This window comes from Paenibacillus sp. H1-7, assembly GCF_022354825.1.
Lineage (GTDB): Bacteria > Bacillota > Bacilli > Paenibacillales > NBRC-103111 > Paenibacillus_S.
Window position 1 is genome coordinate 2,881,194 of sequence record NZ_CP031168.1, and the last position, 115,343, is coordinate 2,996,536.

Genomic DNA, 115,343 nt, shown 5'->3' on the forward strand with positions numbered 1-115,343 from the left:
TTGCCTACTCCCCCAAACAATCAGGCAGGACGGCATTTGACGGCGGAGGAATGGAACGATCGTGTAGACCGTTTTGACGTGGAGGGGCTCGCCTCCCAGCTGGAGCATATCGGAGCCCGATATTTCTTCATGACGATCGGGCAAAATACGGGCCATTACTGCGCGCCGAACGAGACCTACGATGCGATCGTCGGCATCCGTCCTAGCAAGTGCTCGCAGAGAGACTTGATCGCCGACTTGGCCGATGCTTTGGCCGTCCGGGGCATCAAGCTGCTCGTCTATCTCCCGAGCGGAGCCCCGGCGTCCGACAGCGTCGCGATGGAGAAGCTGGAATGGGAGTGGGGCTACGAGGAGGAATGGGGCAAGCCGCGCAAGGACGCCGCAGCGAGCCTGTCCGTCGTCGTGACGACGGAGCAGGGGACGCGCATTGCGGTGCCGCAGCGCAAGCTCGACCAGCGGCGTAAGGGCAAGCGGCTCGCGGAGTTTCAGCGCAAGTGGGAGGCCGTGATCACGGAATGGTCCTTGCGCTGGGGAACCAAGGTGAGCGGCTGGTGGATCGACGGCTGTTATTTCGCCGACGAAATGTACCGCCACGCCGATGAGCCCAACTTCGGCAGCTTCGCCAAGTCGCTCAAGGCGGGCAACCCTGACAGCATCGTTGCTTTTAATCCCGGCGTTATTGTGCCGGTCATCTCGCATACGGAGTTCGACGATTATACGGCCGGGGAAATATCAAAAGTATTTCCTATGCGCCACGACCGCTGCGTAGACGGCGCCCAATATCATACGCTGGGCTACCTCGGCTCCTCCTGGGGTGAAGGCAGCCCCCGGTTTCCCGACGAGTTCGTTATCGGGTATACGAAGCATGTCAACCGCAGCGAAGGGGTCGTTACATGGGATGTGCCGATTACTCATGAAGGATTGATCGAAGAGCCGTTCATCCGTCAGCTGAAGGCGCTCTCCGAGAGTCTGAAGTCCGAATCATAAGTGACAGCTCTCAGAACGGAAGCAGCAACCGGCAGGAATCATATGCACGGCAGCTGCCGCACGGCTAAAAAGGGAGGGAGAACGATGGAAACGAAGCTAAATGCCGATTGGTTCAAGGATGCGAAGTGGGGCGTCTTCTGCCACTATTTGCCGACTCCGCCGCACAACCGGGAAGGGCGCCATCTGACGTCGGAGGAGTGGAACGAACGCGTCGACGCTTTCGATGTAGAGGGATTGGCGAAGCAGCTGGAAAGTGTAGGCGCGGGATACTTCTTCCTTACCCTCGGCCAGAACACGGGTCATTACTGCGCGCCTAACGCGACCTATGACTCCATTGTGGGGATTGAGCCGAGCAAATGCTCAAGGCGCGATCTGGTCAGCGATCTGTACGAGGCGCTGGCTCCGAAAGGGATCAAGCTGCTCGTTTATTTGCCGAGCGGGGCGCCGAACGGCGATCCCGTTGCCATGGAGAAGCTGGAATGGGAGAACGGCTACACCGGTCCCGGGATACGCCATAACCGCCAGCGGACCGGCAAGCGGCTCGCCGAGTTCCAGCGCAAATGGGAGGCCGTCATCACGGAATGGTCCTTGCGCTGGGGGAATAAAGTGAGCGGCTGGTGGATCGACGGCTGCTACTTCGCCGATGAGATGTACCGCCACGCGGATGAGCCGAACTTCGGCAGCTTCGCCGCTGCGATGAAGGCAGGCAACCCCGATAGCATCGTCTGCTTTAACCCGGGTGTGATCGTGCCGGTGATCACTCACCGGACCGAGCACGAGGACTATCTCGGCGGCGAGGTGATTCGCGCCTTCCCTGTATGCGAGGGACGCTGGCTCGAGGGAGTGCAGTACCATATTCTCAGCTTTCTCGGCAAGGATTGGGGACACGGAGAGCCTGAGCTGCCCGACGAGTTCGTCATCGGTTATACGAAGCATGTTAACGAGCGTGAAGGGGTCGTCACATGGGATGTGCCGATTTCACATCAAGGGTTGATCGAGGAGCCGTTCATCCGCCAGCTGAAAGTACTGCGTCAAGCGCTGAGCGTATCTGCGGGCTGAGGCTGAATGAACGGAACCTTATCTATATAAACTATGAATCCAATGGAGGGAATCGCATGAACGCCAAGGAGAAATATTTATTCGATGTGCAGGGGTATTTGCTGGTGGAGGATGTACTTAGCAAGGAAGAGCTGACGGCGATGAACCGGGCGATCGACAAGAAGCAGGAGGCCGGTGAACCGATCCGCGATTTCTTCCTGTGGGATGAGCCGGGCTTCCGCAATCTCATCGACCATCCGAAGACGAAGCCGTACTTGAATGCGATGTTCGGCGAGCATTACCGGCTTGATCACGAATATGCGATCATCCATAACAAAGGGGATAAGCAGCTGCAGCTTCACGGCGGCAACAACCCATTCGATCCGGGCCAGTTTTATCATGTGCAGGGAGACAACGTTTTCAGCGGTCTAACGGTGTACTCGTTCGCGCTTTCGGATATCGGTCCTGATGACGGCGGCTTTTGCTGCATCGTGGGCAGCCATAAGGCCAATTTCCCGCTGCCTCCGGAGTACCGGCATTACGAGGAAATCGGGCCGACCGTTCACGTTCCGCAGAAGGCGGGAAGCGTGCTGATCTTCACCGAGGCGCTGACTCACGGTACGTTCCCATGGCAGGGGACGCAGGAGAGAAGATCGTTCCTGTACAAGTACTCGCCGCTTATGATTTCGTGGCGCAAGTATGACCGCACGCCGGAGCTGCTGGAGCGGCTGACTCCGGAGCAGCGTCTCATTCTGGATCCGACCTATCACCCTTATTTGCGCAGGTCGAAAGTATACGAAGGCTAAGCTGTCAGTACTATACGCTGCACCTCCGTGCTTCAACGCGATGTCCCGGAGGTGCTTTGTCTTGCCGAGAAACGGGGTGCAAACGAGGGTATGCCATGGAACAACAAGCCGCTCTGGATGCTGGCGTGGCCTATTATGATCGAGATGTTTCTGCAATTCGCGATCGGGATAGCGGATACGCTGATGGTGAGCCGGATATCCGATCATGCCGTAGCGGTCGTCGGGATCAGCAATCAATTTTTCATGTCTGCGATCGTACTCTTCATGCTCATCACGAGCGGAGCGGGAATCGTCATTGCCCAGCACATCGGCGCCAAGCGGGAGAACGAGGCGAGAACGGCGGCGGTCATGGCGGTGCAGCTGACGCTGGTTCCCGGCGCGATACTGAGTGTCGCTTTGTACATGGGAGCCGGACGGATTGCGGCATGGCTGCAAATTCCGGCCGAGCTGCTTGCATTGGCGAACACGTATATCTCGGTTGTAGGCAGCGGCACCGTCTTGACGGCGTTGATGCTGGCTCTGAGCACGATCATCCGCAATACGGGCAACACGAAGGGACCTATGGTAGTAGCCCTCGGGATGAATGCGGTCCATGTGGTGCTGAACTACTTGTTCATCTTCGGAGCGCTCGGCTTCCCGGAATGGGGACTCTACGGTGTTGCGCTGTCCACCGTCATCAGCAGGGGACTTGCCATTGTGCCGCTGCTTTATTTGCTGCGGCGCTCGTTCGCGAAGCCGGTCGGCTGGGGTGATGCGGGGCTGTTCTCGGGTCCGCTGCTTAAGGAGATGCTGCGTATCGGATGGCCCGCATCGCTCAATGGGGCGTCGTGGACCTTCTCGCAAATGACGATATTTGCCCTGATCGCCACGATGGGGGCGGTAGCATTGACTACGCGGACGTATATGAACACGTTGGAGTCGTTTTGTTTTCTTTGCGGCATGGCGTTGTCGATGGCGGCGCAAATCCGCATTGCCCAGCAGTACGGCGCCGGACGGTTGGAGGATGCTTACCGCGGAGCTTGGGAGGCACTGAGGTCCGGGCTCTGCGTTGTCGTAGTGAACACGATCCTGCTTGTAATTCTGTGCGGGCCGATTTTGCGATTTTTCACCGGCGACCGTCAGGTCGTAGCTCTAGGAACGACCGTGCTGCTAATGAACGTGCTGCTGCAGCCGGCCAAAATGTTCAGCAACGCGTTCATCAGCGCGCTTAGCGCCATTGGGGATACGCGGTTCATTGCCGCGGTAGGCATCTCCTCCATGTGGACCGTCTCTGTAGGGTTGACGTTCTTCCTTGGCATGGAACTCGGTTGGGGGCTGATCGGCGCCTATATCGCCATGCTGCTCGACGAGATCGTCCGCAGCACCTGCTACATCACCCGCTGGCGCAGCAAGAGAAGATTATGGCAGCTGAACGGAAGTGTGAAAACGGTTCATTTTTCGTTGGATCGTCGTATATAAAACCGGGCGCCGGCTTCGTACAATAAGCTTGTAGGCAAGTCAAGTCAAGGCGCCCATTCAACTATAACATTACGTAAAAGGAGATTTGGTCATGGCTGGCACAATCCGAGTTACCGTATGGAATGAATTTTGGCATGAGCAGCATCAGGACAACATTAAGGCAGTGTATCCGGACGGAATACACCGTGTCATCGCGTCCCATCTGGAGAAGCAGTCCGATATGGAGGTAAGGACGGCAACGCTGTACGATCCGGACCACGGATTGACAGACGAGACGATAGAGTCCACCGATGTGCTGATTTGGTGGTCGCATCTTCGTAACGACCAGGTGCCGGATGAGCTTGTCGATAAGCTGTATAAGCGCGTACTGGCTGGAATGGGAACGATCTTCCTCCACTCCGCGTCCGGCTCCAAGCTGTTCAAGCGGCTGCTCGGTACGCCCGGAGGCCACAAGTGGCGGGAAGCGCATGAGAAGGAGCGGCTCTGGGTGCTGAAGCCGGGACACCCGATTGTGGACGGCATCGGCGAGTACTTCGAGCTGCCGGAGGAGGAAATGTACGGCGAATACTGGAACATTCCCGAGCCGGATGAGCTGATACTTGCGAGCTGGTTCGAGGGCGGGGAGCTGTTCCGCAGCGGGATTACCTACACGCGGGGGAAAGGCAAGATGTTTTATTTCCGGCCGGGACATGAAGAGTATCCGACCTATTATAATGCGAACGTGCTGAAGATTATAGAGAACGGGGTGCGCTGGACGGCACCGCAGAAAGAATCGCCGGCAATAACCAGCGGTAACGTGCCTTCGATGGAGCCGATCAACGGTCATATCCGGGACGGCCGCGGCAACCGGATCGATTGAGGACAGATGCTTCCTTGCGGAAGGAGAATTGCTCATTATGGCTACGGAACAAACGGGAACGGCGCCGGCGGCAAACGCGTCAAGTGCATCCCATCCGTCCGATGCAACGGTTTACCCTATTCTGATAGCGGTCAGCGCCGCCCATCTGATCAATGACGCGCTGCAGGCCGTCATTCCGGCTTCGTACCCGATCATTCGGGATTCGCTTCATCTGTCGTATACGCAGTTAGGCGTGATTACATTTATTCTGTATTTCTCCTCATCGGTCATACAGCCGTTCATCGGGGCTTTTGCGGATGCACGGCCGACGCCCTATATTTTGCCTGCCGGGATGCTGCTTTCTCTGCTTGGCATATTGGGGCTCGCCTTCGCTCCCGGCTACTGGACGGTGCTGGCAGCGGTGGTCGTTATCGGGATCGCGTCGGCCGTCTTTCATCCGGAAGGGTCGCGGATCGTCTATTTAAGCTCGGGGACAAGGCGCGGACTGGCCCAATCCGTCTTTCAGGTCGGCGGGAACGCCGGAAGCGCCATGGCTCCTCTCATAACGGCTTTCATTTTTTATCCGTTCGGCCAAAGAGGCGCCGCCTGGTTTGCTCTGGTGGCTGTGCTGGGGATAGCTCTGCAGAGCTGGATAGCGGGCTGGTACAAGAAATATATTCATCAGGCGCGGACAGCCAGGAAACCGAAGGAGCAGGAGGATGAAGGGCTGCTGCACAAAAAGGTGATCGGAGCCATCGTCATCATCATCTTGATTTCGTTCGCCAGATCTCTGTTCGGCTCGAGCATCGGGACGTACTTCGTCTTTTACTTGATGGAGCAATTCCGCATGTCCATTCCGGAAGCGCAAATGTATTTATTCGTGTACGCAGGAGCGGGCATCGTCGGAACGTTTCTTGGCGGTCCGTTATCCGACCGGATCGGTCGAAAACATGTCATGCTGCTATCGGTGTTAGGCGCCGCGCCGTTCGCGATGTTATTGCCGCATGCGGATCCGATATGGATCTATCCGCTTCTTCTGCTGCTGGGCGTCATTAATCACAGCAGCTTCTCCGTAACCGTCGTCTACGTGCAGGAGCTCGTTCCCGGCAAGGTAGGGACGGTGTCCGGACTCATCACGGGACTCGCTTTCGGGATGGGGGCCATCGGCACGGTTGTCGTCGGCGCGATGATCGATTTGACGAGCTTGACGACGATCATCATCGCCTGCTCCTTTATGCCGCTGTTCGGCGCTATCGGCTTTCTTCTCCCGCCCGACCGGAGGAAGCGGGGGACGATGCACGAGGCGCAGAGCACTGCTGAAGGTACAGGCAACGGATGATAACGGCAACAAGTACATGGCTAAGTCGAAGGTACCGGAAACCTATTATTGAAGGAGGTTTACATATGGAACGCATGAAAGTGATACAGGTTGGGGTCGGCGGATTTGGAAAATATTGGTTGTCTAATATTAAATCGGTCCAATCGATCGAAATCGTGGCGATAGCCGATGTGCAGCAAAGCAATCTGGATGAGGCGCAAAAGCTGCTTGGCGATTCGAATATACCGGCTTACTTGTCCCACGAGGACGCTTTCCGCGAAGTGAAAGCAGACCTTGCGCTGCTCATTACTCCGCCGCCTACCCGTCACCGGCTGACGCGCGATGCGCTTGAAGCCGGGATGCACGTCATCGTCGAGAAGCCGATGGCATCCACCTACCGGGAAGCTTTGCAGCTGGTGAATATAGCCCGGTCGTACGACAAAGTCGTTTCGGTCAATCAGAACTACCGTTGGGCGCCTGAGATGACGGCTGTCAAGACGGCTCTGGAGTCCGGTCTCATCGGCAAGGCGGAGGTCGTGGAGTGGCAGTTCGACCGCGACGGTTCGAGAAATCGGGGACCTCAGTCCGAATGGAGGCGAAACCGTGAGGAGCCGCTGCTCACAGAGCTTAGCATTCATCATTTTGATCTGATGAGATATTTGTTGAGCGCACAGCCGGTATCGCTGTTTGCCAAGAGCTTCTGCACGTCGTGGAACGAGCGGGGAGGCAATGCGTCGGCATCCGCCATTCTCCAGTTCTCGGGTGGAACCCATGTCAACTATTTTGCAAGCAGCAGCAATAAAGGCAAAGATACCACATGGACGGGGAACTTCCGCATCGTCGGGCGCCTCGGGGCGCTGGAGTTTGCGGACGGCGTGCCGTATCACGTGACGGAAGACGGGGAGAGACATCCGTTGGAGCTTCCTTCGCAGCAGTACACCAATGTGGACTATACGGTGGATGAGTTCGTCCAGGCGGTTCGGGCGGGGCGCAATCCGGCCACAGTCATTGCCGATAATCTGATCAGCTTCTCTATGGTAGGGGCGGCGGTGGAGTCATCCAAGACGGGTCAGGTCGTTCGGCTGGACACCGGGTTTTATCACGCGTATTGATCACTGGACAATAAGAACCGGTGGGCAAAGGGGACTTCTCCGCATTTGCGGAGAGCTTCCGTCCCATACGGATAATAGAGGGGAGCCGTCTTATGGCGCAGCCGATTCGCGTAACGGTTTGGAATGAATTTTATCATGAACAGCACTTGGATATTGTGAAGCAAGTGTACCCGGACGGCATTCACCGGGCGTTGGCCGGCTATCTGGAGCAGCAGCCGGGACTCGAGGTTACGACCGGCACATTATACGATCCGCAGCATGGGTTGCCGGATGAGGTTGTCGAGCGTACCGACGTTTTGATCTGGTGGTCGCATATGAAGGACGGCGAAGTGCCGGATGAGCTGGTCAACAAGCTGTACAAACGCGTCATGGAGGGAATGGGAGCGATCTTCCTGCATTCGGCTTCCGGCTCCAAGCTGTTTCGGAGGCTGATGGGAACGGGGGGAGGAGGCAAATGGCGGGAAGCGCACGAGAAAGAGCGGCTCTGGGTGCTTAAGCCCGGACACCCGATTGTGAGCGGGATCGGTGAATATATCGAGCTGCCTCATGAGGAAATGTACGGCGAGCCGTCCAACATTCCGGAGCCCGACGAGCTGCTGTTCATGAGCTGGTTCGAGGGCGGCGAAGTGATGCGCAGCGGCAATGTGTATACGCGAGGCAAAGGACGGGTGTTCTATTTCCGGCCTGGGCATGAGGAATATCCGACCTATTACAACAAGGATATATTGAGAGTCATCGAAAATGCCGTCCGCTGGGTGGCTCCGAGTACGGAGCCTCCGCAGATTACCACGGGCAATGTATCCTCGCTCGAGCCGATCAAAGGAGTACGCCGGGATTGGCGGGGGAATCCGCTGGAATAATACGGAAAAGGGGGTACAGTCTATGGATCAATCATCGGCTGCGATACCGTCACCCCGTAGGCTTGAAGGGCGGTCTGTCCTCTGGAAACGCATGAAGCAGCACAAGCTTCTGTATTTGTTTCTGCTTCCGGCCTTCGCTGTGACCGTTGTCTTCTCCTTTACGCCGATGCTCGGGCTGATTATGGCGTTCCAGGACTACACGGCTGCACAAGGCTTTCTTGGCAGTCCGTTCGTCGGACTGAAGCATTTTACCCGGATGTGGTCCAATCCGGAATTTCTGCTTGGTCTGAAAAACACCGTAGCCTTGAACGGCCTTCTTATTGGAATCGGATTTCCGTTACCTATCTTGTTCGCGCTGCTGCTGAACGAAATCCGAAACGTTCTGTTCAAACGCGTTTCGCAGACGATTTCCTACTTGCCTCACTTCATCTCATGGGTTGTCGTAGCAGGGCTTGTCTATAAGCTGCTGGAGGAGGACTTTGGAAGTGTGAACCTGCTGCTGCAAGCTTTCGGCTTTGAGAAAATATCGTTTATGAGAGAGACGGACTATTTCCGCGGTATATTCGTTACTACGGTGATATGGAAGGAGCTGGGCTGGAATTCGATCATTTTTCTGGCAGCGCTTACTTCCATCGATCAGGACCAGTATGAAGCAGCAACCATCGACGGCGCCGGAAGGCTTCAGAAGCTCATTTATATTACATTGCCAGGGATCGCAACAGTAATCGGACTTATGTTTATATTCAAGATCGCCACCATATTCGGGGGCGGTGGCGGAGGAGCAAGCTTCGACGCCGTATATAACATGGGCAACCCGCTTGTGGCCGATGCATCGTTGACGCTCGATTACCACGTATATTTAGCCGGAATCCGGCATGCAGAAGTATCGTACGGCACCGCCGTCGGCCTTGTGTTATCCATTTTGTCGTTCGGCATTCTAGTCATATCCAACCGGATCAGCAAAAAAATAAGCGGCTACGGGGCGTTTTAGGCAGCTTCATTTTCCGCCTTCAGCTCCCGCAGCCATGAAAGGAGGCGGTTCGGCCCATGGGGAAGGATCGGCGGTTCCAATTTCCGGTTGCAGATATCGTGATTACGCTTGTGATGCTGCTTATATGTTTCGTTACCCTATACCCGTTCTGGTATGCAATCGTCTACTCATTCAGCAGCAGCGGCGCGACGATGAGCCATCCGGTGACTTTTATGCCCATTGATTTTACGTTATCGAATTATGCCACCGTGTTTGAAAATTCACAGATTTTCCGTTCGTTTCTCGTTACCGTCGCAAGGACGCTGGCCGGCATCGTCTATGCCGGGACGATAGTGGCGTTGGCCGCCTATGCGATTTCCAAACGATCGCTTCCGGGCAACCGGATCATTGCCATTATTCTGCTCATTCCGATGTATTTTAGCGGCGGGCTTCTGCCGAGCTACATTCTGATTTACAAGCTCGGGCTGTTCAATCACTTTCTCGTGTATATACTGCCGCACGGCTTCTGGGCGTTCAACATGCTGATCATGAGGACGTTCTTCGATTCGCTGCCTTCGAGCTTGGTCGAATCGGCGATGATCGACGGAGCCGGCGACTGGAAGGTGTTTTGGAAAATCATCATCCCTCTGTCGATGCCTGTCACTGCTACCATCGCCATGTTCAACGGCGTGTTTCACTGGAATTCCTGGTTCGACGCGATGCTGTATGTAAGCAATGAGAGTCTTCAACCGCTATCGTTTATTTTGCAGCGGATCTTGAAAGAAACGCTCGCCGCCCAGCTGCTGGCGTCCCAGGGTCTGGTCATGGCCGTCGATATGCAGGCCGAGCAAACGTCACCCGAGTCGCTCAAAATGGCTACGCTGGTCGTAACAACCGTACCGATTATTGTCATTTATCCTTTTTTGCAAAAATATTTCGTCAAAGGCTTCATGATCGGAGCGGTCAAAGGGTAGCCTCCGCATCGGGCAGACGTCCGCCGCACGCCCGAGAGCCAGTCGTTAAGCGATTGTCATGCGTGTGATCAAATAAACATAAAGGGGATATGTCCATGGCAAGGAAGATGCTTCAACTTCTGCTGATCTGTTCGTTAGGGTTCGTGACTGTGGCGGGATGCTCGGGCGGGGGAGACGGTCCGGTCAAGCCGGATGCGGCCAAAACGCCTGAAGGCGGCATACAGCCGGCCAAGATGCCGATCCGCTGGTACAGTCAGGGCTACCAGACGAAAATCGACGTCGCATCGCATGATGTCGTGACTCCGTATATTCAGAACAAATTCAACATCGAATTTACGGATATGTATGTCAACAACGATCAGCCGCTCAAAGAGAGGCTGAACCAGTGGATTGCGACCAAGAACTTGCCTGACGTAGTCATGATGGATAAGGCTGGAGCCAGCTATGCGATCAGCACAGGGCAATTCGCCGATTTGACGGAATTCATCAAAGACATGCCGAATTTGAAAAAATGGTTTCCGGAGCAGTATTGGAGCCGCTTCACGAACGACGGGAGAAATTATCAGATCCCGACGCCTCTCGTGAACACGAACTCTAACGATCCGAAATATGCCGACGATCCGTATAACTCGGGCAAAAGGCTGACCTCGCTCTACGTACGGGAGGATCTCCTCGCGAAGGCGGGGTACAAATTCAAGCCGTTGAAGGAAATTCAGAAGGAGACGGTCGATAAGGGGAAAAAGCCGACGCTGGAGGATTTCGCCATTGAGCCCGCGATCAAAACGCCGGAGGACTTCTATCAGCTGCTGAAAAAAATGAAGGAATTGAACGTCTCGGCCAACGGTAAGCCGCTCATCCCGATATCGTTCCCGATTTGGGCGCAGTTTCATTTCGGCTCGATGTTCGATTTCGGACATTGGACGCTGGATAAGGACGGTACGGTCGATGGGTTCCTTGGGTCCAAGGATGCCAAAAAATACCATGAGTTTATGAACCGGTTGTATCAGGAAGGGCTGCTGGATAAAGACTTCATTATCCAAAAGGACGACCAGCTGCAGACGAAAGCCGCAACCGGGCAGCTTGGAGTCATTCTGGCCGTACTGAATTTGGATGCCGTAAGGCAATCGCTCTTGAATATCGATCCTTCAATGGAGCTTCGCGCCATTCCGTGGCCGAAGGAGAATCCGGATAAAGGATATTACGATATATACGAAGGCTCGTTCTGGCGTCTGCTCATACGCAAAGATTTTCCGGATATAAAGCGGCTGATACAATACCTTGACTGGACGCTCAGTGACGAGGCGCTCGATCTCATGTCCTGGGGACCGGAAAACGCCGGTATTTGGAAAATGCAGGACGGCAAAAAGGTGTTCGTCGATCCTCAGGTCGAAAGCGACATGCTCACCGGCAAGCTGGGAGGGAAGGGGGCCGACTATTACGGCCTGTTCTCGCGCCAATTTTACAGCAAGGCATCCTATTTCGGGCTTGGATGGTATCTGGTGAGGGACTATAATCCGAAAAGTCCGCTTCGCAGTTATCCGGCCAAATACGATCTGTATGTGATGAACAGCGGCATGGTTGCGAATAAGTCGTATAACGTCTCGGGAACGGCGTCCTACGGGGATGGGAGCAAGGAAGCGGAAGCGGCATCCAATACGTACTGGACGTTCACTACGCTCGATGTCGCCAAGCTGCTGACGCCGAAGACGAAGGAGGAGTTCGACAAAAACTGGAATGCCATCATAACGAAATATATGAAGGATACGAACTACGAGCAGGCCTCGAAAAATATGGTGAAATGGTTCAAGGATAATCCTCCTGCCAAGCAGTGACGGAATCAGAAAGCTATGAACGGGACTTCCGAATGGAGTCCCGTTTCGGCGTACCATGCCGTCTTAATAAGATTTGGTCAGAGGATTAACATTGCATATTTGATGTCCGGGAGGCGGAAGATGATTAAGGTGCTGATTGTGGACGATTTTCAGATAGATCGGGATAACCTGGTGCAGATGCTGGAAAAAAGCCCGGCTTTCTCTCATGTGACCGTGACCGGCTCCTGTGGGAACGGGAAGGAAGCGCTGGAATGGTTGAAGCTGTGTGAGCCGGACCAGCCGGACATAATGATCACGGATATCGAGATGCCTCTCATGGACGGGTTCGAGCTGGTTCGATCGGTGCGGCAGCTGTATCCGCAAATCAAAATCATTTTTTCCAGTTTGTACAACGAATTCGAGTACGCCAAAAGCGCCCTGTACCTCGGTAGCTACGGCTATCTCTTGAAGCCGGTCGACGCCGGCGAGCTTCTGCTGTGCATCCGCTCCGTGACCGATAAAATCGACAGCGATCTGAAAGCGCGCAAAGACTACGAGCAGCTGTACGGGCAGCTGGTGGAGCAAAGACCTTATCTAATCGAGAATTTGATCACCGGCCTGATGTACGGAACGATAAGCGACGCGGACTTTGTCTCGGAGCAGCTGGAGCTGCTGGAGCTCGCACCGGAGCTGTCGGGCAGCCGGGTTGTCGCATCTCTGATCGAAATAGACGGCTTCGCTCAGCTGACACGTGAAATGAGCATCCAGGCGAAGCACCTGTTCCGGATGAAGGTGCTGAATCGGGTCCGTACCTTGCTTGGAACGGGGCGGCATTACACGGCGATATCCCTTAATGATGCGCATATCGGGGTCGTCTTTTTTATCTGCGGGGTAACCATGCCGGAGGAAGGGCAGCGGCAAGTGCATCGCTTGCTAAACGGCGTACTGCTGGATTTTGCCAAATCGGATATCAGTTTATCCATTACAGTTAGCGGTTACTCCAACGATCTGTTAAGCATCAAGTTTTTATATGAGCAGTGCCTCTATATATTGAGATACAAATATTTGCTCGGCGGCGGCAAGGTCATGCATACAAGCGATATCCCGATCAGCAGGGAGAAGCCAAGGTGGGATTATAACGCCATCGAGAAGGAACTGCAAATCCTGCTGAATACCGGATCGCCTGATGAGATGACGGCCTATGTGAATAACCTTGCCGCCCGCTTGACCGGAAACGGTTCTCCCAAGGAGCTTAGAGGCTTTTTTTACTTCCTGATGATTTGCCTGCAAAATGTCGTTCATGCCAATCCCGAAGCCTTCGCTGGCAGGCATTCGTTAACCTCTCCTGCCGCCTGGGAAGATTTGCTGGCGCTTGAGACTGTATCCGATGCGGTAGAGTGGATCAAGGATCGCCTGCTGCTCGCCAACCAATGTCTGCGGGATCGGGAAGGCCACAAGAATAGGGCTCTAGTCAGCAAAATCAAGATTTACGTCGAACAGCATTACCGCAGCAATGTGACGCTCGAGAGCTTGTCGGAATCGCTATATTACAGTCCCAATTATCTTAACCATATTTTCAAGCAAGAGACGGGACGAACGATTCTCGATTACGTTACCCGTTTCAAGATGGAGAAGGCCAAGGAAATGCTTGCGGATGACCGTTACAAGCTGTATGAAATCGCGGAGCAGCTGGGGTACCAGCATACGGCTTATTTCAGCAGCCTGTTTAAGAAATATATGGGCTTTACGCCCAAAGACTTCCGAAGGCAGCTGGAATTATGAAGGTTTGGTGGCGGACAACAACGACGGCGGTTCTAAGGCTTCATGAGAATACGAAGCTGAAATATAAGCTCATGTGGGCTTACTCGCTATTGTTCATGACAAGCATTGTATTCGTCGGTATGACGTCCTACTACCACTCCCGGGACTTCATGACGCAATCGGAGAAAAATGCGGCGGCTCAGAGCATGATTCAGCTGCACAATGCGATCGACAGCTTTCTGGAGATGTATTTCAACAAAAGCGAGATGGTGTTCTTCAATCTGCAGCTGCAGAAGCATTTATCCGCGCCACACAAGGAAATCGACGATCTGGTCTATACGCTTAAGGATATTAACGATACGGTCAATCAAATGATGAGCGACGTAAAGCGGCCGTATTTGAAGCATTCCAATTATTTGGGCGGCAATCTCCAACTGCTTTTGTATACAAAGAACCCGACGCTTTTCTCCGATGGACAGACGATATTCAAATACGATGAAATCAAGGATGCTCCGTGGAACCGGTGGATGCTCGATAACGACATGTATTTCGTATGGGAGAGCGGGGTCCGCTTCAGCAATCAGACGTATATTGCATTGAACCGGCGGTTGATCGACTTCGGCACGTCTACGGATCTTGGCGTCATGAGGCTGCTCATTCCGGTCGACCGTATTCAGAACATTATTGACCGGAGTCTCGGGCATTCCGATTACTTGCTCGTCTATTCAGATGAGGAGGGCAGGAGAATTACAAGCTACGGCCCCATACAATCCGGTTCCGCGTCGATTCAAAGGCTTGTAGAGAGACTGGTGCCGAATGCAGGAGTGTCGGAAGAAATGATGGATGGCACACGGTACCTGGCCGGCGTGATGAAATCGGATATGACGAACTGGAAGCTCCTGTATATGACCCGAATGGATAATATCACAAATAAGGTGAATCGTATTACGTATTCGATCATCGTATCCGTCGTCGTTTCCGTCGTCCTTTGTATTTTTGTCGCACTGCTTATTTCAACGTATATGACCCGAAGAATCGATGTTCTAGTCCGAAAAACCGATATGGCGAAGCAGGGAAACCTGATAATTTCGGACGTGATCAGGGGCAATGACGAAATCGGCAGGCTGGACCAAAATTTCAACGGCATGATGGAGCGTATACGGCATCTGATAGAGGTGGAATATAAGTCTCAGCTGGTGCTGAACCATACGAAGCTGGAGCTGCTTCAGGAGCAGATCAATCCGCATCTTCATTACAATACGCTGGCGATGATTGCAGCGCTTGCCCATCAATCGAACCAGACGGATATTTATGAGGTTGCCAACCATCTCATTGATTTTTATAGGACGATGCTGAATAAAGGAAAGCTGGTTATCGCGCTTGCGGATGAATTCGAAATGCTCCGGCACTATCTGGAGCTCAGCAAATTTGCATATTCACTTGAGCTGGATATCGTTATCGAAGTCGAGGAGGAGGTGCTAAGCTGCTATTCCGTCAAAATGCTGCTGCAGCCCTTGGTCGAAAATGCAATTTTTCACGGCATCAAGCCTTTAAGGCAGGGAACCGTAATCATCGGGGGCAGACCGGTGGAGGATGGCATCGAGCTTTATGTTTCCGATGACGGAGCGGGTATGCCGGAATATAAGCTTGAATACGTAAATTCGCTGCCATATGAAACGGGTGAGAGACACGGCTGCGGCTATGGATTGACCAATGTGTACCGGCGGCTTCAGCTGTTTTTCGGCGATTCGTTCCGCTTTGAATGCGAAAGTGCACAAGGGATGGGCACGACATTCATCGTTTTCATTCCGAGGTTCACCGAACAGGAAATACAGTCGTTTCTGGGGAAGAAATTGATGCATGATGAAGAATTGTAAGGGTAATGACATAGCCTCAATAGAATCTTTCGATGGCTAAATAGAAAAAGCTTCTTCTACATTGCTTCGCACTGCAGCCGATGATACATTAGGATCACGAATGAATAACCGACAAAACAAGTTTGAATTATCGGAATTAAAACTGGTTAGGAGGATTCGTCATGACCCATGTCATTACGGCTGCAGCCGAGAATGTCCGCAGTGAAGATGCGGAGCAATTAATCAAGGAGCTGAGTGCCGAGCTTGCGGCTCTCTATGAAGCCTCCGATGGAACGGCCGGATTCCATCCGTCCGATGTGGAAGTGCCGCGGTCGGCCTTCGTTATCGCCCGCCTCGACGGTCATCCCGTCGGCTGCGGTGCTTTGCGGCCGCTCGACGACAGCTCCGTTGAGGTCAAACGCGTGTATACGCGAGCAGGCTACCGCCGGCTTGGAGTCGCTCAGGCGATTATGGCCGAGATCGAGCGTCTGGCGGCCGAATTCGGGTACACCAGCATCAAGCTGCAGACTGGACCGAAGCAGCCGGAAGCGGCAGCGCTCTATGAGCGCGTCGGCTACTACCGTATCCCGAGATTTAAGGGAGAGTGGGAGTTGGTACTCGCGTTCCAGAAGGATTTGGCGCATGCTCCTGAGATCAGCGTGGGTAACTGAAGGGGGAGCGGACTGAAATGAAATTCGCCCTGTTCAGTCTCATGATGAATCTTCCCAATGCCATTACAGGCGAGTCCTGGACGCCAACGCAAAAGTTCGAAAATGTGCTCAAGCAAGCGATCCTAGCCGAAGAGCTGGGCTTCGATGCATACGGAGTCGGCGAACGGCACGGGGAGCCGTTTCTCTCCTCCTCTCCCGCCGTTGTTCTGACGGCGGTTGCAGCGAGAACGTCGAGGATTCGTCTGCTGACGACGGTGACCGTCCTAAGCGTCCTGGATCCGGTTCGGGTAGCGGAGGATTACGCCACGTTAGACCATCTCTCCGGCGGCAGGCTGGAGATGATTATCGGGAAAGGCAACGATCCCCGCCATTACCCGCTGTTCGGTATAACCGAGGAGGAGCAGTGGGAATCGCTGGCCGAGAGATATGCTCTGCTCAAACGGCTGTGGAGTGAGGAGCAGGTCACTTGGGAGGGGCGGTACCGATCGCCGCTGCACCAAGTAACGACGCAGCCGAGACCGCTCCAGCGTCCGATTCCGGTATGGCACGGCAGCGCATCCAGCACGCTCTCGACGGAGCTGGCTGCAAGACTTGGCGAGCCGATCTTTTCCTCCAACACGTTTCATCCCCAGGCGAAATATAAGGCTCTCATCGATCACTATCGGGAGCGTCTCGCCTACTATGGCCACGATCCCGGCAGGGCGGTCGTCGGTGCGGGGGCCGGCAGCCTGTATATCGCCGATACGTCCGAAGAGGCTATTAGGCGATATCGCCCCTACTACGACAGCTTCCGCGCCACCGCTTCGGCGCAGCATAACCGCTCCCCGTTCAAGGATCTTGAAGACAATATCGCGAACGGTCCGATCCTTGCAGGAAGCCCGGATTTTATTATCGAGAAGATATTGTCCTATCATGAGGCGTACGGCCATCAAGTGCTCAGCATTAGCGTGGACGGATTGACGGAAGCGGAGCAGCGTGAGCAGATCGAGCGGTTTGCCAAGGAGATTGCGCCGGTGCTGAGACGCGAAATTCCAAGCTCGGTTTGGGAGACGAAAGCGCAGCCTAAGCCGCATAATGAGACGGTAACGGTGCAGTCGCAGTCTTGAACGAATTTCTAAAAATGTTAAAAAATGAAAAGTAATGTAAGAAACGATTAATTATAATATAGCTTCAAGTACACTCAGTCTATCGCAGGATAGGCTGATTTTTTTTGCGTTTAAAGTTGGCTTCGATAGTTATCAACATATTTTGCTAATAACTTACAATAGTATAACAACATTTAATATTAACGTAACAACACATTTTTTAGATTCGTATTGCTATAATTACGTGGAAACGTTTCCTGAAACCGTTTCATTCCAACTTGAAAGAGGCGATAGGATCGGTACGGAAATAAAAGGGTACTTAGTCGCACGTCAGCTATTGTCCAATTCTATTTAGAAAAAGCACAGGAGGGGTAGAGGTGAAATTTCAAAAGCTGATTCCATTAGTTGCATTAAGCATGTTGTTTACTGCCTGTTCAGGAGGAAGTCAAGGAGCTGCGGATACCAAAACGGCGGAGTCCGGGGATGCTGTTCCGCAAAACAAAGAGCCGGTAGAGCTGGTCTTTGCTTCGGATGCAGGCAAAACGCCGGATGATTTCGAGAAGGAAATTGCCGAGCCTCTGCGCAAAAAGTTTCCTTGGCTGACCGTAAAATATATCGAGCGCGGACAAGGCACCAATATCGGAGATCTTGTGACGGCCGGAACGCCGCCGGATATTTACTGGTATGTGTACAATCGGTTCCCGAACCTGGTGCAAGGGCTGGGGCTTGATTATGACATGACCGAGTTGATTAAAAAATACAAATTCGATACAAACCGTTTGGAAGCGGCTTCAATGAAAGCGCTTGATCAGTATACCGGGGGCAAAGGCATCTACGGACTCCCGTTCATATCCAGTACAACGGTTATGTACTATAACAAAGACATCTTCGATAAATTCGGCATGGCTTATCCGAAAGACGGCATGACTTGGGATGAAGTTTACGAGCTGGCGAAAAAGATGACTCGGGAGCTCGATGGTGTCAAATATCGCGGATTGTCCACGTTCCACGGCTATTTACTGAGGGAAAATCCATACGGCCTAAGACCGCTTGATCCTGCAACCGGCAAAGCGAGCCTGAACACGGATGAGTGGAAGAAGCTGTATCAAAACCTGGCTCGTATCTATGCCATTCCGGGCAACAACAGACCTAACTCGAGAGCTACGAATCCTGAGCTGCAGGCGTTCGCCAAAGAGCAGACGATTGCGATGGCGGTCATCAACAACGACCTGAACCATGTCAAGCTTATCCCTGAAGGCATGAACTGGGATGTCGTTTCCATGCCTACGTTCCCGGATAAGCCGAATGTAGCGGATCAGCCGTCCCCATGGATGTACAGTATCATGAAGACAAGCCAGCATAAAGAAGCTGCGTTTGAAGTGTTGGCCTACATGCTGTCCGATGAGTTTCTTATGATGGAATCCAAACGGGGGGTACGGACTCCGTCAACCAACGATCAAATCAAGAAAGCCTTCGGTTCGGATTCGCCGTTTATGAACGGGAAGAATGTAGGCGCTTATTATTATCATAAATCGGCGGATACTCCGTCGTCCGGCGGAGATCCGAAGCTCATGGCATTGATTCCCGGCGGCGCCGATGCGGTTGTGAACAATAAGCTCCTCGATGTCATATTGGAAGGAAAAGATATTAACACGGCCTTGCGAGAAGGCGAAGAGGAAATCAATAAGCTGATTGAGAATTCCAAGAAACAATAGATCAATGATAGGATGAGCCCCCAACCGCATAGGTTGGGGGTTTTATGTACCTTACCTTATGATGCAAGGTACGGGGAGTGTGAAGCGAAGCGTCCTACTTAATAACCCGTCTTGCGACAACAAACCGGTCTTTGTAATAGCTTCCGCTATATATATTCGAAATGACCACATCGTTCTTCCCGTTGGCGTTATGAATCATTTTTCCATCACCAATGTAAATACCGACGTGACCGACATCGCTTTTATTTTTGGAGCTGCTGTTCCAAGTAAAGATCAAATCACCTTTTTGGAACTGCCCCCATGCCACTTTCTGGCCGACTTTGGCTTGATCGTCATCATCCCGGTTGACCAGATTGACATCGATGTTGGCAAGCTTGTAAACGAGATAGGTGAAACCGGAGCAATCCGTTTTATAAGGAGCATGCGCCTCTTGGCGTTGCTTCCAATTGACATATTGGACTTGGTTTTTCAACTTTAGCGCGGTTTGCACCACCTTGTCTCTTTTGGCGCTGACCGACATGGCTGCATCGGCTTGTTGAACATAGGCTGTAACAGGCAGGCTAAGGGCTAGTAGTGAAACGAAAAGTTTGGTTGTAATTCCCTTTCTCAAAATCTCACTCCTCCTCGTAGTTTCTACCCGTATTATATAGAGTCGGATAAAGGTGTTGGTATGCGCAAAAATTGGCAAGCGCTTGCATAATCATTCGCCGATGCGTGAAAAAATCCAGCTGCAATGCGGGTTTTCTGCCTGTCCATTCCATTTGCTTCACTTAAATGAATATTTTTTAATTTGAAAAGTCACCATATATATGGTAAGATGCCGTCCTTTTGCTAAAAAGGCATAAATAGGTCATGAATCAATCCACCATTCATACTACTTTCCGCCAGCCATCCGCCTGCCTTCGCAGGCTTTTTTGCGTTGATTTCATAAAAAATACGTAAGCGGTGCACCAAAGCTTTGTTAATAAATTACTGCCGTTTGTGAAAACCAATGTAAGCGTAAATCCAACTTCATACAATCTTAAAGCTTGTTTTACACTGCTCTGATGTCGACAAGTTACGGTTGTTTCAGAGTGATGGAGGTGAAGCGATTGTGAAGAGATACGCAGAACCGAAGGAGGAGATTACGCGTCATGTCATTGCCGACATTTTGCAGTCCGAAATTGACGGGGGAATGTACATGGTTGGAGAGAAGCTGCCATCGGAAGCCGAGCTGTGCCGCCGATTTCAAGAAAACCGTTATACGGTGAGACAAGCGCTCGATTTGCTAGTAACGACAGGAATTATTCGCGCGCATCAAGGCAAAGGACATTACGTTTGCGAGAAGCCGCTCGATATTTCGTACACGATTACTCCGGGAATGCGGTTTTCCGACGTGATCAGCCGTCTCGGCTGCCAGCCGGGGGCTCAAGTGCTGAAGCAGGATGTACTGATTCCGCCGCCTCAAGTGGCTCATCATTTGCTGCTGGTGGAAGGCGAGCAAGCCTATAGGCTTGAGATTCTTCGACTGGCCGATAACGTCCCTCTCAGCATCAATGTTACGTGGCTGCCGGAGAGGCATTTTCCAGATTTTTTCATGCACACCTCTTCATTTTACTCACTGTATGGATTGTTGGACGAGCATTACGGCATTCGGCTCCAGCGAATATGGTCCGCGTTTCAGGCCACGTTTCCGAATGCGCAGGAAGCCAAGTTTTTGAACATACCTCCCAATACCAATCTGCTCCACATCGAAAGCCTGATGCGTGATCAGCACGGCAGGCCAATCGAATTCACTTCAGCGAAGTATCGCGGTGATTTGTGCAAGGTTTCCATTTATTGTTAAAAAATACAAAATCGAAGGGAATGTTTCTTGTGAAATCATTCAAGGTAATGGCTGCATCTCTCCTCATCCTGGCTTTGGCCGGGTGCGGAACGACGAGCAAGCAAGCAGGCGGAAATGTAGAGCAAGGAAGCCAGGGAGGTCAATCCGTACAGGCGGCTTCGTCGTCCAATTGGCCGACCGTGCTTCGTTTGGGCGTACTGCCGGGCGAAGAAGAAGGGAAGCTGTCACGCGGGAACAAGCAGTTCGTTGAAGATTTGGGCAAGGAGCTTGGCATTAAGACGGAGCTGTATGTCGGAGAAGATTATACGGCGGTTGTAGAAGCGATGCGGACGAAAAAAATCGACATTGCCTCGTTCGGCCCGTTCTCCTATATTATTGCGGCTGAACGAAGCGGTGCGGTCGCCATGGCAGTCAAGGCGGTGAATGAGAAGGAAGCTACTTATCAAAGCTTGATTGTTGTACCGGCGGCATCCCCGGCGCAAAAAATCTCCGATTTGAAAGGCAAGACGTTCCTGTTCGCCGATCCCGCATCCACCTCGGGGCATTTGTTCCCGCGCGCAGCGATGATCAAGGAGCTTGGGATTACGAACGATAAGATTGAGTCGTTTTTCTCCAACGTTTCGTTCTCCGGAGGACACGATAAGTCGATTCTCGCCATTGCCAAAGGTACGGCGGACGGCGCCGGAGTATGCGACACCTGCATTAAACGGGTTGTCGATGCCGGTCTTGTTAAAGAATCCGATTACCGTGTCATCGGCAAATCCGATCCGATTCCGCAAAGCCCGATGGCTTACCGTAAAGACCTGCCGGCCGATCTGATCGAGAAGATCAAGCAATTCATGCTCAACTATCATAAGGACAACAAAAATCCGGCGTTTTTCAGCAACGGAACGCAGCAGTTTTTCCTGGTAGACGATAGCAAATACAATGTGGTGCGGGAAACGGCAAAAGCTCTCAACATGAGTCCCGAGCAGCTGCTGAAGTAAGGGAGGTATCAGATCAGCCATGGCATCCACGATTCTTGAGATCCAAAACTTGCGAAAGGTTTATTCGGACGGAACGGCGGCACTGCAGGGCATTGACTTTCAAGTACAGCGAGGCGAATTCATCGCGGTCATCGGACCGAGCGGAGCAGGCAAAAGCACGCTGCTGCGCTGCATCAACCGGCTCGTCGAGCCATCGGAAGGGACGGTTCGTTTTAACGGCATCGATACGACCAAAGCAAACGGCAGACAAATCCGGAAGCTGCGCCGGGAAGTAGGTATGGTATTTCAAGGCTTTAATTTGATCCAGCGGGTCACCGTCCTGCGCAATGTGCTGAACGGGAGACTTGGTTATATGAACAGCATGAGCGGGGCGCTTGGCTTGTACAGAAAGCAGGATGTGGAGGAAGCGAAGCACATTTTGCACCGGGTGGGGCTCCACGAGCAGATGTACAAGAGAGCCGCGGGTAGGCATCGCCCGGGCGCTGTCCCAGCAGCCGCTGCTCATCTTGGCCGACGAGCCGATCGCGAGCTTGGACCCGGTCACGTCCGAGACGATAATGGAGCATTTGCACAGCATTTGCCGCGAAGACGGGATCACTTGCCTGGTCAATCTGCATCAGGTCGAGGTTGCGAAAAAATATGCGACGCGAATTATCGGCATTCATAAAGGAAGCGTCGTATTCGACGGCCCGCCGGACGAGCTGACGGACGAAATGACGGAAAGGGTGTACCGCAAATGAGCAGAACGGACATGACCGCGAACCTCAAGCTCCCTGCCGAAAACCGATTGCTGGAGCTGCGCAGGCAAAAGCAGCGGCTGAACGCCTCGATTCTTCTTGTCATTGGCGCGATTACGGTCTGGTCGGCTGTAGAAACCGGGTTTTCGGTATCGGCTTTAGTTAGCGGCGCCGGCGAAATCTTCCGCTTTATCTTTATCGACTTTCTGCCTCCGGATTTTACCAAGTTCGGAAAGCTGATCGGACCGGCGCTGGATACGATCTATATCAGCTTCGTCGCGATGGTGGTCGGAGCCGTGCTGTCCATGGTTCTGGCGTTTTTGGCGGCGGCTACGACCAGTCCTCATCCTTATTTGCAGGTAGGCGTAAGAGCGTTTTGCTCCGTCATGCGGAACATTCCGACGTTAATCTGGGGCATTTTGTTCGTCGTCGCTTACGGTCTAGGAACGCTGGTAGGCACACTGGCTTTAATTGTTACTTCCATAGGTACTTTAACCCGGGCTTATGCGGAAATTTTGGAAGAGATCGATATGGGGCAGGTCGAAGCGCTTCGAGCGACGGGAGCCTCCTACATCCAGGTTCTCGCCCAGGGCGTGCTTCCTCAATTCATGCCGGGCTTTATCGGCTGGTCGCTTTACAAGCTGGAATTGAATGTGAGGGCATCCACATTGATCGGGATGGTAGGCGGAGGCGGCCTCGGGTTTGCTATCCAAAAAGGATTGAAGCTGTTCCAATTCAAGGAGGTTAGCCTCGCGATCCTGATGGTCATGGTGCTTGTGCTGATAACGGAATGGATTACAAGTAAGCTGAGGGAGAGGATCATATGAGCTCGGAATGGGTTTCAGCGGGTCGGCAGGCGGCTCAGCTGAACATTCGGGAAAGGCTGGAGGAGCCTAAGAAACCTAAGAAGGACCCGGTGCTGCAAACGGCATTAGTCTTCGGTCTATTGTTCTTCGGCTTTAGTCTGTACCAGCTGAATTTCAATTACGTCGTGTTATTTCAAGGAACGTGGAAGTTTGTCCAATCGTTCGCGCTCATGTTTCCTCCGAACGCTTCAGAGTGGAAGCATGTACTGGCTGCAGCACTGGAGACGCTGCAGATCGCTTTGGTCGGCACCGTGTTTGCCGTGCTGATTGCACTTGTCTTGTCCTTTTTTGCAGCTCGCAACCTGTCTCCGCGCACGGCTCCGGTCATCAATGCATTTGCTTCCTTTTTACGGGCTATCCCGACATTGGTCTGGGCGCTGATTTTTATCGTCGCGGTAGGCATGGGGCCTTTTCCGGGCATCTTGGCCATATGCACGCATGCGGCCGGCATGCTGATCAAAGTATTCGCCCAGTCGATTGAGGAAGTCGACGAGGGTGTCATCGAAGCGCTGCGAGCGTCGGGCGCGAGCTGGCTGCAGAATGTATGCCAGGGCGTGCTTCCTTGTGTAGCTACATCGCTCCTGGCATGGAGCGTGTTCCGCCTGGAGGTCGATATCGGCGAATCGTCCGTGCTTGGCGTCGTCGGCGCCGGCGGCATCGGGTTCGAAATCGCCAATGCGATGAGGGCGTATGAATTCGATTCGGCCTGCTTTGTGGCGATCGTTATTTTTGCCATGGTCTTTACCGTGGAACTGTGCAGCAACCGGTTCAAGACCCGCATTCGAAGGAGGAGTTAGCTTGCTGACACGAACGCAAATCACACGTATTTTAATCGAGGGAGACCGAAAGCTGCTGCAACAGCTATGCTGCCAAATCGAAGAGCGGCACGAGATTACCGTCGTGAAGCCGCCAGAGAAATCGCTCGTAATGAGCAAAGCGAGAGATTCGGTGTCTGGACAGCCGTTTTATTTGGGAGAAGTGCTTGTGACGGAATGCACGATTGCTTTGGGCGATGTCCACGGCTTCGGTCTGCTGATCGGAGAGGATGCCGAGCGGGCTTATGAGCTTGCCGTTGTCGATGCGGCGATGATGGCCACTCTGCCTGAAACCGAAGGCTGGTTCGAGCTGTTGAAGCAGGAGGAGCAGCGCATTGCAGAGAGGCGGGCACTCGAGAGCGCGCGAATTATGAAAACCCGCGTTCAATTCGATACGATGGAGGAATCTTATGGCAAACGATAATGCGGTACCGTTCGATCCGGTACATGATACGCAGGCCATCTACCGGGCGCTCTTGAACGCCGTTTCCCGTCCGGGAACCGTTGAAAGGCTGGAGGCGTCGATTGCCAGGCTGCAGCTGCCGTTAGGTATTTGTCCTGCCGCCGCCGGGATTGCTTCCGCTCTGCTGGACGGGGAGGTCCGGTTCGCCATGCTGATGGAGGATCAGGAGGCATTCACAGCCTATGTCCGCCGAATGCTGTTCAGCAAGGAAGCGGCTGCCGCCGAAGCGGACTATTTGTTCGCGGACGGCATCATGCCTGAAGCGGAGATTCGTGAGGTGATGGGCTCGGTGAAGCGCGGAACGCTGGTTGCGCCCGATGATAGTACTACGCTGTTCATCCGGGTGAACCGGATCGAGAGCGGGGACGAGCTGCAGCTGCAAGCATCCGGCGGTCAGGAGCAAAACGTTAGTCTGTTATTAAGCGGCCCGGGGATCCGTACGGAGCAGGCATGCATCATTCATGGCTTGTCTCGGGAATGGCTGATTGCCAGAGGCACGATCAATTCGGAATATCCGATGGGTGTAGATGTGTTCCTGTTCACGGAAACAGGAGACTGCATGGCGCTATCACGCACGACGAAAGTAAAGGAGGCTGAACCGGCATGGCGTATGTAGCGGTTACCGGAGGACAGGAGGCGATCTCGCAAGCGGATCGTTTGACGGAATATTACCGTCTGAAGGAGATCGATGCCATTCTGACCGTAGAGGCGGTGGAGAAGCAGCTCCGGCTCCTCGTTGACCGGATTATGAGCGAAGGCGGGCTGTACGCGCCGGAGCATGCCGCACTGGCTTTGAAGCAAGCGGAGGGAGACCCTTCGGAGGCGGCGTTTCTTATCCGGGCTTATCGTTCCACATTGCCCCGCAATCATTATTCGACTGTCATTGAGCCGGCGGATATGAGAGTCATCCGGCGTATCTCGTCTTCCTTCCGGGATCTGCCCGGAGGTCAAGTGTTGGGCCCAACCTACGATTACACGCATCGGATGTTGAAATTCTCGCTTCGCGGGGAAGACCGCGATGCGGTGCGCGATTTTGTCGAGCAGTATTTACAGGATGCTGCACCGCTACATTCTGAGTCTGAACTTGAGTCGGGGCAAGCCGATTCGGGGAGTGAATTAGCGGATACAGAGCAGGCGGAGCTAACTTTTGTAAAAGTGGCCGATCTGCTTCGGGAGCAAGGGCTGATGGCGAGAACGGAGAAGCAGGAAAGCGAGCCGTTCGATATGACAAGGGAGAAGCTGTCGTTCCCGGCTCCGCGGTCCGCTAGACTGCAAACGCTGGCGAGAGGCGAGACCGGAGCCATGACCGCACTGGCGTACAGCAGTATGCGTGGCTATGGTGCGGTTCATCCTACAATCGGCGAATTGCGGGTAGGCTTGGCGCCGGTCTACGTGCCATACCCAGGCAGCGAAGACGGAGAAGCGGCCGAGCCTGTCTATATCGGGGAAGTGATGCTGACCGAGGTGGAGTCAATCAATTCGTTTACGCAAAATAAGGCTTCCGGACGCATCGAATTTTTGCTCGGCTACGGGCTGTGCTTCGGACAAAACGAGCTGAAAGCCATTTCCATGTCCATCCTGGAACGGAGTCTCGATACGACGGGACCGGCGCCGGCGCAGGACGAAGAATTCGTGCTGCTGCATATCGACAGCGTGGAATCGAACGGCTTCGTATCCCATTTGAAGCTGCCGCACTACATTACATTCCAATCGTCGCTTGACCGTATTAGGGAAACCCAAGCACGCTCCGGCGACAAGAAGGAGGGGACTGCGCATGAGACCAAGCTTCAACCCGCCGGCCTATAATTTTGCCTTTCTGGATGAAGGATCCAAGCGGGAAATTCGCCGGAAGTCATTGAAGGCCGTTGCTATTCCCGGCTACCAGGTGCCGTTTGCTTCTCGGGAGCTGCCGATCGGCAGAGGATGGGGAACCGGCGGGCTCCAGCTTACACTTTCGTTGATCGGCAAAGAGGATGTGCTGAAGGTTATCGACCAAGGGAACGACGACAGCGTCAATGCGGTCAGCATCCGCCGCCTGGTGGAGGAAACGAGCGGCATCCGTACGACGGAGGATACAGCGGAAGCAAGCGTGATCCAGTCGCGTCACCGGGTTCCGGAAGAGCATCTCGAGGAACGGCAAATTCTCGTGCTTCAGGTGCCGCAGCCGGAACCGCTGCGCAAGGTGGAGCCGAGGGAAAGACAATCGCGCCGGAAGCATGCGGAGATGGATTACAGCGCAATGTGGCTGACGCTGTACGAAGGTATCGTCAAGTGGGGCGACATTACATTGGGCGCCGACTATCCGGTCATGGTGCACGAACGATACATTATGGCCCCGAGCCCGATTCCCCGCTGGGACAATAACAAGCTGCACCAGGCGGACCATCTGACGCTGTTCGGAGCAGGCAGGGAGAAGAAAATTTACGCCGTTCCGCCTTACACGAACGTGCTGCCGTTAGAGTTCGAGGATTACCGGTTCAAGGTCGAATCGTTCGAAGGCAAGGCGTGCCGACATTGCGGCAGCACCCATACGTTTCTCGACGAGGTTACGGCCGAGGACGGCGTATGCGCGTTGTACCAATGCTCGGATACGGCTTATTGCAGCAAACGCCAACAAAGCCGGTCCGGTGAAAAGGAGGTGCCGTCATGGCAATAGCTTCACATAAGGAGGAGCCTGTATCCGGATTGAAGGGGACAGAGCAAGCTTTTGCAGCATCCGCCCATCCGTCTCAGGAAACGCCGCTGCTTCAAGTATCCGGGCTAAGCAAAAGGTTCGGAGCCGGCTGCGACCATTGCGAGCAGCCGTCCGCGGATGAGGATGCCTCGGCGCGCTGCCCGGTTTGCGGAAGCATTTGGGCATGCCGATCGTTGGACTTTCATGTGTTCCCCGGCGAAATCCTGGGCGTTGTCGGTGAGAGCGGCTCCGGCAAGAGTACGATGGTGAAGTGCTTGTATTTTGATGAGGAAGTCACCGACGGTGACATGAGATTGTCCGTCTTCAAGGACGGCAGCTCCAATCTGTTTCAGGAATCCTCTCAGCAAAAGCGGTATGCCCGCAATCATCTGATGGGGATGGTGTATCAAAATCCGTATTTGGGGCTGCGGATGAATTTTTCCTCCAGCGGCAATATAGCCGAAAAGCTGTTCGCCGCAGGGCATTTCCATGTCGGAACGATCCGGGACAGAGCTGCCAATCTGCTGGACCGCGTAGAAATTCCGGTCAACCGGATGGATGAACCGCCTAAGCAATTTAGCGGCGGTATGCAGCAAAGGGTGCAAATTTCCAAAGCGCTGGCGAACCGTCCTCCGCTGCTGCTGCTAGACGAGGTGACGACGGGTCTCGATTTGTCCGTACAGGCCAAGGTAATTGATCTGATCCGGGATATTCAAAGAGAGCTTCATGTAGCGATGATGGTTGTATCCCACGATCTCGGCGTTATCCGCATGCTGGCCGACCGAACGATGGTCATGCGCAGCGGACGCATTGTCGAGGAAGGCTTGACGGATCAAATTTTGGAAGATCCCCGGCATCCGTACACTCAACTGCTCGTCCATTCGCTTCTGTAGGGAGGGAGTAACCTGTGCTCACAATTCAATCGCTTGCCAAAACATTCGAGCTGTCCATGACAGGCAAGATGACGATCGACCCGTTTGCCGACTTGTCCTTTGAAATTGCCAAAGGTCAGTTTCTAGGTATTGCAGGGCCTAGCGGTATCGGGAAATCGTCCATATTAAAATGCATATACAGAACCTACCAGCCTACGTCAGGTTCGATCTTATACGACTCCGAGCTATTCGGCCGAATCGATCTGGCCAAGGCGTCCGAACGCCAAATCATCCATCTGCGCAGAGCCGAGATCAGCTATGTGACTCAGTTTCTGAGAGTCGTTCCCCGCGTACCGGCATTGGATGTCGTGGCGGAGAAGCTGCTTCCGAAAGGCTTCACGATGGAAGAGGCAAGGGTCAAGGCGGAAGAGATGCTGGAGAGACTGAACATTCCGCGTACATTGTGGCCGGCTTTCCCGGCAACGTTCAGCGGAGGCGAGCAGCAGCGGGTCAATCTGGCCCGGGCGCTCATCGCCAGACCGCGCCTGCTTATTCTCGACGAGCCGACGGCGTCGCTCGACCATCAAACCAAGATGAGCGTTCTCTCCCTGCTGAATGAGATGAAAGCGGAGGGAACGACCATGGTCGGCGTGTTCCACGACTGGGAAGTGATGGGCCAAGTAGCGGACAACATTTTGGATTTGGGCGAAGTGCTCCAGAAGCAGCAGGCATCGGACCCATCCGGCGTAACGGCAGCCATTCACTAAGGGAGGATTAAGTACATGAAGGGCATTCAAAAAATATGCGGCGGCCGAATCGTCACCCCTTCCGGCACGATCGAGCAAGGCACGCTGGTTATCGAAAACGGGACGATTATAGAAATATCCTCTTCGGCCTCCATGCCGGGGCCTCGTGATATCGACGCAAGCGGCATGCTGGTGCTGTCGGGAATTATAGACACGCACAGCGACGCAATCGAGCATGAGATGCAGCCTCGTCCTTCCAGCTTGTTCCCTGTTGAAATGTCGTTTTACGAGCTGGAGCGCAAGCTGGCGGGGCAAGGCGTGACGACGATTTACCATTCGCTTAGCATGTGGGACGACAACTCGGCCAAGGAGGTTCGCCGCAACCAATCGGTCAAGCAAATGATCCGGACGATTCGCCGTCTGGCGGCCGAGGATCATCTGATCCGGCATAAAGTGCATCTCCGGTTCGAAATTGTTAATCTGAACGCCGTCCCTCATATCGTCGAGATGCTGAACAACGGCGAGCTGGATCAGCTTTCGTTCATGGATCATACGCCGGGCCAAGGACAGTACCGCAATCTGGAGGTACAAAAAAAGTTCGTCATGGAGCGGCAAAAGCTGACGGAGGAAGAAACGCTCAAAGTGCTGGAAGCCCGCAGGCAGCAGCCGAAGGTAAGCCGGGAGGATCTCCAGCTTGTAGCCGACCTGGCCGGAAGCCTGGGCGTGCCCCTCGCTTCGCATGACGACGATTCCGTCGAAAAGCTCGAGCTCGTTCAATCCTGGCGCGCCGCCATCAGCGAATTTCCGATCACGATGGACGTGGCGAAGGAAGCGAAGCAGAGAGGCTTGCACGTCGTCATGGGGGCTCCGAACGTGATGCTGGGCCGGTCGCACAGCAACAACTTATCCGCCCTGGACGCCATCAAGGAAGGGGTCGTGGATATTCTTTGCTCGGATTATTATCCTCCGGCCATGATTCAGGCCGCCTTTTTGCTGCACAATCAAGGGTATGAGCTTTCCTATGCAATGAATATGATTTCTTTGAATCCGGCGAAAGCATTGGGTCTGGACAAAAGACTGGGCTCATTGGAGGAAGGGAAAGCGGCGGACGTGTTACTGACTCGCATCCATAACGGCCGTCCTGTCATTGAGAAGGTATGGGTTGAGGGACAAACGGTATGCCAGATGGATTACCGGATGAACGCCGCTGCAGCGGTAAGGTAAAGCAGGGAAAGCCGGATCCGGTGCATGCAGTCTAGGATCTGAGGGCGGAAGGAGAGAGGATGTCATGAAGATAAGAGGTATGGGCATCTGTGCATTCATTAATGAGAGCACAAGCAACCCGGAACGGTTAAAACTCAAGCTGCACAGAGCGGCCGAGCTCGGCTTGGACACGGTGGAGCTGCCTATTCAGGGTATGAACCTATTGAGGAACGGACAAATCGACCGCGATCGGCTGCACATGTACCAGCAATTGCTGCGAAACGTGCCGCTTAAGTATACGACACACGCTCCCTTTGACCTGAATTTGTTCAGACAGGGCGATTATTCAACTGATGCGGAATGCCTGATGGCGTCCGTAGAAATCAGCGGGGCGCTCGGTGCAGAGCTCATGGTTTATCATGTCGGGAGATTTGTCGGTGAGGAGCAATTTATGTTCTCCCACACCTGGGCGAAGCTTACGGATATCGACAAGCGGGCCCTGATGGTCAGGGAGCAGGAATGGATGCGACGCGCCGGCGATCTCGGGAGAGAAACCGGGGTCCTAATCGGGATGGAAAACATGCGGCCTTATCTCGATTGCGAGGATTACGCTTATTCCGTTAGTCCAAGCGCATTGGCCGAGCAGCTCGAAGCGATTGACCATCCTCAAGTCGGTGCCGTGCTCGATACGGGTCATTTGAATTTGGCGGTCACGATGTACGGGCTGGATCTGATTCGCGAGATGGAGCGTCTAGTGCCCCATATCATCCACATGCACCTGCATGACAATTTCGGCAAAGCCTGCTTTTCTACGGAAAAAAGCCAATATGAGCTGATCCCGCTTGGACGCGGGGATATGCATGCTCCGATAGGCGACGGCAATGTGCCGTTTCATCTCATCGCGGAATGTCTGGCTTCCACCTTTGACGGGCACATTATTCACGAAGTGAGGGAAATGTATGAGCCCTTCTGGCCTGAATTGCGGGAGCGTTATGCCAATGCGCTGATTCCCGGCTCAGAGCAGATGATGGCTGTGAAATGATAGATACTGGAGCGGGGAAGAGTTTAGAAGAAGCCTGGTACGAGAAGTACTAGAAGGGTACAACCCGAGTGCATCTCATGCAGTCGACCCCACCGCTTCCGTCCCGATTATCAGTCATAACTAATGGAGCAGTCCATTTGAGCCTTTGATCTTCTGAGCTGCTGAACTAGGCGGAGGAAGTAATACCCCTCGGGGTAATTGCATAATATGATAAGTCGGCGCAGACGTGAATCGTTTGTGCTCTTTTTTTGCGCTTGTTTCTGTATTCCGCTTTTTTAGCAAAATGCTGAATTTACTGCAAAAAGAAATGAAATATAACCATTTATTTCAAAAGGCGTTGCAGTATATGATCAAATGAGCGTTTTGTCAATTATATACTATCGGAGGAAACAAGATGCAGTCCTTGGAAATAGCAAACGATGAGGTTACAATTCAGCTGTGCCACGATACTATGGATATTCGGATCGGCTATCCGGCCCTTTTGTCTCCCGGTGATTCATTTCCTGGAGTTATAGTGTCCGCAAAAAATGAGGGGAAAGCGAGCGTTTCTATTAAATCGCTAACAACCTGTGAAATCGTTGGGTCCGCTTTGGAGCAGACTTACCGAGCAAACGAGCCTTTGGCGATTGCGGTATCAGGAGAGGTTCCGCAGGACGGCGGATATGAACTTTTAGTAGAGCTCTCGCCGGCTGCCGGCGGTAAGGTGGAAGAGCGGTTTTATTTTACCGTCTTGTCGGAATACCCCAAGCACAGCAGCGGTGCTGCCTACACTAACGCAGAGGGACGGATGGTGTATTTGCCCGATTATCGGGGCAACCGGCTGCCGGACTTCTCAGGCGTAGGTTATATGGGCGGCGGCGTAGAGCTGCCCGAGCTGCCGGTCAAGGTGACCCTGGAGCCGATCCCGGGGGACAATACAAGCCGGATTCAGGAAGCGATCGACCGGGTTTCCGCCATGGCGCCGGATGACAACGGCTTTCGCGGAGCGGTGCTATTGAAGCAAGGCGTCTATGAGATCGCAGGCGTTCTCGAAGTCCGGGCCGGCGGCGTTGTGCTTCGAGGCGAAGGACAGGGCGATATGAAGAAGCTGTGGTACGATCCCCGGCAGATCGGCAGCTTCGAGGAATTGAAAGCGTCGGTGGCTTCGAAGGAAGCAACCGTCCTGATCGCTACGGGAAGCGAACGGAGAAGAATTCTGAAATTCCATGGTACGGAAGACGTACGCGTCCCATTGACCGAACAGAGCGAGATTATCGACAGCTATGTTCCGGTAGGGGCGAATTCATTCCGCGTAGCGGATCCGGGCTTGTTCCAGGTCGGAGATACGATTATCCTGCAGCGCAGCGGTAATGCCGCATGGATCAGCGAGATCGGAATGGATCAAATTCCGGATCGGGAGGACGGTGGAAAAATCACGCAGTGGTCCCCGTTCGAGCTCCATTTTGAGCATGTCATTACGGCCATCGAGGGCAGCCGGATTACCGTCGATTCTTCCCTGATGAATGCGGTCGAAAGCCGCTGGGGAGGCGGCCGCATTTTCAAATTCTCCGACCCGGGACGGATCAGCCAGATTGGACTGGAGAATTTGCGCGGGATCGCCTTCTGGACTCCAAATAGCGATGGAGTAGATGATACAAGGCATGCCAATGAGTTCGTGGAGCTGGACAATTGCCATAATGGATGGGTGCGGAACGTGACGCTGGAGCATTTCAACAGCACGAACGGCGCATTCCGGACAGGCCGCGGCTCCAAATGGATTACGATCCAGGACTCGTCCAATCTGATTGCGGACAAAGCTTTTTATAACGGCAAAGGCTACGATCCTACCGGTCGGACGTTCTACGAGACCAACATCTATGTTGGCCGATACGGCTTTTATTTGAACGGGCAATCTGCGCTCGTCACCCGCTGTTTTGCGTTGAACAACCGCCACGGTTTTACACTCGGCTCCCGGGTAACAGGGCCCAACGTGTTCCACGATTGCATCGGGGAGCAGCCGTTGACGTGGAGTGAGCCTCATCACCGCTGGTCGGTAGGCGGCTTGTACGACAACGTCCACGATATGATTTCGCTGATGAACCGGCTGAACATGGGTTCGGGGCACGGTTGGGCCGGCGCGAACTACGTCGCCTGGAACACCGAGGGCACGCTCGTATGCCATCAGCCGCCTACGGCACAAAACTGGTCGATCGGCCATATCGGCAAGAAAGATTTTGGAGGCAACCGCGGGCCTGACGGGTACTGGGATTCCCACGGTCAGCATGTGGAGCCGCGAAGCCTGTATACGCAGCAGTTGAAGGATCGGCTGGGGAAAGAGGCATAGTCAGTAGTTGTACATTTTGAGCGGTGAACTAAATTGAAATGATCGGGAAGGCAGCGATTTTCGCTGCTTTTTTTGTTAGAATGAAGTGAATGGATTCAGGGATAAATTGGAAATCAGGGAGGGAGAATCATCAAATTTAAAAGACCGGTTCGGACTGTTCTCATAATGTTAATGGTCGGATGGTAAAAAAAGATTGGCACGGCGAGCGCAATATGCTGCATCATCGTGCTATAATGACTGATAGATTACTATAAAACACAAAAGGAACCATCATGAGAAAATTCAAAAAGTTTTATATTGAAATTACGAGCATCTGTAATTTGGCGTGCAGCTTTTGTCCGCCGACGAAGCGGTCAGCTACTTTTATTAAAACCGAAGAGTTTACGCATATATTGGATCAAGTAAGGCCTTTTACGGATTATATTTACTTTCATGTCAAAGGCGAGCCGCTGCTGCATCCCAAAATTGGAGAGCTGCTGGACTTGGCCCACGAGAAAGGATTTAAGGTGAATCTGACGACGAACGGCACCTTGATTCCGAAAGCGAAGCACAAAATACTGCCTAAACCGGCGCTGCGTCAAGTCAATATTTCGCTGCACAGCTTTGACGGCCATGAAGGCTCTACCGATAAAGAGGGATATGTATCGACTGTGCTCGCGTTTGCCAAGGAGGCGGCGAGTCATAACGTGCTCATTTCCTTGAGACTGTGGAACCTGGACATGAATAACGCTACCAATGCGGAAAAAAGTAGAAACCGTGAGATTCTCGCCATGATAGAAAAAGAATTCAATCTCGATTATCGGATTGAAGAAAAAGTCGTGCGCGGCGGCGGGACCAAAATCGCCGATCGGATTTATATTAACCAGGACCATGAGTTTCAATGGCCCGATCTCAAGGAAGACGAGGATGACGGCAAAGGCTTCTGCCATGCGCTGCGCAATCAGGCCGCGATCTTGTCCAACGGAACGGTCGTCCCATGCTGTCTTGACGGCGAAGGGGTAATTAATCTCGGCAACGTGCACGAGAAATCCTTTGCGGAAATTATCGAAGGCGAGCGGGCGAGAAATCTGTATGACGGCTTTTCGCGCCGGGAGGTCGTAGAGGAGCTGTGCAGAAAATGTGACTACCGGAGAAGGTTTAATGCCTAGTAGACACAGCCGAATATCTTTTAACATGAGCAGGTCGCGTTAACGATCTGCTCTTTAATTTTACCTCATAGAGGTTCATGGTGCAGGAGAAGCCTTTACGGACCACCTAACAAGATAGAAACTACCAGGGTGTTTAATGATGGTAAAATAATAAAGTGATGCAATTCTATTTAGTGAGGTGCTTCGATCTGAGGACGTTTGGAGACAAGGACACGTTTGCGATCAGATATGAGTTCGTAACTAATCCTTTTAATGAACATAGTTTGGTTGGAGATACATGGGGTAAATTTGAATTACTTATAAGCGGAGTAGATGTTTGCCAAATAATGAGAGAACGCAGTGTTATTACCTACCAATGGAATTTGATTTATATTGTTGAATGGTTTAGTGAAAATCTAATTTATATATTGGGTGATGATCCATTCCCTCTCCCTGTAGAAGGGCAACACTCGCTTGAACTTTTAGATAATAGTTTTATAAGTGAACTAGATAATGATAGTGATTTTGATGAATGGTTCGACATAAAGCAAAACTGGGAGTTTAAACACTCATGGTTTTTAAATAGAGCGGGTTCTTTTTTACCAGTCGTATTATTCAGACGTGTTAACGATGAAATAGAGATTGCTTGGAGCAATGGATCGACGTACTCTTCACATGGAGTCTCGTTCATTAATCCGACTGGAGTTAAATACATATCATTTAGAAAGTTTGAATTAATCATAACAAATTTTATCAAAGACTTCTTGGGCAATCTTATGCTTACTTCAAAAAATAAAAGTGACGCCATTAAATTTAGGCAAAAAATAATAAACTTAATCAAATAGTCGTGGTCCATAGAAATAGCGATCATATAACCTGGATCGGACCGTGGTTCCGCTATTCAAGCCAAATAGCCCAAAATGGCGGGCGGATCGGACTACAGATCCGTTATTTGGCTGAATTAGGCCGATTTGGACCGGAAAACCGGTCAATAACGGATCCTGTGTCCGATCGCCTCGCCAAAACACCGGTTTTCCGTCAAATAGCGGACTCACGGTCCGATCGGTAGTGTAGTTTTATTGCCCATCCATCAAGCCGGCGTTTCAGAAGCCGATCAAGAGCAGTATTGTACAAAGTGTAACTCAAAACGCCCGCGCCTCAGCTACTCCATATAATGAGTTTCCTACGCCACAATCTAACCTGCGTCGAAGAGTCCAATCGATTTCGCGGTACATACAATGTTACTCCATAACGCCTTACCTTTGCCTTTGATCCATACAAAGAGTCCGGGCGCTCACTATATTACAGATCAAGCCTGCGTCGAAGAGTCCAATCAAGTTCATGCGGTACATACAATGTTACTCCATAACGCCTTTCCTTTGCCTTCGATCCATACAAATAGTCTCCAACTTTCACTATATTACAGATCTAGCCTGCTTCGAAAGTCCAATCGAGTTCGCGGTTCATACAATGTTACTCCAAAACGCCCATACCTCCAGATACATACAAAGTGTCCCTAACGTTTACTATACTTCAATCTACCCAACGTCCCAGCGGCCGATCAAGCACAAGTGGTGCACACAATGCCAGCAAACAACCATCCTGTCACAACTCCATACAGATGGACCGAACGTGCACAATGCTAATCAGCAAACAGTAACTCCGCTTACACCATATTTTCAACACGCGCGCTTATTCTAAGCTCACGTATCGCCTCTGTAATGCGGTAGGTCGAACTCTACGACCTTACGTTCCATGCACAAGCAGAGCTCCCCAACCACACATGTGCCACCATTTTTCACACCACTCAAACACCGCATGACGCTAACCGCCGCGGCATGAAACGCATGCGTTGCACCGCACACGACACCGCGACCACGCTCCTCACACCGGAGCTTACAGCGCACCGTGCGAGAAGCCCGATACACCCAGCAGATTGCCAAGCCGAAGGCAATCTGCTTTTTGCTGTGCCTATTAGTAAAAAACGCAGCGAATGGACAGATTAACCAGTAGCGATCCCCGGATTCGACATGTTCTTCACGGATTGTTATCGAAGTTTAGTTTTCGTTATTTCGGCTGCTAGCCGGATCAAGTAATCTAAGATAGTTCAAGTTCCAAAGCTAGCGCTATCTATCAGGTGGGAGGGAGACGATGAGGTCATTATGGAGCCGATGGAACTTTCCGGCAACAGCCCTTGTTCTTGCATCCGTATCCATAATGATGGCCGGATGCGGGAATCATTCCTCGCCGGGTCAGACGGCTCCCAGAGCATTTGAGGGCGAGAGCATTACGCTGATCATCGCCAATCATCCCTGGGGCGAAGCGATGAAGCCGCTTCTCCCGGAGTTTGAAGAGGCTACGGGCCTTAAGGTGAATGTTCAGGGTTTCTTCGAAGATCAGCTGACCCAGAAGCTCACGGTGCAATTCACATCGGGGTCGGGGACCCCGGAAGTGTTCATGTATCGTCCGCTGCAGGAGGGCAAGCTGTTTTACAATAACGGCTGGCTGGAGCCGCTGGACGACTATGTGCATCGGGATGCGGATTACGATTTCGCCGATTTCTCGAAGCAAGCGGTCGGCTCGGCAACGGTCAAAGGCAAGCTGACCGGCATTCCGATCATCACCGAGCAGGAAGTGCTGTATTACCGCAAGGATTTGCTGAAGCAAGCGGGCATTGCGGTGCCGGCGACCATTGAGGAGCTGGTCGAAGCCGCGCGCAAGCTGAACGATCCCGCGAATGGGGTGTACGGCTTCGTCGCGCGGGGCCAGCGCTCCCCGCTCGTGACGCAGGTCTCCTCCTTCCTATACTCGGAAGGAGGAGACTTCACACAAGGCGAGCGGGCGACGCTTAACACGCCGGAAGCGATCCGGGCGTTTACAACGTACGGCACGCTGCTGAGAAATTATGGGCCGCCCAGCTCCATTACGATGTCGTGGCCGCAAGCGAGCGCGTTTTTTGCAGCGGGCAAAGCAGCGCTGTACACGGACGCCAGCTCGATTTACAAAAATGTGCTCGATCCCGCGCAGTCGAAGCTCGCGGAGCAAATCGGCTATGCGCCGTTCCCCGCGGGAAGCCGCGGGTCGGTGCCGTACAATATCACGTCCTGGGGCTTGGCCATGCACCCCAAGGCGGCCAATAAAGAGGCGGCGTGGGCTTTTATTCGCTGGGCCACGAGTAAGGAGATCACACTCAAGATCCAGCAAAAAGGAAACACGGCAGCCCGCTTATCCGTATGGGAGCGTCCGGACGGAACGACGGGATTCCCGGCGGAGCTAGTCAGCGTCATCCGCAAGAGCAGCCAGGGCGGGGTCGATCACGACCGGCCGACGGTAGTCAGTGTAGCAGAGGCGCGCGACACCGTGGGCGAAATCGTCCATAAAATTATGGCCGGAGAACAGCGGATCCAGGAGACGGCCGATCAGGCCAATCAGCAGCTGCAAGCCATTTTGGATAAAGAAGCGAAGTGAAGGGGACAAGCGAGGCGTGCCGTACCGACGGAATATTTTCAGCAAAATTCTCATGACGATCACTCTGCTGCTTGTCCCCGTGCTGCTGCTGTACAGCTACTCCAATCGGATGACCCAACAAGCGGTAGAGCAGCAAATCCAATCCTCCGCTTTGAATCAATTATCTTTTTTTCTGTACCAGCTGGACTCCAATATTGAGAATTTGTCGATGTTTCCCGTCATTTTGAGCTCGGACCCGCATATCCGGGAATTCATCGAAGTGGCGGGCAATCCGCTGAGCGGCCTGCTCAAGGCGCAATCCCGCATTACGGAGAAGCTGAGCCTGCAGAGCGTATCGAGCAGCTGGTCCAACGATTTGTCGTTCGTGATCCCGAGCGCGAAGAAGGTGCTGTCCTCCAACATCTACATTAACGGTCTTGATCAATGGCCGTGGGAGCGACCTGTGCGGACGGCTTGGACTTATGACGAGGATGTATCCCGTGGACAGCCGATCGGCACATTTATCCGGGAAATCAGCGAGCCGGCGAACGTGAGCAATACCCAACAAGCGGATACAGTGTTTCAGGTGCGCTTTCCTGTTCAAGCTTTGATCGATCAACTGGACCGGTACAAGAAGGATAAAATGAGCGACCCGTTCCTGATTCATCCGGACTTTAAGCCGGTGTTCAACAGTACGTCCAGCTCGTCCTTAACCGAACCGATGATCCGGCAGCTGTTCAGCCAGACATTGGCGGATGCGGGGCAGGAGAGAATGCAGATTGACGGCCAGGACTATTTGGTCAGCTACGCGAAGTCACGGCAGCTGGGGTGGTATTTGATCGACTATGTTCCGGTGCAAAAAATGTTGGAGCCCATTACGGCGCCGAACAATCTGTTCAACATTTCCGTCGGTCTCCTGCTGTTGATGGGGGCTGTCGCTTCGTATTTGCTGTACCGCAACGTGCAAATCCCTATCATGACGATAACCCGCACTGTACAGCGGATGAAGCGGGGCGATTTGTCGTCGCGGATCGACGCCCGGTTCAAGAACGAATTCGACCATTTGTCCCAGCATTACAATGAAATGGCCGAAAGGATCCAAGTCCTCATCGAGGATGTGTACACGGCCAAAATTCGCACGAGGGAAGCGACGCTGAAGCAGCTTCAGTCCCAGATCAATCCGCATTTTTTATATAATTCGTTATTTTTTATCATCAACTCGGCCATGATGGATGATCGCGATGCGGTTGTAGCCATGGCGGAAAATTTGGCGGAATACTACCGTTACTCGACACGTGTGGAGAATCAGACGGTTACGGTTCGGGACGAGCTGGAGCTGGTTCAGCATTACTTGAACATCCACAATTTGCGGATGCGCCGTCTGACCTACACGATCGACGTTCCCGAGACGATGATGGACGAGCCTATACCGAGACTGCTTTTGCAGCCGCTGGTGGAAAATGCGATCGTCCACGGGATCGAGCCCTTACGAGAAGGCGGCGAGATTACGATCACGGGAGAGCAGAACGAATCGTTCAACCGCATCGTTATCGAGGACAACGGGACGGGTTTGACGGACAGAGAGCTTCGCAGCATGCAAAGTCAGCTGCAAAAGCAAATGACCGAAGAGCTGAGCCGCGGCACATGGAACGTACATCAGCGGCTGCAGTACCAATTCGGGGAAGGCTCGGGCTTAACTTTCCGGCATGGCTCCAAGGGCGGATTAAAGGCTGTGCTGACATGGAACCGCAATAATGAAGGCAAGTTTCATCCTCATGATGAAGGAGGGTAAGCGGGATGCAGCTCTTGCTTGTCGATGACGAAGCGCATGTAGTGGACCGGTTTTCCACCACCATTGACTGGAAGGCGGAAGGCATGGAGCAAGTGTACAAAGCATACTCCGGCTTCGAGGCGATGGATCTGCTGAAGCAGTTCTCCATCGACATCGTCATTACCGACATCAAGATGCCGGGCATGTCGGGACTGCAGCTCATCGCCGAGATCAGACGGCACTGGCCGAAGACCAAATGCATCCTGCTGTCCGGGTATTCCGATTTCAACTACGCCAAGGAAGCGATAATCTATCAGACGGAGGATTACTTGCTGAAGCCGGTGAAGGAGAAGGATCTCGTCGACACCGTGAAACGGGTGAAGGATAAGCTGCTCGCCGAATGGGAGGAAGTCGTCTCCGTTCAGCGGCTCACCTATACGCTGCGCGAGAATTTGCCGCTCCTTCGCGCCAATCTGCTGAATGAACTGCTCCAAGGGCGAAGCATCGCTGAATCGAGATTGCACGACAGGATGAACATGCTGGAGCTGTCCGATTTTGAAGGCCGTTCTTTTGTGTTGATGATGATCCGGCTAGAGGAATATTTTCTGAAGGTGGACCCGGAGAGCGTGTCGTGGATGGAATATGCGATCAGCAATATGGTGGAGGAGCTGTACGGCAGCCGCTACAAGTTCTGGTATGCGAAGGATGCCCACGATTATTTGGTCTTCGTCATGGCGCCTAGGCAGGAAGGAGACGGCAAGGAGGACTCGCTCTGGTTCGAGCGCACCGCATCTTCGCTGCAATCGGCGGTCAGTACGTATTTGAAGGGGAAAATTTCGATCCTCGTCAGCGGAAGCGGACAGTTTCCGCAGGATGTGAGGGAGATGTACGGCCGCTCGATAGCTGCTTTTCGCAAGCGGATCGCCAACGAGCAGGAGCTGTTCATGCGTTTGGAGGACGAGCATGCGACGGTCGATATTCATCCGCTGCAAAGCTTGTACGATCCCCCCAGCTTGATTCATCTGCTTGAAGCGGCGCGCTGGGACCATGCGAAGACGAAGCTGCAAACGGTTTTTGAGGATTTGGAGCAGCGGTATCCCGAATCGCAGGAGCACATATTGGAAATATATTTCCATATCGCTTCGGCTTACGCGTACATTGCGCACAGAAACGGGCGGCACTTATCCGACATGCTCGGTTCCGATTACGACAAGATGTCGGAGGGGAATCCTTTTCGCTCGGTCAATCAGCTGAAGGAATGGACGTTCCGGACGCTGGAGCGGATGAAGCAGGACACCGACCGGGAAACCAAGGACACGAGAGCTTCCCTGATTCACGACATTCAGTCGTTCGTCGACGAGAATATTACGAATGATGTGTCGCTGCAGTCCATCGCCGATCATGTCTATCTGCATCCGGTGTACGTGTCCAAGGTCTACAAGCTCGAAACCGGAGACAACCTGAGCGACTACATTCAAACCGTGCGGATGCAGAAAGCGGAATATTTGTTAAAAAGCTCGACTGAAAAAATATACGAAATCGCCTCCCGGCTCGGCTATCAGCGTCCGCATTCCTTTAACCACGCCTTCAAGAAGCATAAAGGAATGACGCCTCAGGAGTACAGGGATCAGTTCACATAAACTTATCATTTATCGTTTCTTACCGTATTGCAGCACTTACAACAAGGGCAAACATAATTAGGAGGTTTCATTATGCTGTTATTCATCGTGTTGGTGGCCATCGTCGCTCTGCTCCTGATGATCACTGTAATCAAATTGAATCCTTTCGTCTCTCTGATCGTGACGGCTATCGGTGTCGGCTTGGCCGCCGGAATGCCGCTCGTCGGGCCGGATGCAGCTCATCCGGGAATTATCGATTCCATCAAGAACGGGATGGGAAGCACACTAGGCTTCCTCGCCATCGTATTGGCGTTAGGAACGATGCTCGGTAAAATGATGGCCGAGTCAGGCGGTGCGGAGCGCATCGCCAAGACATTGATCGGTCTGTTCGGTGAGAAAAACGTTCATTGGGCAATGATGTTCGTAGCGTTCATCGTCGGAATTCCGGTATTTTTCCAGGTCGGCTTCGTCCTGTTGATTCCGCTTGTCTTCACGATTGCCCGCCAAACCGGAGTTTCTCTGGTCAAAATCGGCGTGCCCCTCGTAGCGGGCTTGTCCGTCGTCCACGGTCTCGTTCCTCCGCATCCGGCAGCGATGGCTGCGGTAGGCATTTTCAAAGCGGATGTAGGCACTACCATCTTGTATTCCATCATCGTAGGTCTTCCTGCAGCGATTTTGGCCGGACCGGTGTACGGTAACTGGATCGGGAAGAAGATCTACCGGGAAGTTCCGAAGGAAATGGGCGATCAGCTCACGGAAAGCGTAGAAGCGAAGGAGCTGCCGGGCTTTTTCAACACGATATTCACGATTCTTGTTCCCGTTCTGTTAATGCTAATCGCAACGATCGCCGACTTGTTCGTGGCCAAAGGGACGACGCTGTATCAAGCATTCAAATTCATCGGCGATCCGATCGTCGCCCTGTTGATCGCAACGGTATATTCGTTCTTCAGTCTTGGGTATGCCCGCGGATTAAGCCGCGAAACGGTATTGAAATTTACGAACGACTGTCTTGCTCCTACCGCCACGATCTTATTGGTTATCGGCGCAGGGGGAGCTTTCAATAAAGTGCTGCTCGATTCAGGCATTGGCAATTACATTGCGCAGCTGGCTACGGCATCCCATATTTCGCCGATTTTGCTAGGCTGGGGTATCGCTGCGATGATTCGCGTCGCGACAGGCTCGGCTACCGTATCGATGATGACGGCGGCAGGCATCGTGGCTCCGATCGCCGCGGTAATGCCGGGGGTGAACGTGGAGCTGCTCGTTCTGGCTACAGGCGCAGGCTCGCTGATTTTATCCCATGTCAATGACTCGGGCTTCTGGCTGATCAAAGAATACTTCGGCATGACGGTCAAGGAAACACTGGCAACGTGGACGGCGCTGGAAACGATCATTTCGGTCGTTGCGCTGGGGATGATTTTGCTGCTAGATGTGTTCGTGTAAGGGAAAGCTATCGGCCATAAATGAAATTGCAACTATCCAACGGTAATTAAGGAGGAAGACAGCAATGCAAATAGGATTAATCGGCTTGGGAAAAATGGGATCCAACCTGGCTCTCAATCTGTTGGACCATCAGCATGAGGTCGTTGTATTTGATGTGAACAAGGAGGCCGTTCAGCGCGCTGCCGAAGCGGGAGCAACGGGCGCGGGCTCTATTGCGGATATGGCGGCCAAATTGAGCCAACCGCGCGTCGTCTGGATGATGGTTCCGGCGGGAGATTTGACGGAGCAAGTGCTGCAGGAGCTGAAGCAGCTGCTGGATTCCGGGGACATCGTCATTGACGGAGGCAATTCCCACTACAAGGATTCCATCCGCAGAGCGGGCGATCTTCGGGAGCAAGGCATCCGCTATCTGGACGTAGGAACGAGCGGCGGTGTGGAAGGGGCTCGCAACGGCATCTGTACGATGATCGGCGGGGAGAGCGAAGCGTTCCGGCATGTAGAGCCGATGTTCCAATCGATTTGTGTGGAGAAAGGATATTTGTACGCAGGCGCGAGCGGCAGCGGCCATTTTCTGAAAATGGTCCATAACGGCATCGAGTACGGAATGATGCAGGCGATAGCCGAAGGGTTTGAGGTATTGGATAAAAGTCCTTACTCCTTCGACTATGAGCAGGTGGCGAGAGTATGGAATAACGGCTCCGTTATCCGCTCCTGGCTGATGGAGCTGACGGAGAACGCCTTCTCCAAAGATCCGGCGCTTGAAGGGCTCAAAGGCGTCGTCCACGCTTCCGGCGAAGGGCAATGGACGGTGGAGACGGCTCTTGAATACGGGACGGCCACTCCGGTTATCGCATTGTCTCTGATGATGAGATACCGTTCACAGCAGGAGGACACGTTCTCCGGCAAAGTCGTTGCAGCGATGCGCAATGAGTTCGGCGGACATGCGGTTGTAGCTTCGGACAATTAAAGTGGACTCAGGTAGGCTAAGGAGGGCGATTGACGTGAGTACGAAATACATGATAGGGGTAGACATCGGAACGACAAGCACGAAGTCGGTATTGTTCGAAACGTCCGGCGTGTTGAAAGCAAGCCACGGCATCGAGTATCCGCTTTATTCGCCGAAGCCGGCTATTGCGGAGCAGGATCCGGATGAGATTTTTCAGGCGGTCGTCGCTACCATTAGACAGGTGGTGGCCAACAGCGGAGTCGATCCGAGCAACATTTTGTGCGTTTCCTTCAGCTCCGCTATGCACAGCGTTATTGCCGTCGACGCGCAGGGTACGCCGCTGACGAAGTGCATCACGTGGGCGGATAACCGGAGCGCAGGCTGGACGGAGCGAATTAAGCAGGAAATGAACGGCCATCACATTTACTTACGTACGGGTACGCCGATTCATCCGATGTCGCCGTTAAGCAAATTGACATGGCTGCGCCATGAGCAGCAAGAGCTGTTCGATAAAACGAGCAAGTTTATTTCCATCAAGGAGTACGTCTTTTACCGGTTGTTCAACCAATATGTGATCGACTATTCCATCGCATCGGCAACAGGGATGTTCCATCTTGAGAAGCTGGCATGGGACGAGGAAGCGCTGCGCATTGCCGGTGTTACGGCTGACCGGCTGTCGCAGCCGGTTCCGACCACCCATTATTTGACCGGGATGGAGCCTCATTGGGCGCAGCAAATGAATCTCCCGGCCTCCATCCCTTTCGTGGTCGGAGCGAGCGACGGCGTGCTGTCCAACCTCGGCGTTAACGCGATTGATCCGGGGACTGTTGCTGTAACCATTGGCACAAGCGGCGCCATCCGGACCGTGACGGACCGGCCGGTGGTCGATCCGAAAGGGCGCATATTCTGCTATGCGCTGACGGAGAACTACTGGGTGATCGGCGGGCCGGTGAACAACGGCGGCATGATTTTCCGCTGGGTTCGCGACCAGCTGTGCGCATCCGAGATGGAGACGGCGCTTCGTTTGGGCAAGGATCCGTACGAGATTTTGACGGAGATTGCTTCCCGAGTGAAGCCGGGCTCGGACGGATTGATTTTCCACCCTTACTTGACGGGCGAAAGAGCTCCGCTGTGGGATGCCAACGCAAGAGGCTCGTTCTTCGGACTGGGCCTTCACCACAAAAAAGAGCATATGATTCGCGCCGTGCTCGAAGGGGTTATTTTCAACCTGTACTCGGTGTTCATGGCGCTGCAGGAGCTCATCGGCATGCCGAACAAAATTCAAGCTACAGGCGGCTTCGCCCGCTCCGAGCTGTGGCGCCAGATGATGGCGGACATCTTCGATCAGGAGGTCCACGTTCCCGAGAGCGTGGAGAGCTCGTGTCTGGGCGCCGCGATCCTAGGCTTGTACGGAATCGGCGAGATTGATTCGCTGCATGTCGTATCGGGCATGGTAGGCGCAACACACCATCACGTGCCGAACAAAGACAACGTGGTCATATATCAGGAGCTGAGCCGGATTTACGTCCGATTGTCCCGTCTGTTGAAGGAAGAGTACGGGGAGATTGCGGCTTTTCAGAAAAAATGGCTCTAAAGGCTAACTGTCGTTAGGCGTTAAATAAACAAGCTCAGAACAGCACGCTCTTAAGGAGCTGCTGTTCTTTTTTTGTGCCGTGATTCCGCCGCTTCCTAATGATGGCAGGCAGCAAACGCCGCACTCAAAAGTATGGTAACATGGAGGGATACAACATACGAAGCGTTTTGAGGTGGAAAGCATGGAGAACGCCCCTTTTACCGTGAAAAGCTTGCTGGAGCTGCCATTATTTCGCAATGCGAAATTGTTCGGCGGGCACGAGGGACTGGGCAATGAAATTTACTATATCGACAGCATGGAAATGCCGGACTTGACCGGATGGCTCCGTCCCAACGAGCTCATTTTGACGACGGGCTATTCGTTTCGCCATGAACCGAAGATGCTCGGGCGGCTGCTCGATGAGATGCATAAAGTAGGGGGATCGGCGGTAGGCATCAAATCCCGGCGGTTTTTTCACGAAATTCCGCAGGAAGCGATCGAAAAAAGCAACAAATATCATATCCCCTTATTTGATATTCCGCTGGAAGTTCCGTTCATGGATATGACGCGGACGATTCTGGATCAAATATTGCAGCGGCAGGCGTACATGCTGCGGGAGCTGCAGGAGGTGAACCAGCAATTCACGAATCTTGTGCTGAACCGCCGGACCTCGGAGCTGGTCGTTATGATTGGCCAGCTGCTCAAGTGCGAAGTGGCGGTAATGAACCACGAGCTGGAGATGGAAGGCTGTACCGCTCATTTTCACCGTGCCGACATCGCCGAGCAGCGGAGCGTCCGCGTCGGCAACCGCGTATTCGGTTATTTGGCCATCACCCGCAAGCTGGGGGAGCAGGACCGTTACGAGCAGATGTGCATGGAGCACGCGGTGACGGTGATGGCTGTCGAGTTTACGATCCGGCAGTCGCAGCAGCTGCAGAGGGAGCGGGAGCAGGAGGCGTTCCTTGTGGAGCTGCTGTCGGGTACGGATCACCAGGAAGACTTCATGCGCTACCGGGCTACCCGGCTCGGCATTCCGATCGGTACAAGCCAGTACGCCATGGTCATTAAAGGCGCTTGTCAAGCAGCGGATGCCGAAATGAAAGTAAGCCGGCAGTATCAAGGACTGCTGCGCGAAATCAACCAGCAGGGCGGATTTGCACGGAGAGCGATAGAGATGAACGGCCGCATCCTTATTCTTTGTGCTGCCGCGAATAAGGAACGGGATAGCCAGCTGGAGCAGTCGAAGCGGTTCGCGCACGAGCTTATCCGGAAAGCGGGGGAATCGGACCCCGACGTCACCTTGTCGTGCGGCATAGGGGGGATCCGCGAACGATTCGCGGAGCTGTCGGGCAGCTATCGCGAAGCGCTTAAGGCGCTTGCGATCGGCGAGCATTCCTGGTCGGCTGCGGTTACCCATTACGACGACGTCATGGTCGAGCAGCTGCTTCTGGATGTGCCGGGACATCCGGTGCTTATGGGCCTCGCGGAGCGATTGGTCGTTCCGTTGGAAACGTACGACAAAGAGTATGGCACCCAGCTGCTGCAGACGCTGGAAGTGTATTTGAGGACGGGAGGCAATACGAAGCGGGTTGCCGAGGAGCTGTTCATTCACCGGAATTCCGTGCTGTACCGGCTCGAGAGAATCCGCGAAATCCTTCAGATCGACTTCAACGCCCCGGAGACCCGATTCCGGCTTGACCTGGCTATCCGGTATTGGAGAATGAAGACGATAGAAATTCCCAGTATATTGTGATGCTGCACAAATAAGGGTTTTGCGATTTAGGATGCTTCCTATAGCTGAGGCGTCCTTTTTTGGTTTATTCTAGAAACACCTGACGACAGGAGCCAAAAAGTGATGCAATTCAAGGGAGATGGCAAGTTCATGACATTGAAGGATCATCGTGTAGTTATTATTGGCGGCAGCTCAGGTATTGGACTGGCTACAGCCAAGGCGGCGATAGCCCAAGGGGCGCGTGTAGTCATCGCCGGGCGTTCGTCCGAGAAGCTGGAGAAGGCGCAGGCGCAGATCGACAGCGAATCGCTGCAGGCGTTTCAGCTGGATAACAAGAAGGAGGAAGCGATCCGGGCGTTCTTCAAGCAGGTAGGCAGCTTCGATCATTTGTTCACGCCGGGAGCTTCTTATGTCCGCGGACCGGTCACAGCGGATACCGACATTGCCCAGAGCTGCTTCGAGGGAAAGTTCTGGCCGCAATACTTTGCGGCGAAGCATGCGCTGCCTTACTTGTCCAAGCAAGGCTCGATCGTGCTTATGTCCGGTGCGTTCGGCCAGCGTCCGTTAGCGGACGGCGCCTCCTATGCGGCCTGCAACGGGGCGATCGAGAGCCTGGGGAAAGCGCTCGCCGTCGAGCTGTCTCCGATTCGGGTGAACGTCGTCTCGCCGGGCACGATCCGGACTCCGTTTCGTTCCGATGAGGGGGAGGCTGCGAATCGGGAATTGGCTTACGAGGCGTACAAGCAAATGTGTGCGCTTAAGAGAGTAGGGGACCCGGAAGACGTCGCGCATTCGGTCATTTATTTGATGACCAACCGTTATACGACGGGGAGCACCTTGTTCCCGGATGGCGGCTACATTTTGAGCTGAGATTCGCAGACTGGCCAATCGATAAATAGATTCAGGAAACCGCTGGGATAGCGGTTTTTTGTTTTTCCCAGTCATTCAGCTGCTCTTTATGACGAAACGCCCATTGACAATAGAAAGTAAATTCATTACTATATCCATAACGGATATATCATTAATGGATATATTGATAATGGATATAAAAGAACGGAAGTGATGTTTTGTCCAGAAACAATTCATTAACAGCCGAGCAGCTAACCGACTCCGCTTATTACATCATGCTTTCTCTGCTGTCTCCAAGGCACGGTTACGGAATTATGAAGTATATTGAAGAACTGACGGATGGGGAAGTGACCATCGGGCCGGCAACCTTGTATACGTTAATTAAGAAGCTGCAGGAAGCCGACTATATTCTGCTGGATGAGAGTGACACGGAACGCAGAAAGACGTATACGGCTACGGAGAAAGGGAAGGCTATTACGTTAAACGAGATAGAACGAAGGGCAAGAATGGCGCACCATGGCAAGATCGCTTTAGAATCTGTTGGGGAGGCGAAGACGAATGAGTAGGGCCCGATATGTCCTGTCAGGCGGGTTGGCATTTACGGAGGAAAAGGATATGAGGAAATTAAGTCAATGGGCCGAGAAGGGCTGGCTGCTAGAATCGTTTGCATTCCTCGGGTATACGCTGCGCAAAGCGGAACCGCAATCCGTTCAATATTGCATGGATATTCAGGACTTGAATAAAGCCGACCGGGAGGACTATTATGATATGTTCCGAGCCGGGGGATGGGAGCCGGTGTGCTCGTCGGGCGATACTATTCATATATTTAGAGCCAAACCCGGGACGAAGCCGATCCATTCGGATAACGATACGTTATATGAGAAATACCGCGGCGGGGCTAAGCCTCTGAAGTCGATGTTCATCGTGCTGGCTTTGGTGGCCGTCGCTTCTTGGATCCTTCAATATGCTTCCAAAGCGTTCGCGTGGAGTGTGGTGATCTCGAATATTTTCATGGCAATCTGTACTGTAAGTGCCGTCTTAATCGTCCCGGTTCTCATGACTTATAGCGCTTTTCGTTGGAAGTCCAGTAGGATCCGGCAAAATCGATAACAGTAAAATAGGGTTGCCGAGCCTTCGGCAGCTTTCTTGTTTTCTTTTTTTTGAGAAAAAATGGTTGACGAACCGATCCGTTCCGATTTAGTATATAGATATAATTCGAAACGTTTCGATTATGTTGAAGGGATGATAGAAGTTGTCTACAATCAAAGACGTTGCCAGGTTAGCGGGAGTTTCCTTGTCGACGGCCTCCTATGCTCTGAGCGGCGACAGCAAGGTCAGTCAGAAAACGAGGTTGAAAGTACTGGAAGCCGCCAAGCAGTTGAATTACCAGAAAAATGGCTTTGCGATGGATTTGAAGAAAAGCAGCACGAAGACGATTGCTTTAATATTTTGGGATCTTGCGGGGCCGTACTATTCGGAACTGATCAAAGGCGTACAAGAAGTGACGATTGCCAACGGATATGACCTTATTGCCTGCAGCTCCTTCGGTCAAAGCTCGACGGGGATGCGATTTTTGAAGGAGAAGCGGGTGGATGGAGCGATTATTTCTTCCCAAAATATTGACGATCAGGCTATATTGGACGCGGCGCGGGAAGGCTTCCCGATCATTCTGCTCGATCAGCATTTGGAAGGGGACTATATTACCCATGTCATGATCGATAACAAGCAGGGAGGTCGGATGGCAGCCGATTATTTGATCGGTCTCGGTCATAAGCAGATCGGGATGATCAGCGGTCCGTTCAGCTCGTATGCTAGCCGCAACCGGTATTTAGGGTTTCAGGAAAGCTTGAAGGCCCACGGCTTGGAAGAACAGCACAGATGGGTAATGCACGGAAGAATGAACCGTAAGGATGGGTATCAGGCGACCAAGACGCTGATTTTGCAGGGAGACTTGCCGACGGCTGTCGTATACGGCAACGACGAAATGGCGATTGGCGGGCTTGAGGCGTTTCGCGAAAGCGGCATACGTGTTCCCGACGATATCTCGATTATCGGATTTGACGATATAGAGCTTGCACAGTATGTGAATCCGGGGCTAACAACGATACGCCAGCCCAAGTACGAGATGGGGAATTTGGCGGCGCACGTCATGTTTCAGGCTCTTCGGGGCGATATTGTCAACAAAAGCTATCAGCTGCAGCTGGAGCTGATCGAGCGAAATTCATGTGCTAGCATGTAATGGGCATGGATAGGAAGCAGCAGGAAGAATCGGAATCTTGGGGGCGATATCCAGGTCGGATGCGTCGCCCCTCTGACTATCTAACATAAGGCAATTAGGCTTAGCAGGTTATAAGACTGAAGCGGGTTCATCGACAAAATGAAATCGCTTACTTGTACGGTCTTGAAGCTTTTATCGTTTCCTGCATGCAGGTTGGTTATCGTTCAAGAACCGCTCGGTAATGGTAATTTTTTGACACATAATCGAAACGTTTCGATAAATCACTAATTTAGCTGATAAAGGAGAACGAAGCATGGTCAAACGGCTGGGTATTATAGGTACGGGCAAGTCTATCGGAGTATCGAACGATCATTTGAAAGGAATACGGGCTGTTCCCGGCTGGGAGCTGACGTCGATTTATGATTTGCACAGGGACCATGCCGAGCATTTCGCCGAGAAAAACGGAATGTCCAGCAAGGTCATCCGATCGTCGCTTGATGATCTGCTCTCTCAAGTCGACGCCGTAACCATTTGCACGGACAATAAATCCCACGCGGAGCTGGTACGAGAAGCGCTGAAGCGGGGGCTGCCCGTACAATGCGAGAAGCCGCTCTCGCGTAATTATGCGGAATCGTTGGCGCTGGCCAAAGAGGCTCAGGAAGCGGGCGTCGTGCATTACATGAGCATGCAGTACCGGTATCATCCGTACGCGCAAATCATAAAAGGACTGATCGGCGAGCTAGGCGAGGTTTACTATTACCGGCAGAAGCTGGGCGGGGCTCGTATTGCGAATCCGGGGATCGGTTTGGAGTGGAGGATGCAGAAGGAATTATCAGGCCCGGGGGCGCTCATCGATTTCGGCGTTCATGAGCTGGACCTTCTTCACTACTTCCTGGCCGAAACGTGCGGGGACATCACGGAAGTACAGGCGGAGCTTGTCACCGCGATTAAAGAACGGGATAAGCTGGACGGTTCGGGTCGCTCTCAAGTGACTAACGATGACATGGGTGCAATCATCGGCCGTTTGGAGAATGGAGGTTTGGTGACGCTGAACAGCTCACGTGTGGTTCCCGACGACGGTAACGGACTCGAAATTGTAGGGACGCGAGGCGCGATCTGGATGGATGGCAAGGGAGACGTTTATTTCCGCGGCAAGAAGCCGAACGGGACTTGGGATCAAGCAGCGCTCGTTCCGGCTGAAGCAAAGCATATGTTCCCGGGGCTTGCGCGAGGCAAGCAATATGCGGAGTTTCTCGATATTATCGAGAATGGAACCAGTTATGAGCTCGATTTTTTCTATGGGGCACAGATCGTCCGGGTCATTGACGCAGCCGTACGTTCAAGTGAGGAAGGGCGCAAAGTCAGTATCTCTGAAATTAAGGATTAATACCAATATCCGTACCGGGAGGAAACCGTCATGTTGAAGCTGAAAGGACTCGTTTGTTGCATGATGACCATAACCATTGGGGCGGGCTGCACAGGGACGAAGGAGCCGATGAATGAGAAGACGGAGGGCGATAAGCCGGTAACGCTGACAATGTATCAGAAAACAGCCGGCATTACGGATGAAGAATTTCAGGAATATTTCGTGAAGCCCGTTCAGCAGAAGTTTCCCCAAGTCAAGCTGGAAATGGTAAGAGCCTCCACCCAAGGCAATACGGAGCAGGAGCTCATGGTTAGCGGTACGTTTCCGGATTTGATTTATAGCAGCAATCCGGGCATTGCCAATTTCAAGACGCTTGGTCTGGTGGACGATTTGACGGATACGATCAAGAAAAACGGGCTGGACTTGAACGTTTATGATCCGAAAGCGATCGACTCGATCAAGCAAAACGGAGAAGCGGGACAGCTGTACGCTCTGCCGTTCTCGCAAAATTTTGGAGCCCTCATCTATAACAAAGATCTGTTCGACAAGTTCGCCGTACCGTATCCGACTGACGGAATGAGCTGGGAGCAGCTGCTCGAGCTGTCCAAGAAGCTGACGCGCAATCAGGACGGAGTGCAGTATATCGGCCTGGACCCTTATGCGGTCAATTTGATTGGATCCGGCTTGTCGCTGCCGTTTATCGATCCCAAGACGAATAAGGCTATGCTCAATAACGACGGCTGGAGAAAAGTCTTCGATCTTTACAAGCAGCTGTTCGCCATCCCCGGATACGTAGATAACGAGAAAAGCAAGTACCAGTATGGCGTCAACGGATTTTTCAAGGATAAAAACGTAGCGATGTTCACGCCCTGGTTCGATACGGTTGTTGGTCAGGCCGGCGCGATTCAGGATATGAAATGGGACTTGGCTGCGCTGCCGAACTTCAAAGAAGCGGTTGGAACCGGCAGAGAGTTCGACGTTCATGTCATCATGGTGTCCAACATGAGCAAACATAAGGAGCTGGCAGCGCAGATCATGCAGCTGGTGACGACGTCAGAGGAAGTTCAGGCGAAGATGACCAAGCGCGGCAGAATGACCGTCTTGAATAAGCCGGAAATGCAAAAGCTTTTTGCGCAGGATATTGAAGCGTTAAAAGGAAAGCAAATAGCATCGGTCTTCAAATCGAAGCCGGGTCTTGCGCATGTGCCTACCGTGTACGACTCGATAGCTTCTCAAAAGCTGAACGCCGCCTTGAAGGATGTAGCATTAGGCAATAAGGATGTGAACACGGTGATAAGGGAGACGGAAGAAGTCACCAATCTGGCGATTGAAGCAGCCAAAGGGAAGTAATGAGAGAGCAGGTCGATTAAGGGCTAGGGCTGAATGCTTCTTAGTTCACCGTTCGATCATTCAGGAAAGGAAAGGATTGGAGCTAGCTATGAAGCTTGGATTTTTAACGAACGCACTCGTATGGGAGGGATTGAACAATATACGCGATATGGCGGATTGGGCTGCCAGCCACGGATTCGAGACACTCGAGGTGGGACCGAACATTCCGCTTGACGAAGCGCTGTTCTCTGAAGTGTTGGAGGAGGGCAAAATGACCATCTCCGCGCTTACGTATTGCCGGAACTATCTTAGTCCGGATGCGGAGGAACGATCGCTGCACCGCAAAGAGCTGATCAGCCGGATTCAATCGGCAGGCAGGCTGGGAATCCCCGTCGTCGTAACCTCAACCGGATTCGACTCCACGCGTGAACGCGAGCACTATGATGGTTACGAGGCAATCCGCAACAAGCCGTTGAACAGCCTGGACCCTGTAGTCCGCTGGTTCGCAGAGGTGCTGGAAGCGGCGGAAAAGGCTAATGTACGCGTAGCCATAGAAAATTGTCCGTTGATGGGCAATATGATGATTTCGCCGGAAATGTGGGAGCGGCTGCTCGAACGGCTGGAATCCCCGTATTTGGGTATGGCGTATGATCCTTCCCACCTGCTATGGCAAATGATTGACCCCTACGAACCAATTAAGGAATTTGGGCCGAAAATCTTTCATGTTCATGCGAAGGATACGGAAATTTTGCGAGGGCGTCTGGCGAGAACCGGGATTTTGACGGATTTCTCCTGGTGGCGATACCGGCTGCCGGGATTAGGAGAGCTGGACTGGGTGAAATTCATCTCCAATCTGCGGGAGGCCGGTTATAACGGTATGGTTAGTATCGAGCATGAAGACCCGGTCTGGGGCGGAACGATCTCAAGAATTCAGGAGGGACTGCTGATCGCCAAGCGGTACATAGAGCAGATACCGGGGTTCCGCGTGCAATGAAAGCTATGAGAGGGAGAGGATTCGTTTGAAGCATCAATTAGCGGTACAGCTGTATACGCTGCGCAAGGAATGCAAGGACAATTTCCCGCAGGTGCTTCGCGACTTGCGCAAAATGGGCTGGTCCGGGGTACAAATGGGGGGCTTTTTCGGCTACGACCCGCAGGAGATTGCAGCGGTTATGGCGGAAACAGGGCTGAAAGCCGCCGGGTTTCACGCCGGCTTCGATCAGATGATGAATAAAACGGAACTGGTGGTGGAGCAAGCCCGCATACTGCAAACCAAAGATATCGTTTGCCCTTTTGTCCAGCCGCAAAACCGGACGGAGGAAGGGTACCGCAGGATCAAACAAGGTCTTAACGAAGTGGCGGCAAGGCTGAGAGAAGAAGGCATCCGCATCAGCTATCATAACCATGATTTTGAGTTTGATTGCCTGATCGATGGCCACAATGCGCTTGAATACTTGCTGGAGCCGCACCCGGACAACGAAATCCATGCGGAGATCGATGTATACTGGATTCAAAGAACAGGAAGAAACCCGCTCGAATTCATCCGCGCTTATGCCTTCAGGATGCCGATCATTCATTTGAAGGACATGAAAGGCGATGAAACGAAGGATTACGCGGAAATCGGTACCGGGACGATCGATTTCCCTCCCTTATTGCAATGGGGGCAGGCTAACGGGATTGAATGGTATGTCGTTGAGCAGGATGAATGCCGGCGCAGCCCGATGGATTGCGTAGAAACGAGCTACAACAATTTAATCCAATGGATACGGGAGTGACCGGCGATGCGAATCATTTATCTGGATATCGATTCATTGCGGCCCGATCATATGGGCTGTTACGGGTATGAACGAAATACGACGCCGAATATCGATGCTATTGCAGCGGAAGGGGCCATATTCACACGATGCTACTGTGCTTCATCGCCTTGCGTTCCCTCACGGGCAAGCTTCATGTCGGGACGGTTCGCCATCCATCACGGAGCGCTTACCCATTGGGGGCCTGGCTACGATTTTTATTATCCGGAAGGGGACGGCCACAGTGAGCATTATGCTTTTTTTACGCGTCACTTGCGGCAAGCCGGATTGAAGACGGTAACCTTCTCCTCGTTCGGCGACCGTCATCATGCTTGGTGGTATTTTGCCGGGTGGGATGAAGTGCATACGCATACGCTCAAGGAAGGGAACGAGAATGCGGACGAGGTGAACGCAGCGGTGATTCCGTGGCTGCAGCGGCACGGGAAGGAGGAGGATTACTTCCTGCATATTCAGTATTGGGACCCTCATACGATGTACACGTATCCTCCGGAATACGCTGAGCAGTGGAACGGCGAGCCGGCGAAGGCATTCCCGGATGAAGAGACGATCCGGAAGCATCGCGAGGATGTGTTCCCGAGGTCCGCATCTTTCCTGCATACGGCCGAGCATATTCCGGAGACGATGCCCGGACAAATCCGCGACCGCCGGGATTTCGAGCGGCTGCTGAACGGATACGACGGCGGAATCAGTTACATGGATAAACATGTGGGCGAGCTTCTTCAGACGTTAAGAGGGCTCGGCATAGAGGATGAGGTCACGTTCATTATCAGTGCCGATCATGGAGAATCAATGGGCGAGCAAGGGATTTATATGGAGCACGCCAGTGCTACCGAGCCGGTACACCACATTCCGCTGATCATCAAGGCTCCGGGCATTACGCAGCCGGGAACCGTATGCGATGAATTCGTATACAACGTGGACGTGATTGCAACCATAACCGAAATGACCGGGTTAACCGTTCCGGGAGGCTGGGACGGCCGATCCTTCATGCCAGCACTGCGAGGCGAGCATTGGGCTGGTAGGGATTATCTTGTAATGGATCACGGTCTGTATACTTGCCAAAGGGCCGTTCGTGACCGCAAGTGGCACTATATCCGTACTTACCACCCGGGGCTGTATCGCTTTGATCCGGTCACTTTATACGACATGGAGAACGATCCGTTTCAATTGGACAATGCAGCGGAGCGATATCCCGATATCGTCAAGGAAATGGACCACCGAATAGCGCTCTGGACACAGGAGCAGCTGGGACAGCCGGGCAGCCGGATGGACCCGCTGCATCAGGTTATCGAGACGGGTCCATGGAAGTACGTGAAACTGGAGGACTGGGTGGAGCGGCTCCGCCGTGAAGGGTATCATGAAGCTGCAGAAGCGCTGATGACGAAATACGCGCCGGTTCATTAATGGAATCCTGTTTCGATTGTTGTGCAGGTACGGAGCTGCTCTATGAGGAGCAGCCCTACAGTACCACAGGAGATGAGAACAGCGGATCCTTTTGTACGGACTAATTTGAAAGCGATTACAGAACTTCTTGGAATCGGCTATTATACCTTCCACGCACATGGAGCAGGGGACCGCCGCTGATATCAAGTGACCATTAGGAGGAAAACAATGAGTGTTCATCCATATTACAAAGGTCGAATCGTGACCGTATTCATATTGCTGCTAGCTTTATTAATGGCAAGCTTCGGAATAGTTCCTGCTCAGCAAACAGCACATGCCGGCACGGTTCCACCTTTGCTTGTAACCGAGTTGATGGCTTATCCGAACGATCCCAACGAGGCTTACGAATACATAGAGATTTACAATAACAGCTCGACCGCCATGGACCTAGTCACTACGAATGTATATCTGTTTTGGGACAATACGCAGCCGTTCAGCTCCTCCAAAATAGCAGCGCTCGGCACGATCGAGCCCTATCCCGGTTCATCCAATGCGATTATTGGAGCTTACAAGAGCAAAGTCATTTGGCTGAAAAAGAAGAGCTTATCGGGAACCGCAGCCGGAAGCTTGAACGGTTTCAATACGTTATACGGAACGAGCTTGACTTCCGACGATCTGGTTATGCTGCAGGTCTTTGGCAATGGGCTGCCGAACGGCCTGCGAAGAGATATTGCGCTGGTTCCGGCCGGCACAGACCCGGCAGTTGGCCGGATCGTCGGGGCAACCTTCGTTGGAGGCACCGATTTCATCAGAGGAGAGAGCGTGGACTATTACTATCCAATAGATGGAAGTAGTATTATGCAGCGTAAAACGCCGGACTCCTATCACCGGCAGCCGTCCCCGGGTACGGTTGATCAGACCCTAGTGCCGCTGACTATACCGCCTTCTGGCGATCCCCCCATCCTGGAGCTTGTCAGCCGCAAGTCATTCGACTATTTCTGGAATACGGCCAATACGGATCCGAACAGCCCGGGCTACGGACTTGTACCTAAGGGCATCACGGGCAACAATGTGAATATAAGCAGTACGGCCGGAGTCGGCTTTGGCCTTGCTGCGCTTGCGATTGGAGCAGAACGGGGGTGGGTGTTGAGGACGGACGCCGAGACCAGAGCGATTGGAACGCTCAACACGCTGTTGAACAACGTGGATCATGAGCACGGTTTTCTGTACCACTTCGTGAATATGTCCACGGGGAAGAGAAACAGTGAAGCTGAGGCTTCGTCCGTCGATACGGTCCGTGCCGTCAGCGGCGCGATTGTGGCGGGTCAATATTTTGGCGGGACGGTTAAACAGCTGGCACAGCAGCTATATGACCGGGTCGATTGGCAATGGATGCGAGACCCTGTGACGAATCAGTTTTATAAAGGGTACCGTCCGGACACCGGGTACGGCACCCGCTGGACCAACAGCGGCGAGCAGCTGGCTCTCTACGTACTGGCGGCCGGTTCGTCAACCCATCCGGTCAGCGGCGATATGTTTTACGGCTTCAACCGGAATGAAGGATCCTACGGGACGGGACCATCGTACATTTATTCATGGTTCGGTTCCATGCATACGTATTTGTACTCTCATGCCTGGGTCGATTTTCGCAACAAAGTCGATCTGCAGGGAGTGAACTGGTACGACAATTCACAGAAAGCGGTGCAAACCAACAGGCAGTATTCCATTGATATGGCGTCACAGTATTCTACCTACGGAACGAATGCATGGGGGCTGCTGGCGGGGAAAGGCCCGAATGGATACGAGGGGAAAAATGGAGCGCCGCCGTCCGGGAGCAGCAATACGGCTCAGCAGACGACCGGGACATTGCCTCCGGCCGGCGCAGCCGCCGCTATCGTGTTTGCCCCGCAGCAGTCGATCGATGCGATGAACCATTATTATAATGACCTTCCTGAACTCTGGGGACCTTACGGGTTTTATGACGGAGTCAATTTGGCTGTAAGCCCGGCATGGTATGCTGACGATTACTCGGTCATTAACGTGGGTGGACCACTGCTGATGATCGAAAATTACCGCAGCGGCTTCGTCTGGAGATGGTTCACGAACAACGCTTCGGTTCAGGCCGGTATGAAAAGCATTGGACTGTCCGGCATTCAGCCGCCTGCCGATGTACTGAATCCGAGCGTGAGCTGGGGCAGCGGGTCGGCAACTGTAAGCTGGAGCGAGCCTGCCGAAACGATGGCGAGATCGGACTATACTTTTGTCAACATATATCGGCAGGACGGCACGAAGGCAGCCGGGCCGATTCCGCAAGGAGTGACATCCGTGACAATTACCGGGCTTACAAGCGGAAGCAGCTATACGTTCAAGGTAGTCAGAGTAAAAAATGGGGTCGAAAGCGGCGGTGTACAGATTGCCGAAGGGCAGCCTTTTTAAAAGCCGAGTCACTGCATAGAGCTGCTCTATCGTGCGAGCGGATAGGTTCTACGAATATCAATGTCATTGGGGTCGCCGATTCAGGCGGCCTTTTTAGCTTTTTTGGATGGGTACAAGAACTTACGTCTCATTCCAACGACTGCTCCTGCAGCGGCAAAGAATGTCGAATTTCAAAAAAAATACCCATTATTCAAAGAAAAATAATAGAAATTTGGAGAATCTTAGATTCTACCACTTTGCATAAAAGCTAGAATCTGATAGGATATAAAGAAATACGATAGATTTAGTATGAATTAAAAGGAGGCACCTTTTCCATGGAAAAACTGATGCTTGATTCCATACAAGAAATGACGCATCTGGATCAACTCGAGGCTGAAGCGATTTATATTATTCGAGAAGTAGCGGCGGAATGTGAGAATCCCGTGATGCTGTATTCGATCGGGAAGGACAGCTCCGTGATGCTGCATTTGGCGCTGAAAGCCTTTTATCCCGAGAAACCGCCATTTCCTTTCATGCACATTGACACCACGTGGAAATTTAAAGAAATGATCGAATTCCGCGACCGCAAAGCCAAAGAATTCGGGATCGAAATGATTGTCCACTCGAATGAGGAAGGTGTTAAGCAAGGAATCAACCCATTTGATCATGGTGCCGCGTATACCGATATTATGAAAACCCAAGCATTGAAGCAGGGATTGGACAAATACGGATTTACGGCTGCGTTTGGCGGCGGAAGACGTGACGAGGAAAAGTCGCGTGCGAAGGAGCGGATTTTTTCATTTCGGAATAAGAACCATGCGTGGGATCCGAAAAACCAGCGGCCGGAAATGTGGAAGCTGTTCAACACAAAAATCAATAAAGGCGAGAGCATTCGCGTCTTCCCGTTATCCAACTGGACGGAAAAAGATATTTGGCAATACATTCGCAGAGAAAACATTGACATTGTGCCCCTCTATTTTGCCAAAGAAAGGCCTGTCGTTAACCGCGACGGACATATCATCATGGTGGATGACGACCGGTTGAAGCTAGAGCCTCATGAACAAGTGGAAATGATGAAGATGCGTTTTCGCACGCTAGGCTGTTATCCGCTTACTGGCGGTATCGAGTCGGAGGCGGATACACTTGATGCCATAATAGAAGAAACTCTTGGCGCGGTTTCATCCGAACGGACAAGCCGGGTTATTGACCAGGAAGCGGCTGGTAGTATGGAAAGACGGAAACGGGAGGGCTATTTTTAATGAAAAGTCTGCTTAAATTTATTACATGCGGAAGTGTAGACGACGGCAAATCCACGTTAATCGGACATATGCTTTATGACGCGAAGCTGTTGTTCGCCGACCAGGAAAAAGCATTGGAGCTGGACAGCCGGCTCGGAAGCCGCGGCGGAAAAATCGACTATTCCCTGCTTCTTGACGGCTTGCTGGCTGAGCGTGAACAAGGGATAACGATAGACGTGGCGTATCGGTATTTTACGACGGATCACCGTTCATTCATTGTAGCGGACACGCCGGGACACGAAGAATATACCCGTAACATGGCGGTAGGCGCATCCTTTGCGGATCTTGCAGTGATTCTCGTAGACGCGACCAAAGGGGTCATTACTCAGACTAAGCGCCATGCCCGGATATGCGCACTCATGGGAATTAAGCATCTTGTATTAGCTGTGAACAAAATGGATTTGGTAGGCTTTGATCAAACGAAATTTGATGAGATCAAAGAAGATTTTTTCCGGACGACTGCCGAATTTCACCTTCAAAGCATCCAAGTAATTCCTGTTTCTGCCACAGAAGGGGATAACATTACCAAAAAGTCGCAAAATACCCCTTGGTATGAGGGTCTTCCGTTGCTGTCGTATTTAGAAAATGTGGATGTCCATAATACCAACGACTTGAAGCAATTTATGATGCCCATTCAGCGTGTCTGCAGACCGGACCATACATTCCGCGGCTTCCAAGGCCAGATTGAGACCGGGCATATCGCGGTCGGCGATGAGCTGACTACGCTGCCTAGCCGTGAGAGAGCGAAAGTCAAACGGATCTTAGTGACGGATCAAGACAGGGATTCGGCTCATGCCGGACAACCCGTAACTATTCAATTGGACCGGGAGGTCGACGTTTCGCGGGGCTGTGTTTTCACGAAGGACAACCAAATAACCGAGGCTGACAGTTTTACCGCGACGATTCTGTGGATGGATGATTCCGTTCTGACTCCGGGTAAAAACTATTTGGTCAAAGTAGGCACAAAAGTACTGCCCGGCACGGTAACGGCAATTACTCATAAGATCGATATTAATACTGGAAATACGGTGCCGGCTGATCAAATTGTCAAAAATGAATTGGCGAAATGTGAGTTTTCTTTAGCGGACAACATCGTTATTGATTCCTTTGAGCAATATAAAAGCATTGGCGGATTTATTCTGATCGATCGTGTAACCAATATGACATCCGCTTGTGGCGTTATCGACCAAGCCATTCAAAGATCCCAACGAGTGGCACAGCTGGATACGGAGATTACGAGAGAGGTTCGTGCTCAGCAAAAAGGACAGAACCCATTGACGCTCTGGTTTACCGGATCGGTTGCGGATCAATCGCCCCTTGCGAAGGAAGTCGAGAAACGTTTGGTATCGTCAGGCTACCATACTATGCTGCTAGAGAACCGCCAGGGAGAGCCGGCGCGGCGAGTGGCGGAAGTAGTCAAATTAATGAATGATGCGGGACTTATTGCATTGGTTTCTAATTCCTTGCATGAAAACGACCGGGCAACGGTGAGAGACATCCTCGGCAAAGAATATACGGAAGTGAATCTAGACGGTTCGTTCGCAGGCAGCTCGAGCACCGATGATGCAGCCGGAAACCCGGTAATCGAAATCGATACAAGCAGAACTTCTATCGAAGAAGCTGCTCGGGTTGTAGTTAGACGGATTACGAATTATGTAGTCAACTTGTAGACGCGTATGCAAACCGATTGACGTTAGCGAAGTGGGTTTTGAAAAAAATAGTATCCCTGCATCATCGTAACCTAGTGATGCAGGGATATTTTTACATTGATAACATTTATTCGATCGGGGCACCCTGCAAAGTATCACATTTACTTCGAAGCTAAAGCTCCACCTTGTGGGGTTATTTTGCGTCCGCGATAGGGTACCGGCATATAGATTACAATGTCCGGACAGCCCGGTTGATGATGGCGACCAGCTCGCTGCTATAAGTCTCCAGGTCGACTTTGCGGGTCAGAGCCGAGTTCAGCATATATTCTCCAATGCCGCCCTGAATCAGATTCGCCATGACGTCGATATGGAATGCTCCAAACACCCCTTGCTCCTGTCCTTCGCGCAGAATATGCTGCAGCTCCTTCATCAATGAATCCTCTTCATCGTCGCTTATCTTGTAGTAAGGGATATCATCGGCCGTCCGGGCGTTAAAAATAATTTCCAGCAGTGCGGCGTTATGGGCGGGATGCGTACCCTGGTAGGCCAGACTGGCCGTAATAAAAGTACTTAGTTTCTCTTGCGGCGTATGTTCCTGACGAACACGGTTCAAAATATAAGTGGTGGACCTTTCCACAAGCTTCATCAGAAGATGGTTCATCAGATCGTTTTTATCGGCAAAATGATAGGAAATCAACGCTGTGCTGATCCCCGCTTTTTTTGCGATCTGAGCAAGGCTGGCTTTGACATAGCCGATCTCGTCCAAGGTCCGGATCGCTGCTTCAATAATCTGCTCGCGCCGGGCTTCTGCGATAAATGAGGATTTGCCTTCGTCTTTCTTGTTCTCTTCCTTCATGGCCTCTCCTTATTGACTGTTGTTTGGGTTACTCCTTTTATTCAACACTCCTAGTAAAGCAAATGCTACCACAATGACGGGAATAATCAAATGCTTCGGCTCGCTGAACAGGCGGTCCCAGAACGGTTGAGCTTCTCCTTGAACCAAAGCGATGACGCCGCGAATGAGGAGTATCATTAAATTGGTCATCAGCATAATCGGAATCAAAGACAACCCGCCTTTTAGTACGGACCAGCCGGAAGAACGGCCTGCTAAGAACAAGACTGCGGCCGCCAAGCACAAGATCCCCGCCCCAGCCATGAACACGGCCTTGATCAGACCATGCCAAGCCAACCCGGATAACGCCATTTCGTGATATAGAAGCCAGCTATACCATAAGGCTCCTCCGCCTAGCGCTGAGCTCAGTACAGGAATCCATTTCAATAGCCAGACGGGGTTCTCGTTACTTGTCTTGCTTTCATTGCTGCTCATGCGAATCCCTCCATGATAGATAATTGATTATTTGATCAAAAAATTGATCTATTGATCAATAAAATCATAACATCCTTGGATTCCCCGGTCAAGGAGACGAATACCTATATGTATTCAAAAAAATAAAAAAGCCCTATGCCGCAATGGTCAAGACCCCAAATAGCGGACATTGAAAAAAGCCCTAGGCTGCATGCTGACGTCGGTACTCTATCGGCGTCAGCTTGTTTAGCTTTCTTTGCGCTCTTTCTTCGTTATAAAAATGAATGAATTCTTCTATTCGCCTTTGTGCTTCCTCGATGTTTCGGATATCATAAGGATAGAGGGCTTCCACTTTCAAATGTGAAAAGAAGCTCTCCATTGAGGCATTATCATAACAATTGCCTCGCCTGGACATGCTGATTTGGGCGCCAACCTTTGGCAGCATGTCGTGGTATGCATGAGACGTGTACTGGCTTCCCTGATCGCTGTGAACGATCAGTCCAGTCACGTCTTTATGCGTTTCAAATGCCTTCGTAAACGTCTCTAATACAAGAGGATTGTCATTACGGTTGCTCATATGGTAGGCTACAATTTCCCCATTCCAAAGGTCCTTGATTGCGGATAAGTAAATGCGATCATCAAATACTCGATATTGCGTCACATCCGTTACCCATTTTTGATTCGGTTCTGTCGCATTAAAATCTCTCTGCAGTAGATTCTCCGCGATCCTTCCATCAGATTTAGCTGCTTCACGCGTCGAACGATGAACATATTTGCGACGAATGATTGCCTGAATCTCTAAATCTCGCATAAGCCGTAGTACCTTCTTATGGTTCACACACAGGCTGTACTGTCGGTACAATTCGTCCTGTATCCGCCGATATCCAACCGTCTTCTTACGTTGATCATAAATAGCAAGAATCTTCTCCTTTAAATCAGCGTCAGGAGCTGCGTATTTGCGTTTCAAGTAGGCGTAGTAGCTGCTCCTAGCGACATTAAGCATGCTGCACAGCTCCACGACTGGATAATGCCCAGCGGTAGCTTCAATGATTCTATACTTTCCGTTCACACCCCCTGTTTCCAAATTTGCAAACACTTTTTTAGAACGTCATTCTCCCGTTTGAGCTTCGCTACATACCGATCTTGATCTAAGTACTCCTCACGACGTCCTCGTTGATCCAGGAGTCCAAACTCACCTAATTGCTTATACCTCCGCATCCACTTCTTGACCCGATCTTTGTCATGAATCTCTAAATGCTCCGTAATCTGCCGATACGACCACTTCTCCTCCATATGAAGGCGAATAGCTTCTTTCTTCAATTCCTCTGAATACGTTTTAAACTTCTGACCTCTTACTGCCATAAAAAATACACCCCCTAGAATTCATCGGATTAACCTAGGGGTTTTTCCAATGTCTATTCTAAGGGGTGCACTTTACAAAGTCGGCAGGGCTATTGAGTCATGGCTGGTACTACTGTAGATGCTTCTTCTCAAGCTAGGTGGATGGCTTGGTCGCTTCTTCCATAGCAAGCAAAATTCTGAACGCGTCCTCGTTCGATGGACCGCACATCTCTTCCGTTGGCCGCAAGCTGCCGCAAACGTCCGGACGCTCCGGTTTACCGAACAACAGGCATCGATTCTCTTCCGAAAGCTGGATGCACCGGACGCCGGCCGGCTTCCCCTCCGGCATACCGGGAATAGGGGATGAGATGGAGACGACGATACAGCATGCGGCACAGCCTGGCCTGCACTCCATAGAACAACAACTCCCTTCGCCTGATATGCCTATTATAGCAAAGGATGTACGGACAAGTCATAATGCAGACGGCTGAAAAGGAATCCTTTTTGGCCAGGAAGCCTGTGCAAGCGGTTGTACTTAAGAAAATAGTAAGCAAAACCATACATAGTTGTTAAGATCACTCTGTTACATTGGTTATGGCTATTTCACGATGTGAGGAGGCTGTGACATGAAATATGATGTTCAAGAAGTCAGTCAAGGCGGGGGCGGATGTATGTTTCCCGGCCGCTGGATCGGAGGCGCAGCGTTGGTTCTCGGGCCGATGCTGCTCATGGCGGGAGTGCTGCTCCGGGTGAAATTCCATTTCTTTTTCCCCAATCAGCTTGAAGCGGTACGTACGCATCCGGTCCTAATGACGGTGTCCTACAGCTTTTTCTCCACAGGCACGGTGCTTATGTGGCCTGCTGTAATTATGCTTGTCGGGTTGATCCAGATCAAGCAGCGGGGTTGGGCGCTTTGGGGAGGCGTCTTTGCCGTATGCGGGTTGTTCGCCCGGACGTTTCATGCCGGTGTGGACCATCTTGCTTTTCAGCTCGTACGCCACCAAGGTCTTGAGCCGGCTGTGAAGGCTGTGGCGGATTCCTATGGGGCGTTCCACATATTCAGCAGCTTGAATCTTGCCATTCTGCTTGGATGGATCGTGCTCGCTATTGGCGCTTATCGCGCAGGAACGCTCAATTTATTTGGTGCTGCCGCACTTGCCTTGATGTCAGGCCTTCCCTTGGGGGTGCTCAAAGGGACGACGCTGTTCTCGATTGCCGCAGCGGCAGGAGCATGCATTGCGCTTGTACCGTTGGGAATCCGGGTGCTCCGCGACGGGCCGATGCCGAATCGGCGAACGGCGCTCGGTTGGATCGCAGGAGTACTGGCAGCGGGAGGCGCATTCTTTGCCATAGGCCAGCTGGGGTGAGTGAACGGCGGAAGTGCATGTCTAATAAATAAACTGAAAATTTGTAAAAATATGATTGACAAACGAACCGTTATCGAATTAAATAATATACAAGTAAACACATTGGAATAATGAAGTATCGACCGGATAACTGGAGATACATCTGCCAAGGAGGCGGGTGTGTCTCTTTTTTTTCTCTCAATTAGGAGGCTGATCACATGAACATTGAGAACATAGAAGCATTCGTCTATGTGATCCACTACAACAGCTTCAATAAGGCCGCTGACGCCTTGTTCCTGTCCCAGCCTTCCATCTCGGCCCGGATTCAGACGCTGGAGCGGGAGCTGGACGCCAAGCTGTTCGATAGGGAAGGGAGACATTTTACGTTAACGGAGAAAGGGAAGCAGTTCCTGCCTTACGCCCAACAAATACTGCAGTCGCTGAAAAAAGGCAAGCAGCAGCTCCGGCAAATGAAAACGGCGCTGCACGAGGTGCGAATCGGCTGCACCGTCTCGGTATCGAATTATATTATTCCCCAAATCCTTCCTCTATTCAAACGAAAGTATCCGGATATCCAGATCAAGCTGATTACTGCGCCTAGCGAGGCGATCATGGAAAAAGTGCTTAATAAAGAAATTGAATTAGGGCTGGTGCGCAACATTACGCATCCGCATGTCGATTCCATTAAATTTTACGAAGATCCCATCAAGCTGTTTGTGTACGAGGACCATCCGTTTCGCCGAATGAACAGGGTGGATATTGAAGATGTTGCGGGTCAACCGCTTGTATTCTTCGAATGCGGCTCTCTTGACTGGATGAAGATTCACCGGTTGTTCGAGACGCTGGACCGTCCGCCGAACATAGAGTATCACATCGATAATGTGGAGACGGCCAAGAAATTGGTGCTGCAAAAAATGGGGATCGGCTTCCTGCCGGCCTTATCGGTTGCTCAGGAATGCAGGGAAAAGCAGCTATTCCCTATCGATGTAGCCTCCCTTGCCAGCCTGTCGCTGCGGACGAATCTGATCGCTCTCAAGGGAGAATGCTCGGACATGTATAAGACCATTCTCGATGTCGGCAAAGAGCTGCATGTGGAGGCGGCGGTAAGATAGATTTGTTCTATTGAAGAATAGAAAAGCCTTATTATCTGGCCCGTTGACGCTCTATAGGCTCGATGATAAGCTTTATCCATGGATTAAAACCAAGCAATCCAATAGGAAATATTGTTTATAAAAATGCGGGAGTGAGGTGTGGAACGTGGGACTGAAGCTAAGCATATTGGATCAAAGTCCAATCGGCGAGAACGAGACGGCGGAGCAAGCGTTTCGCCATACGATTGAGCTAGTAAAAAAGGCCGAAGAGCTCGGCTATTACCGATTCTGGGTATCGGAGCATCACGATTCGGATAACGTGGTCGGATCGTCTCCGGAAGTGCTGATCTCCCATCTGCTGGCGCATACCCGGACGATCCGCATCGGTTCCGGCGGTGTCATGCTGCAGCATTACAGCCCCTATAAGGTAGCGGAAAATTTCAATGTGCTATCGGCGCTGGCACCCGGCAGGGTGGATCTTGGCATAGGGAGGGCTCCCGGAGGACTTCCCCGATCTACAAGAGCATTGCAGCAAGGTGAAGATGCTTCAGTCAAACCGCTTGAAGAGAAGCTGATCGAGCTGGAGCAGCATTTACACCGGAAGCTTCCGGAGGATCATCCGAATTACGGAGTAAAGGCGATACCGCATCCGGAACAGCCGGCCTCTCTCTATTTGCTCGGGACCAGCGTATCCAGCGCGCAATTGGCGGCAAAGACCGGCATTCCCTATGTATTCGCGCAATTTATAAACGGGGATGAAGCGGCGATTCGGGAATCGCTCGACACGTACCGGAAGCAGTTCAATGCAGAGGCATCCGTTGTTGCCGGCGCAGCCGCCGCCCGTACACAAGCGCTGCTGGCCGTCTCTGTGATCGTAACGGATACGGATGAGGAGGCGAGAGAGCTTGCCGTTGATTCCAAGAATGTAAAGATCCATTTGGCCAGCGGCCGGACCATTAACGTAAAGACGCTGGAGGCGGCGGAGGAATACGGCCGGCAGACCGACGAGCCTTTCACCGTAGAGGTGAAGGATGCTCCCATCATTCATGGGTCCAAAGAAACCGTCCGCAAGCGGCTCCTGGAGCTGCAGCAAGTATACGAAGTCGATGAACTGATCATCGTGGCGGCTATGAAAGGATTCGATAAAAGGCTTCATGCGTATGAACTGCTGCACGAGGCGTTTTCGGAACAAACCGTCTGAAGCAGCTGTGCGAACCAATATTGTGAATCGATAGTGTGAAACAACTGAATGAACAAATCATGGGGAGGAATATACAATGTCCAAACAAAGACAAATCAAATTCGGAGCGATTATTCATGGAGTGGGGGGCAACATGTCGGCTTGGCGTCATCCGAAAGCGGTAGCGGACGCAAGCGTCAACTTCGAATTTTACAAGGAGCAGGCGCAAAAAGCGGAAGCAGGCAAATTCGACCTCGTATTTATCGCCGACGGCTTATACATTAACGAAAAATCGCTGCCGCACTTCTTGAACCGTTTCGAGCCGATTACGATCTTATCCGCTCTGGCTGCGGTAACCTCCCGCATAGGGCTCGTCGGAACGTTGTCGACCTCGTACAGCGAGCCGTTCACCGTCGCGAGACAATTCTCCTCGATTGACCATATCAGCCACGGCCGGGCGGGCTGGAATGTCGTCACCTCTCCGTTGGAAGGGTCGGCGCTGAACTTCAGTAAAGCCATCGAAGAGCATCCGGATCATCCGAAGCGGTACCGGATTGCCACCGAATATTTGCAGGTGACCAAAGGGCTGTGGGATTCGTGGGAAGACGATGCTTTCGTTCGGGATAAAGAGTCAGGAGTGTTTTTCGATCCGAGCAAGCTGCACCGGCTCGACCATAAGGGAGAATTTTTCTCGGTTCAAGGCCCGTTGAACATCGCCCGCTCGAAGCAAGGGCAGCCGGTCATTTTCCAGGCGGGATCGTCGGAGGACGGCAAAAACCTTGCGGCCAAAGAGGCAGACGCCATCTTCACCGGTCATCCGACATTGGCGGATGCTCAGAAGTTTTATCAGGATGTGAAGAGCAGAGCGGCAGCATTCGGACGTTCGCCGGAGGACATCGTCATTCTGCCCGGCATCAGTCCTATTATCGGGCAAACCGAGGAAGAAGCGGAGCGCAAATATCAGGAAATCGTCGAGCTGGTGACGATCGACAAGGCGCTGGACTACCTCGGCAGATATTACGATCACCATGACTTCACGCAATATCCGCTGGATGAACCGTTCCCTGATCTCGGCGATATCGGGAAGAACAGCTTCCGCAGCACGACGGACCGTATTCGGCGCGAAGCGCAGGAGCGGGGATTGACGCTTCGTCAGGTGGCGTTACGAGAAGCGACACCGAAAACACAGTTTATCGGGACGCCGGAGCGCGTGGCGGATTTGGTGCAGGAATGGTTCGAAGGCCGCGGAGCGGACGGCTTTATCGTCGGATCGGCCGTGCCGAACGGGCTGAACGATTTTGTCGATTATGTGGTGCCGATTTTGCAGGAGCGGGGCATTTACCGTACGGAGTACGAAGCCGATACGCTGCGCGGCAATTTGGGCCTGCCATTCCCGATCAACCGGTATGCGAAGGAAGCCGTGACCAAGTAACGGACAGACGAAGCGAAAGGGGAGTTTACGATGGCACAAGAACAACGGCAACGAAAGCTGAAATTCGGAGCGGGGCTTCGCGGACCGGGAGGCAATATGGCCGGCTGGAGGCATCCGGATGCGGTGGCGGACGCCAGCACGAATTTCGAATATTATACGAGGCTGATTCGGAAGGCGGAGGAAGGGAAGCTGGACTTCGCGTTCATTCCCGACGGGCTCTTCATTAACGAGAAGTCGATCCCGTTCTTTCTGAACCGGTTCGAGCCGGTGACGATCTTGTCGGCGCTGGCTGCGGTCACGTCGCGCATCGGCTTGGTCGCCACGCTGTCAACCTCGTACAGCGAGCCGTTCAACGTAGCGAGGCAGTTCGCCTCGCTCGATCAGATCAGCGGCGGCCGTGCGGGCTGGAACGTCGTGACGTCTCCGCTGGAAGGCTCGGCGGCGAACTACAGCAAAGCCGAGCACCCCGCTCACGAGAAGCGGTACCGCATCGCATCGGAGTTTCTTCAAGTCGCCAAGGGATTGTGGGACTCGTGGGAGGAAGATGCGTTCGTTCGCGACAAAGAAACCGGCGTCTTTTTTGACCCGGCCAAACTGCATCGATTGAACCATCAAGGAGAGTTTTTCTCCGTGCAGGGTCCGCTCAATATCGGCCGGTCCGCACAAGGGCGCCCGGTTGTGTTCCAAGCGGGCTCCTCGAACGACGGGCGGGATTTGGCGGCGCGGGAAGCGGACGGCGTCTATACGAACCCGGAAGGCCTGGAGCAGGCGAAGGAGTTCTACCGCGATGTGAAGCAGCGTGCGGTGGCCTACGGCAGGTCGCCTGACGACATCGTTATTTTGCCGGGACTCATCCCGATCATCGGAGCGACGGAAGAGGAGGCGGAGCGCAAATATCAGGAGGTTGCGGGGCTTGTGACTATTACGGATGCGCTCAACTTTCTCGGACGGTTCTTCGATCACCACGATTTCTCCCAATATCCGCTCGATGAGCCATTCCCGGAGCTCGGTGAGATCGGCAGCAACAACTTCCGGAGCACGACGGACAACATCAAGAGACTGGCCAAGGAACGCCGGTTGACGCTCCGCCAAACCGCTCTCGAAGTGACGACGCGCCGGAGCGAATTCAGCGGGACCCCGGAGCAGGTAGCCGACCGTATCCAAGACTGGTTCGAGCAAGAGGCGGCGGACGGATTTATTCTCGGCGAGGCTTACCCGGGCGCTCTGCATGATTTCGTCGATCAAGTCATCCCAATCCTGCAGCAGCGCGGGTTGTTCCGGACGGAATACGAAGCAGCTACGCTGAGAGGGAATTTAGGGCTGTCTTACCCGGTTAACCGGTATGCTCAGTCTCAGGAGCACCAATCAATTTCGTAACGAGAGCGGAGTGGACCTCATGTTAAAATCTGTGCATCATTGGATGAAATATATCGCATTGGCTTCTTTCCTTATGCTTGTCTTGTCAGGCTGCGCCAAAGACAGCGGAGTGACGGCGACCGGGAGCGCCACGGACGGAAAGCCCGTGCAGGGCGGCGAGCTGAGCTTCGCGCTGGCGACGTCTCCCGATACGCTGGATCCGCACCGCAGCGGATTGGCCGTAGCGGTCCGGGTCATCCGGACGATCTACGACAATCTGGTCGTCCAGCTGCCGGATAACACGATCAAGCCGTGGCTCGCCACCGAATGGTCGATTTCGCCCGACGGCAAGAGCTACACGTTCAAGCTGCGCAAGGACGTGAAGTTCCACGACGGAACGCCGTTCAATGCAGAAGCGGTCAAGTTCAATTACGACCGCATCATTAATCCGGAGACGAAGGCGGCGAACGCGCTTGCGCTGCTCAGACCTTACAAATCGGCGGAAGTCATTGACGAATACACGGTCAAATTAAATCTGGAAACGCCGTCCGCCGCCTTCTTGGGCAATTTGAGCCAGGCGCTGCTGGGGATCGTCTCCCCGACAGCCGCAAAGAAGTATGGCGACGACTTCGGCAAGCATCCGGTCGGTACCGGGCCGTTCTCGTTCGTCAAGTGGAACGAGAATGCGGATATTCAGGTTGCCAAAAGTCCCGAATACAATTGGGCGCCTGAGCTCGTGTCCAACAAGGGGCAGGCTTACTTGGATAAAATCACGTTCAAAATCGTACCGGAGGAAGCGACGCGTCTCGGCAGCGTACAGAGCGGTCAAGTGCTTGCCGTAGAAACGGTGCCGCCGCAAAATGTCGTAACGCTTAAGAACGATCCGAAAACACAGCTTCTTCAAGCCAATACGGTCGGGCTGCCGTATACGTTATTTTTCAACCTGCGGCGTCCTCCCTGGAATGACGTGAAGGCCAGACAGGCAGTACAGGCGGCGCTGGATGTCGACGCTATCGTTAAGACGCTGTACCTGGGGACGTACCAGCGGGCCTGGTCGGCACTGACGCCCGGCATATTCGGTTACGACGCGTCGCTCGAAAACTCGTTCAAGCAGGACCTTCCCAAAGCGAACCGGCTGCTCGATGAGCTGGGCTGGGTGAAGGGAGCGGACGGCATCCGCGAGAAAGGCGGCAAAAAGCTGACGCTCCATTACGTAGACGCGTCGCCAAACCGCGAGAAGCGCAACGATATTGCCGTTATCGTGCAGCAGCAGTTGAAGCAGGTCGGCATATCCGTAGAGATTGAGATTACAAAGGATGTCGCCAACGTCGTTTACAAGAACGGCGCCCATGATTTATACGGCAACAGCCAGGTCAATTCCGACCCGGATGCGCTGAAAAACTTTTACCGCACGCAGGATCCTAATGCTACCAGACTCACAATCGCAGGCTTAGCCGATCCGGAGTTGGATCAATTGCTGGATCAAGGGACGTACGAGCAGGATCCGGCGAAACGTGAAGCTATTTACAAGAAAGTACAGCGATATTTGCATGACAATGCGGTCATCATTCCGATTTATATATTCCCGTATACAGTGGCGGCTTCCAAAAGCGTCAAGGGCTTGAAGTTCGATTCGCTCGGATATCCGTTATTTAACGATGTATCGATTCAAAAATAAGTCGAAGGAGTAGATGGAAATGGCCAAATCGATGCTGGAAAGGCTGATTACTTCGCTGCTAGTCATCATCGGATCGATGGCGCTGGTGTTTTGCATCATTTACGTCCTCCCCGGGGACCCGGTGCTGTCAATGCTCGATCCGGCTTCCGCTACTCCGGAGATGATCGCCAACCTGCGCCAGCAATTGGGGCTGGATCAGCCGTTCTATGTTCAGTTCGGCAGCTATTTTTCCGACGTTATACGGGGCGACTTCGGCAGATCGATGATCAACAGCGATCCCGTGCTGCCGAAGATCATCACGCACTTTCCGGCTACGCTCGCGCTGACGCTGGCCAGTACCGCCATATCGGTTATATTCGGGGTGCTGCTGGGTGTGTTGTCGGCCATTCACCGGGACCGCTGGATCGATGTGATTGCCCGGCTGGTCGGCTTGTTCGGCATCTCCATGCCGACATTCTGGTCCGGCATTCTGCTCATCCTCATCTTCTCCGTGTCTCTCGGGTGGTTCCCGGCCATGGGCTCGGATGGGCTGGCGACGCTAGTTCTGCCTGCGCTTACGCTTGGCATCGTGGGGGCCGGCTTCATCGTCCGCATGGTCCGCAACAGTATGCTGGAAGTGATCAACGAGCCGTTTATCGTGACGCTGCGGGCTAAGGGAGTCTCGGAGAAGCTCGTCATGTACCGCCACGCTCTGCGCAATGCACTGATTCCGGCCATCACGGTCATAGGTATACACATCGGGGATCTGATGGCGGGAACGGTCGTTGTCGAAACGGTCTTTTCGAGGCAGGGGATCGGAAGAGTGATCGCCGACGCGATCATGGCCAAAGACTTGCCGGTCGTGCAGGGCGTTGTCTTTTTCTCGGCTATCGTCTATGTGCTGGTGAATCTGCTCGTGGACATTTCGTATTCGTTCATCGATCCCAGGGTCAGACGCTCCCAATAGGCTAACGGGCAGCCGTTGCAAGTTTATGCATCATCGCGAACATTGAACGACCATTAGGAGGGATTTGAACATGAAGGAAGTGGTAACCGCCGGGACGTATTCGCCCGCCAGCAAGCTCCGGAAGGCGGATACGGCAATCCGCAGACGGCCTGCCGTATCGGAGCTGTTCGTATTTGGCGCGGGGCTTGTGGTACTGTTCATGATTTTATGCGCCGTCATACCGTCCGTAATTGCCCCGTATCCGCCGACGCAAATGTTTACGGACCGCATATTGCAGGGGCCTAGTGCAGCCCATTGGTTCGGGACGGATTATTTCGGCAGAGACGTATTCAGCCTCGTCGTCCACGGAAGCCGGGACTCGCTGTTTATCGGCGTCGCGTCCGTGCTGGCCGGCGTCTTGCTGGGCGGAGCGATCGGCGCTCTGTCCGGCTACATCGGCGGTTTTCTCGATGCGGCATTGATGCGATTTATCGACGTTTTGATGACGATACCGGGCATCCTGCTCGCACTGGCTATTGCAGCCGCACTCGGACCGCACTTGTTCAATATCGTGTTCGCGGTAGCCGTATCGGCCGTTCCGGGTTATGCAAGAGTGATGCGGGGACAGATAATGAGCATCAAAAGCCGGCCATACATTACCGCATCGCAGTCCATAGGCACGTCCCGGCTGCGGATGTTCTGGTGGCACGTGCTTCCGAACGCGTGGTCTCCGCTCCTCGTTATGGCGACGATCGGGCTGGGCTCTGCGATTTTGATAGGCTCCGGGTTAAGCTTTCTCGGACTCGGGGTGATCAAGGAGGTTCCGGATTGGGGCGCTCTGCTCTCCCAAGGAAGAGGCTACTTGACCGTCGCCTGGTGGATAGCAACCTTCCCGGGACTCGCGATTACCTTGTTCGTGCTCTCCATCAATTTGCTGGGAGATAAATTCCGGGATGCTGCGGATCCCAAGAAAAGCAGGGAATAGCAGGGGGGACAGCGATGAAACAGCTTTTGGACATTCAGCAATTGTCGGTAGACTTCGCGACGAAGAGCGGGGCGCTTACGGCGTTAAGCGACATCTCTCTGCACATCCGTCCCGGTGAAACGGTATGCCTGGTAGGGGAATCGGGGAGCGGCAAGACGATCACCTCCAAGTCGGTGATGCGGTTAATCGATTACGAGAACGGCAAAATTACCGGTGGAAGCATTGTACTGGACGGCACGGACTTGACGGCTTTGCCGCAAAAGGAATTGAAGAGCTTGCGCGGGAAAAAGATGGCGATGGTGTTCCAGGAGCCCATGGCGGCTTTCGACCCGGTATTTACGATCGGCAGTCAGATCATGGAAGTGATTCTGGAGCATAAGCTTGGGAGCAAGCAGCAGGCTTACGAACGCGCCGTTCATTTGCTTCGAAGAGTGGGCATCCCCGAGCCGGAGCTGCGGATGAAGCAGTACCCGAACGAGCTGTCGGGAGGGATGCTCCAGAGGGCAATGATCGCCATGGCTCTGGCGTGCGGCCCTGAGCTGCTGATCGCCGATGAGCCTACCACGGCGCTGGACGTCACCATTCAGGCGCAAATTTTGCAGCTGCTGAAGGAGCTTCAAGCGGAATATCGCATGGCTATTCTGCTGATTACCCACGATATGGGCATTGCGGCGCAAATGGCGGACCGGATCATCGTCATGTATGCCGGGAGCATCGTGGAGCAGGCAACGGCCCGGCAGCTCTTCGAGCAGCCGCATCATCCTTATACGAGAGGACTGCTTCAGTCCATCACGACGTTGGACAGCGAACGCGGGTCCAAATTGTTTTCGATAGAAGGCGCGATCCCGAACCTGTCGGAACTCCCGCCAGGCTGCCGGTTTCATCCACGCTGCCCCTTTGCGACGGACCGGTGCTCGAAGGATAGCCCTCCTTTGTTTCCCGTAGGAGGAAGGCAGACCGCTTGCTGGTACGCCGGTGAGCTGGTCCAGCGGGAGGATTGGTACCGCCCGGCTGCGACACCGATAGCGGATGAGCCGGAGTCGAAGCAGCAAGGGACGCAACGGACGGCGGCTGCAGCCGATCGGGACCTGCTCCCGGATGAAGTGCAGGGCAAGCCGGATCACCTATGGGAGATCCATAACCTCAGCAAATATTATCCGGTTAACAAAGGCTGGCTGAACCGGAACGGTTCATACATTCGGGCAGTGGACGACGTATCGTTCACGATCGCCAAAGGCGAAACGTTCGGTCTCGTAGGCGAGTCCGGCAGCGGCAAATCGACGCTGGGAAGGCTGCTCCTGCAGCTGGAGAAGCCTACGGCCGGCAAGGTGCTGTTCCAAGGCAGCGAGCTGACTACGCTCGGAGCGTCCGGTCTTCAGGAAGCGCGCAAGCATATGCAGATGATATTCCAGGACCCGTACGGCTCGGTGAATCCGCGCTGGAAGGTTGGGGATATCGTCGGGGAGCCTCTGCGCGTTCACGAATCGCTGAATCGGGAGGAGACACGCAGTCGGGTGGAGCAGCTTCTGGAATCGGTCGGGTTGAATCCGGCCTGGTATGACCGGTATCCGCATGAATTTTCGGGCGGACAGCGGCAAAGAATCGGCATTGCCCGAGCCATCGCGCTGCGGCCGCAGTTTCTGCTTGCGGACGAGGCGGTATCGGCGCTGGACGTATCCGTACAGTCGCAAATCGTCAATTTGATGCAGGACCTTCAGGACCGGCTGGGACTGACCTACTTGTTCATTGCCCACGGTTTGAATATCGTAAGGCACATTTCGGACCGCATCGGCGTCATGTACCTCGGCAAGCTCGTAGAAATCGCTCCGAGCGAGGAGCTGTTCCGGCATCCGGCGCATCATTATACGCGGGGGCTGATTGCTTCCATCCCTGTCGCCGATCCGGCCCGGAAGCGCGAGACGATATCCATTCAAGGGGAGATTCCGTCCCCGTCCAATCCGCCTTCGGGCTGCCGCTTCCATACGCGGTGCCCTGCAGCGACGGACAGATGCCGGCAGCAGCAGCCCGAGTGGCAGGAAATCGGCCCGGGGCACTGGACAGCGTGCCATCACCCGGCCTAGCGCACTTCGTTCGGGATGGGGACAGACGTCCTGCATCCCTTGGGCTAGGGCATACCCCAACGCATCCGGCGCTCGGAACATTGGATTCATTGTAATTTCCGGCTATAAGCCATTCGGATGCAACTACGTGCTGCATTAAATCCCATTATTCCGGTTGGTTATTGATGAATAAAGCGATCGATTGTTGAAAAGGGAGAGGGTATTTGTATGAAAAAGAGAGGCATTGCAGCATCCGTATTAGCTTTATTATTCATTGCAGCAGGCTGCGGGACGGCCCCGGCCGGCAAAGACGCAGCATCGGGAACAGCATCCACCACTGCTTCGGCAGGCGCTGCCAATGCTCCGAAGGTACAAAAAATCGTCGTCGGCACCGGAACCCAGTTTCCGAACATCTGCTTCATCGACGACAAAGGAAATTTGACCGGGTACGATGTCGAGCTCGTCAAGGAAATCGACAAGCGATTGCCGGAATACGAATTCGAATTCAAGACGATGGATTTCTCCAACCTGCTGTTAAGTCTGGAGACAAAAAAGATTGATTTTATCGCGCATCAAATGGAAGTGAACAAGGAACGGCAGGAGAAGTTTCTGTTCAATGACGAGGCCTACAATATTTTTCCGAACAAGGTTGTCGTTCATAAGGACCGTAACGATATTCAATCCATAGACGATCTGAAAGGCAAGAAGGTGATCGTAGGTGCTACGAGCAACGCTTCGGTTCTCGTGCAGGACTATAATAAAACGCACGACAATGCGATTCAAATCGTCTATTCGGGAAGCGGAGGCACGAACGATGTCATCGCCCAGCTGAAGGCGGGCCGGGTTGACGCTACGATCAGCACGCAATTTGCCGTGGATCAACGCAATGCAACTGCCGATGCGCAGCAAAAAACGGTGGGACCGGCCATATCCAATTCGAAGGTGTATTTTATACTCCGCAAAGAAGGAACCGATCTGAAAACGAAAATCGACGAGACGCTGAAATCGATCAAGAAAGACGGCACCTTGTCCAAATTAAGCACCAAATGGCTCGGAGCAGACTATACGGTGTCGGAATAACCGTTCGGAAAGGGCAGCGCGATGGGCAAAGCGTTCGATATTCAATTGGTGGGAGTGTTCCTGCCCAAGCTTTTATCTTATTTGCACATTACCCTGTTCATATTGGCCGCCTCCCTGCTGCTCGGTTTGGCCGTAGGCTTCCTCATTGCCATTCCGAGATTGTACCGGTGGCCGGTGCTTGACAGAGTAATTATGATCTATGTGTCATTCATAAGGGGAACGCCGATTATCATTCAAATGTTCCTCGTCTATTACGGTCTCCCCGAGCTGCTGAAGTGGTTCCGGCTCGATGTGACAGACGTGGAGGCCATCGTATTCGTCATCATTACTTACGGACTTCATATAGGAGCTTATGTGTCCGAAATCGTCCGCTCCTCCGTCAACAGCGTGGACCGGGGGCAGCTCGAGGCCGCCTATTCGACGGGAATGACAGGCAAGGATGCGTTCGTGCGCATTGTGCTGCCTCAAGCGATGGGGATTGCCTTGCCGAACTTCGGCAACCTGGTCATCTCCAGCATGAAGGATACGTCGCTCGCGTTCTCGCTAGGCGTAATGGATATGGTCGGCAGGGCGGAAACGCTGTTTACGACGAACCATTTTCTCGAAATTTATATGGCGCTAGCGATCATCTACTATACGATATGCATTGCGCTGGAATGGCTGTTCGCCGTAGCGGAGCGCCGATTGCTGAGGCATGAAAGGAAGCTGGCCGCAGGTCCGACTGGAGGGGTGACTTATAACGCTTGATCCCTTATTTATCATTGAAGCCTTTTGGGACATTTTGGAGGCGCTGCCGCTTACGTTATTCATTTCGATCATCCCTTTGCTGTTCGGATTTGTGATCGGCACGGCGATAGCCTTGGTAAGAATTTACAAGGTGCGGTATATCCATTGGATAGCAAGCTTTTACGTGTCCTTCATCCGGGGCACTCCTCTGCTGCTGCACATTATGATTATTTATTTCGGCCTGCCGATGCTGTTCGACTATTTGGCGGAGCTGTACGGCTGGGGGTTCCGCTCGAAGTCGATTCCGCTAGTTACCTTCGTGCTGATCGCGTTCTCGATCAATTCCGGCGCTTACATGTCCGAGGCGATCCGTTCCGGTATTTTGTCGGTATCGAGCGGTCAAATGGAGGCTGCTTACTCGGTCGGGATGACGACGGCGCAAGGGCTGAGGCGCATTGTCATTCCGCAGGCGCTGATGGCAAGCTTGCCGAATTTGCTTCATAAATTTGTCGGGCTGCTGCACGGTTCTTCGCTCGCGTTCACTATTTCCCTGCAGGAGCTGAACGGCAAAGCCAACATTGTGGCGACTTCGAACCTGAAATTTCTCGAGGCGTTTATTGCTGCCGCATTGATTTATTGGGCGCTGACGTTCGCTGCGGAGAAGGTGACGTACATGCTGGAGCGCCGTTTGAATGTATATAACCGGGGAGGAGTCGTATGATCGAGCTGAAAAACATCCGGAAGACGTTCGGAAAGCAGGAGGTGCTGAAAGGAATCGATCTGACGGTCAGCAAAGGGGACGTTGTAGTCATCCTCGGGCCGAGCGGTTCCGGTAAAACGACGCTGCTCCGCTGCATTAATTTCCTGGAGCGGCCGAATGATGGGGAGGTGGCCATAGGAGACTTCCGCGTTTCCTGCAAGCACCCGAGCAAAACGGACATTTTGACGGTGCGCCGAAAAACGGCGATGGTGTTCCAGCATTACAATCTGTTCAAGCACAAGACGGTTGTGGAAAATGTCATGGAAGGTCTCGTCGTCGTGCAAAAGCTCCCGAAGGAGGACGCCCGGGAGAAAAGCCTGAAAATGCTGGAGAAGGTGGGCTTGTCGCATAAGGTGGACGCATATCCCGTCGAGCTGTCCGGCGGACAGCAGCAGCGGGTGGGCATCGCACGAGCGCTGGCGCTGAATCCCGAGGTGATCTTGTTCGACGAGCCGACTTCCGCTCTCGATCCGGAGCTTGTCGGTGAAGTGCTATCCGTCATCCGCAAAATCGCCCACGAGGGCGTGACGATGATTGTGGTGACTCATGAAATGAGCTTCGCACGAGACGTTTCCAACCATGTCGTCTTCATGGATGACGGCAAAATTGTAGAGGAAGGGAAGCCGGACGATATTTTTGCCCGGCCCAAAGAGGAGAGGACGAAGCAATTCTTGAAACGAATTACCCCGGAATGGAGCTATGTCATTTAGATTGAAACGATTTTGCTGGGAAAAGGTTCGGAGGTGTGCCGATTGAGCGAGGTTTACCGGTTGGCCCGGCCGGAGGATGCAGAAGAGGTGCTGCGAATCATCCGCGGAGCCTATGCGTCCCTTGAGCGTCTGGGTATAGAATTTCGTGCCGTCCATGCCGATTTGGCCATGGTCAGAGACAATATTATTCATCATTCCTGCTTTGTCCTTTTTCAAGGCGATGCGATGACGGCAACCATCTCCTTACGGTCGCTGGAAGAAGTGACGGAATATCCTTTTTTGTACTGGTTCGCCGTCGATCCGCTTGTAAATGGCCGGGGTGTCGGCACGAAGCTGCTGACGTTTGCGGAGGAAACGGTCGTAAGGGATACGATGGGAGCCCCTGCCGTTACTTTGGCGACATCGCTAAAGCATCCTTGGCTGCTGCCGATGTATGAACGGAGAGGCTACGAGCGCTTTTACGAGCGGGAATTGGGGAAGGACGACAAGCTAGTATTTCTAAGTAAGCGACTGCTGCCTGAGGCGCAAACCATTTTATCCTAGGAGGACGGTCTTATGAGTCAACAAGTGATCGATCTTGTACCGTATACGAACACGTATCACCAATTAAAGGCTGCTGTAGAAGGATTATCGGAGGAGCAGCTGAAATTCAAGCCGGCGCCCGACAAATGGAGCGTTACCGAGGTGCTGTCCCATCTGGCGGATCACAGTATCGTATTCTCGTTTCGCATCCGCAAAGTGATCGCGGAGACCGACGTTCAGCTGGCGGCTTTTCAGCAGGACCCATGGGTCGCCCATTCCAAAGCCAATGAAGGGTCGGCTGCGGATGTTTTGGACGTGTTCGGTGCGCTGCTGGCCTATAACAGCCTGCTCTTTAAACGGCTATCCGCTGCCGATTGGCACAAATCGGGGGTGAATGGGAAAGGGGAAACGGTCACGCTCGAGGACTCCTTGCTGGCCTTTGTTCGCCACGTACAGACGCATTTGGGCCAGATTGAGCGGATCAAGAGTGCGCTGCAATGAGCGTTACCGATGTAACGAATTGGCTGACGGAACCATGGCTGGAGCATTCGAGAGCGTTATACCCGAGATTGGTCGAGTTTCGCCGCGATCTGCACCGGCACCCCGAATTATCGATGCAGGAAGTAGAGACGACTCGCAAAATAAGGGAATTTTTGGAAAATGAATCGATAACCATCCTTCCTCTTGATTTGCCTGTGGGTGTCTTGGCCGAAATCAAGGGAGCTTATCCCGGGCCGACGATTGCGCTCAGAGCCGATATCGACGCGCTGCCGGTCCAGGAGGAGACCGGATTGCCGTATGCTTCTACGGTGAGCGGCAAAATGCATGCCTGCGGGCATGATTTTCACACGGCTGCGATTCTCGGCGCCGCCGTGCTGCTGAAGAAGCACGAGAGGCTCTTGCACGGCAGCGTGCGGCTCTTGTTTCAGCCCGCCGAAGAGAAGGGGACCGGAGCGCAGGCGATGATAGAAGCCGGAGCGCTGGAGGGCATCGCAGCGATCTTCGGCATGCACAACAAGCCGGACCTGCCGGTAGGCACGATCGGCTTGGCGCCCGGCCCGCTGATGGCGAGCGTCGACGGCTTCAAGATCAAGGTGCGCGGCAAAGGGGGCCATGCCGCCGTACCGGATGCCGCCATCGATCCAATCGTGGCGGCAAGCGCTATCGTCGGCGGCATCCAGACGGCCGTGAGCCGCAACACGAGCCCGTTCGACCGCGTCGTCGTGAGCGTATGCAGCTTCCACGCGGGTACGACGTGGAACGTGATCCCGGACACGGCCGTGCTCGACGGCACGGTGAGGACGTTCCGCCCGGAGGTGAGGCACGAGATGCCGGACCGGCTGCAGCGTATCGCGACGGGGATCGCCGCAGGCTACGGTGCTTCCGTCGAGCTGAGCTGGTATTCGGGCATTCCGACGGTGAATAACGATGCAGCCGCCGTAGACATTGTCCGTGAAGCGGCCGACGGCTTGCGGTTGACGGTCGTGGACGCAGTACCTTCCGCCGGGGGAGAGGATTTCGCGCATTATCAGGAGAAGATCCCCGGCTGCTTCCTGTGGATGGGGACGGGCGGAACGGAGGAGTGGCACCACCCGAAATTTACACTGGATGAGGAGGCGCTGATTCCGGGAGCGGCATTATTCGCGTTGACGGCGGTTCACGGGCTGCACAAAGTGAAGGCGGAGTAAGGGGGAACTTCATGGGAAGCTTGAAGCTGATTACAATTCGGGATGCAGGAGCTGCGGATGAGGAAGCGGTCCGTCAATTGATGCTCGGTGCGTACGAGCAATATGCTGCCGTGCTGCCTCCTGCCCGCTGGGAAGCGTACCGGGAGTCCATCGCAAGCTCTGCGCACGGCGACGGTCCCATTGCCCGGATCGTTGCCGAAATAGAGGGGGAAATCGTCGGCAGCGTGCAGCTGTTCGACTCCTCCTTGGCGGCTTATGGCAGGCCGGAGCTGGATATCCGGTCACCGATTATCCGGCTGTTGTCGGTATCGCCTCAGTCCCGGGGATTGGGAATTGCCACGGAGCTTATTAAGGAAAGCGTTCGCCGCTGCCTGGCGCTGAAAGCCTCAGCGCTGCATTTGCACACGTCCGACATGATGCAATCCGCCGTAAGGCTGTATGAAAGGCTGGGCTTTGAACGCGCGGCGGACAAAGATATCCGCAACGGAGACGCTTTGATCAAAGGGTATCGCCTGCTGCTGAACGAATCGATTTTGCTGCAATGGCAGGAAAGGCTGGTAAGGCAGGAAGCAGCGCATCCAAGGACGGGTGGAGAACAATGACGATAGCGGATCTAGCGTATCCCCTGTTTGACTATATAGATTCATTGGAAGAGGAGCTAATATCCATCCGCAGAGAGCTGCACCAGCATCCAGAGCTGTTGTTCGATGTTCACCGGACATCGGCCCGTGTTGCCGAATTGCTGGAGCAATGGGGACTCGAGGTGCGAAGGCACGTTGGAAAGCACTTCGGAATGGGCGTCGTCGGTATCCTTAAGGGAGAACGGCCTGGCCGCACCGTCCTGCTGCGTGCGGATATGGACGCGCTTCCGATCCACGAGGAGAACGATTTGCCGTATCGTTCCCGCCTCGACGGCAAGATGCACGCGTGCGGGCATGATGTGCATACAACGATGCTGCTAGGCGCAGCCAATGCGCTTAGCCGATTCAAGGAGCACCTGAGGGGAACCGTCAAGTTCGTCTTCCAGCCGGCCGAAGAAGGCGCCAAGCCGAGTCCGCTGGACGGGAGACTGATCAGCGGCGGGCGGGACATGGTGGAAGCCGGCGTGCTGGACGGGGTGGACCTATGCTACGCCCTGCACGTATGGCCGGAGCTTCCCGTCGGCACAATCGGTGTACATTCGAAATATGCGATGGCGGCCTCGTCCCATTTCACGGTCGAATTTCAAGGCGCCACCGGTCATCACAGCACGCCGCAGTTGGCTGTCGATGCGATCCTTATGGTCTCTCAGTTCATCACCGAGATGAAGGTGATGATGGCGTCGGAGATCAATCCGCTGGAGCCGGCCGTATTGTCGTACGGCACCCTGCATGCAGGGACGGCGATCAATACGATTGCGGATAACAGCGTATTGACGGGCACATTCCGTGCCTTTGACAAGGAGACGGTGGACAAAATACGCCACGCATTGGAGAACCGCTCGCAGTCCATTGCGGAGAGCTATGGCGGAACCCGCTCGGTCCGGCTGCGTGTGGGGACCGCTTTACGGAATCATCCTGAGGCCGTCCGGCAAGTGATGGAAGCGGGAAGCCGCGTATTGGGCGCAGAGCGAACGATCCTGATGGATACGCCCAGCTTGGCGGGTGAGGATTTTGCCTTGTACGTAGAGCAGGTTCCGGGTGCGTTTGCTTTCATCGGCGTTGGCAATGCGGACAAGGGGATCGTCCACTCCATCCATCACCCGCAGTTTGACGTGGACGAGAGGGTGCTTATACACGGGGCGAAGCTTCACGTTCAGCTGGTGCTGCAGGCGAGTGAGGAATAGAAAGAGGGGGTCCAACTTGACGGACCCCCTCTTATTTTGTGTTATAATTAAGGCTTGTCCGGACTGTCTGGACGCGCCATTTACGTTCGTTGGTACCATTGGCCGGACATCCATTCGGTCGCTTTCCAGCGTAGGACATCGGGATTCGCAAGGTGAATGATTTGCTTAAAAAACTCCAGCTGCTCGATATCCGTCAAAGGCTTGAAGTTTTTGACAACCGCAAGGTTCTTCTCCAGCTGCTCCATCGACTCCATACCGACAATGGTCGTCGATACAGGCAGCGCCAGCGTATAGCGCAATGCCTGCTCGTACCAAGGCGCGAGCTTGCCTAGCGCAAATACTTTCATGCCGATGACGGCAATGCCCTTTGCATTTGCTTTCGGAAGAAACTCATGCGCGAAGCTGTAGATGAAATGATCCGCTGCCGATAAAGCGACCAACGCGCTGTCAAAAGGGAAACGATCGATCGCTTCCAGCTGCACGTTCGGGTTCGTATGCCCGCTGATGCTGAGCTTTTTGACGAGTCCTTGCTCACGGGCTTCCAGTAGAGCTTCCATAGCGCCGCCCTTGGCGAAGCACTGGTTCAATTGCTCCAGCGTCATAATGTTGTGCAGCCGCCATTCATCGACGTGATCCGTCTGAAGACGCTTCAGGCTCGCTTCCAACAGCCTCAATGAGCCGTCACGGGTACGGTCATGGGTCTTGGTAGCAATCCATACGTCCTTGCGGCGGGATTGAAGGGCTAGCGCTTTGCCCAGTCGTTCTTCCGATTGTCCGTTAGAATAGCTCGGAGCCGTGTCGAAGTAGGTGATTCCTTCATCAATGGCCCGGTTCACGATCTTTAAAGCCTCTTCCTCGGTGCATTGATGCTCGTCTACAATTCTTTGTGCGCCAAAGCTGAGGATAGGAAAGGAACGGCCGGTTTGTCCAAACGATCGTTGTTCCACATGATTCACTCCCTGTCATTATGAAATCATTTCCTGCAAATAGTATACCATAAGGAATGCTATGAAAAGAAAGGTGGACGTTCTATGCGTACGTCATATGATGTTATCGTTATCGGAGCCGGCTCGATGGGGATGAGCGCCGGCTACTTTTTAGCCAAGCAAGGGGTCAAGACATTGCTGCTGGATGCATTCGATCCTCCCCATACATCGGGCAGCCATCATGGGGATACTCGTCTCATTCGGCATGCTTACACGGGTAGCGCGGCTTATACGTCCCTAGCGCTTAGGGCGGACCGGCTGTGGACCGATCTGGAAGCAGCAACCGGAGAGCGGCTGCTTGTACGGTCCGGGGTACTGAATGCGGCTTCCGCCGATGATCGTTCCATGGAAGAGAAGTGGAATCGCGCTCAAGAGTTCGGCCTCCAGGTCGAATCGTTGTCAGCTGACGAGATAAGGAAGCGCTGGCCGGGAATGGAGCTCCCGGAGACGTATCGCGGACTTTACGAGAATGAAGCGGGCTATGTATTCAGCGAAGCGTGCGTCCGGGCCTACCGGCAGCAGGCGCTGGCCCATGGGGCTGTGCTGCTAGCCAACACGCCGGTAAAACGCATCGAAGCCGCTAACGGCGGCGCAACGGTATATACGGATGCGGGAGTCTTCACTGCCGACCGGCTGATCGTCAGCCTGGGAGCCTGGTTCGGCAGCATCGGTAATTTCCTGCCGCTTCCGATCCGGGCGGTAAGAAAAGCCGTAGCCTGGTTTGCCTCGGAGAAAGGCTTGTTCGAGGAAGGCTCGTTCCCCGGATTTACTATAGGAGGGGAAGGGACGGGCACGGATTACTACGGATTTCCGAGCATGAACGGCTCCGGCGTCAAGATTGGCCGGCACGATTCCGGGCAGCTGTGGACGCCCGGCCAGCCGTTTGAGCCCTTCGGGGCATACCCGGAGGATGAGCAGGATCTGCGTCAGGCGCTGCAAGCGTTCATGCCTCGCGCCGCCGGCAAAGTGCTCCGGGGTGTCGTATGCAAATACGAGCTCACCCCGGATGAGGATTTCATCATCGATAAGCATCCCGAGCACGATCATATATGGATCGCCGGCGGCTTTTCCGGCCATGGATTCAAGTTTGCCAGTGCCATAGGGGAAGTATTGAGCGAGCTGGCTACCAAACAAACGACGGAGCAGGATTTGAGCCCGTTTGCCATTTCCCGGTTCAAGTAAGCGAGAGCAAAGGTTGCTTTTCCGGTCCCGTTCGGTTTATGCTTCTTGGTATATGCTCACAGAAGAACTGCATACAACTGAAGGAAATCGTGAAGGAGAAATCAATGTTATGAAAGCATTGCAGGACAAAATCAAAGCGGAAGGCACCGTATTAAGCGAGAGCGTATTGAAAGTGGATTCATTCCTCAACCATCAGGTGGATCCGGAGCTTATGCTGGCCATCGGACAAGAGTTCGCGAAGCGTTATGCCGAAGCAAGAATCGATAAAGTGTTGACGCTGGAATCGTCGGGAATCGCGCCGGCCGTGATGACCGCTCTGGCTTTGAAGGTACCTTTAATTTTCGCGCGAAAACAGAAATCGTTAACGTTGAACGAGGATCTCATCGTGAAAACCGTATATTCCTTCACCAAGCAGCAGCAAAACGAAGTGGCGGTTTCGAAGAAATTTCTGAATCCGGGCGAGAATGTGCTGATCATCGATGATTTTCTTGCCTACGGCGAAGCCGCGCTGGGGATGGCACAAATTGTGGAATCGAGCGGTGCGGTCGTATCCGGCATCGGCATCGTTATCGAGAAGGCGTTCCAGGATGGAGCGGCTAAGCTTAAGGAAGCGGGATACCGGGTCGATTCTCTTGCTAGAGTCGCTTCACTTAAGAATAAAGAGGTTGCTTTTGTAGAGTAGCGGCAGCGTCCGCCTTTGAAGCTCGTGAACTACCGCAACAAGCCTATCATTCAAAGGAACACGACTTCAACAGCGGCCGGAATCCTACGCCTAATTCCCTCCCTACGCACAAAAGTAAATTGTACATCAAGAACGCCGCAAGGCGTTTTTTTCTTTTTTCCACCAAGTAAGCAGTTCTTTGGAAACCACATTGCCAGGAAAACAACACTCATGGTATGGTATAGGAAATTATTGGAGGAGGCGATGGTTTATGGAAAGCATAGTCGCGGCAGTGGGCACAAATCGAGGGGATAAACGCATCACGGCCCTATAAACTGCGGGAATCCCCTGAACGTGTGAGAGGGGTATCGTATTTTGAATCGGCAACCAAACGATAATTCGCTATATAATGAAGAAATTGTACTTTCCGACGAAAAGTCCGTTTCCCAAAAGGGAAATGTAGTGCTTCGGCCTTCCGGTCCATGGTCGCCCTATGTGTTCTCATTACTCCGGCATATCAGGGAAACAAGCGGCTTATTGGTACCTTCCATCGTTGGCCCAGGCTTTGACTCCGAGGGCCGCGAAATGCTGAGCTACATAGAAGGGGAGTTCGTACACCCCGGTCCTTGGAGCGATGACGCGTTAGTGGAGGTCGGCAGGATGCTGCGAAGGCTTCATGACGCCGGCGCAAGGTTCGAGCCTGAGGCCAATGCCGTCTGGAAGCCATGGTTCTTGCGGGATGTGGGCGAATCGAAACGAGTGTACAGCCATGGTGATATCGCACCGTGGAACATGGTTACGCGAGATGAAATGCCCGTTGCCTTGATCGATTGGGAATTTGCCGGACCTGTCGATCCCATGGCAGAACTGGCGCGAGTGTGCTGGCTGTTCCCTCAGCTTCATGACGACGATGTCGGCGAGAAGGTAGGACTGCCGTCTCTTGAAGTGCGGGCGAGGCAGCTTCGTTTGCTGGCGGATGCTTACGGCATTGATCCTTCCCAAAGGAGCTCATTATTCGATCTTATTTTAGAGGTTGTTGTGCGCGAGACCGCTGAAGAAGCGATCGAGAAGCGGGTTACCCCGGACTGTGTCGGGCCGCTGTGGGGAATTGCGTGGAGGGCGCGGGCTGCATCATGGATAGTGCGCAACCGGGTTGTTTTGCACAATGCATTGGATCGTCAGCTATTTTGATTTGCGCTGCTGAAAGAGGCTGCAGACCTGATCGGGTTGGCAGCCTTTTTTTGCTTTTCTCTGGTATCCCTATGTAGCTTCTAATCCTTGATGAGATCTATATCAGCGAGCAAATAATATTTCTGCTCTCCGGCTTCATACACGACAATACGCCCCTCCGCGTCCTCTTCCATGTTGATGACATCGGCGCGAGATAGGGTTTTTAATTGCAGCGTCTCGCAATGGATAACGTGATACTTCATCTTGGCTCCCCCTTTATTAAGCTATAAGTCCATCATAGGGAAGATCGTTGATGAAATCTATTAGTTAATCATGGAAAGCCTATCCGTTCGCGGTGCTAAGTTGAAGGTATTTTTCAATAATAGCTGAAACGGCCTCCAGACTCACCGGCTTGCTTATATACTCGTCCATTCCCGCAGCCATATATTTTTCGCGGTCTCCCTTTATGGCATGAGCCGTTACGGCAACGATAAAAGGACTTTTCTTCGACGCTGCATGGTTTTTAATTGTACTGGTTGCTTCTAATCCATCCATCAAAGGCATTTGGACATCCATAAAAATAATGTCATACGGATCGCGAGCGGCCGCTTCGACTACTTCCTTGCCATTCTCGACAATAGTGGAAGGATAGCCGAGCTTTTCAATCATTTTTTTCAATACAAATTGATTCACTGCGTTATCTTCCGCGATCAGGATGTTCAGAGAATTTGCCAATAGCATCTCCGAATGGGTCGACCTGTCATCCTGTATGGCTTCCGGATCGGTATATTCGTGAAACCGGGTAGTGAACATAAAAGTGGACCCTGGCGGATCCGCACAGGGCTCGTACCAGATGGTTCCGCTCATCAGCTCGACGAGCTTCTTACAGATAGCCAAGCCTAATCCGGTTCCTTCCGTCTTGCGCGTCATGAAATTATCCACCTGGTAAAACGGTTCAAATAGATGGGCTACCTTTTCTTTAGGCACGCCTATGCCCGTATCCCGGATGGAAAATTGCAGGCACACCGTTTTCTTGTCGGCTTGGGTGACACATTCTACGGAAATCGCGATGGCCCCGTTAGGAGTAAATTTGACGGCGTTGCTAAGCAGATTGATTAGCACTTGTCTTAGCTTCGTATCGTCACCAACTACAATATTCGGGACGGCCGAGCCGACGGATGTGGTGATTTCCAAGCTTTTCTCCAGCGCTTTCGGCATAATGATATTCAATGTCTCGGATATAACCGCGCGAACGCTGAACGGATCTTCCTTTATGTCCGCTTTGCCCGACTCAATTTTGGAAAAGTCCAGAATATCGTTAATGATGGTAAGAAGCGACGAGCCGCTCTTTTTAATAATTTGAGCGTATTCCTGCTGTTCCGAATCCAATGCTGTTTCCAGAAGCAAATCCGTCATCCCGATCACACCATTCATTGGAGTCCGGATCTCATGGCTCATCATGGCCAAAAATTCGCTTTTCGCCTTATTCGTTTTTTCGGCGGCCTCTTTCTCCACCAGCAGTCTCTTTTGCTCCGTCATGTCTTTGGCGATCATGTAGAAGCCCATATTTTGACTATGTATAATAATAGGCGCTAAAGTGACCAGCACCTCCACCGAGCTGCCGTCTTTGTGCCGGATATAATTGATGTTTTTTTCTACGGATGAATAATCTTCGGAAGAGGCAAGCAGGCTCGACAGATGCTCTTCTCCCATTAATTTGCCGATGCTACCACCGATCAGCTCCTCGATTTTATACCCGGACAGCTGTTCCGCCATTTGATTTCCGTTGATAATGCTGCCGTCCAGGCCGAAGGAGATGATGGCGTCGTGGTTGTATTTTTTGAGAGAAGTATAGCGTTCGATGCTCTCCTGCAGCTTCTGTTCCGCAAGCTTGCTCTTCGTATTGTCGATAATTTGCAAAATAAAATAAAGCGGCTTTCCATTCACTTCATCGCGTATGAGGGACACATGCAAGGAAGTCCAAATGGCATGGCCGTTTTTATGGAGAAACCGTTTTTCCACTTCATATGACGTCATCGTGCCTTTCAGCATCGCTCGGATTAGAGGCTCGGTCAGAGTCGTATCCTCGGGATGGGTAAAATCGGCCGCAGGGTGCTTTATCAATTCATCCTCGGTATAGCCGAATATGGTGCACATGGCCGGATTCGCCCGTATCCATGTCCGATCCATGGAAATGAGGGCAATCCCAATCGGAGAACATTTATATACGTGTTCAAATAAAATTTGATGGTCAATTACACCCGACTGCATACTCCTTCTCCTCCTCATCTGCTCTACCTCCTAAATTACCACAAACAGGTCTGGTTGAAACGGGCTGAACCGTTTTTATTTCGAACGGTATTTGGAATGCCTACGATTCAAGAGGATGCTAATTGGGAATAAAAGTTTATAGTACAATCAACTGCTGCGGGACAAAGGAAGAACCAATAGATGAAAAAAGTGCTGCTTATTGAGGACGAAAAAAACTTGGCCATGTTTATCGAGCTTGAGCTCCAGCATGAAGCCTTCTCCGTTACCGTAGCTTATGACGGCCAGCGAGGCGTCGAATTGGCGCTAGAACAGGAATGGGATCTGATCCTGCTCGACCTTATGCTCCCGGATTTGAACGGACTGGACGTGTGCCGCCGGGTGCGTGCGGTCAAGAAGACGCCGATCATTATGCTCACGGCCAGAGACAGCGTCGTAGACCGGGTTTCCGGCTTAGATAGCGGCGCCGACGATTATATTTCCAAGCCTTTTGCCATTGAGGAGCTGTTGGCCCGAATGCGCTCGCTGCTCCGCAGGGTCGACATGGCGGATGAACCCGAGAATCAGCAGGTGATATCCTGCGGGGACCTCGTCATCGATCTCGCGGCCAGAACCGTTATGCGGGGAGACGAGACTATTGAGCTGACCAAACGGGAGTTTGATCTGCTCGTTGTTTTCGCGCAAAATCGGAACATTGTAATGACCCGGGACATGCTGATCGAGCGGGTATGGGGATTCGACTCGGAAGCGGAGACGAACGTGGTGGACGTGTATGTGCGTTATTTGCGCAACAAGCTGGACTCTGACAGCAAGGAAAGATTTATCGAGACCGTAAGAGGAATCGGGTATGTGATGAGATGATTAGAACAATACGGCAATGGTTCGCAACGATCCCGATCAAATGGAAAATGGTGCTGTGGTGCTCCATTACGATTAGCGTTTTATTCGCAGCCTATAACCTGGTTCAATATTTGGCGATCAATCAATGGATGGTAAACCACGAGAAAGCATCGGATATGATGGTTTGGATCATGATATTGGCCGGCTGCGGAGTGGTGATGATAAGCTCGCTCGGGGGCTACTTCCTGGCGAAGCAATTTCTTAAGCCGGTGCAATCGCTAGCGGAAGCGATCCGCAATGTGAAGCAGAAGGGGCTTCATGAAAGGGTCGAGCAGCGTGGAGCGAAGGATGAGCTAAGCTCGTTGGCTGCTTTATTTAACGATCTTATGAGCGAGCTGGAGCGGTCGTTCAAGCAGCAGAAGCAATTTGTAGAGGACGCCTCCCATGAATTGCGCACGCCGATTTCCATCATTAAGGGGCATCTCTCGCTATTGAACCGATGGGGGAAAAACGACGCCCAAATAGTGGACAGCTCTTTGACCGCCTCACTTCAAGAAATCGACCGGCTGGAAGGAATTATTAAAGAGCTTCTTGTCCTTACCCGCTCCGAGAACGAGCTCGTGGCTGATGAGATTACATGGCTGAAGCCTGCAGAGCTGATGGAGCAGACGATTCAGCGGATGGCCGTCCTTCATCCCGATAGGCAGTTCAAGCCGGACCTGATTTCGCTTGGCGATGATGTCGAGATTAAGATCGTCCCTCACCATTTGGAGCAAGTACTGCTTATTTTGCTGGATAACGCTGTTAACTATTCAGAGGCAGGCACGACGATTACGGTTACCGGCAGAAGGCAAGCCGGCCGCATGATAGTGGAAATCAGCGATCAGGGTATCGGCATCCCCTCAGAAGACTTGCCGCATGTGTTCGACCGGTTCTATCGTGTCGACAAGGCGAGGAGCCGGAAGCAGGGCGGGACAGGCCTTGGCTTGGCGATTGCCAAACGGCTCGTCGAACGCAGCGGCGGAGAGATTTCCATTGCCAGCTTGGACAAGGAGGGAACCAAGGTTACCCTTGTATTTCCGCTGGCGGCTTCGATTCCTTAAAGCGCTAGTCTTCTTCCACATTCTTCCCTTCGCCCGTTTTCTCATTAAAATCTCATTTTCCTAATCTATACTGAACGAACGGAAGGGGAGGACAAGCCATGAAAGGGTGTCCATTACCTCGAAACCCAATTCCATACACGATAACTGGTGAGGAGATGACCGAATGAAAAAAAAGATCACGCTAATGATGGCAGCCGTATTCATGTTCAGCTCATTGGGCACGGTATCGGCAGCAACGGCAAGGACGACGGCAACGACAACGTCGACTGCGCCGGCGACTGCAACTGCAACTGCAACCGCTACACAGCAGAGCTTAACAGCCAAACAACAGAAGCTGATTCAAGTAGGCAAGACTCAACTGGGCGTTCCTTGGAAATACGGGACTAAGAAGCCGGGGGTTGGCTTCGATTGCTCGAACTTTACATCTTGGGTTTATGAAAAAGCGTTGGGGATTAAGTTCACCAGCTCTTCCAGAAAGCAGCGTTACACGACTTCATTAGGTACTCCGGTTCCTATCGATAAGAATAATAAGTTCAAAAATTTGCAAGTAGGAGATCTGCTGTTCTTCGCTAATTCCGCGGATGCCGGCGGCGGCGGCCATGTGGGGATCTATGCGGGGGTTAAGAACGGTAAGCATTACGTCCTTCAGGAAGGCGGCGGACGCGGTAAGGTGACGTATGAGCCGATGGAAGGAACATGGTTTGCCAGCAAGCTGGTCTATGCCAAACGTATTATTAAATAGCTCGTTGTCAGCGAGCCGTTAGAATGAGAGGCTGTCGAAATATCACTTTCGGCAGCCTCTTTAGTATGCCGGCGGCATGGAGCTCAAAACCGCCCTGACTTGAAAATCGAGTAGAACATCCACAGAAACATGAGGGCGGCTACGCTGAAGCCGATCTCGATAACCGGAAAGTTCCACAGCAGCGTCGATTGCCTGCCGAGCGACGAGCCGATAATGAGCCCGACCATGATGATACTGAAGGAGAGCAGGACAATACTGAAGGAAAGCCGGTTGCTGATGCGGTCCATTTTCTTCATGAAGGTGTCCAGCTCGGAGACGGAGACGTCCATCCTCAGCTTGCCCTTCTTCATCATCCCGAACATTTCCCGCAGACGGGAAGGCATCTCCGACAATAGCTCCGCATATTCGCCCATCTGATTCCAAACGCTGTCTGCGACATTGCGGGGACTGAAGCGCTCGGCGAACAGCTTGCGTCCGAACGGCTCGGCGATATTGACGACGCTGAACGTCGGATCGAGGGCGGTCACTACGCCTTCTAGCGTCAGCAGCGTTTTTCCAAGCAGCGTCAGATCGGACGGAACGCGGATCCGGTGCTCGTAGGCGACGCTGAGCAGGTCGCTGACCGACTCGCCCAGGCTGATGCGGCTTAGCGGGACGTCGTAATATTTCTCCCGCAGCTCGTCAATATCTCCGCGCAAAGAATCCATATCGACATCCTCAGGAATTATGCCGATGCCGTCGATCGCTTTGAGCACGCCATCCGTGCTATTGCGCCTTAATGCTATGACAAGCGAGCCGAAATGATACTTCATCATCGGGGTCAGCCGTCCAACCATGCCGAAATCGATGAGTCCGATGACCCCTTCGGGAAGAACGATAATGTTGCCCGGATGGGGATCGGCATGGAAAAATCCGTCTATGAAAATTTGCCGGAATACCACACGGGCTATTTGCTCGGCAATACGCTTCCGGTCATAGCCAAGCTCGTCGAGCCGCTGAACCTCCGTCGTCTTCACGCCTTCGATGAAGTCCATCGTCAGCACGTTCCGGCTCGTATAGTCCCAATAGATTGAGGGGAAGCGGACGTGGGGATCGCGCTCGAACGATTTGGCCATCCGCTGGGCGTTTCTGCCCTCGTTCGTATAATCCAGCTCGGCGCGCAGCGATTGCGACAGCTCGTACACCATATCGCGGAGCTGATATTTCGCCGCCCATGCCAGGCGATGCTCGGCAAGCCGCGCCAAATCGTCCAAGATTTCCAAATCGGTGGCAACGATAGCGGGAATATTCGGGCGCTGGATTTTGACGGCAACCACCTCGCCGGTATGCAGACGGGCCAGGTGGACTTGACCTATGGACGCCGCGGCCATGGGTGTTTCCTGAAAATCGGCGAACAGCGTATCGAACGGTTCGCCGAATTCATTCTCTATCACTTCGCGCACCTGCTCGAAGGGGAACGGGGGCACTTGATCCTGAAGCTTTACCAGCTCTTCGATAATATGAGCGGGGAGCAGATCGGGCCGGGTGCTCGCGATTTGCCCGATCTTGATGAAGGTCGGCCCCAGCTCCTCGAGAAAGATGCGGATCCGTTCACCGAGCGTTCGGGAGCGCGCATCCTGCCGCTCCTTCAAGCCGATCCGCGAACCGGTCAGATCGGGCAGGCCGAGCTCCTTGATAAGAAAGCCGAACCCGTTGCGGGCGAACGCTTTGGCAATGTCCCGGTACCGCTGCAAATGCCGAAGCTTGCGGCCGAGATTCATGATTCGGCTGGCGGCAATGGCTCCCCGGACTGCCGGAGCTGCTCCTCAAGCTCGGCGACCCGCCGCTCCAGCTCGCTGACGCGCTGCTTCAGGCGAACGTAGTCGTCCTTGGTCGTAAGGTTCAGCTCGTGAGCCGCCGAAATCATATAGCCGCGTACCTTCTCCTCCAAGGAGGCTTGGGCTTCCTGGCCTTTGCGCACCAATTCGTCGACGAATTGCTTGGATTCATCTTTGTTGACTTCGCCTTTCTTGACAAGCTCCTCAACGACCTTCTCCGCTTGCTCTTTACTCGCAATGGCAAATCCGAGTCCCAGAGATACGGCTTTTCCTAACAGATCTCTCATCGTCTCATTACCTCCTGCAAAATGTAGTGATAGGCTGATTTTACCATACGCGGCGGCAAACGCAAAAAACGCCGGACCGATCGCAGAAGATCAGCCCGACATCATTTTGAGAAGCCACGCCCGCTCCCCAAGTTCACAAATATTACTGCACGGTTTTTCGTTTGAATATTTCATGTAAACCGAATGTAGCGGCACCCATGGCCGCTCCGTATTTTTTCCAATGGGAAGCCACTACCGGGGTTGTTGCAACAAGGGAGTTCTCCCGTTTCTGGATGGCCGTGACGAGCTTGTCGAAGAAGAGCCCGTTATCCGTAATCCACCCGCCGAGAATCATTTTTTGCGGGTTTAACAGCTGCAGCGCTTTGCCGCAATAATCGGCCATATCCGTAATGATTCGATCCGCCTGCTCGCGGAACGGTTCGGTTCCCATCAGCGCCAAATCGATAAACGAGCGTATGGTCTCCTCCGCTGTCATGCCGTCGAACGCTTCGGGATACTCGGCTTTCAATTTGGTCGATAGGGTAGGAGTGCAGAACGGATCGAAAGCCTGAATTCTTCCGGCCGTTCCCCGCGATCCGTGATAAATCTGGTCGTTTAATACAAGACCGGCGCCCGTACCGTAATCGATCATAATGAAGATCGTCGTATGGTCCCCCTTGGCGGCGCCGCTGAATCGTTCCGCGAAGCCCGCGGCGTCCAGGTCGTTAATTAGAAGCGCAGGGATGGACAGAGCTTCTTCGAGGCACGACTGCAGCGGAAAATTCCGCACCTTCAGATAGGTCGATGCAAGGATGGTGCTCTGGATATCGTCGAGCCTTCCGGGAATAGAAATGCCGATCCTTTTGATCAGGTCGAGGGGGATGTTTTGCTTGTCGATAAAAGCTGTAATGCTCTCCGGAAGTCCGCTGCGGAGCTGCTCTTCTCCTATAATAGGCTTCAGCCCTTGGGTGGCGACAAGCTCCCCGTTCAAATTCAGGAGCACGCAGTGGGCGGGGGAGCTTGCGAGATCGACCCCAACGATGTAGCCGCCTTGGGAATCGATATTGAGCAGCGTCATTTTTCGGCCGACGCCGCTGCCGGTCGTACCGATTTCGCGGACGATGCCTTCCCGGATGATTTCTTCCATCAGAATGGAAACGGTAGTTGGGCTGAGCTTTGTCTTCCGCGACAAATCGATGCGGGAAATCGGCCCGTGATGGAATATGGTATGGAGCAGCGTCGATTTATTAATATCGCGGAGCATTTGCTGATTTCCAATTTTTATCATATAACTCTCCCATAGGACTTAAGATTAGAATCGGATAAGGCAATCAAATACGAATAGGGGAAGGGAAGTAATCTGGGTTTCTAATTTCGGGTGTTCAAGCATATTATTTTTATCGATGAAATAACCAAGGATAACCAGCAGCTGCTGTAATGCTCATTATAGGGACAACCAAAGCCGATGTCAACTAATGGGCCTGCTGAGCCGCAGCACGCTTCATGCCGGGGAATAGCAGCAATATATGCAGAAGAATCCCCGTAGTATGCCGGGAAATCAGTGATTTTAACGATAAATTTTTTAATGGATCAGCCCGTTTCATCTGCTTGAAATTTGATTGCAAATCCCGTTGACAAACTATTGTTCACCCCCATATAATGAACTCATTCGTTGGTGCCATTTGTTAAGAAATTATTTTTTTTGATTAATTATTTTTACTCATGGAATAATTAGTTGTCCTTCTCCAGCTTGCAGCATCATCATTGGAAACGCTGTACTACATTCGAGGGAGGTGAGCGCGGTTCGGCCGGCAGTTTACGGTACATATCGCTATCGCAATCAGGCAGTCTTATTCTTGAAGCCAGGTAACTAATCATTAGGAAGGAGCAGCACTATGTCCTCTTGGTTACATTTAACGAGCTTACATAAGATCAGGAAATATAAAATGCTGTACATCATGATACTGCCTGGGATCGTCTATTTGCTTATTAACAATTACCTTCCCATGTTCGGCATCGTTATTGCGTTCAAAGATATTAATTTCTCCAAAGGGATTATGGGCAGCGATTGGGTCGGGTTCAAAAATTTCGAGTATTTGTTCAAGACGGATGACGCCTTCATCATCACCCGAAATACGATCCTGTACAATGCCTTGTTTATCGTTTTGAACCTGGTCATTTCGGTTACGCTCGCCATTTTGCTCAACGAGCTGAAGAACAGGCTCTTCTCCCGGATGTATCAAAGCATCATACTGCTCCCTTACCTCATCTCCTCGGTTATCATAGGCTATCTTGTCTTTTCACTCCTCAGTATGGAAACCGGATTTGTTAACAAAACGGTCCTGCCTTGGCTCGGATTACGAGAAATCATGTGGTACAACGAGCCCCAATATTGGCCCTACATCCTCACCCTCGTAAAAATTTGGCACAGCGTCGGCTATCTATGCATCATCTATCTTGCCGCCGTGGTCGGAATCGATCAGGAATATTATGAAGCGGCAACCATAGACGGAGCGAGCAAGCTGCAGCGTATCCTGAGCATTACGATTCCCATGATTATCCCTGTTATTACCATCATGACGCTCCTACAGATAGGGCGGATCTTTTATGCCGATTTCGGCCTGTTTTATCAAGTACCGTTGGATTCCGGGGCGCTGCTGCCCACGACCAATGTGCTCGACACCTATGTTTACCGGGCTCTGCTGAAAAACGGAGATATCGGCATGTCCTCAGCCGCAGGTCTGTATCAATCCATCGTCGGCTTCATTCTCATCCTGATTTCCAATTATGTTGTGAAGAAAATCAATGCGGACAACGCGTTGTTTTGAGTGGAGGGGAATCCATGAACACAAGCAGGCTGGAGCAGTGGATCTTGCATTTGTCTTTTGGTTTCATTTCCTGTCTATGCCTCATTCCTTTCTTGCTGCTCGTCTCGGCTTCCATTACCGATGAGAATGCCATCATTCAGAACGGATATTCGTTTATTCCCCAAGCCTTCAGCACGGCAAGCTACGAAATGCTGTTTCATGACGCGCGAATGATATTCCATGCATACGGCATTTCCATCCTGGTTACCGTGATCGGTACGATCGCGAGCCTCACCATCATGGCTATGCTGGCTTATCCCATCTCAAGAAGGGAAATGCCGATGCGCCGTGCGATCACCTTTTTCGTATTCTTTACGATGCTGTTCAACGGAGGACTGGTCCCCACCTATTTGATGTATACCAATCTGTTCGCGATCAAAAACACGCTGTTTGCATTAATCGTTCCGGGATTATTGGTAAACGCTTTCTATGTCATTCTGATGAGAACCTTTTTTACCGTATCGATACCCGCACAGGTAGTGGAGTCGGCTTATATAGACGGAGCGGGGGAGTTCAAAATTTTTTATAAGATCGTGCTGCCGTTATCGCTTCCCGTTCTTGCAACCGTAGGGCTGTTTCAAATCATCAATTATTGGAACGACTGGTTTAACGGTTTGATTTATACGACGGATAACCGGTATTACAGCATTCAAGTGCTGCTGAACACGATTCTTTTGAACGTCCAATATTTAATCGACAATGCCCAATATTCCAGTCAAATGGAGGAGGCGGGAGTCATCCCGACACAAGGCGTGCGGCTCGCTATAGCGGTAGTCGGCGTAATCCCGATCCTGATTGCTTACCCGTTCTTTCAACGATTTTTCATCAAAGGCTTGACGGTTGGAGCTGTAAAAGGGTAATGGCCAACGTAATGGATCTTCCCTTGAAAGGGGGTGATGCAAGAACACGGAACATGCGAATCATGCTGTGTGCTGGCTGGCTTGAAGGCTGTGAACTATTCTAATTACTTTACGGAGGGATAGCGACAATGAAAATAAGTATTGGCGGCTTTTCATTCTTCAACATGATGAGAGCGGGCAAAATGGATACGTTCGGCTATTTGGAATCGTCCAAGTACAGGTATCATCTGGATACGGTTGATTTATGGAACGGGACCTTTGCGGAAACGAGCCAAGACATATTTAAACTGCCCGACGAATCCTACATTCAAAAGGTCCGCGAAGCGCTGGATGAAAAAGAGATGACGGTCATCAACCTGGCCGTTGACGGAGCCCACCTGTGGGACGCTGACCCGGAAAAGCGGAGCATGCTGTACGGGAATGCCGTCGCTTATCTCGGCATCGCCTCCAAGCTTGGGGCCAAATCGGTGCGGGTCGATGCAGGCGACAAGCAATCCGTTCCGTTAACCGAGGAGCAGTTCGAATATACCGTGACGAAATACCAGGATTATTGCCGGCGTGCGGCAGAGCTCGGGCTGGTGGTCGGACCGGAGAACCATATGGGCTCCTCGCAAAGCCCGCATTACTTGAAGCGGGTTGCGGAAGCGGTCGATCAGCCGAACTTCGGCATCCTGCTGCATATGGGCCGCTGGTCGGAGGATGCGGAGATGGGCGACGGTCTGGTTGCTCCTTGGGTGTACCACACTCACTTTGACGGGAAAACGGTAGGATCGGAGCAAGCGGAGCAAAGGGTGAGAACGCTGCTCGACGCCGGATATGACGGCTATTGGGGGATTGAATACAATGCGCCCGATAATCAATATACCGAGATGGAATGGGCTATTGCTTCGGTCAAAAGGGTTTTGCAGAAAGTGAATAAGTAACTCTTAATAAGGGAGAGATGTTCACATGGGGAGAAAAGTAAGGATTGGAATCGTCGGCGCAGGATTGATCGGCAAGGCGCACTTAAGAAATTACGCTAAAATTGCGGATGCCGAGGTTGTAGCCGTGTGTGACGTGAATGAGCGGGAAGCTCAAAACGTAGCGGAGCAATTTCAAGTCCCGCATGTGTATTCCGACTTTAAGGAATTGCTGAAGCGTGACGATATCGAAGCGATCGACGTTTGCCTGCACAACAATTTGCATGCTCCGGTAACCGTGGCGGCCTTGCAGGCAGGGAAGGACGTCTATTGCGAGAAGCCGATAGCCGGCACCTATTACGATGGAACCGTAATGCTCGACATGGCCGCACAATGCGGGAAGAACCTACATATTCAGCTCGGGACGCTGTACCGGAAAGAGACCAAGGCGGCCAAAGCGCTGATCGACGGCGGCATGCTGGGGAAGCTGTACCATGCCCGCGCAACCGGACACCGCCGCAGAGGACGTCCATTCATTGACGGCTATGGGACCCCGGCGTTCTTGAACCAAGAGATTGCCGCAGGCGGGGCGCTGATCGACATGGGCGTCTACCATATTGCGCAGATGCTGTATTTGCTCGATACCCCCAAAGTCGAGAGAATCTCGGGTAAAGGATACCGTGAAATGGAAGTGGATGCTAGGCGTGCACAGCAGGCGGAATTCAATGTGGAGGAGCTCGGCCTTGGCTTCGTGAAATTTGCCGGAGGGGCAACGATGGACATTTGCGAGGCGTGGAGCATTCACTTGGGAAGCATAGAGGGCTGCAGCGTCGTCGGGACGAAAGGCGGCATCCGGATGCCCGCCTACTCGGATCAGGCCGTACTGGCTCCTTTCAGCTACCATACGACAGCTTGCGATATCGACTTGAATTGCACGGTGAATTTGGACGAAATGGACGGCCGATGGAACCAGCTGAAAGAGAACTACGATGCGTATGCTTCCTCCCAGCATCACTGGATTGCTGCATTGCAAGGCCGGGTGGAATTGCTTCCAACCGCTCATATCGCTCTTCAGACAATGCTGATTAGCGAGGGCATTTATTTATCGGATCGGCTGGGACGCGAAGTCAGCTTCGATGAGATTATGGAGCATTCCCGCTCGACGGCGATTCCATTGTAATTTAATCCCGAAGGAGGGATGTGCATCCAATGGCAGCTCCTGCAGCAGGCGCTAATGCTCAATCGTTAGCCACCTTGAAGAGATTTAACTTTTTTCTGTATGGCACCATTGCTATCTTGTCGTCGTTCTTTCCGCTTTATTTCCAGGAAATCGGACTTAGCAAAATAGAGATCGGCATGGTCATGGCCGGAGGTCCGTTCATCTCCATTTTCGCGAATCCGTTCTGGGGCTATTGGAGCGACCGGCTGCAAAATGTCCGCAAAATACTGATGATGCTGTTAATCGGCAATCTTCTATTTACCATTATTGTCTTTCAGGTCAGGGATTATGCCGTCATCTTCATGCTGATGCTCGTTTTCTTCTTCTTTAACAGCCCGACGTTTTCGCAGAGCAACAGCTTGATCCTGAATGCGATTGAAGGAACGAAATACAAATTCGGTGCGTTCCGTTTATGGGGATCGCTGGGATGGGCGATTATCGCCTTGCTGGCGGGTCCGGTCATCAGCCGGATGGGCATCTTGAATTTGTGGATATTGTACGGTGCGATGATGCTTGTCTCGCTTCTGTTCACCGCCGGATTGCCGAGAGGAAACATAGGGACTCCGAAACCGAAAGCGGAGAGGCAAAGCTATTGGAAAGTGATGTTCTCAAGCAAAATCTTCTTCGTCTTCGTCGTGTTAGGCGTATTGATATCCGTGCCCAATTCGATCAATCAGACGTTCGTTTCGCTGTATATCGCCAATCTGGGAGGCTCGAAGGAGCTGATCGGCTGGTCGGTCTTTTTATCCGCCATCTTCGAGATTCCCGTCTTCCTGCTGTTCGATAAGTATTTGAAGAAATCGACCCGGGTCATGTTCGGCTGTCTGGCGGCCATCAGCGTATTATTCGTCATCCGCTGGCTGCTGATGTCCGTAGTCGGCGGGCCGGTACACATCGTGTTCATTCAAATCTTGCACTGTATAACCTTCGGCGGCTATTACTATGTGGGTACCAGCTTATCGGCGCATCTGATCCCCGGCGAATACCGGGCGACAGGCCAGGCCATCTATGCCTTGACATGGGGCGGTATATCGGGAATTATCGCCGGTTTGGTCGGCGGGTGGATGTTCGATCAGCTCGGGCCGAGAACGTTGTATGAGATTTGCACCATCATTTCCATCGTCGGTGTGCTGGGCTTCCTGATCATGTGGCTTCGGGTGAGGAGATCGGAATTGGAACCGGAGCCTAAGCCGAAATCGGCCTAAAGCGTTCCACAGTATTTCGCGGGTACCGGCCGTTTATTATGACCGGTATCCGTCGAACTTATAACAGCTCAAGCGGTCAAAGGATAAAGCTCTATTCAGTTCTAGCCTGATAACTTAACCAAACCGATCAGGAGGTCGTTATATGATCAAAAGAATGTGTTATCCTTTGTTGGCCATCCTGCTGACAGCTAGTATCCTTATTGCAGGCTGCAGCGATTCAGGTGCTCCTGCGGGGAAAACCGCGACGGAACCGGGCGGCAGCGCGCTTGCTCCTTATGAGCTTTCCATCTTGTTTTACGGGAGCAACCAGAAGGATCTGAAGCTGGTGGAGGAGGAAATAAGCAAGATTACGAAGCAGAAGATCAATGCCACGGTGAAGCTGAACCGGATCGAGCCCGCAGCCTGGGAGCAGCAAAGAATTCTTATGCTCGCCGGCAACGAGAAGGTGGACCTGCTCTTTACCGGAGAGAAGGAGTTTGTGACGGAGGTTACGCAAAGACAGCTGCTGCCTTTGGACGATCTGCTGAAGAAGCACGGGCAGGATATTATTAAAGCTTTCGAGCCGGAAGTGCTGGCAGCCTCGAAGATTAACGGCAAAACTTATGCCGTACCGAGTATAAGGGATTTTGCATCCTACTCCGGTATGCTTGTCCGGACGGATTTGTTAACCAAGTACAACCTGGATGTCAGCAAGGTAAAAACGCTCGATGATATGGACCCCATATTCGATACGATCAAGAAAAATGAACCGAACGTGACCGTCCTCGGCAAGGCGAGTGCCGGAGCCTCCATTGCTTATACGCCCATCATCACAACCGTCGATACCCTCGGCGATTCCATAGGCGTACTGTCCAGCCTCGACAATCTCAAAGTGGTCAATATGTACGAAACCCCCGAATATATCAAATTGGTCAAAACGATGCGGCGATGGTTTAATGCCGGGTATATCGCCAAGGATGCGGCCACAAGCACGCAAACCGGAAGAGACTATATTCAGGCCAACGTTGGCTTCGCCGTAATGAGCAAAGGCAAGCCCGGAATCAATACCCAAACCTCGCAGCGGATCGGCGTGCCTTTGACGGACGTGCGGTTTTCCCAGCCGAAGACGGATACGGTAGCCATCACCAATGCGATGTTCGGTATCTCCGCCAATACGAAGGATCAGGACCGGGCGATGATGATGCTGAACCTGATGTATTCGGATAAAGACATCGTCAATTTGCTCCATTGGGGAATCGAAGGGAAGCATTATGTGAAAAATGCGAACCAGACGATCGATTTTCCGCCCGGAGTCGACGCTTCCAAAAGCGGCTATAATTTGCGGCAGGGGTGGATGTTCGGCAATCAGCTGCTGTCCTACCCGTGGGCGACCGACGATCCGCAAATTTGGTCGCAGATGGCCGAGTTCAACAAAGGCTCCAAGAAATCCGCTGCGCTAGGATTCATGTACAATCCCGATCCGGTGAAAACCGAAATCGCAGCCATTAACAACGTTGTCAAGCAGTATGCCATGGGCTTGGAAACCGGGACGTCGGATCCGGACGAAAATTTGCCCAAATTTAACGCCGCTCTTAAGGCGGCCGGCATTGATAAAGTCATTGCCGAGAAGCAGAAGCAGCTGGACGAGTGGGCGAAAACGAACAAAAAGTAAACATGCCAAACAGGAACTTTCGGCGAAGGAGAGGCGAAAGTTCCTGTCTGTGTGACGGCATAGGCTCCGCTTCCGGGCTCCTTGTCACGTCTGCTTTTTGTTCCGGTATACCCGCTCGGGCCTCCCGACGACGCCGTAGGACAGATCGGCATAAACGTCGCCGAGGCTGACCAAATGCTCCAAGTAGCGGCGGCCCGTTGACCGGCTTACGCCGATAAGCTTCGCGATCTGGTCGGCTGTCAAACCGTCGCCGGCATTGGAGATGGCTTGAACGACCTTGACCAGCGTCAGCTTGTCGATCCCTTTGGGCAAATAAGGCTCTTCAGGGCCTGATTCCTTCTTCATCGTCCCTGAAAGCAGCCGGTCTACGTCGCTTTGATTCAAGCTTCCTCTGTCATTGAGGCGCGTCATCTCGCGACGAAATTCCAGATACCGGAGCAGCGTCTCCTGCATCCGGTCGAATACGAGCGGCTTCATAATGTAGTCGAACGCCCCGCCGCGTACGGCTTCGCGAATGGGGTCGGCTTCCTTGGCCGCCGTGATCATAATGACGTCGGTCTCTTTGTATTGCTGGCGGATGAAGCGGAGAATGTCCAAGCCGTTGGCGTTGGGCAAGTAAATGTCGAGCAGCACCAGATCCGGCTTGAAAATATCGAGCTGTTCTTTGGCCTGCGCTTCGTCGGTAGCGATGCCGATAACCTGGAAGCCCTCGACCTTTTCGATAAAGCGCCGGTTAATCTCCGCAATCCGGCTATCATCCTCTACGATGAGCACTTCCACGGCAGGCATCCTGCGGTTATCCTCCATCCGGGTTGCCCCCTTCCATATTTTTCGGAATCGCAACGGTAAATATCGTTCCCCCGACCGGGCTGTTATGAAATGTAATGTACCCGTTCAATTTGCGTACGGCATGCAGCACAAGCGCAAGACCGATGCCGCGATGCTCGCCTTCCTTGGTAGAGAAGCCTTTCTCGAATACGGCGTTCCGGGCTTCCTCCGGAATACCGACGCCGGTATCCTCGCATTCAATGATTAAATCTTCCCCCAGATCGGTCAAAAATAGCACGACGCTTTTCACTTCTTTATCGCGGCATGCCAGAACGGCATCCATCGCATTATCGATCAAATTGCCGATGATCGTTACTAGCAAGTTCCGGTCAATCGTATCCGGAATATCGCGAAAAGAGCTTTGCGGGTCGATCTCGAAGGAGAGCTTCAGCTCCTGGGCGTGATTATATTTGCCTATCAGCAGTCCGCCTATCATCGGATCGGGAATATCGCGCATGATGAACTGCACGAAATTTTGATGCACATCGACTTCGCGGGATATGAGCTCAACCGCCTCCTGGTACGATTCAAGCTGGATTAGCCCCGATATCACATACAGCTTGTTGGAAAACTCGTGCGTCTGCGCTCGCAGCGCTTCCGCAAACCGCTTGACCTGGGACAGCTCTTCGGCCAGCCGGTACAGCTCGGACTTGCTCCGGAAGCTTGAGACGGCGCCGGTAACGCGGGAGTTTCTATCAACGACAGGCACCCGGTTGACCACTACTTCATGATCGCCCAGCAGCATTTCGCGGTCGACCTCTGCTTGACCGGTCCGAACGACTTCGTTCAATCGCGTATTGGGGATCAGCTCTTCGATATGCCGCCCGGTAATCGTAGCGTCTTCAGGCAGCTGCAGCAGCTGCAGCGCATAGCGGTTGGCCATCGTAATCATTCCTTGCCGGTCTACGGCGATAATGCCTTCGTGGATCGATTCGAGAATCGCTTTTTTCTCCGTATAAAGAGCGCCTATCTCCTCAGGCTCAAGACCGTGGATGGAGCGCCGCACATTGTGCGCAATCAACGTCGCGCCGGCTATGCCGACGGCAAGGGCCATGAGCGAGACCCACTCGATTTGCGATTGATATTGTTCGGTGATCAAATCGATATCCTCGGTAAGAAAGCCGACGGAAATAATGCCGACGACCTCGCCCTGATTTCCGAATACGGGCGCTTTGCCGCGCAAGGAAGGACCCATGGAGCCGATCGCCCTGGAGATGATGGACCTTCCTTCCAGCACCGGCCCGTTATCGCCCCCGACCATTTCCTTACCGATGCGATCGGGGAGCGGATGGGCATACCGTATGCCTTCCCGGTTGCCGACGACGATAAACTCGGCGTCGATTGTCTCGCGGACGCTTTCGGCGATCGGTTGAATGATGGCGGAAGGGTCCGGCTGATAAAAGGCTTGGCGAATTTCGGGCATGCCGGCTATCGTCTCGGCGACTTTCAGTGCTCTTGTGCCGATTTGATCTTCAAGGACGGACGACATGACGTAATTGAAGATGCCTCCGATGCTGGCGATGACAAGGGCAAGAAGCGTACATATGATCAAAATCAGCTTGGTTTGCAGTCGAAGCTTTAGCCGCATCCACGGGTGCCTCCTTGCCAAAAGATGAGTTACATCATTGTAACATAAAGCGCTGTCATTTTGAGTTCCGACCGGCGCAGCGTGCCGTGAACAATATGAACAAAATGCCCGTAAAGACGTTATTACATTTAATTTTGTTAAACTTTCCTATTCCTTATTCCGGTGTTATTCTGAAAGCGCTTCAAAGAAAGCGTATACAAAAACGAATGGAATGACCATTATAACGGAGGGGTTCTCATGATAAACAATGTGTGGAAGGCATCCTGTAAAGTAACGGCGATCAGCGTGCTGGCGCTCAGTCTGGCGGCATGCGGCAGCGGCGGCAACAGCGCCAAACCGGCGGCCGGAGGCGATAAAGGCGGTTCGGCGCAATCCAAATATCCGGAAAGAGCGATCAGCCTTATAGCGCCTTCAGGAGCAGGAGGCGGCTGGGATATGACAGCCCGTACGGTAGCCAAAGTGCTGACCGAGACGAAAGCCGTAGAGAAGCCTATTACGGTAGAGAACAAACCGGGCGGCGGCGGCGCCGTATTCATGGCCGAATACGCGAACAAGGATACGAAAGACAACTACAAGCTGTTCGTCAACTCGCCTCCGATTCTCATTAACAATCTGAAGAAGGAAGGAAATACGCCGTTCGGTTACAAGGATACCACTCCGCTGGCTCAATTGACCAAAGATTACGGCGCCATCGCCGTAGCGGCCAATTCCAAATATAACGATCTGAAATCGCTCTTGAACGATATGAAGGCGGATCCAACGAAGCTGACCGTAGCAGGAGGCTCCGCGCCGGGCTCCATGGACCATCTGGTATCCATTTTACCGGCATTCAAATACGGCATCGATCCGAAAAAAGTAAAGTACTTGTCTTATGACGGAGGCGGCGAGGCGATCACGGCGCTGCTTGGCGGCAATGCCGATGTAATCGGAACCGATGCATCGTCGCTCGATCAATACGTGAAGGCAGGCAAGATCAAAGTGCTTGCCGTGGCCGCTCCCCAGCGTCTCGGAGGAAGCATGAAGGACGTTCCTACGATGAAGGAGCAGGGAGTCGACGCCGAGTTTCTGATCTGGCGCGGTGTTTTCGGTCCCAAAGAAATGAGTGCTGACGCCAAAAAGTTCTGGGACGAAGCCCTGAAGAAAATGGTCGATTCCGAGCAATGGAAAAAAGAAGTGCAGGCGAACAACTGGGAGACCGATTACAAGAAATCGGACGATTTCAAAGCGTACCTGGCGGCACAAGAAACGCAAGTTAAAGACATCTTGACGGCACTGGGCATGCAGAAATAAGGAGATGGTAAGGAATGAATAAAACGTTCGACCGTTATTCCGGCATCGTATTCTTCGCCATCGGCATAGCGTTCGTGTTCGGGAGCAGGAGCATCTCGACCAGCGCTTACGGCAGCAACGTGGGAGCCAACATCTTTCCGATGATTCTCGGCTCCTTCCTCGCTCTCTTGAGCCTGCGGCTTATTTATGAGACATTTCGCAATCAGCAGAAAGAAGCCAGGAAAAAGCAGCAGCTGGATTATAAACGCTTCGGCATTATTTTCACGGCGGCGGTATTATATGCTTTGCTGCTGGAGCCTATCGGCTTCGTTCTATCAACCTTTCTATTCTTGATGGTCGGCTTCCAAACGATGCAGAGAGGAAGAATGATCATCTCCATAGTGATTTCCGCTGCTTTTTCCTTGGGGGTCTACTATTTGTACGTTCACGTACTGGACGGCTCTCTTCCAGGCTTTCCGGAATGGCTGGGCCTTTCGTAGATTGAAGACAGCTTTTGGCTTAGCTTTAGCAAAAGCTTGCAGGAGGTTATTATTGTGAGCACGATGGAATATTTACTTCATGGATTAGGCACAGCGATGCAATGGCAAAACCTCATCTTTGTGTTCGTAGGCGTGCTGATCGGGACCGTTGTCGGGGTACTGCCGGGCATCGGGCCGATGAGCGGTGTCGCCTTGCTGATACCGATCACGGCGACGATGACGAGCGGCTTGAGTCCCGAGGAAGCGGCAACCAGCTCCATCATCTTGTTGGCCGGTGTTTATTACGGCGCGATGTACGGCGGCTCGACGACGTCGATTTTGCTTAACACTCCGGGAGAATCCTCATCCGTCGTCACGACGCTCGACGGTTACCAGATGGCCAAACAAGGCAGGGCGGGAGCCGCGTTATCGATTTCGGCCATCGGCTCGTTCGCGGCGGGGATCGTATCGCTTGCGGGGTTGATTTTTCTCGCCCGCCCGTTGTCGGCCGTCGCTATCAAATTCGGGCCAGCCGAATACTTCTCGCTGATGGTGCTAGGCCTGCTGGCTATCAGCGGCCTTGCCGGCAAGTCGATGGTCAAAGCTTTAATGATGACCGCGTTCGGATTGCTGCTCGCGACGATCGGGATCGACAGCGTATCGGGCGTCGAGCGGTTTACATTCGGCTTGCCCGAGCTGTATCAGGGGCTGGAGTTTCTGACGATTGCCGTCGGTATGTTTGCTGTAGGCGAAGTGTTCAAGACGATCCTGGAGCGGGAAAGCAACGACGGAGAAATCGCCAAGATCCATCGCATATTGCCGACGAAGAAGGACTTGAAGGACAGCGCGGCGCCTATCGCGAGAGGCTCGGTGCTCGGGTTCTTCATCGGGCTTCTGCCTGGAGCGGGAGCGATTCTGGCCTCCTTTTTCGCTTACATTGTCGAGAAGAAAATTAGCAAAAATCCCGAGAAGTTCGGCAAAGGCGCAATCGAGGGCGTCGCGTCTCCGGAATCGGCCAACAATGCCGCATCCGGCGGTGCCATGATTCCCCTGCTTAGCCTAGGCATCCCATCCTCGGGGACGACGGCGATCTTGATGGGTGCGTTCATCATGTACAACGTGCAGCCGGGTCCGCTCTTGTTCACGGATCATCCGCAGCTCGCATGGGGCGTTATTGCAAGTATGTTTGTAGGCAACCTGATGCTGCTTATTCTGAACATGCCGCTGGTCAAATTGTTCGCCAAAGTGATCGAAACGCCGACCAAATATTTGATTCCGCTCATTATTGTGTTCTCGGTGTTCGGCGTGTATGCCGTGCAGTATTCGACCTTTGACCTGCTTCTGATCATGGGCTGCGGCATTGTCGGCTATTTTCTGGCGAAGAACGATTATCCGCTCGCACCGCTCGTGCTGGGGCTTATCCTGGGACCGATGATGGAAAACAACATGAGACGCGCGCTCACGATTTCCAACGGGGATTTCATGATTTTTCTGCAAAAGCCGGTTTCCCTTGTGTTTCTGATCATCGGGCTGCTATGGGTCACGATTCCGCTCATTCTGAAGATGAGAGGCAAACATGTTCTCGTCAATGAAGAAGGCTAATCGTTGGCTGAACCCAATATGGTGGCGTAAGCGTAAGCGTAAGAACGATATCTAGGCAAGCAAAGGAGGGAAGCATATGGGCGGAATGCCGACCAAGGCTATCGTTGAAATTAACCAGACGGCCAACCGGTTTCAATCCAGCATTGTGATCAAAATCGGGGAGCGGGCCATTGACGTCAAGAGTATCCTTGGCCTAAGCATCACGCTGCTCGGCAACCAGCAGTATGAGCTCGAAATTCACGGGCAAGACGATGCGGAAGCGAAGCAAGCCATGGCCGAAGTGTTTCAAAAGCATGATTTGTCCGTTATCGTATAATCGGCGGATGCAACAGGTCCGGCGGGAGCGCTGCTCTTGCCGGGCTTTTTTGCGCTTGCGGAGGGGACTTGCATGCAAAAGGCGAGCTTTTGCCTCTCCTTATCAAATCGTAAGATTTGTCAAAAAAATCAACGGCGGCGTCATGGGCTCCAAGGAGTGTGCATGCTATGATTTTGTTACATATGGAAGCGTTGGTTCTACAATGGAACAAAAACGGATCGCAGGAGGATGGTCATGACAAGCGTAACCGACAAGAAGAAACAGCCGAATCTTATTTATATTCTGGCCGACGATATGGGCTACGGCGATATCAGCTGCTTGAACGAAAATTCCAAGATCAATACCCCACATCTGGATCAAATGGGCCGGGAGGGGATGATTTGCACCGACGGCCACTCGAGCTCCGCAGTCTGCACGCCGTCCCGCTACAGCATTATGACAGGTAGATATAACTGGCGCTCCGCCTTGAAGAAAGGCGTCACGAACGGTTACTCCCGCCCGCTCATCGAGGAGGGCCGGATGACGGTGGCCTCGATTCTGAAGCAGGAAGGCTATCATACATCGATTGTCGGCAAATGGCATTTGGGACTGGAATGGACGAAAAACGGCGAAGAGCCGCAAGATGTCGATTACAGCAAGCCTATTACGAACGGGCCGGTCACTCACGGCTTCGATTATTATTACGGCATCAGCGCATCGCTCGATATGCCGCCGTACGTGTACATCGAGAATGACCGTGCAACGTCCTTGCCGAACCGCATCACACGCGGGGAGGAGGAGATGGCTTTTTGGAGGGAAGGACCGACAGGGGAGGACTTTCAGCATGAGGAGGTGCTCCCGCGCTGCACGGAGAAAGTGCTTGAGCTGATCGAGAACGCCGGGGATTCCCCGTTCTTCATTTATTTCCCGCTGCCGGCGCCGCATACGCCGATTTTGCCGTCGGCCGAGTTCGAGGGCAAATCGGGGACGAACCGGTACGGCGATTTCGTCCTTATGTGCGACGATGTCGTCGGACAAATTGTGCGGAAGCTGGAGGAGTGCGGTCTATCCGACAATACGATCGTCGTCTTCACGAGCGACAACGGCTGCTCTCCGAAGGCGAATTATCCGGAGCTCGCTCAGCTCGGGCATAATCCGAGCTATGTGTTCCGCGGGCAGAAGGCGGACATTTACGAGGGAGGCCACCGCGTTCCGCTGCTGGTGAAATGGCCGGATCGCATCAAGGCGGGCTCCGTATCAAGCGAGCCGGTATGCTTGGTCGACCTTATGGCCACGATGGGGGATTTACTGGGGGTTGAATTACCCGAGCATGCGGGCGAAGACAGCATCAGCAATGCGCCGGTTTGGCTGGGCGAAGCAATTACAGGCCCGCTCAGGGAAGCTATTGTGCATCATTCCATTGACGGATCGTTCTCTATCCGCAAAGGGGACTGGAAGCTTGAGCTGTGTCCGGGCTCCGGAGGATGGAGCAGCCCGAGACCGGGGCAGGAGCCGGAAGGGTCTCCGCCGATCCAGTTGTACGATTTGTCCCGGGACATCGGCGAAACGGAGAACGTATACGAGCGCTATCCGGAAGTGGTCAAAGAGCTGACTGAACTGCTTTCCTCATATGTCCGGAATGGCCGGAGCACCCCAGGGGCTGTCCGTTCGAACGCCGGCGGAGCGGAGTGGGAGCAAGGGCTTGATTGGATGCGGTAAAACTATCGTATTTGGAAACGGAATGACAGGCTGCATAGGTTAACCGCATAAACAATTTCATAGAATGATTTGCACCGGCTGCAGATTGCTACCAGACTACTGGAGACTTCTACCTACAAGGTTGTTAGTCTCTTTTTTTTCACTTTAAACCGTGTCTAAGGGGAGATATCTTGTGATTAACAAAACTCGTTATACAGCTGCGGCAGCCGTATTGCTGCTGCTGCTTCAGGGCTGCAGCTCGGGCAAGGAGGCGGCAGTGATTGAAGAGCAGAAGGGGGAGCAGCAGGCGGAAAGCAAGGAACCGGTCACGCTGACACTATTCGTCCAGGCTTCCTCTGCCAATTTTACCGAGAAGGATTTTCAAACGTTTGTCGGCGATCCCGTTGCCAAGAAATATCCCCATATTACGATCACTTATGTTCCGAAGGGGCAGGGAAGCCAGCTGAACGATCTGATCACGGCAGGGCAGACGCCGGACATTATTTACGGATCGCTCGGCGATTTGACTGGGCTGAAGAAGATGAATTTGCTAAGCGATCTTGCTCCGCTGATTAAGAGTCACCGATTCGATCTGGGGCGCCTGGATCCCGATGCGCTGGACAATGTCAAAGCGAACAGTCCGGACGGGCAAATCTCGTTCATGCCCCACGCGATCAACGGTGCGGCGTTATACTACAATAAGGACCTGTTCGACCGGTTCGGAGTCGGGTATCCGAAGGACGGGATGACATGGGACGAAGTGCTCGATCTCACTCGCCAGATGAGCAGAACCGACAATGGGGCGCAGTACCGCGGGTTTGGCATGGATCAGTCGTTCTTCATCCAAAACAACCAGCTGTCCCTTCTGTTTGCCGATCCGGCGACCAAAAAAGCTTTGGTTAACGGCGACGGCTGGTTCCAATGGTTTACGACGATGAAGCGGTTTTATGAAATCGACAACAATAAGGTGGACGATACGACCAAGCTGAGCAATGCCTCGTTCTTGAAGGATAAAACAACGGCGATGTGGGCTGGTGCCAATTTGCTGAATGTGCTGCCTGAGGCGATGGCGGGCGGGCTTCAATGGGATATGGTGACGCTGCCTTCGTTTCGCGAAGCGCCCGGGATCGGGATCCAGCTGAACGCACCGTTCTATTCGATCTCTCCGACCAGCAAGCATAAGGTTGAGGCGTTCCAGGTTATCGAGGTGCTGCTGTCCGATGAAGTACAGCTGGTCCAGACGAAGCTCGGGAAGATGACGACGCTGAAAAATCAGGATATCCGCAGCCAGTTCGCGAGCGACCTCTCCTTTACAAGCGGTAAAAATGTGAAGGCCATGTTTGCAGCCAAAGCTGCCAAACCGATGAAGCCAAGCTATTACGATGCTTCGATTCGAAGTGTCGTCAGCGCCAAGTTCGGTGAGGTGATGAAAGGGGCCAAAGACGTCAATACCGCGCTCCGGGAAGCGGAGGATGAGGGCAATAAAGTCATTCAGGAGCTGGCAACCGCCGAATAGAGCCGGTCTTGTGGCATACTCGAAGAAGGGCGATTGCTGTATAATAGTGCTGTTGCCATAAGCACCTTAAAGGAGGACCGGCATGTTCACATTGAAGGATGAATCGTTTTATATTGACTATTTGCGCTTCAGAATACGATGGATTCGCAGCATGCCGAAGACAGCCGACTATTCCGTGCATCGGATGAGCTTTCCTTATACGTTGTTCTGGCTTGTGATGGAAGGACCGATTACTATGGTCATTCAAGGTCAAGAGCAGTCGATCGCGGCAGGGAGCCTGATCGTGCTCCCGCCCAATACTACGTTCAGCTTGCTGCCGCGCCAAGGGGAGCGGACGATCCGTTACTTGTCGCTGTGTGCCGATCTCAAGATCGGCAATTCCGATCTGGTTACGGTATATGGGCTTCCAACGGTGTCGAACGCAGCTTCTTCCTCAGAAGGTTATGAGCAGCTGGTCCAGCTATGGCTGGCTGCACTGGAGTCCTTCGATCAGCTGGGCGAGCTCATCACGGAAGAAGGTCCGTCGCCCGGCATCGGCCCCCAACACACCTATATCATCAATACGGGCATTTCAGCACAATTCTTGGGGCTGCAGGGCCTGTTATACCAATGGCTTCAGCAATTGTTGACCGTCATGCAGGATCGGCTTCCCAAGGAGCCGGTCCGTCTGGAGGAGCGGGTCATGAAGGTTTGCGACTATGTCCGTCATCATATCAGCCGTCCTTTAAGCCTGCAGGAGCTGGCGGAGCATGTCTTTTTGAGTCCAAGCCATCTCAGCTATTTGTTTATGCAAACGATGGGGATGCCGCCCATGGAATATGTCAGAGGGGTCAAGATCCAGACGGCCAAAACACTGCTAATGGACTCTGTGTATACGATAAAAGAAATCGCCGAGAAGGTCGGCTATGGGGAGCAAAGCCAGCTGAGCCGCGCCTTCCATCAGGCGGAGGGAATGAGTCCGTCGCGTTACCGGCAGATGATTCAAAACTCCTCCACCCTGTAAACTCTCCAAAATGGATTGCCAAATATTGTGATGAGCAGTAAGATGTACACAGAACAGGCTGACCGTACTTCATGAGGGATTGCAACCAAATCTGTGTATAGAAACGAGGGTGCTCGATGCTAAAACGATTTTTTTCCTATTATCGCCCTTACAAGGGCTTATTTGTGCTGGATTTCAGCTGCGCGGTTATCGCAGGCATCCTCGAGCTCGGCTTTCCGCTCGCCGTGAACCAGTTCGTGGATAAACTGCTGCCAGGCAAAGACTGGTCGCTGATTACTTGGGCTTGCATAGCATTGCTGGGCGTGTATGTGCTGAATACGGCGCTGCAGTACATCGTTACTTACTGGGGTCATATGCTTGGCATCAATATCGAGACGGATATGCGCAAAAAGCTGTTCGATCATATCCAGAAGCTGTCGTTCCGATTTTTTGACAATAACAAAACCGGCCATCTCATGACCCGGATTACGAACGACCTGAACGAAATCGGGGAAATCGCGCATCATGGACCCGAGGATGTGTTTATTGCCATTATGACGCTGATCGGCGCGTTCATCCTGATGATGTCCATCCATGTCAAGCTGGCGATCTTAACGTTTATCGTCATTCCGCTGATGGCGTGGTTCGCAATATTTTTCAGCAAAAAAATGACCCGAACCTATGAACGGCTGTTCGGCGACGTAGCGGAATTCAATTCGCGCGTCGAAAATAACATCGGCGGCATCCGAGTCGTTCAAGCTTTTACCAACGAGGAACACGAAAAGGAACTGTTCAAGGGGACGAATAAGCAATACCGCCTTACCAAGCTGCTTGCTTACAAATTAATGGCGAAAAGCATGTCCATCACCTATATGATGATGCGCTTGGTATCGCTGTTCGTGATGATTTGCGGGACGTGGTTCGTCATCCGCCAGGAGCTGACCTACGGGGAATTCGTCGGTTTCCTGTTGTTATCCAACGTGTTCTTCCGTCCGATTGAGAAAATCAATGCCGTTATCGAGAGCTATCCGAAAGGAATCGCCGGCTTCAAACGGTACATTTCCATCATGGATACCGAACCGGATGTTGCCGATGCGCCGGATGCGGTGAAGGTCGACAAGCTGAAGGGGGATATCCAGTTCCATTCCGTTACGTTCGGATACGACGAGCAGAAGAACATTTTGAACCGTCTGAGCCTGTCCATCAAGGCGGGGCAAACGGTCGCTTTCGTAGGGCCGTCCGGAGCCGGGAAGACGACGATCTGCAGTTTACTGCCGCGCTTTTATGACAGCACCGAGGGCACCATTACGATTGACGGCATGGATATACGCCGGATGACGCTGCAGTCGCTGCGCAGCCAGATCGGGATTGTCCAGCAGGACGTCTATTTGTTCGAAGGGACAATCAGGCAAAACATCGCGTACGGCAAGCTCGAAGCCAGTAACGAGGAAATATGGGAAGCCGCGCGGCGTGCGCAGCTGGAGGAATTTATCTTGAAGCAGCCTGACGGTATGAATACGCTGATCGGGGAGAGAGGAGTCAAGCTGT

The 115,343-nt window shown here is 52.8% G+C and carries 103 protein-coding genes (2 of these 103 cut by a window edge); 89 read left to right on the top strand and 14 right to left on the bottom strand.

What is annotated here, in order from left to right:
* From DVH26_RS12725 to DVH26_RS12800, 16 genes are all read left to right on the top strand, one after another.
* Positions 1–987 carry the 3' portion of an alpha-amylase family protein gene (locus tag DVH26_RS12725; RefSeq protein ID WP_239634055.1) on the top strand. The gene continues 63 nt to the left of window position 1, outside the view, so only the last 987 of its 1,050 coding nucleotides appear in the window; the start codon falls outside the window, past its left edge; the stop codon is at positions 985–987.
* 84 nt (positions 988–1,071) lie between these two features.
* Positions 1,072–2,046 carry an alpha-L-fucosidase gene (locus DVH26_RS12730; protein ID WP_239634056.1) on the top strand — a complete coding sequence of 325 codons (975 nt, stop codon included), beginning with the start codon at positions 1,072–1,074 and terminating at the stop codon, positions 2,044–2,046.
* A gap of 56 nt (positions 2,047–2,102) precedes the next feature.
* Positions 2,103–2,831, top strand: a complete 729-nt coding sequence (locus DVH26_RS12735; protein WP_239634057.1) for a phytanoyl-CoA dioxygenase family protein — start codon at positions 2,103–2,105, stop codon at positions 2,829–2,831.
* Positions 2,832–2,921: 90 nt separating this feature from the next.
* Entirely contained in the window at positions 2,922–4,289 is a 1,368-nt protein-coding gene (locus DVH26_RS12740) for an MATE family efflux transporter (RefSeq protein ID WP_239634058.1), read from the top strand.
* A gap of 91 nt (positions 4,290–4,380) precedes the next feature.
* Positions 4,381–5,148: a ThuA domain-containing protein gene (locus tag DVH26_RS12745; protein ID WP_239634059.1), complete on the top strand. Its 768-nt coding sequence runs from the start codon at positions 4,381–4,383 to the stop codon at positions 5,146–5,148.
* Positions 5,149–5,185: 37 nt separating this feature from the next.
* Positions 5,186–6,466, top strand: a complete 1,281-nt coding sequence (locus DVH26_RS12750; protein WP_239634060.1) for an MFS transporter — start codon at positions 5,186–5,188, stop codon at positions 6,464–6,466.
* Between the two features lie 65 nt (positions 6,467–6,531).
* On the top strand, positions 6,532–7,557 hold the full coding sequence (locus DVH26_RS12755) for a Gfo/Idh/MocA family protein (RefSeq protein WP_239634061.1): 1,026 nt from the start codon (positions 6,532–6,534) through the stop codon (positions 7,555–7,557).
* A 92-nt stretch (positions 7,558–7,649) separates the two neighbouring features.
* Positions 7,650–8,417 carry a ThuA domain-containing protein gene (locus DVH26_RS12760; RefSeq protein ID WP_239634062.1) on the top strand — a complete coding sequence of 256 codons (768 nt, stop codon included), beginning with the start codon at positions 7,650–7,652 and terminating at the stop codon, positions 8,415–8,417.
* Between the two features lie 22 nt (positions 8,418–8,439).
* Positions 8,440–9,408 (top strand): ABC transporter permease, encoded by a 969-nt coding sequence (locus DVH26_RS12765; protein WP_239634063.1) that lies wholly within the window; start codon positions 8,440–8,442, stop codon positions 9,406–9,408.
* 56 nt (positions 9,409–9,464) lie between these two features.
* On the top strand, positions 9,465–10,361 hold the full coding sequence (locus DVH26_RS12770; RefSeq protein ID WP_239634064.1) for a carbohydrate ABC transporter permease: 897 nt from the start codon (positions 9,465–9,467) through the stop codon (positions 10,359–10,361).
* A gap of 95 nt (positions 10,362–10,456) precedes the next feature.
* Complete coding sequence (locus DVH26_RS12775) at positions 10,457–12,193, top strand: type 2 periplasmic-binding domain-containing protein (protein WP_239634065.1); 1,737 nt, start codon at positions 10,457–10,459, stop codon at positions 12,191–12,193.
* Positions 12,194–12,313: 120 nt separating this feature from the next.
* Positions 12,314–13,954, top strand: coding sequence for a response regulator transcription factor (locus tag DVH26_RS12780; protein ID WP_239634066.1), 1,641 nt, complete (start codon positions 12,314–12,316; stop codon positions 13,952–13,954).
* Positions 13,951–15,810, top strand: a complete 1,860-nt coding sequence (locus DVH26_RS12785) for a sensor histidine kinase (RefSeq protein ID WP_239634067.1) — start codon at positions 13,951–13,953, stop codon at positions 15,808–15,810. Before DVH26_RS12780 ends, DVH26_RS12785 begins: the two co-directional genes overlap by 4 nt.
* A 161-nt stretch (positions 15,811–15,971) precedes the next feature.
* Positions 15,972–16,460: a GNAT family N-acetyltransferase gene (locus DVH26_RS12790; RefSeq protein ID WP_239634068.1), complete on the top strand. Its 489-nt coding sequence runs from the start codon at positions 15,972–15,974 to the stop codon at positions 16,458–16,460.
* A gap of 17 nt (positions 16,461–16,477) precedes the next feature.
* Complete coding sequence (locus DVH26_RS12795; RefSeq protein ID WP_239634069.1) at positions 16,478–17,566, top strand: LLM class flavin-dependent oxidoreductase; 1,089 nt, start codon at positions 16,478–16,480, stop codon at positions 17,564–17,566.
* Positions 17,567–17,922: 356 nt separating this feature from the next.
* On the top strand, positions 17,923–19,260 hold the full coding sequence (locus tag DVH26_RS12800; protein WP_239634070.1) for an ABC transporter substrate-binding protein: 1,338 nt from the start codon (positions 17,923–17,925) through the stop codon (positions 19,258–19,260).
* Between the two features lie 94 nt (positions 19,261–19,354).
* Here DVH26_RS12800 and DVH26_RS12805 read toward each other — a convergent pair whose 3' ends face one another.
* Positions 19,355–19,870, bottom strand: a complete 516-nt coding sequence (locus DVH26_RS12805; RefSeq protein ID WP_239634071.1) for a C40 family peptidase — start codon at positions 19,868–19,870, stop codon at positions 19,355–19,357.
* 483 nt (positions 19,871–20,353) lie between these two features.
* Between DVH26_RS12805 and DVH26_RS12810 the strand changes: the two genes are divergently transcribed.
* From DVH26_RS12810 to DVH26_RS12980, 35 genes are all read left to right on the top strand, one after another.
* On the top strand, positions 20,354–21,085 hold the full coding sequence (locus DVH26_RS12810) for a GntR family transcriptional regulator (RefSeq protein WP_239634072.1): 732 nt from the start codon (positions 20,354–20,356) through the stop codon (positions 21,083–21,085).
* A gap of 29 nt (positions 21,086–21,114) precedes the next feature.
* On the top strand, positions 21,115–22,071 hold the full coding sequence (gene phnD, locus DVH26_RS12815; protein ID WP_239634073.1) for a phosphate/phosphite/phosphonate ABC transporter substrate-binding protein: 957 nt from the start codon (positions 21,115–21,117) through the stop codon (positions 22,069–22,071).
* 19 nt (positions 22,072–22,090) lie between these two features.
* Complete coding sequence (locus DVH26_RS12820; RefSeq protein WP_345774050.1) at positions 22,091–22,738, top strand: ATP-binding cassette domain-containing protein; 648 nt, start codon at positions 22,091–22,093, stop codon at positions 22,736–22,738.
* 69 nt (positions 22,739–22,807) lie between these two features.
* Positions 22,808–23,635 (top strand): phosphonate ABC transporter, permease protein PhnE, encoded by an 828-nt coding sequence (phnE, locus tag DVH26_RS12825; protein WP_239634074.1) that lies wholly within the window; start codon positions 22,808–22,810, stop codon positions 23,633–23,635.
* Positions 23,632–24,471 carry a phosphonate ABC transporter, permease protein PhnE gene (gene phnE / locus DVH26_RS12830; protein WP_239634075.1) on the top strand — a complete coding sequence of 280 codons (840 nt, stop codon included), beginning with the start codon at positions 23,632–23,634 and terminating at the stop codon, positions 24,469–24,471. The genes phnE (DVH26_RS12825) and phnE (DVH26_RS12830) overlap by 4 nt, the downstream gene beginning before the upstream one ends.
* 1 nt (position 24,472) lies before the next feature.
* A complete protein-coding gene (gene phnG / locus DVH26_RS12835; RefSeq protein ID WP_239634076.1) occupies positions 24,473–24,913 on the top strand; it encodes a phosphonate C-P lyase system protein PhnG in 441 nt (146 codons plus the stop codon).
* Positions 24,900–25,568, top strand: a complete 669-nt coding sequence (gene phnH / locus DVH26_RS12840) for a phosphonate C-P lyase system protein PhnH (protein ID WP_239634077.1) — start codon at positions 24,900–24,902, stop codon at positions 25,566–25,568. The genes phnG and phnH overlap by 14 nt, the downstream gene beginning before the upstream one ends.
* Complete coding sequence (locus tag DVH26_RS12845; protein WP_239634078.1) at positions 25,556–26,758, top strand: carbon-phosphorus lyase complex subunit PhnI; 1,203 nt, start codon at positions 25,556–25,558, stop codon at positions 26,756–26,758. Before phnH ends, DVH26_RS12845 begins: the two co-directional genes overlap by 13 nt.
* Positions 26,727–27,608, top strand: a complete 882-nt coding sequence (locus tag DVH26_RS12850; RefSeq protein WP_239634079.1) for an alpha-D-ribose 1-methylphosphonate 5-phosphate C-P-lyase PhnJ — start codon at positions 26,727–26,729, stop codon at positions 27,606–27,608. Before DVH26_RS12845 ends, DVH26_RS12850 begins: the two co-directional genes overlap by 32 nt.
* Positions 27,599–28,519 carry an ATP-binding cassette domain-containing protein gene (locus DVH26_RS12855; RefSeq protein WP_239634080.1) on the top strand — a complete coding sequence of 307 codons (921 nt, stop codon included), beginning with the start codon at positions 27,599–27,601 and terminating at the stop codon, positions 28,517–28,519. The genes DVH26_RS12850 and DVH26_RS12855 overlap by 10 nt, the downstream gene beginning before the upstream one ends.
* Positions 28,520–28,533: 14 nt before the next feature.
* On the top strand, positions 28,534–29,265 hold the full coding sequence (gene phnL / locus DVH26_RS12860; RefSeq protein ID WP_239634081.1) for a phosphonate C-P lyase system protein PhnL: 732 nt from the start codon (positions 28,534–28,536) through the stop codon (positions 29,263–29,265).
* 15 nt (positions 29,266–29,280) lie between these two features.
* Complete coding sequence (locus tag DVH26_RS12865) at positions 29,281–30,468, top strand: alpha-D-ribose 1-methylphosphonate 5-triphosphate diphosphatase (protein ID WP_239634082.1); 1,188 nt, start codon at positions 29,281–29,283, stop codon at positions 30,466–30,468.
* A gap of 64 nt (positions 30,469–30,532) precedes the next feature.
* Entirely contained in the window at positions 30,533–31,489 is a 957-nt protein-coding gene (locus DVH26_RS12870; RefSeq protein WP_239634083.1) for a sugar phosphate isomerase/epimerase family protein, read from the top strand.
* A 394-nt stretch (positions 31,490–31,883) separates the two neighbouring features.
* Positions 31,884–33,812, top strand: a complete 1,929-nt coding sequence (locus DVH26_RS12875) for a hypothetical protein (protein WP_239634084.1) — start codon at positions 31,884–31,886, stop codon at positions 33,810–33,812.
* Positions 33,813–34,084: 272 nt separating this feature from the next.
* The gene (locus DVH26_RS12880; RefSeq protein ID WP_239634085.1) at positions 34,085–34,960 is read left to right on the top strand and encodes a radical SAM/SPASM domain-containing protein; all 876 of its coding nucleotides are present in this window, start codon (positions 34,085–34,087) and stop codon (positions 34,958–34,960) included.
* 326 nt (positions 34,961–35,286) lie between these two features.
* Positions 35,287–35,784 (top strand): hypothetical protein, encoded by a 498-nt coding sequence (locus DVH26_RS12885; RefSeq protein WP_239634086.1) that lies wholly within the window; start codon positions 35,287–35,289, stop codon positions 35,782–35,784.
* 1,372 nt (positions 35,785–37,156) lie between these two features.
* Positions 37,157–38,407 carry an ABC transporter substrate-binding protein gene (locus DVH26_RS12890; RefSeq protein WP_481857607.1) on the top strand — a complete coding sequence of 417 codons (1,251 nt, stop codon included), beginning with the start codon at positions 37,157–37,159 and terminating at the stop codon, positions 38,405–38,407.
* A gap of 16 nt (positions 38,408–38,423) precedes the next feature.
* Entirely contained in the window at positions 38,424–40,178 is a 1,755-nt protein-coding gene (locus DVH26_RS12895) for a sensor histidine kinase (protein WP_239634088.1), read from the top strand.
* A 5-nt stretch (positions 40,179–40,183) separates the two neighbouring features.
* On the top strand, positions 40,184–41,797 hold the full coding sequence (locus DVH26_RS12900) for a response regulator transcription factor (protein WP_239634089.1): 1,614 nt from the start codon (positions 40,184–40,186) through the stop codon (positions 41,795–41,797).
* 72 nt (positions 41,798–41,869) lie between these two features.
* Positions 41,870–43,219: a GntP family permease gene (locus tag DVH26_RS12905; protein ID WP_239634090.1), complete on the top strand. Its 1,350-nt coding sequence runs from the start codon at positions 41,870–41,872 to the stop codon at positions 43,217–43,219.
* A 64-nt stretch (positions 43,220–43,283) separates the two neighbouring features.
* Positions 43,284–44,186, top strand: a complete 903-nt coding sequence (gene gnd / locus DVH26_RS12910; protein ID WP_239634091.1) for a phosphogluconate dehydrogenase (NAD(+)-dependent, decarboxylating) — start codon at positions 43,284–43,286, stop codon at positions 44,184–44,186.
* Positions 44,187–44,235: 49 nt separating this feature from the next.
* The gene (gene gntK / locus DVH26_RS12915; RefSeq protein WP_239635352.1) at positions 44,236–45,759 is read left to right on the top strand and encodes a gluconokinase; all 1,524 of its coding nucleotides are present in this window, start codon (positions 44,236–44,238) and stop codon (positions 45,757–45,759) included.
* Positions 45,760–45,940: 181 nt separating this feature from the next.
* Complete coding sequence (locus tag DVH26_RS12920) at positions 45,941–47,491, top strand: PucR family transcriptional regulator (protein WP_239634092.1); 1,551 nt, start codon at positions 45,941–45,943, stop codon at positions 47,489–47,491.
* Positions 47,492–47,620: 129 nt separating this feature from the next.
* A complete protein-coding gene (locus DVH26_RS12925; protein ID WP_239635353.1) occupies positions 47,621–48,340 on the top strand; it encodes an SDR family oxidoreductase in 720 nt (239 codons plus the stop codon).
* A 197-nt stretch (positions 48,341–48,537) separates the two neighbouring features.
* Entirely contained in the window at positions 48,538–48,885 is a 348-nt protein-coding gene (locus DVH26_RS12930) for a PadR family transcriptional regulator (protein ID WP_239634093.1), read from the top strand.
* Positions 48,878–49,429: a DUF2812 domain-containing protein gene (locus tag DVH26_RS12935; protein WP_239634094.1), complete on the top strand. Its 552-nt coding sequence runs from the start codon at positions 48,878–48,880 to the stop codon at positions 49,427–49,429. The genes DVH26_RS12930 and DVH26_RS12935 overlap by 8 nt, the downstream gene beginning before the upstream one ends.
* Before the next feature lie 142 nt (positions 49,430–49,571).
* Positions 49,572–50,558: a LacI family DNA-binding transcriptional regulator gene (locus DVH26_RS12940; protein ID WP_239634095.1), complete on the top strand. Its 987-nt coding sequence runs from the start codon at positions 49,572–49,574 to the stop codon at positions 50,556–50,558.
* A gap of 292 nt (positions 50,559–50,850) precedes the next feature.
* Positions 50,851–51,924: a Gfo/Idh/MocA family protein gene (locus DVH26_RS12945; RefSeq protein ID WP_239634096.1), complete on the top strand. Its 1,074-nt coding sequence runs from the start codon at positions 50,851–50,853 to the stop codon at positions 51,922–51,924.
* A gap of 30 nt (positions 51,925–51,954) precedes the next feature.
* Positions 51,955–53,253, top strand: coding sequence for an ABC transporter substrate-binding protein (locus DVH26_RS12950; RefSeq protein WP_239634097.1), 1,299 nt, complete (start codon positions 51,955–51,957; stop codon positions 53,251–53,253).
* An 88-nt stretch (positions 53,254–53,341) separates the two neighbouring features.
* Positions 53,342–54,226, top strand: a complete 885-nt coding sequence (locus DVH26_RS12955; RefSeq protein WP_239634098.1) for a sugar phosphate isomerase/epimerase family protein — start codon at positions 53,342–53,344, stop codon at positions 54,224–54,226.
* 25 nt (positions 54,227–54,251) lie between these two features.
* Positions 54,252–55,007 carry a sugar phosphate isomerase/epimerase family protein gene (locus tag DVH26_RS12960; protein WP_239634099.1) on the top strand — a complete coding sequence of 252 codons (756 nt, stop codon included), beginning with the start codon at positions 54,252–54,254 and terminating at the stop codon, positions 55,005–55,007.
* Between the two features lie 6 nt (positions 55,008–55,013).
* On the top strand, positions 55,014–56,450 hold the full coding sequence (locus tag DVH26_RS12965; RefSeq protein WP_239634100.1) for a sulfatase family protein: 1,437 nt from the start codon (positions 55,014–55,016) through the stop codon (positions 56,448–56,450).
* 207 nt (positions 56,451–56,657) lie between these two features.
* On the top strand, positions 56,658–58,865 hold the full coding sequence (locus DVH26_RS12970) for a glucoamylase family protein (protein ID WP_239634101.1): 2,208 nt from the start codon (positions 56,658–56,660) through the stop codon (positions 58,863–58,865).
* Positions 58,866–59,179: 314 nt separating this feature from the next.
* Positions 59,180–60,103, top strand: coding sequence for a sulfate adenylyltransferase subunit CysD (cysD, locus tag DVH26_RS12975; protein WP_239634102.1), 924 nt, complete (start codon positions 59,180–59,182; stop codon positions 60,101–60,103).
* Entirely contained in the window at positions 60,103–61,812 is a 1,710-nt protein-coding gene (locus DVH26_RS12980) for a GTP-binding protein (RefSeq protein ID WP_239634103.1), read from the top strand. The genes cysD and DVH26_RS12980 overlap by 1 nt, the downstream gene beginning before the upstream one ends.
* A gap of 208 nt (positions 61,813–62,020) precedes the next feature.
* On the opposite strand, the gene DVH26_RS12985 is transcribed toward DVH26_RS12980, so the two are convergent.
* The 5 genes from DVH26_RS12985 to DVH26_RS13005 form a co-directional block, all read right to left on the bottom strand.
* Positions 62,021–62,647, bottom strand: a complete 627-nt coding sequence (locus tag DVH26_RS12985; RefSeq protein WP_239634104.1) for a TetR/AcrR family transcriptional regulator — start codon at positions 62,645–62,647, stop codon at positions 62,021–62,023.
* Between the two features lie 9 nt (positions 62,648–62,656).
* A complete protein-coding gene (locus DVH26_RS12990; RefSeq protein WP_239634105.1) occupies positions 62,657–63,118 on the bottom strand; it encodes a hypothetical protein in 462 nt (153 codons plus the stop codon).
* Positions 63,119–63,299: 181 nt separating this feature from the next.
* Positions 63,300–64,193, bottom strand: a complete 894-nt coding sequence (locus DVH26_RS12995) for an IS3 family transposase (RefSeq protein WP_345774002.1) — start codon at positions 64,191–64,193, stop codon at positions 63,300–63,302.
* Positions 64,163–64,459 carry a helix-turn-helix domain-containing protein gene (locus DVH26_RS13000; protein WP_239624353.1) on the bottom strand — a complete coding sequence of 99 codons (297 nt, stop codon included), beginning with the start codon at positions 64,457–64,459 and terminating at the stop codon, positions 64,163–64,165. Before DVH26_RS13000 ends, DVH26_RS12995 begins: the two co-directional genes overlap by 31 nt.
* Positions 64,460–64,592: 133 nt before the next feature.
* Positions 64,593–64,853 carry a YkgJ family cysteine cluster protein gene (locus tag DVH26_RS13005; RefSeq protein ID WP_239634106.1) on the bottom strand — a complete coding sequence of 87 codons (261 nt, stop codon included), beginning with the start codon at positions 64,851–64,853 and terminating at the stop codon, positions 64,593–64,595.
* A 211-nt stretch (positions 64,854–65,064) separates the two neighbouring features.
* Here DVH26_RS13005 and DVH26_RS13010 point away from each other — a divergent pair, with 211 nt between their 5' ends.
* The 18 genes from DVH26_RS13010 (at position 65,065) to DVH26_RS13095 (ending at position 83,802) form a co-directional block, all read left to right on the top strand.
* Positions 65,065–65,805, top strand: coding sequence for a hypothetical protein (locus DVH26_RS13010; RefSeq protein WP_239634107.1), 741 nt, complete (start codon positions 65,065–65,067; stop codon positions 65,803–65,805).
* Positions 65,806–66,002: 197 nt separating this feature from the next.
* Entirely contained in the window at positions 66,003–66,896 is an 894-nt protein-coding gene (locus tag DVH26_RS13015; protein WP_239634108.1) for a LysR family transcriptional regulator, read from the top strand.
* A 145-nt stretch (positions 66,897–67,041) separates the two neighbouring features.
* Positions 67,042–68,076: an LLM class flavin-dependent oxidoreductase gene (locus DVH26_RS13020; RefSeq protein WP_239634109.1), complete on the top strand. Its 1,035-nt coding sequence runs from the start codon at positions 67,042–67,044 to the stop codon at positions 68,074–68,076.
* A gap of 76 nt (positions 68,077–68,152) precedes the next feature.
* Positions 68,153–69,487, top strand: coding sequence for an LLM class flavin-dependent oxidoreductase (locus DVH26_RS13025; RefSeq protein ID WP_239634110.1), 1,335 nt, complete (start codon positions 68,153–68,155; stop codon positions 69,485–69,487).
* Positions 69,488–69,517: 30 nt separating this feature from the next.
* On the top strand, positions 69,518–70,864 hold the full coding sequence (locus DVH26_RS13030) for an LLM class flavin-dependent oxidoreductase (protein WP_239634111.1): 1,347 nt from the start codon (positions 69,518–69,520) through the stop codon (positions 70,862–70,864).
* 19 nt (positions 70,865–70,883) lie between these two features.
* Positions 70,884–72,521 carry an ABC transporter substrate-binding protein gene (locus DVH26_RS13035; protein WP_239634112.1) on the top strand — a complete coding sequence of 546 codons (1,638 nt, stop codon included), beginning with the start codon at positions 70,884–70,886 and terminating at the stop codon, positions 72,519–72,521.
* 19 nt (positions 72,522–72,540) lie between these two features.
* Positions 72,541–73,467, top strand: a complete 927-nt coding sequence (locus DVH26_RS13040; RefSeq protein WP_239634113.1) for an ABC transporter permease — start codon at positions 72,541–72,543, stop codon at positions 73,465–73,467.
* Between the two features lie 70 nt (positions 73,468–73,537).
* Entirely contained in the window at positions 73,538–74,431 is an 894-nt protein-coding gene (locus tag DVH26_RS13045) for an ABC transporter permease (RefSeq protein ID WP_239634114.1), read from the top strand.
* Between the two features lie 14 nt (positions 74,432–74,445).
* Positions 74,446–76,512, top strand: a complete 2,067-nt coding sequence (locus DVH26_RS13050) for an ABC transporter ATP-binding protein (protein WP_239634115.1) — start codon at positions 74,446–74,448, stop codon at positions 76,510–76,512.
* 207 nt (positions 76,513–76,719) lie between these two features.
* Positions 76,720–77,571, top strand: a complete 852-nt coding sequence (locus DVH26_RS13055) for a transporter substrate-binding domain-containing protein (protein WP_239634116.1) — start codon at positions 76,720–76,722, stop codon at positions 77,569–77,571.
* A 21-nt stretch (positions 77,572–77,592) separates the two neighbouring features.
* Positions 77,593–78,318, top strand: a complete 726-nt coding sequence (locus DVH26_RS13060) for an amino acid ABC transporter permease (protein WP_239634117.1) — start codon at positions 77,593–77,595, stop codon at positions 78,316–78,318.
* Positions 78,308–79,018 (top strand): amino acid ABC transporter permease, encoded by a 711-nt coding sequence (locus DVH26_RS13065; protein ID WP_345774071.1) that lies wholly within the window; start codon positions 78,308–78,310, stop codon positions 79,016–79,018. The genes DVH26_RS13060 and DVH26_RS13065 overlap by 11 nt, the downstream gene beginning before the upstream one ends.
* Positions 79,015–79,767: an amino acid ABC transporter ATP-binding protein gene (locus DVH26_RS13070; RefSeq protein ID WP_239634119.1), complete on the top strand. Its 753-nt coding sequence runs from the start codon at positions 79,015–79,017 to the stop codon at positions 79,765–79,767. Before DVH26_RS13065 ends, DVH26_RS13070 begins: the two co-directional genes overlap by 4 nt.
* A gap of 33 nt (positions 79,768–79,800) precedes the next feature.
* The gene (locus DVH26_RS13075; RefSeq protein ID WP_239635355.1) at positions 79,801–80,310 is read left to right on the top strand and encodes a GNAT family N-acetyltransferase; all 510 of its coding nucleotides are present in this window, start codon (positions 79,801–79,803) and stop codon (positions 80,308–80,310) included.
* A 12-nt stretch (positions 80,311–80,322) separates the two neighbouring features.
* On the top strand, positions 80,323–80,790 hold the full coding sequence (locus tag DVH26_RS13080; protein WP_239634120.1) for a DinB family protein: 468 nt from the start codon (positions 80,323–80,325) through the stop codon (positions 80,788–80,790).
* Positions 80,787–81,977: an amidohydrolase gene (locus tag DVH26_RS13085; protein WP_239634121.1), complete on the top strand. Its 1,191-nt coding sequence runs from the start codon at positions 80,787–80,789 to the stop codon at positions 81,975–81,977. The genes DVH26_RS13080 and DVH26_RS13085 overlap by 4 nt, the downstream gene beginning before the upstream one ends.
* Positions 81,978–81,988: 11 nt before the next feature.
* Positions 81,989–82,579, top strand: coding sequence for a GNAT family N-acetyltransferase (locus DVH26_RS13090; protein ID WP_239634122.1), 591 nt, complete (start codon positions 81,989–81,991; stop codon positions 82,577–82,579).
* The gene (locus DVH26_RS13095) at positions 82,576–83,802 is read left to right on the top strand and encodes a M20 metallopeptidase family protein (protein WP_239634123.1); all 1,227 of its coding nucleotides are present in this window, start codon (positions 82,576–82,578) and stop codon (positions 83,800–83,802) included. The genes DVH26_RS13090 and DVH26_RS13095 overlap by 4 nt, the downstream gene beginning before the upstream one ends.
* Positions 83,803–83,882: 80 nt before the next feature.
* Here the strand turns inward: DVH26_RS13095 and DVH26_RS13100 are convergent, their stop codons facing one another.
* Positions 83,883–84,749 (bottom strand): aldo/keto reductase, encoded by an 867-nt coding sequence (locus tag DVH26_RS13100; protein ID WP_239634124.1) that lies wholly within the window; start codon positions 84,747–84,749, stop codon positions 83,883–83,885.
* 84 nt (positions 84,750–84,833) lie between these two features.
* Here DVH26_RS13100 and solA point away from each other — a divergent pair, with 84 nt between their 5' ends.
* The 3 genes from solA (at position 84,834) to DVH26_RS13115 (ending at position 87,822) form a co-directional block, all read left to right on the top strand.
* Entirely contained in the window at positions 84,834–85,970 is a 1,137-nt protein-coding gene (solA, locus tag DVH26_RS13105; RefSeq protein ID WP_239634125.1) for an N-methyl-L-tryptophan oxidase, read from the top strand.
* Positions 85,971–86,079: 109 nt separating this feature from the next.
* Positions 86,080–86,652 (top strand): xanthine phosphoribosyltransferase, encoded by a 573-nt coding sequence (locus tag DVH26_RS13110; protein WP_239634126.1) that lies wholly within the window; start codon positions 86,080–86,082, stop codon positions 86,650–86,652.
* A 354-nt stretch (positions 86,653–87,006) separates the two neighbouring features.
* Entirely contained in the window at positions 87,007–87,822 is an 816-nt protein-coding gene (locus DVH26_RS13115) for a phosphotransferase (protein ID WP_239634127.1), read from the top strand.
* 80 nt (positions 87,823–87,902) lie between these two features.
* On the opposite strand, the gene DVH26_RS13120 is transcribed toward DVH26_RS13115, so the two are convergent.
* Complete coding sequence (locus tag DVH26_RS13120; RefSeq protein WP_239634128.1) at positions 87,903–88,064, bottom strand: hypothetical protein; 162 nt, start codon at positions 88,062–88,064, stop codon at positions 87,903–87,905.
* Positions 88,065–88,143: 79 nt separating this feature from the next.
* Positions 88,144–90,072 (bottom strand): PAS domain S-box protein, encoded by a 1,929-nt coding sequence (locus DVH26_RS13125; RefSeq protein WP_239634129.1) that lies wholly within the window; start codon positions 90,070–90,072, stop codon positions 88,144–88,146.
* 180 nt (positions 90,073–90,252) lie between these two features.
* Here DVH26_RS13125 and DVH26_RS13130 point away from each other — a divergent pair, with 180 nt between their 5' ends.
* The 3 genes from DVH26_RS13130 to DVH26_RS13140 all read left to right on the top strand — a co-directional run bounded on the left by DVH26_RS13130 (position 90,253) and on the right by DVH26_RS13140 (position 92,754).
* Positions 90,253–90,930 carry a response regulator transcription factor gene (locus DVH26_RS13130; RefSeq protein ID WP_239634130.1) on the top strand — a complete coding sequence of 226 codons (678 nt, stop codon included), beginning with the start codon at positions 90,253–90,255 and terminating at the stop codon, positions 90,928–90,930.
* On the top strand, positions 90,927–92,012 hold the full coding sequence (locus DVH26_RS13135; protein ID WP_345774051.1) for a sensor histidine kinase: 1,086 nt from the start codon (positions 90,927–90,929) through the stop codon (positions 92,010–92,012). Before DVH26_RS13130 ends, DVH26_RS13135 begins: the two co-directional genes overlap by 4 nt.
* Before the next feature lie 163 nt (positions 92,013–92,175).
* Positions 92,176–92,754: a C40 family peptidase gene (locus tag DVH26_RS13140; protein ID WP_239634131.1), complete on the top strand. Its 579-nt coding sequence runs from the start codon at positions 92,176–92,178 to the stop codon at positions 92,752–92,754.
* Positions 92,755–92,837: 83 nt separating this feature from the next.
* Here DVH26_RS13140 and DVH26_RS13145 read toward each other — a convergent pair whose 3' ends face one another.
* From DVH26_RS13145 to DVH26_RS13155, 3 genes are all read right to left on the bottom strand, one after another.
* Positions 92,838–94,514, bottom strand: a complete 1,677-nt coding sequence (locus DVH26_RS13145) for an ABC1 kinase family protein (protein ID WP_239634132.1) — start codon at positions 94,512–94,514, stop codon at positions 92,838–92,840.
* Positions 94,511–94,858, bottom strand: a complete 348-nt coding sequence (locus DVH26_RS13150) for a phasin family protein (RefSeq protein ID WP_239634133.1) — start codon at positions 94,856–94,858, stop codon at positions 94,511–94,513. Before DVH26_RS13150 ends, DVH26_RS13145 begins: the two co-directional genes overlap by 4 nt.
* 142 nt (positions 94,859–95,000) lie before the next feature.
* Positions 95,001–96,125 (bottom strand): ROK family transcriptional regulator, encoded by a 1,125-nt coding sequence (locus tag DVH26_RS13155; protein ID WP_239634134.1) that lies wholly within the window; start codon positions 96,123–96,125, stop codon positions 95,001–95,003.
* 607 nt (positions 96,126–96,732) lie between these two features.
* On the opposite strand from DVH26_RS13155, the gene DVH26_RS13160 reads away from it, so the two are divergent.
* From DVH26_RS13160 to DVH26_RS13185, 6 genes are all read left to right on the top strand, one after another.
* Complete coding sequence (locus DVH26_RS13160) at positions 96,733–97,665, top strand: ABC transporter permease (RefSeq protein ID WP_239634135.1); 933 nt, start codon at positions 96,733–96,735, stop codon at positions 97,663–97,665.
* Positions 97,666–97,679: 14 nt separating this feature from the next.
* Entirely contained in the window at positions 97,680–98,564 is an 885-nt protein-coding gene (locus DVH26_RS13165) for a carbohydrate ABC transporter permease (protein ID WP_239634136.1), read from the top strand.
* A gap of 128 nt (positions 98,565–98,692) precedes the next feature.
* Positions 98,693–99,487, top strand: a complete 795-nt coding sequence (locus tag DVH26_RS13170; RefSeq protein ID WP_239634137.1) for a sugar phosphate isomerase/epimerase family protein — start codon at positions 98,693–98,695, stop codon at positions 99,485–99,487.
* A gap of 25 nt (positions 99,488–99,512) precedes the next feature.
* A complete protein-coding gene (locus DVH26_RS13175; protein WP_239634138.1) occupies positions 99,513–100,643 on the top strand; it encodes a Gfo/Idh/MocA family protein in 1,131 nt (376 codons plus the stop codon).
* A 29-nt stretch (positions 100,644–100,672) separates the two neighbouring features.
* On the top strand, positions 100,673–101,887 hold the full coding sequence (locus tag DVH26_RS13180) for an MFS transporter (RefSeq protein WP_239634139.1): 1,215 nt from the start codon (positions 100,673–100,675) through the stop codon (positions 101,885–101,887).
* A gap of 142 nt (positions 101,888–102,029) precedes the next feature.
* On the top strand, positions 102,030–103,538 hold the full coding sequence (locus DVH26_RS13185) for an ABC transporter substrate-binding protein (protein ID WP_239634140.1): 1,509 nt from the start codon (positions 102,030–102,032) through the stop codon (positions 103,536–103,538).
* Positions 103,539–103,622: 84 nt separating this feature from the next.
* On the opposite strand, the gene DVH26_RS13190 is transcribed toward DVH26_RS13185, so the two are convergent.
* Together DVH26_RS13190 and DVH26_RS13195 are read right to left on the bottom strand one after the other, a co-directional pair.
* A complete protein-coding gene (locus DVH26_RS13190; protein WP_239634141.1) occupies positions 103,623–104,345 on the bottom strand; it encodes a response regulator in 723 nt (240 codons plus the stop codon).
* Entirely contained in the window at positions 104,335–105,954 is a 1,620-nt protein-coding gene (locus tag DVH26_RS13195) for an ATP-binding protein (RefSeq protein WP_239634142.1), read from the bottom strand. Before DVH26_RS13195 ends, DVH26_RS13190 begins: the two co-directional genes overlap by 11 nt.
* A gap of 237 nt (positions 105,955–106,191) precedes the next feature.
* On the opposite strand from DVH26_RS13195, the gene DVH26_RS13200 reads away from it, so the two are divergent.
* The 8 genes from DVH26_RS13200 to DVH26_RS13235 form a co-directional block, all read left to right on the top strand.
* Entirely contained in the window at positions 106,192–107,244 is a 1,053-nt protein-coding gene (locus tag DVH26_RS13200; protein ID WP_239634143.1) for a tripartite tricarboxylate transporter substrate binding protein, read from the top strand.
* A gap of 14 nt (positions 107,245–107,258) precedes the next feature.
* Positions 107,259–107,723 carry a tripartite tricarboxylate transporter TctB family protein gene (locus tag DVH26_RS13205; RefSeq protein ID WP_239634144.1) on the top strand — a complete coding sequence of 155 codons (465 nt, stop codon included), beginning with the start codon at positions 107,259–107,261 and terminating at the stop codon, positions 107,721–107,723.
* A gap of 54 nt (positions 107,724–107,777) precedes the next feature.
* Positions 107,778–109,304, top strand: a complete 1,527-nt coding sequence (locus DVH26_RS13210; protein ID WP_239634145.1) for a tripartite tricarboxylate transporter permease — start codon at positions 107,778–107,780, stop codon at positions 109,302–109,304.
* Between the two features lie 76 nt (positions 109,305–109,380).
* Complete coding sequence (locus tag DVH26_RS13215) at positions 109,381–109,620, top strand: HPr family phosphocarrier protein (RefSeq protein ID WP_239634146.1); 240 nt, start codon at positions 109,381–109,383, stop codon at positions 109,618–109,620.
* Positions 109,621–109,854: 234 nt separating this feature from the next.
* Positions 109,855–111,318, top strand: coding sequence for a sulfatase family protein (locus DVH26_RS13220; protein WP_239634147.1), 1,464 nt, complete (start codon positions 109,855–109,857; stop codon positions 111,316–111,318).
* 172 nt (positions 111,319–111,490) lie between these two features.
* Positions 111,491–112,813 (top strand): ABC transporter substrate-binding protein, encoded by a 1,323-nt coding sequence (locus tag DVH26_RS13225; RefSeq protein ID WP_239634148.1) that lies wholly within the window; start codon positions 111,491–111,493, stop codon positions 112,811–112,813.
* An 82-nt stretch (positions 112,814–112,895) separates the two neighbouring features.
* A complete protein-coding gene (locus DVH26_RS13230) occupies positions 112,896–113,816 on the top strand; it encodes a helix-turn-helix domain-containing protein (protein ID WP_239634149.1) in 921 nt (306 codons plus the stop codon).
* Positions 113,817–113,932: 116 nt separating this feature from the next.
* Positions 113,933–115,343, top strand: the 5' portion of a protein-coding gene (locus tag DVH26_RS13235; protein WP_239634150.1) for an ABC transporter ATP-binding protein. The gene runs 305 nt beyond the window's last position; the window shows 1,411 of its 1,716 coding nt (coding positions 1–1,411); it begins with the start codon at positions 113,933–113,935; its stop codon lies off the right edge, out of view.

What these genes read in the sequence shown, in the direction of transcription:
- DVH26_RS13165 (WP_239634136.1), top strand. Translation starts at nt 97,680, where the DNA reads ATGAACACAAGCAGGCTGGAGCAGTGGATCTTGCATTTGTCTTTTGGT.
- DVH26_RS13060 (WP_239634117.1), top strand. Translation starts at nt 77,593, where the DNA reads ATGGGCAAAGCGTTCGATATTCAATTGGTGGGAGTGTTCCTGCCCAAG.
- DVH26_RS12855 (WP_239634080.1), top strand. Translation starts at nt 27,599, where the DNA reads ATGGCAATAGCTTCACATAAGGAGGAGCCTGTATCCGGATTGAAGGGG.
- DVH26_RS12965 (WP_239634100.1), top strand. Translation starts at nt 55,014, where the DNA reads ATGCGAATCATTTATCTGGATATCGATTCATTGCGGCCCGATCATATG.
- DVH26_RS13220 (WP_239634147.1), top strand. Translation starts at nt 109,855, where the DNA reads ATGACAAGCGTAACCGACAAGAAGAAACAGCCGAATCTTATTTATATT.
- solA (WP_239634125.1), top strand. Translation starts at nt 84,834, where the DNA reads ATGCGTACGTCATATGATGTTATCGTTATCGGAGCCGGCTCGATGGGG.
- DVH26_RS12795 (WP_239634069.1), top strand. Translation starts at nt 16,478, where the DNA reads ATGAAATTCGCCCTGTTCAGTCTCATGATGAATCTTCCCAATGCCATT.
- DVH26_RS12850 (WP_239634079.1), top strand. Translation starts at nt 26,727, where the DNA reads ATGAGACCAAGCTTCAACCCGCCGGCCTATAATTTTGCCTTTCTGGAT.
- DVH26_RS13015 (WP_239634108.1), top strand. Translation starts at nt 66,003, where the DNA reads ATGAACATTGAGAACATAGAAGCATTCGTCTATGTGATCCACTACAAC.
- DVH26_RS13025 (WP_239634110.1), top strand. Translation starts at nt 68,153, where the DNA reads ATGTCCAAACAAAGACAAATCAAATTCGGAGCGATTATTCATGGAGTG.
- DVH26_RS12775 (WP_239634065.1), top strand. Translation starts at nt 10,457, where the DNA reads ATGGCAAGGAAGATGCTTCAACTTCTGCTGATCTGTTCGTTAGGGTTC.
- DVH26_RS13140 (WP_239634131.1), top strand. Translation starts at nt 92,176, where the DNA reads ATGAAAAAAAAGATCACGCTAATGATGGCAGCCGTATTCATGTTCAGC.
- DVH26_RS12870 (WP_239634083.1), top strand. Translation starts at nt 30,533, where the DNA reads ATGAAGATAAGAGGTATGGGCATCTGTGCATTCATTAATGAGAGCACA.
- DVH26_RS12905 (WP_239634090.1), top strand. Translation starts at nt 41,870, where the DNA reads ATGCTGTTATTCATCGTGTTGGTGGCCATCGTCGCTCTGCTCCTGATG.
- DVH26_RS13090 (WP_239634122.1), top strand. Translation starts at nt 81,989, where the DNA reads ATGGGAAGCTTGAAGCTGATTACAATTCGGGATGCAGGAGCTGCGGAT.
- DVH26_RS13030 (WP_239634111.1), top strand. Translation starts at nt 69,518, where the DNA reads ATGGCACAAGAACAACGGCAACGAAAGCTGAAATTCGGAGCGGGGCTT.
- DVH26_RS13045 (WP_239634114.1), top strand. Translation starts at nt 73,538, where the DNA reads ATGAAGGAAGTGGTAACCGCCGGGACGTATTCGCCCGCCAGCAAGCTC.
- DVH26_RS13010 (WP_239634107.1), top strand. Translation starts at nt 65,065, where the DNA reads ATGAAATATGATGTTCAAGAAGTCAGTCAAGGCGGGGGCGGATGTATG.
- DVH26_RS12950 (WP_239634097.1), top strand. Translation starts at nt 51,955, where the DNA reads ATGTTGAAGCTGAAAGGACTCGTTTGTTGCATGATGACCATAACCATT.
- DVH26_RS13070 (WP_239634119.1), top strand. Translation starts at nt 79,015, where the DNA reads ATGATCGAGCTGAAAAACATCCGGAAGACGTTCGGAAAGCAGGAGGTG.
- phnE (WP_239634075.1), top strand. Translation starts at nt 23,632, where the DNA reads ATGAGCTCGGAATGGGTTTCAGCGGGTCGGCAGGCGGCTCAGCTGAAC.
- DVH26_RS13120 (WP_239634128.1), bottom strand. Translation starts at nt 88,064, where the DNA reads ATGAAGTATCACGTTATCCATTGCGAGACGCTGCAATTAAAAACCCTA.
- DVH26_RS12890 (WP_481857607.1), top strand. Translation starts at nt 37,157, where the DNA reads ATGATGGCCGGATGCGGGAATCATTCCTCGCCGGGTCAGACGGCTCCC.
- DVH26_RS13080 (WP_239634120.1), top strand. Translation starts at nt 80,323, where the DNA reads ATGAGTCAACAAGTGATCGATCTTGTACCGTATACGAACACGTATCAC.
- DVH26_RS13055 (WP_239634116.1), top strand. Translation starts at nt 76,720, where the DNA reads ATGAAAAAGAGAGGCATTGCAGCATCCGTATTAGCTTTATTATTCATT.
- DVH26_RS12765 (WP_239634063.1), top strand. Translation starts at nt 8,440, where the DNA reads ATGGATCAATCATCGGCTGCGATACCGTCACCCCGTAGGCTTGAAGGG.
- gnd (WP_239634091.1), top strand. Translation starts at nt 43,284, where the DNA reads ATGCAAATAGGATTAATCGGCTTGGGAAAAATGGGATCCAACCTGGCT.
- DVH26_RS13000 (WP_239624353.1), bottom strand. Translation starts at nt 64,459, where the DNA reads ATGGCAGTAAGAGGTCAGAAGTTTAAAACGTATTCAGAGGAATTGAAG.
- DVH26_RS12935 (WP_239634094.1), top strand. Translation starts at nt 48,878, where the DNA reads ATGAGTAGGGCCCGATATGTCCTGTCAGGCGGGTTGGCATTTACGGAG.
- DVH26_RS12745 (WP_239634059.1), top strand. Translation starts at nt 4,381, where the DNA reads ATGGCTGGCACAATCCGAGTTACCGTATGGAATGAATTTTGGCATGAG.
- DVH26_RS13170 (WP_239634137.1), top strand. Translation starts at nt 98,693, where the DNA reads ATGAAAATAAGTATTGGCGGCTTTTCATTCTTCAACATGATGAGAGCG.
- gntK (WP_239635352.1), top strand. Translation starts at nt 44,236, where the DNA reads ATGATAGGGGTAGACATCGGAACGACAAGCACGAAGTCGGTATTGTTC.
- DVH26_RS12885 (WP_239634086.1), top strand. Translation starts at nt 35,287, where the DNA reads ATGAGAGAACGCAGTGTTATTACCTACCAATGGAATTTGATTTATATT.
- DVH26_RS12845 (WP_239634078.1), top strand. Translation starts at nt 25,556, where the DNA reads ATGGCGTATGTAGCGGTTACCGGAGGACAGGAGGCGATCTCGCAAGCG.
- DVH26_RS12785 (WP_239634067.1), top strand. Translation starts at nt 13,951, where the DNA reads ATGAAGGTTTGGTGGCGGACAACAACGACGGCGGTTCTAAGGCTTCAT.
- DVH26_RS13185 (WP_239634140.1), top strand. Translation starts at nt 102,030, where the DNA reads ATGATCAAAAGAATGTGTTATCCTTTGTTGGCCATCCTGCTGACAGCT.
- DVH26_RS13180 (WP_239634139.1), top strand. Translation starts at nt 100,673, where the DNA reads ATGGCAGCTCCTGCAGCAGGCGCTAATGCTCAATCGTTAGCCACCTTG.
- DVH26_RS12755 (WP_239634061.1), top strand. Translation starts at nt 6,532, where the DNA reads ATGGAACGCATGAAAGTGATACAGGTTGGGGTCGGCGGATTTGGAAAA.
- DVH26_RS12925 (WP_239635353.1), top strand. Translation starts at nt 47,621, where the DNA reads ATGACATTGAAGGATCATCGTGTAGTTATTATTGGCGGCAGCTCAGGT.
- DVH26_RS12865 (WP_239634082.1), top strand. Translation starts at nt 29,281, where the DNA reads ATGAAGGGCATTCAAAAAATATGCGGCGGCCGAATCGTCACCCCTTCC.
- DVH26_RS13155 (WP_239634134.1), bottom strand. Translation starts at nt 96,125, where the DNA reads ATGATAAAAATTGGAAATCAGCAAATGCTCCGCGATATTAATAAATCG.
- DVH26_RS13050 (WP_239634115.1), top strand. Translation starts at nt 74,446, where the DNA reads ATGAAACAGCTTTTGGACATTCAGCAATTGTCGGTAGACTTCGCGACG.
- DVH26_RS12875 (WP_239634084.1), top strand. Translation starts at nt 31,884, where the DNA reads ATGCAGTCCTTGGAAATAGCAAACGATGAGGTTACAATTCAGCTGTGC.
- DVH26_RS12790 (WP_239634068.1), top strand. Translation starts at nt 15,972, where the DNA reads ATGACCCATGTCATTACGGCTGCAGCCGAGAATGTCCGCAGTGAAGAT.
- DVH26_RS12920 (WP_239634092.1), top strand. Translation starts at nt 45,941, where the DNA reads ATGGAGAACGCCCCTTTTACCGTGAAAAGCTTGCTGGAGCTGCCATTA.
- phnH (WP_239634077.1), top strand. Translation starts at nt 24,900, where the DNA reads ATGGCAAACGATAATGCGGTACCGTTCGATCCGGTACATGATACGCAG.
- DVH26_RS12760 (WP_239634062.1), top strand. Translation starts at nt 7,650, where the DNA reads ATGGCGCAGCCGATTCGCGTAACGGTTTGGAATGAATTTTATCATGAA.
- DVH26_RS13190 (WP_239634141.1), bottom strand. Translation starts at nt 104,345, where the DNA reads ATGGAGGATAACCGCAGGATGCCTGCCGTGGAAGTGCTCATCGTAGAG.
- DVH26_RS12980 (WP_239634103.1), top strand. Translation starts at nt 60,103, where the DNA reads ATGAAAAGTCTGCTTAAATTTATTACATGCGGAAGTGTAGACGACGGC.
- DVH26_RS12735 (WP_239634057.1), top strand. Translation starts at nt 2,103, where the DNA reads ATGAACGCCAAGGAGAAATATTTATTCGATGTGCAGGGGTATTTGCTG.
- DVH26_RS12985 (WP_239634104.1), bottom strand. Translation starts at nt 62,647, where the DNA reads ATGAAGGAAGAGAACAAGAAAGACGAAGGCAAATCCTCATTTATCGCA.
- DVH26_RS13215 (WP_239634146.1), top strand. Translation starts at nt 109,381, where the DNA reads ATGGGCGGAATGCCGACCAAGGCTATCGTTGAAATTAACCAGACGGCC.
- DVH26_RS12750 (WP_239634060.1), top strand. Translation starts at nt 5,186, where the DNA reads ATGGCTACGGAACAAACGGGAACGGCGCCGGCGGCAAACGCGTCAAGT.
- DVH26_RS13205 (WP_239634144.1), top strand. Translation starts at nt 107,259, where the DNA reads ATGAATAAAACGTTCGACCGTTATTCCGGCATCGTATTCTTCGCCATC.
- DVH26_RS13175 (WP_239634138.1), top strand. Translation starts at nt 99,513, where the DNA reads ATGGGGAGAAAAGTAAGGATTGGAATCGTCGGCGCAGGATTGATCGGC.
- DVH26_RS12990 (WP_239634105.1), bottom strand. Translation starts at nt 63,118, where the DNA reads ATGAGCAGCAATGAAAGCAAGACAAGTAACGAGAACCCCGTCTGGCTA.
- DVH26_RS13005 (WP_239634106.1), bottom strand. Translation starts at nt 64,853, where the DNA reads ATGGAGTGCAGGCCAGGCTGTGCCGCATGCTGTATCGTCGTCTCCATC.
- DVH26_RS12880 (WP_239634085.1), top strand. Translation starts at nt 34,085, where the DNA reads ATGAGAAAATTCAAAAAGTTTTATATTGAAATTACGAGCATCTGTAAT.
- DVH26_RS13095 (WP_239634123.1), top strand. Translation starts at nt 82,576, where the DNA reads ATGACGATAGCGGATCTAGCGTATCCCCTGTTTGACTATATAGATTCA.
- DVH26_RS12770 (WP_239634064.1), top strand. Translation starts at nt 9,465, where the DNA reads ATGGGGAAGGATCGGCGGTTCCAATTTCCGGTTGCAGATATCGTGATT.
- DVH26_RS12820 (WP_345774050.1), top strand. Translation starts at nt 22,091, where the DNA reads ATGGCATCCACGATTCTTGAGATCCAAAACTTGCGAAAGGTTTATTCG.
- DVH26_RS12780 (WP_239634066.1), top strand. Translation starts at nt 12,314, where the DNA reads ATGATTAAGGTGCTGATTGTGGACGATTTTCAGATAGATCGGGATAAC.
- DVH26_RS12945 (WP_239634096.1), top strand. Translation starts at nt 50,851, where the DNA reads ATGGTCAAACGGCTGGGTATTATAGGTACGGGCAAGTCTATCGGAGTA.
- DVH26_RS12970 (WP_239634101.1), top strand. Translation starts at nt 56,658, where the DNA reads ATGAGTGTTCATCCATATTACAAAGGTCGAATCGTGACCGTATTCATA.
- DVH26_RS13125 (WP_239634129.1), bottom strand. Translation starts at nt 90,072, where the DNA reads ATGCAGTCGGGTGTAATTGACCATCAAATTTTATTTGAACACGTATAT.
- DVH26_RS13195 (WP_239634142.1), bottom strand. Translation starts at nt 105,954, where the DNA reads ATGCGGCTAAAGCTTCGACTGCAAACCAAGCTGATTTTGATCATATGT.
- DVH26_RS12900 (WP_239634089.1), top strand. Translation starts at nt 40,184, where the DNA reads ATGCAGCTCTTGCTTGTCGATGACGAAGCGCATGTAGTGGACCGGTTT.
- DVH26_RS13160 (WP_239634135.1), top strand. Translation starts at nt 96,733, where the DNA reads ATGTCCTCTTGGTTACATTTAACGAGCTTACATAAGATCAGGAAATAT.
- DVH26_RS13135 (WP_345774051.1), top strand. Translation starts at nt 90,927, where the DNA reads ATGATTAGAACAATACGGCAATGGTTCGCAACGATCCCGATCAAATGG.
- DVH26_RS12740 (WP_239634058.1), top strand. Translation starts at nt 2,922, where the DNA reads ATGCCATGGAACAACAAGCCGCTCTGGATGCTGGCGTGGCCTATTATG.
- DVH26_RS13040 (WP_239634113.1), top strand. Translation starts at nt 72,541, where the DNA reads ATGGCCAAATCGATGCTGGAAAGGCTGATTACTTCGCTGCTAGTCATC.
- DVH26_RS12730 (WP_239634056.1), top strand. Translation starts at nt 1,072, where the DNA reads ATGGAAACGAAGCTAAATGCCGATTGGTTCAAGGATGCGAAGTGGGGC.
- DVH26_RS13035 (WP_239634112.1), top strand. Translation starts at nt 70,884, where the DNA reads ATGTTAAAATCTGTGCATCATTGGATGAAATATATCGCATTGGCTTCT.
- phnE (WP_239634074.1), top strand. Translation starts at nt 22,808, where the DNA reads ATGAGCAGAACGGACATGACCGCGAACCTCAAGCTCCCTGCCGAAAAC.
- DVH26_RS13110 (WP_239634126.1), top strand. Translation starts at nt 86,080, where the DNA reads ATGAAAGCATTGCAGGACAAAATCAAAGCGGAAGGCACCGTATTAAGC.
- DVH26_RS13230 (WP_239634149.1), top strand. Translation starts at nt 112,896, where the DNA reads ATGTTCACATTGAAGGATGAATCGTTTTATATTGACTATTTGCGCTTC.
- DVH26_RS12955 (WP_239634098.1), top strand. Translation starts at nt 53,342, where the DNA reads ATGAAGCTTGGATTTTTAACGAACGCACTCGTATGGGAGGGATTGAAC.
- cysD (WP_239634102.1), top strand. Translation starts at nt 59,180, where the DNA reads ATGGAAAAACTGATGCTTGATTCCATACAAGAAATGACGCATCTGGAT.
- DVH26_RS13145 (WP_239634132.1), bottom strand. Translation starts at nt 94,514, where the DNA reads ATGAATCTCGGCCGCAAGCTTCGGCATTTGCAGCGGTACCGGGACATT.
- DVH26_RS13150 (WP_239634133.1), bottom strand. Translation starts at nt 94,858, where the DNA reads ATGAGAGATCTGTTAGGAAAAGCCGTATCTCTGGGACTCGGATTTGCC.
- DVH26_RS13130 (WP_239634130.1), top strand. Translation starts at nt 90,253, where the DNA reads ATGAAAAAAGTGCTGCTTATTGAGGACGAAAAAAACTTGGCCATGTTT.
- DVH26_RS13085 (WP_239634121.1), top strand. Translation starts at nt 80,787, where the DNA reads ATGAGCGTTACCGATGTAACGAATTGGCTGACGGAACCATGGCTGGAG.
- DVH26_RS13200 (WP_239634143.1), top strand. Translation starts at nt 106,192, where the DNA reads ATGATAAACAATGTGTGGAAGGCATCCTGTAAAGTAACGGCGATCAGC.